The sequence below is a fragment of the Microbacterium sp. NPDC091676 genome (assembly GCF_044756645.1).
GTDB lineage: Bacteria > Actinomycetota > Actinomycetes > Actinomycetales > Microbacteriaceae > Microbacterium > Microbacterium paraoxydans_D.
In genome coordinates, this window is the sequence record NZ_JBIVTI010000001.1 from 1648426 (window position 1) to 1763768 (window position 115343).

Sequence of the window (115343 nt, forward strand, 5' to 3'; positions counted from 1 at the left end):
AGCGTGCCGGCCACGGCGTCGCGGATGTCGTCAGCGGTCCCCGACGGCTCCAGTGCCCTCACGAGTCGTCCGGACGCGACGGCTGCAGCGGCGTCCTGATCGAAGAACGCCGCGGAGATCGTCTGCTCGACGGCGTCCCGCGTGGCCGCCGTGACGCGCTCGCCCCGCGACCCCGCGAGGTCCGCCGCACTCTCGGCGAGCCGTCGGGTCAGGGCCCGGCGCTGCCTGCTGAGCGTGGACAGTGCTCCGGCATCCAGATCTTCCTGCGCCTCGCGCAGCTCCGCGGCCAGCGCCAGGGCGTCCCCGAGCTGGGCGGCCCTCTCCTGCGCGAACACGTTGACCACCCAGGCGGCGACCGACGGCTTCCGCAACGCCTTCACCTCCGCGGCGAGCGCAGCGTCCTCGATCTCCTTCGCCGCGGCGTTCCGGCTGGCGGTGAACGATTCCGGCGGCCCCACATACAGCGCCGCCGCGATGTCGTCGAACGTCCCCGCGGTCATGCGCCCACGATACGCGTCCGGGGTGCTCGACCCCGGCCGGTCACTCGATCGCGAGGTAGTCCGCGGCGTCGGACGCCACGAGCACCCGCGCCCCGAAGGCGCCGTTCCCGTTCCCCGGGTAGAGGTAGAGCTGTCCGGCGGGAGTGCGCGCCAGCAGATCTGCGCGCCCGTCGCCGTTGTAGTCCACGCCGCCGGTGACCTCGGTGAACTCCTGCCAGCCGACGCCCACCTGTCGCGCCGTGCGCAGGCCCGACGCCCCGGTGTACAGCAGGAGCTGACCGTCGGCCGCGACCGCGACGATGTCGCCGCGTCCGTCCCCGTCGAAGTCGCCGGCGATGAGGTAGTGCACGCTCTCCCAGCCGCCGCCGATGGTCGTCTGCGGGGCACTCAGACCGCCGCTGCCGTTGCCGTGGTAGACCCTCAGGATGCCGGACCCGGACACCCCGAGGATGTCCTGACGTCCGTCGCCCGTGAAATCCGCACCCGAGGCGATGTGGCGCATGCTGTACCACCCCGAGCCCAGCCCGACCGCCCCACGGAAGCCCCCGCGGCCGTTTCCGGCGTAGTACTCCAGGACGCCGTCGGAGCGTGCCACCAGGAGGTCGGCATTGCCGTCCCCGTTGAGATCGGTGTGCGTGATGTGTCGTCGCGAGTTCGCCCAACCGCTGCCGAACAGCGTGGTCGGGCCGGCGAGGCCGCCGCGTCCGTTGCCTGCGCGCAACCGCAGATCGCCGTTCCCCGCGACCACGAGGAGGTCGACCTTGTCATCGCCGGTGAAGTCTCCGGCGCTGACGCCGGCGGGCGATCCGGCGCCGAGACCGGGGAAGAAGAGCGGGATGGTCCCCCCTCGCGTCACGTCGGAGAGACACGTGAAGCCCTGGTTGATCTGCGAGTAGACCTTGCCGTTCAGCCACACCTCGAAGTGGAGGTGATAGGCGGCCGAGTTGCCCGTGTTGCCGACGACGCCGATCTGCTGCCCGCGGAGGACCTTGGTGCCCGGCGCGAACCACCCCGGCGCCGCCATGTGCGCATAGCGGGTCACGTAGCCGCCCGCGTGCTGGACGTCCACGTAGTTGCCGTAGCCGCCGTTCGACGTGCGACTCTTGATGACCCCGTCGTACGCGGCGAGGATGGGCGTGCCGCCGTTGCGGGAGATGTCGATGCCGTCGTGCGCGCGGTAGTTGTTCCGGCAGCCGTCGCCCACCTTCGACTGGATGTTGCCGGACGCCGGGTAGACCATGTAGCCGTCCGATGCGGCGACCGCGGGACCGGCGGTGGAGACCGCGGGGACGAGCGCGCCGAGCACGATCGCGAGCACGGCGACGATCCCGATCCGGCCCCGGCGCCAGCGGGACGTGCGCGTCATCTCGAAGCTCTCTCTTGGTCTGCGGGCCCCAGGACAGGTTGTCTCCCGCGGTCACCGTACCAAGGGCCGGGGCCCCGCGACGCGAACGCCACTCCCCCGGTCTGCCGGGATGCCCTCCGAGACCGGCGATCGCACACAGGATCCGTACGCCGCCGCACTCGGGTGTACCGTCAGCATCATGGGAAGACTCCGGTACGACGGGCACTCGGATCCGATCCTCATCGAGGACGAGACGCTCGCGCATCTGAAGATCGTCATCGGCACGAAGCTCCGCCGGCAGGAGAGCTTCATGATGACCTGGCTGCCTGTCGAGGGCGGCGTCGACCGGCGTGCGAGCGTCTGGATCCATCCCGCCATCCCGCTGCAGTTCGGGTTCGACGAAGCCGAGCCGCCCACCGTGGACCCTCACCGGATCCAGGAGATCATGCGGGCCCTCAACGCCTCCGGCGAACTGGTCCTCGATCACCTGTCCGGCCCGCGCTGACGCGCGACCGCGAGCCGACCGGGAGGTCGTTTCCATGGACACGGTCCTCACCGTCGTTCTCGTCATCGCCATCATCGGTCTCCTCGTCGGCGCCGCCTTCCTGCCGGGATGGGTGCGGCGCAGCTCCACCGCGGCCGGCGCACGCGCGGGCGCGCGGTTCACCGCCGAGCGGATGACGGAGCTGCTCGCCGACCTCGGCGCGACGCTCCGGATCCAGTCGCCGCCGGAGGTCGCGGCCGCCCTCGTGCGCGCGGCGGTCACGGGCCGCGAGAAGGACTACACCGTCCTCGCCGACGGCACCGTCGGCATCCGCTTCGTCGAACCGGACGACACCGCCGTGCATCTCGTTCCCGATGCCGAAGGAGCTCTCCTGCGCGTGGAGACGTTCCGGGACTACCTCGGCTTCCCGCAGACCGCGCCGCTGTGGCGGGAGCTGCGGGAACGGGCGACCGCCGAGGCCGCGGTGCGCGGGATCGGGGTGAGCGACGGACCCGTCTCCACGTTCGAGCGCGGTGACCTGCTCGACGACCGCAACGCCCGCTGGTTCCGCCGCTCCTGACGTCTCACTGCCCGCCGGTGCAAATGGGGGTCACGATTCACAGGCGACGCAATTAGGCTAGACGCGCGCCGCGCCCGCAGGGACTCCGACGATGACCCGGTCGTGGCGCACGCCGGGGGCCTCCTTCCCCGCGCTTGCGAACCCGTCCACGGAAACGAAGACCGCTTCGTGTCGCGGACACGCCAGAAAGGCTTGAACCCATGAGCGATTCCTCGGGCACTCCCCGCGACGACGACCGGTCGCCGGACTTCTTCGATCAGCTGATCGAGACCACTCCGCGCGAGTCGTCCTCCTCGTCGACCTCGGCGTTCACGATCGGCTTCCGCGGCTACGACAAGGGCGAGGTCGACGCCGCGCTGGCATCGATGCGCACGCAGCTCCAGCAGGCGGCCGATGAGGTCGCCGAGGCGAAGGCCCGCGAGGCCGAGTCCGTCGAGGCGATCAAGGCTGAAGAGCGCGAAGCCCGCGAGGCCCTCGAAGCCGAGCTCGCCGCGGCGAACGCGAAGGCCTCCGACGCCGAGCAGCAGGTGGCGACGCTGACCTCCGAACTCGTCGACATGCCGCAGGCCGATGGTGAGGAAGCTCCTTCGCGTCAGCAGTTCGAGGCGATCCTGCGCGTGGCCGAGGAGCAGGCGAACGTCCTCATCCAGAACGCGGCCGTGCAGGCCGACCGCCTGATGACGTCTGCCCGCGAGGAGGTGGCCGCGCAGCGCGCCGAGGCGGAGGCGGACGCCGAGCGCATCATCACCCAGGCTCAGCGCGACGCCGACCAGGTGCGCCTCAAGATGGAGACCGAGTACACGGCCCACGAGGCGCGCATCGAGCGGGAGGCGGCGCACGCCGCGGAGAAGGTCAGCCAGGCCTCCCAGGAGGCCACCGCCATCCGCACCGAGGCGGAGAAGGGCGCCGCCGCGCTCCGGTCGCTGGTCACCCGCGAGACCACGCAGCTGCGCGGGGACGCCGAGCGCGAGGTCCGCGAGATGAACGCCCGCGTGCTGGAGTTCGAGGAGACCCTCACCCGCCGTCAGGACGACGCGCAGCAGGAGTTCCTCGTGCTGCACAACCAGGCCGTCGCGCACGCCGAGCGCATCACGACCGACGCGAACGAGCAGGTCACGGCCTCGCTGGAGCACGCCCAGCGCATCTCCGCGAAGGCCGACGGCTACGAGAAGCTCATGCGCTCGCAGGCGCAGGCCATCGAGGCCGACGCCCAGGTCCGCGCCAGGGAGATCCTCGAGCGTGCCCGCGTGAAGTCGCAGAAGATCGTCGACGCGGTCACCGGTCACACCTCCACCGTCCTCCGCGATGCCGAGGACCGCGCCCGTCAGCTGCGGTGGCAGCAGCAGCAGCTCACCAGCTTCATGGCCGAGGTGCGAGAGCTCATCCGCCCCGACGGCATCTTCAGCGACGACGGCCTTCCCACCGAGATCGCGGTGACCGAGGCCACGATCGACGAGGACGACGACGAGAACGACGACGACGTCCTCGAGGCGTCCGTCGAGAGCTTCCGGGGCGACGAGGTCCTCGACGACGAGTTCGACGACGACCGTCCGCTGGAGAAGATCACGATCGACGTCGTCGAGACGGACGACTCCTCGAAGCGCTGATCCCGCGCGGACACGACGAAGGGGCGAGCAGGTGATCTGCTCGCCCCTTCGTCGTCTCGTGAGGCCTCAGGCGCGGCGGAGCTGTGCCGCCGCCGGGCAGTCGAACGGGTCGCGCGCCGCCAGGCCCACGCGGTTCAGGTAGGCGATGACGATCGCGTACGACTGCCCGAGGCTCGTCTCCGTGTACGGGATGCTGTTCGCGGCGCAGTAGTCGCGCACGATGCCGCGGGCCTTCGACAGGTGCAGCCGCGACATGTTCGGGAACAGGTGGTGCTCGACCTGGTGGTTGAGGCCGCCCATCAGCCCCGTCACCCACCATCCGCCGCGGATGTTGCGCGACGTGCGCACCTGCTTCGAGAAGAAGTCGAGCTTGGCGTCCGGGGCGATGACCGGCATGCCCTTGTGGTTGGGGGCGAAGGACGCGCCCATGTACACGCCGAAGACCGCGAGCTGCACACCCAGGAACGCGAAGGCCATGCCGACGGGAAGCAGGAGGAACAGCGGCACGAGGATGACGGCGAACCGGAGGACGATGAGACCGAGTTCGGTCCAGCGCCCCTTCACGTTCTTCTGCGTCATCAGGTGCTTCAGGCCGAGGTAGTGCAGGTTGAGCCCCTCGAGCGTCAGGAGGGGGAAGAAGAGCCACCCCTGCTTGCGCGTGATGAGCCGCACGATGCCGCGCGACTGCGCCGCATCCTCCTCCAGGAAGGAGATGGTGTCGACCTGGATGTCGGGGTCCTTGCCGACCTGGTTCGGGTTGCCGTGGTGGCGGGTGTGCTTGGAGTCCCACCAGTGGTAGCTCATGCCGATGATGCCGGCGAGCACGCGCGCCAGGCGGAAGTTCGCCGGCCCCGTGGAGAGGATCTGGCGATGCGCCGCCTCATGGGCGAGGAAGGCGACCTGCGTGAAGACGATCCCGAGGGCGGCCGCGATGAGGAGCTGGAACCAGCTGTCCCCGAGGAGGAGGAAACCCGCGACGCAGCCGGCGAAGGCGACGACCAGGGCGGCGCCGATCAGCGTGTAGAACACCGGCGTGCGCTGCAGGAGCCCGGTCTCCTTCACGACCTGCTGCACGTCCCGGTACGCCCGGGTGAGAGGCGGGAACTCGGCGTTCCCGGCGTAGGTCTGACGCACCGGGCCGAGGGTGGCGGTGACGGACGGGGAGGATGTGCGGGAGATGATGCTCTCCTGTCGATCGGGAGCCCTTGAGCTGAAGAAGCCAAGGGCGGTTGCCGATCGCTGTGGCCACACTAACCGCGCTCGCATACGCGAGGCGGCATACGTGTCAGGCCCGTGCCCGCCGCGGTCGCCGACGGGGCGTGCGCGGCGGTGTCGCCGAGGCCGCCGGTCGTGCGGGCTGCTGCGCGGCGGCGAGCGCGCGGAACGCGTCGTCGAGCGAGGGGAAGGACCCGAGGTCGGCGCCGCGCTCGTCGCGCAGCCGGTGCGTGGCTCCGTCGAACTCGACGAAGCCGGCGAACTCGCCGTTGCGAGTGGCGACGTGCACGTCGACGTCGGCCTGTTTCCAGGTGAGAGGGATGGAGGAAGGGACGGTGGTGGTACTCATGCTCATGCTCATTGCTGTGGGGCGGGCGCGCTGTCGCGCTCCGCACGTGAAGAGACCGAGGGCGGATTCCGCGCGCGTCGATGTGCGTGGTCCGTGGATGGCCCTGATCAGTGGCGACGAGGCGGCCGAGAGGGGGCGAAACGCACACGTTGCACGATCAGCTTAGCAGATCCACGAACCACGCGCCGAGAGCCTCAGCTTCCAGGCGGACGACCGGCACCGCCGGGCGCGGCGCCGGCGCTCGGAGCGGTCGTCGTGTCGACGCCGACCACGAGCGTCGCGGTGTATCCGCCGGTGACGCTCCCCGTCGTCGTCGCCAGCTGCGACGCCCCGCCGTCGTCGCCGAAGACGTTGTCGGAAGTCAGGGAGATGCGCGCCAGGTTGTCGGCCGACCCGGAGTAGGCCGTCTCCGCATAGACCGCGCCGCAGGCGTCCTCGGGCAGCGCGAGCTGGGACGTGGCGATCGCGTTCGAGGCGTCGGTGATCGCGGTCGCGTCCGGGTAGACCTCGAAGTGGATGTGGGGCCATCGTCCCGAGTAGCACCCGGGGAAGATCGACGTGAAGGAGACCCTGCCGTCGTCGTCCGCGACCTGCACCCCCCGCAGGTAGGAGACGTCTTCGAGGCCCGACGAGTACATCGAGTACTCTCCTTGCGCGTTGCAGTGCCACGCGTAGACCGCGACGCCGGCGAAGGGCACACCGCCGTTCGCGAGGTCGAGGATCTGGAGCTCGAAGGAGAGCGGGACGCCGTCGGCCGTGGCGCCACCGTCGATGGACGAACGGATGTCCTGGCGGATGATCCCGGCCTCGTCGAGGACGTCCGGTCCGTTCGAGCCGTCGCCCGGGTAGGGGCCGGCGGTCTCGTCGGGGATCTCCGTGACCGTGCCCGACGCGGTGCCGGTGGCGCTGGGCGTGGATGTCGCGGTCGTCGACGACGACCCCGTGGCGCCGGGCGCGCAGGCGGCGAGGACGACGGCACCGAGCCCGAGGCCGCCGCCGATGAGAAGGCCGCGACGGCTCATCAGCGTCCGAAGGTCGAAGGCCACGCCCTGGTCGACCACCTCCTCGTCCGCGCGATCCAGCAGTCGTCCTTCGTACATGGGGCCCTGCGGGGTGGGGGTCGGTTCGGGGATGCGGCTCATGATGTGCTCCTCTCGAGCGTCGGCGGCGTTGCCCCCATGCTCGGCGGGTGAACAATCAAGAAGCTATGCGTGATCCCTGCGACTCCTGTGGAGTCGGGAGCAGAGCGGAGGATGCGGGGACATCGCTCCGCTCTGCAGCGCTGGCGCTCGAAGAACTCGGCGGACAACGCAGGGCCGGGGCGATGGGGGGGATCGCGCGCGCGGCCACGAAGACGGCCGTCATGCAGGGGACATGCGCAGCCGTAGCGCATCCAGTGGAACACGCCACTTGGCACCTGTCAAGTTTTTCCCGGACACCTGTCCAGAACGGCCGAGATGCCATAGCATTGCCCGCACCGATCCCGAAGGGGACGAGACCGGGGGCACAGCATGACGACGGCGAACAAGCGGGCCGAACGCGCAGGGGTGGACAAGTTCGCGCTCCGCCGGCGGGCGCTGGCCGAGGCGGCCTTGGAGGCGATCGCCGAGCGGGGATTCGCGCGGACGGGACTGCGCGAGATCGCTCAGCATTCCGAGCTCTCGCACGGGTCCCTGCACTACTACTTCACCGACAAGAACGACCTCATCGCGGAGGCCGTCCGGATATCCAAGGGCGGACTCGGCGACCGCTACCTCGCCGTCCTGGAGAGGGCGGAGACCGCGGAGGATCTCGCGGCCGGAGCCGCGGAGGAGCTCGCCAGGAGCGTGCACGACGACGCCCGTCTGCACCGCCTCTGGTACGACCTCCGCAACCAGTCCCTGTTCGAATCCGGCTTCGGCGACACGATCGCGGAGGTGGAGGCCGACCTGCAGGACGCGATCTGGCGCGTGGTCGAGCGCTACTCCGAGCTGTGCGGGCGCCCGTGCCGCTTCACGCCGCTCTTCGCGTACGCCCTCACGGACGGCATGCTCCAGCACGCCCTGATCCGCCACCTGCGCGGCGACACCGAGGCGATCGCGCGGCTGCGCCTCGAGTGCCGGGAGCTCTTCGCCGCCAGCGTCTGACGCCGCGGATCACTCGTCCGTGACGACGCCTCCCCGAGGAATGGGCGGCCGGATCACCAGCACGACCACGATCGCCACCATGACCGTCGCCGTCAGCGCCACGGGCACCGGCACGAACGGATCGAGCAGGACGAGCAGCGCGCCGATGGGGATCACCGTGTTGACGACGCGGTCGGCGTTGTCGCGGATCGCGATCCACCAGATCCCGAGGAGGAAGACGGCGATCGGGACCGAGACGGTGAACGTGGCGATCACCGGGGCGAGGTGGCTCTCCCCCGTCATCACATCCAGCTCGACCTCGACACCGGCGGAGAACGCCGCGGCCGCGGCGAACACGAAGTAGTGCGTGTAGCCGTAGCGCAGGGAACGCCCCAGGGTCGTGATGGCCCGGTGGTGGGGCGGCCAGAAGTAGATCCACCACAGCGCGGCGGTGACGATGAAGGCCAGCGCGGAGATGGCGAGGAGCGGACCGAGCGCCTCCACCTCGTCCCGCGCGTCGATGATCGCGTTCGCGGAGGCGAGGAGGCTCTCGCCCAGCACGATGAGGGTGAAGAGACCGTAGCGCTCGGTGATGTGGTGCGGGTGCCATGGCGTCTGTCCTCGGCGCTCGGCGAACACCGGGACGCTGACCTCGATGAGCGCGAACACGACGAACGCGACGAGCTGGACCGGACCGGACGGGATGAGCAGGAACAGGATCCACAGCACCTGCACGCCCGCGATCCCGAGCGCGTACCGGAGCGCGACGCCCCGGAGCGGCTCCTCGGTCCGCGAGGCGCGCAGCCATTGGGCCACCATCGCGACGCGCATCACCACGTAGCCGACGACGGGGAGCGTGAAGTTCCCCTCGTCGAACGCCTGCGGGACTCCGGCGGCGAGGATGAGGACGCCCGCCATCTGGGCGAACGTGGCGATCCGGTAGGGCCAGTCGTCGGTGTCGAACGACGTCGCGAACCAGGTGAAGTTCATCCACGCCCACCAGATCGCGAAGAAGAGCATCGCGTAGGAGGTGATGCCGTGGAGGAAGTCCCCGTGGCTCAGCGCGTGGTGCAGCTGGGCCGAGGCGATACTCACCGCCACGACGAAGACGAGGTCGAAGAAGAGCTCCAGCGGGCTCGCCGCCCGATGCGGCTGACCCGGGTCCCGCGGTGCCATGGGACGCAGGTGGAAGCGGGAGCTCGGTGTCTGGTGCGCGGTCACCGCGAAAGACTAGCCCCGCCCGCCCGGCGCTGTGCGGTATTCCGGAACGGATTTCACCGAGTCCGCGGAACGGCTTCCCTCCGACGAGCGGATCCGCTACAGTGTTGGACGTCTGCAGTGCCTGCTGCACGCCTCGTCGGTTGGGACGACGAGGACCTTCACGATGTGGGATCGCGAAGCATCAGCAGGACCCGAGGGGTCGGGACGCAGACGTGTCCGTGAACGTGGGGTTCACGGTCTGGGGAAAACTGGGGAAACGATGGCGCACTGGGGTTATCTGCGTACATTCACGGCTCAAGGGGCCTCGGCATGACTTCCGTCGAGGATGCTCTGAGCATCGCTCGTACGGGTTTCACGCCGATCACGGCACCGCGAGCGACCGCGTCGGTGACGCCTGCGGCGAGCACGCCGCGTGTGTCGGCGACGCTCGAACGACGCCGCCAGTGGGAGCGTCGCTATCGGATGCGGCTGCGGATCACGGATGCGGCTGTCATCCTGATCGCGGTCGCACTGACGGCGATGGTCCAGCTGGTCACCGGCGTCGCGGTGATCGAGGCCGTGCGCAACGCCGCATTGCTGGGTCTCGCCTGGTACCTGATGCTGTCGGCGCTCAACAGCCGAGCCGCCGCCATCTTCGGGTCCGGGGCCACGGAGTACCGTCGCGTCGCGCACGCGGCGGGACTCGCCTTCGGCATCACCGCCATCGCGGGCGTGCTCCTGGAGTGGGAAGGACTGCAGCCGCTGTTCTTCATCGCGCTCCCGGTCGGCATGCTCGGTCTCCTCTTCGCCCGCTGGACCTGGCGTCGCTGGCTGCAGCGGCAGCGTCTGTCCGGTCGGTTCGCGTCGAGGACACTGGTGGTCGGCGCCACCGAGGACGTCGAGTATGTGATCGACTCCCTGCAGAAGGGCGGGGAGAACGGCTATCACGTCGTGGGGACGACGTTGCTGGATCGCAATGCCGGCGCGCTCAGGATCGGGGAGAGCATCTACCCGGTCGTGGGCGATCTGGACACCGTCGCTGCGGCGGCGGCACAGCTCGGGGCGGACACCATCATCGTGGCGAGCCGCCCCGAGGGGTCCCCCGACTTCGTCAAGCAGCTCAGCTGGCAGCTGGAGGGCACCGCCGCCGAGCTCGTGCTCTCCAGCCGGCTCACGGACGTCGCGGGCCCGCGCATCTCGCTGCGCCAGGTCGACGGCCTGCCGCTGATCCAGGTGAAGATCCCGACGTACGAGGGCGGGGTCCACCTTCTCAAGCGCGCGCTCGATGTCGTCGTGGCCACCGTCGCGCTGATCCCGATCGCGCTGCTCACCCCGGTGCTCAGCGCCCTCATCAAGCTCGACTCCCCCGGCCCGGTGTTCTTCTTCCAGGAGCGCGTGGGACGGGACGGCCGCCGGTTCAAGATGGTGAAGTTCCGGTCGATGCGCACCGACGCGGAGAAGCAGCTCGCGGCGCTCAAGGAGCAGAACGAGGGCGCCGGTCTGCTCTTCAAGATGAAGGACGACCCGCGCGTGACCCGCGTCGGGAAGGTGCTGCGCAAGCTCTCCCTGGACGAGCTCCCGCAGTTCTGGAACGTGCTGGTCGGCGACATGAGCGTCGTCGGTCCTCGTCCGCCGCTGCCCAGCGAGGTCACGGCCTACGACGGCACCGTGTTCCGCCGGCTCTACATCAAGCCGGGCATCACGGGTCTGTGGCAGGTCTCAGGACGCAGCGACCTCTCGTGGGACGAGAGCGTGCGGCTCGACCTGCGGTACGTGGAGAACTGGTCCGTCATGAACGATCTGCAGATCATGTGGCGCACCGCGAAGGTCATGGCGCAGCCGAGCGGGGCATACTGAGCGGATGAGCACTACGACACCCCTCACGATCGCGATGGTGGGGACCCGCGGCGTGCCTGCCGCCTACGGCGGGTTCGAGACGGCCATCGAGGAGGTCGGCCGCCGCCTGGCCGACCGCGGGCACGACGTCGTCGTGTACACCCGCGGCTCCGAGCACCGGGAGAAGCAGTACCTCGGCATGCGCGTGGTGCACCTCCCCGCCGTCCCCGTGAAGCAGGTCGAGACGCTCAGCCACACCGGGCTCTCCGCCCTGCACCTGCTCTTCCGCCGCCGCCCCGACGCGACCTTCGTCTTCAACGCCGCGAACTCGCCGTTCCTCCCCCTGCTCCGGCTGCGCCGGGCGCCCGTCGCCCTGCATATGGACGGCCTGGAGTGGCGTCGTTCGAAGTGGGGTCCGCGCGGCAAGGCCTACTATCGCTGGGCCGAGCAGTTCGGTGTCCGCACCGCCGACGCGCTCATCGCCGATGCTCCCGGGATCTCCGACTACTACCGCCACCAGTTCGACGTGCCGACGGAGCTGATCCGCTATGGCGCGCCGATCCTCGACGAGCCGCCGACGCATCGTCTGGCCGAGATGGAGCTCACTCCCGGTGGCTACCACCTCGTCGTCGCGCGGTTCGAGCCGGAGAACCATGTGCTCGAGATCGTCCGCGGCTACCGGGCCAGCGCCGCGCGCCTGCCGCTCGTGGTCGTCGGGTCCGCGCCGTACGCGGCCGGGTACATCCAGGAGATCCGGAACGCCGCCGAGGGCGACGAGCGGATCCGCCTGGTCGGCGGCGTCTACGACCAGGAGCTGCTCGATGCGTTCTATGCGCACGCCGCCACGTACCTGCACGGTCACTCCGTCGGCGGCACCAACCCTTCGCTCCTTCGCGCCATGGGAGCGGGCACGGCCGTGATCGGCTACGAGGTGCCCTTCAACCGCGAGGTGCTCGACGGCAACGGGTGGTTCTTCGCCGATGCGGACGACGTCGCCGCGCATGTGACCGCCGCCGAGGCTGATGCGGCCACGCGCGATGCGCATGCCGCCGCCGTGCAGGAGATCGCCCGGACACGATTCCGGTGGGACGACGTGGCCGACGAATACGAAGACCTCGCTCGCCGCCTCGCCGAGGGCTCCAGCATCCATCCCTCCGCCCGGCGGGCACGTCGACGGAGCACGGACTGGGCTCCCACCCCCGCGGACGCGGCCCGATGACCGCGGGAGAGAACCGCAAGACCGTCCTCCTGGTGCATCCCGGAGCGGAGATGTTCGGGTCCGACCGCATGCTCCTCGAGAGCGCGACCGGCCTCGTCGAGGCGGGAGCCCGCGTCGTGGTCGCCCTGCCGAGCACGGGTCTGCTCGTCGCGCCGCTGCGAGAGGCCGGCGCGGAGGTCGTCATCCTGCCGATGCTCGTCCTGCGCAAGGTGCTGCTCACCCCGCGGGGACTGCCGCGCCTCTTCCGCGACACGTTCCGCGGTCTCGGCTCCGCGTGGCGGCTGATCGGACGCCTCGGCCCCGACGCGGTCTACGTGTCGACCATCATCATTCCGCAGTGGCCACTCGTCGCCCGGCTCCGGGGCACGCGTGCGGTCAGCCACGTCCATGAGGCCGAGGCCTCCGGCAACACGCTCGTGAACCGGCTTCTCTACGCGCCGCACCTCGCCTCCGCCCGGACCCTGGTGAACAGTCGGTTCAGCCTGGACACGATCCGACGCGCGCTCCCTGCTCTCGCCGCCCGGACTCGCGTGGTCGCCAACGGCGTCGCGTCACCGGAGCACCCGGCTCCGCCGCGCTCCCGCCTCGATGGTCCCCTCCGCGTGCTCTACGTGGGCCGGCTCTCGCCGCGGAAGGGTCCCGACCTCCTCATCGATGCCGCCGCCGCGCTTCAGGCCGCGGGCACCCCGGTCGAGGTCACGCTGCTCGGCGCGGTCTTCGAGGGGTACGAGTGGTACGAACGCGATCTGCGCGCGCGGGCCGACGAGACCGGGGTCCCCGTCACCTTCGCCGGGTTCCACCCCGACATCTGGCCCTTCCTCGCCGCGGCCGACGTCCTGGTCGTACCGTCGCGGGTGGACGAACCGTTCGGGAACACCGCCGTCGAGGGCGTACTCGGGCTCCGCCCGGTCATCGCGAGCGACAGCAGCGGCCTGCGGGAGGCCGCGGGCGGATACGTCACCGCGCAGCTCGTCGCTCCGGACGATGCCGACGCGATCGCGACCGCGCTCGAGGATGTCCGCGCACGCTGGGACGACCATGTGGCCGGCGTCGCGGCGAGCCGGGAGGAAGCCCTGCGTCGGCACGCCCCCGCGGTCTACCGCGCCGGCGTCACCGCGGGCGTCCTGGACTGACCCGCGAGGAGCGCCCGCGGATCACACCGATGCGGGGGTGTCGGCGGTCAGCCGCGCCCGGTTGCGCACGATGTAGATCGAGAACGGGATCAGCTGGCAGACGAGCAGCGCGAACGCCACGCCGACCAGCGGGCCGACGATGCCGAGGATCGGCGTCAGCACGAAGGCGAGGATGATCCCCACGGCGGCCATGCTGAGCGTCGGGATGACCTGGAAGCGGATGCCCGGCTTGTCCATGATGAACATCCCCAGCGGGTACACGGCCGCGGTGAGCATGATCATGAGCCCGAACGCGAAGATCGCGGTCGGCCGCACCTCCAGCTCCCCCTGTGTGATGAACCCGAACAGCCAAGGACCGATGAGCCACACCAGCACCGTCGCGAGGGCGACCGCCGTGGCGAACAGGGCGGAGAGCAGGAACGGCCCGCGGCGCAGGTCGCCCTGGTGGCGCATCCGGGCGAAGTGCGGCCAGAGGGCGAGCCCGCCGGCCATCACGAGGCCGTTGAGCGCGAAGAAGACCTGGCCGGCCACCCCGTACTCCGCCACGTCGGCCGGGCCGCCGAGCTGGGCGATCACGTAGCGCTGCGACCCCACCGCGATGGGATAGGTCACCATCTGCGCCAGCATCGGCCAGCCGACGTCCATCACCCGGACTCCGGGGAACCGCCGCGGCCGCAGCACCATGCGGGCGGCCTCGGGGATCAGCGGAGAGGTGGTGCGCGCCGTGATGAGCACGCCCAGGATCGAGACGATGAGCGAGGCGGCGAACGACGCCATCGCCGCATAGGAGTGGAGGTCGTCGCCGCCGAACGTGAGGAGCAGCCAGACGCCGGCGAGGGTGAGCGGCGAGATGAGGCCCTGCAGCAGGATCACGATGTGGTTCTTCCGCTGCCCCAGCATGATCCGCGCCCAGATGCCGAGCGGGATCCCGAGGCAGAAGATGGTCACGCAGAAGAACGCCGCCAGCGACGCCCCGGGCTGTTCGCCGGCTTCGCCGAAGATGAGCTCCCAGGCTCCGGTGGCGAGGAGCACGGTGTTGATCGCCATCGCGGAGGCGGCGAACAGCAACAGCACCCGCCCGACGGAGGTCAGCTGGTAGCGCAGCTTCTCGTCCGTCCGGACGTCGTCGCTCGTGGCCACGGCGTTCACGAGCACGGCGCCGCTGCCCAGGTCGGTGAACGTCAGCAGCGACGGGATCGTGGTGAGCAGCGTGTAGAGGGCGAAGCTGCCGACGCCCGCGTCCCCGATGATCATCCGTGTCGTGAGAACGCCGCAGACCAGCGCGATGACCATCGTCAGCGCGCGGGCGCCGACAGCGAGAAGAGAACCCATACCTAGATCGTCACCGCGGCAGGGCCCCCAGGGTCGCGCTGTTGCCGGGGAGTCGCGATACCGAGGCGATATCCGCCGGGACGGGAACCGCGATCGCGGCCTGCCGCTGCGCCTGCGCGGGGGTCAGCGCGTACGTCGCGGACACGACGGACGCTCCCTGCACGAACTGCGAGCGCCGATCCTGCCCCGTGGCCGCGGTGAAGGCCGCGAGAGTGTCAGCCACGGCCGGATCCCGCGAGACGGATCCCTTCGACCATGCCGAGAACCACCGGGGGGTGCCCGGAGCGGTCCGGTGATAGAGGTTGCCGTTCACGCTCGACATCATCTGGGAACCGGTGAAGGTGGTCGAGAAGTCCTGCACGCAGACGAGGCAGTTGCCGGCGCTCTCCGCCATGACGTTGTTGGACATGACGGTGTTGCGCACGACCCACGGCGCCAGGGGCGCGTAACGGGTGCGGGGATCGTGGCCGGCGGCGTTCGGATCGGAGGCCCGGCGATCGTCCTGGCCGATGCTGATGTTGCGGTTCGCGTTGCCGACGAACGTGTTGTTCCAGATCTTCACGTTGCCCGCGTTCAGCACGAACAGACCGAACTCGCCGTTCCTCGCGATGATGTTGTCGGCGATCGTCGCGCGCTCCGACAGCTCCACCATCACGCCGTGACCGGTGTTGCCGATGACGTCGTTCCCGGTGAAGACGATGTCGATCGTGGACTCGTCGAACCACGGCCCACGTCCGGCGTTCTCGGTGAAGGCGCTGTCGGCCACCGTGACGCCGCGGGTGCGGGTCACCTTGAAGGCACCCGACACCGGGGCGTGGTTGAAGTGCTCCGCGTTGTTCCCCACGGAGAGCATCTGCCGCACCTTCAGCCCGTCCGCCTGGGACGCCCCACCGCCGAGCAGGCCGTTGCCGATCAGCGAGACGCGCGTCAGCGTGGTGCGCAGCGCCCACGAGTAGAACCCGGTGGTCGAGTTGTCGCGGATGGTCACGTCGGCCAGGGTGATGTCGTTCGCCGCGGCGACGACCGTGCCCATCTGCGGAACGCTGGTGGCGTATCGCCGGACGCCGATGCCGCGCACCTCGGAGCCGGCGGAGCGGATGGACAGCGCCTGCGTCAGGACACTGGCCTCCACGGTCTTGCCCGTCGGATCGGTGCCGATCACGAGACGCTTGGCACGGTCGTCGACGAAGAAGGTGCCGGCGACGACCTGCGCAGCCGAACCCACCTCCCGCAGCTGCGCACCGGCGACCCAGACCTGGTCCGGGTGCGCGGCCATCGGATGGGCGGGATCGACGAAGCGCCAGTCCGCGTTGGTGTTGTCGGGCGCGCCCTTGGTGTACGTGGGGCTCGAATCGAGAGCGGTGCTCCAGCCGTCGACGACCCAGGTCTTCCCGGAGGCCTTCCAGCCGGTGACCACCTTCGCGCCGTCCATCCAGACCGCCTCGTTCGGCGCCGGCTGGATCGTCACGCGCTTCTGCGCCGGGACGATGACCTCTTCGTGGTACGTGCCTCCGCGGAGGACGATCGTGCCCCCGTTCGGCACCACCCGGAGGGCCGCGGCGATCGTGCGCACCGGCGCGCTCTTCGTGCCCGCGGCGGCATCGGATCCGCTCGGGGACGCATACACCGCCGTGGCGGGCACGGGATAGGAGAGGGATCCCGGAGCGGCGGCTCCCGGCTTCCCTCGCACCCCGGCGGGCGTCGTCGGCGGCGCAGGAGTCGTCGGCGTCACGGGCGGGGCCGGAGTGGGAGCAGGAGCCGGAGTCGGCTTCGGCGCCGGGGCGGGCGCGGGGGTCGGTGCAGGCGTCGGTGTCGGCGTCGCGGCCGGGGTCGGCGCGGTGACCAGGAGGTCGTCGATCGCCAGAGGGACCGCGGCCTTGGCCCCGGCGGACGTGTACAGCGCGAAGCCGTAGCCGCCGGCGGCCGTGATCTTCGTGGCCGACGAATCCGTGTGCGTGACCTGCCACGCGGCGGGTTCGGCGCTGCCGTCCGCCCATGCCTTCGCGGACAGCGTCACCGGGTTGGTCCCCGTGACGTCGAGGGCCACCCGCAGGGTCGTGCCGTTCTTGACCGTCATCGGCAGGCGTCGCTCGCTCAGGCTCTGCACCGTGGTGAGATCGGTCATCCGGACCACGGAGACGTACGCGGATCCGTCGGGATGCACCCGCACGCGGACGCCGTAGGAGTCCTTGCCGACGACGCGTACGGCCTGCGCCAGGTACAGGGGGCCGCCGACGGGCAGCGTCGGGACCGAGACCGAGAAGCGACTCGCCACGTCTGCGGCCGTGACTCCGGACACCGTCGCTCTCGCGGTGATCCCGGGCTTCCGGCTGGCGAGCATCGCCCGCCCGTTCGCGACGCTCGAGGTGCCCTCGACGACGCGCCAGGCGCCCACCGAGGAGGCGCCCCACCCGGAGGCGACGGTGCGATCCATGCCATCGGACAGGAGGGGTGCGGCGGCCGCCGCGGCTGGTCGGACAGAGGGCGCGACCGCCGCGGAGGCGGGAGCGGCGACGAGGACGCCGGAGAGGGCGACGGCGGCGCCGACCGCGGCGGCGAGGAGGCGGTGGCGGCGTCGGGGCACGCCGGGCGGCGTGACGGGCGAGCGACGGACGAGGAACGGAAGGGACACGATGTCACCGTTTCTGGGGCAGACTGCACGATCAACCCACGCTTCGCCGCAGTTTCAACCCCGGCGACAAAGAGCGAGCCCCCCTCGCAACCCATGAAGAATAACCGCCCCTCTGGGCGAAGGCAAACGTTTCGCCGTCATCAGCCGATATGCTGCGTGCTCGCTCGGCGGTCGGCCGCGAGGGCGTCAGCCCCGCTCACTCGCTGTAGTACTCGCTGCGATGACGGTCGGGACGGGCGCGGTTGAGCACGGTTCCGAGGATGCGCGCGCCGCCCGACTCCAGCGACTTGATGCTCTTCGCGAGCGCGGCGCGACCGGTCTTGGTCGCGTCCACGACGAGGATCACGCCGTCGGTCTGGGTGGCGAGCAGGTTGGCGTCCGCGACGCTCAGGGTCGGCGGCGAGTCGATGACGACGTAGTCGTACTCCGCAGCGGCGAAGTCGAGGAGCTGCGCCATGCGGGCCGACGTGAGCAGCTCGGCCGGGTTCGGCGGGATCGTGCCGGCAGGGAGGATGTCGAGCGTCGTATCGGCGACGCGGTGCTTGGCCACCTCGAAGCCGACCTCGTCGAGCAGGACGCTCGTGAGCCCGACGGAGCCGTCGATGCCGGCGTGCTCGTGCGCCCGCGGGCGGCGCATGTCCGCGTCGATGAGCAGGACCGAGTTGCGCAGGGCCGCGAGGGTCATCGCGAGGTTCACCGAGACGGTCGACTTGCCCTCGGCGGGCATGCCGGAGGTCACCAGGAGCACCTTCACGCGAGACGACACGTTCGCGTAGGCGAGCGCGGACCGGATGCGCCGGAACTCCTCGGAGGTGTGACCGAGCGGTTCCTGGGCCACGGCGATCCCCCGCGCCTCCAGCAGCGGCGACTTGGAGACCACGCCGAGGACCGGGTCGCCGCCCGCCTGCGTCAGCGCCTCTTCGTTGCGGACGCGGGTGTCGAGCACGCCGATGAGCACGGCGGCCGCGAGCCCGAGGACGCCGCCGAGGAATCCGCCGAGGAGGGCATCACGGGGCTTGCTCGGCGTGAACTGGAACTCCGGGACGACTGCATCGTCGATGACCTGGGCGGTGATGGTGGACTCGCCCTTCGGGTCCTTGGGCGCGACGTCCTTCACGACCTCGATGAGCTGCTCGGCCACGGCGTTCGCGAGCTCGGCGGAGGATTCCGCGTCGTCCGTGATCCCGGTCACCCGCAACGTCACGGTGCTCTGCGGGATGGTCACCTCGATGTCGCGGGCGAGGGCGCGCGGCGTGGTGTCGAGGTCGAGCTCCTCGATCACCGGTTCGAGGACGCGGGAGCTCGTCGCCAACTGGGCGAAGGAGAGCATCTGGCTCTGCGTGTACACCGAGCCCTGGTTGAGATCCGAGGCGCTCGTCCCCTGGTTGAGGGCGAAGTAGAGCGAGGTCGTGGCCTGGAACAACGGCGTCTGCAGAGACGCGTATCCGTACGACCCGGCGGCGCCCACCACGCCGCACAGGACGATCAACCACCAGAACTTGCGCAGCGAGCCCGCGATCACACGCAGGCTGACCCGGCTCTCCGCCATGACTCCCCATTCCCCCTGAGGTCTCGATTCTAGAGGAGCCACCTGACCGGTCCCCTCACGTCCGCCGCACCTGTGGAACGGCGCCGCTCGTCGGCCCCGGGAACGCACCGGCCCCTCCGTCCCGGAGGAGCGCGTCGTCGGCCGCGGTGTCCCGCCCGCCGGCGTCCCGCGCCCAGGTGATCGCCAGACCGACGCAGAACCAGAGGAACATGCTGTACTGCGTGATCAGCGCCACGACCACCAGGCTCGGAAGCTGCCCGACGACCGCCAGGGCGGCGGGGCTGCGCGTCGAGCGCCGCACGGCCATCAGCGCCGCGCAGACGACCGCCGCCATGATGAGCAGCGTCGGGATGTACCCGTAGCGAAGCAGCGTGAGCACGAGGGCGTTGTCCACCGAGCGGGCGAAGTAGCCGAGGTAGTAGTCGCCCGACACGAGGGAGTGCCAGTCGCCGGGGTTCCCGAACAGCTGCACCTGCTCGAGGAGCACGAGCAGATCGGTCCGGTAGTCGGCGCTGCCTCCGGCCTCGTCGCCCGCCGCCCCGAACACCGAGTCGATGACGGGGATGACGATGGCCGCGCCCACCACTCCGGCGAGGGCCACGGTCACCCGGAAACGCGTCGAGACGCCCACGATGAGGAAGGTGGAGAGCACGAGGGTCAGCACGAGGGTGAGCAGCCCCGCCCGGCTGAAGGTGAAGACGGTCGCGACGGCGATGAGCACGACACCGCTGATCTTCGGGAACAGCCGCCACCTGGTCGCCACGACGAACGCGGAGGACATCGCCAACGCCGCGCCGAGGGCGATCGAATGACCCCACGCTCCCTCGGCCCGCAGCACGCCGCCCCGCTCCTGGAGCGGACTCCAGGTCTCGTACACCACTCCGGAGCCCGGGATCAGGACGAACGGGTTGAAGGAGGTGACGAACTCCACGATCGCGAGCGCGGCGGCGACGATCGCCACGACGGCGATCGTCGAGGTGACCCATTCCGGCGCCACCCTGGCGAGGACGACACGGCCCCAGATATAGGGGATGACCCACTCCAGCAGCGCGGCGACCAGCGAGGGGAGGTCCACCGTCCCGAAGCCGTACAGGCCGACGACGATCACCACGAACACGGCGACCCAGGCGTCCGCCGCGCGCAGCGGCACGACAGACCAGTTCACCAGGATGAGCACGACCGTGAGGAGGGTGATCGCCGCCCAGTAGAAGCCGACGTTCACCCCCACCCAGAGCGGCACGAAGAACAGCACGCACGCCCACACGACGAAGGCTGCTCGCGGCATCAGCCGGAGCGCGAACACGACGATGGCCACTGCCGCGATTCCGCCGATGGCGAGGAGCGCGATCGGAACAGCAGTGGCCATGCGTCAGGATCTTACTGCGGTGCGGTGACGCGGAACGAATCGAACGACACGCCCAGCGGCGCCGTCGCGCTGCCGGAGCGGTTGCCGCTCAGACCCACCGCGCCCGCGCCCAGGGGCGCCGCGTCCGTCGTGGTGATCTGCCAGGCTGCGGGCTTCGTCGTGTCCGTCGGCCAGAACTTGGCGGACAGCGTCGCCGACGTCGTCCCGGTCACCGACACCTCGAGGTTGTACGAGGTGTTCGCCGCCCACACCAGCCCGGGCACGGCCTGCGTGCGCAGGACGGTCCCTTCGCGGTGCACGACGAGCCAGACCGTGCCGTCAGGGCGCAGCCACGCGCGGACGAAGTACTTCCCCGCCGCCGACTGCCGCGCGATCACACCGATGTAGGCACCACCCGCTGCCGGCGCCTGGTCGACCCGGAACTGCGTCTCGAGCACCGTGTCGGCGACCGAGGTCGTGTTGAGCGTCGCGTGACGGGTGTCCCCGGCGATGAGGTTCAGCTTGGCCTGACCGTCGGCGACGGTCGCCGCCGCCTGGGACCCTCCGGCGATCGTCCACGCACCGCCGACCGTGGCGGTGCCCCAGCCAGGGCCGGCGGTGCGGTCGAAGCCGTCGTCCGCCACCGGAGCCGGCTGCGGCTCGGGCTCCGGCTCGGGCTGCGGGTCGACCGGCGGCGCCGTCACGGTCACCGGCTTGCTGGTGGTGTGCGTCGCCCCCTTGTCGTCCGTGACCGTGAGCTTCACGGTGTAGGTCCCCGCCGCGGTGTAGGTGCGGGTGCTCGTGGCGCCCGTGCCCGTGGTGCCGTCGCCGAAGTCCCACGCGTACGAGGCGATGGTGCCGTCGGAGTCGGTCGATCCGCTGCCGTCCACGGCCACCGTGAGGTTGGTCGCGGTCGCGGTGAAGGCGGCGGTCGGCGCGACGTTGGCGGGCTCCGGCTCAGGCTGCGGCTCCGGCTGCGGGGCGGGCGCCCCGAGGTTCTTCACCGTGAAGTCGTCGAAGCTGGCCAGGTTGGTGCCGGTGGCGCTGCCCGCCCGGTAGGAGAACACGGTCGGCGCACCGGCGACCTGCAGGGCCGGGGTCGCGTCCGTGGTCGTGAGCTGCCAGTTCGCCGGCTCCGCCGACCCCGCCGCCCACAGCTTGGCGCGGATGGTCGTCGTGGACGAACCGGTGGTCTCCATCAGGAGGGTGAACGAGCTGCCCGCGCTCCAGGTGAGCCCGGAGACGGCCGTGCTGGCGATCGCCGTGCCGTTGCGGTGGATCACGAGCCAGGTCGTCCCGTCGGCACGGTGCCAGGCGAGAGCGCGGTAGCCGGCGGAACCGGAGCGGCGGGCGCCGAGTCCTTCGTAGGCCACCCCGGTCGAGGGGCCGGAGGCGAGCGTGTAGCTGATCCGCGCCGAGGAGTCGAGGAGGGATGTGCCCTGCAGCAGCATCTCGCGCGTCTCCCCCGGCGTCAGGTTCACCTTGCCGACCCCGTCGCCGACGGACAGCACCGTGGCGGAGCCGCTCACCGGCGCCCAGGTGCCGCCCTTGTCGGCGGCGCCCCAGCCGCTGGAGACGACACGGCCGAACGCGTCGGACGCGGCGAACACCTGTGCCGTCAGGGTCACCGTCTTGGTGGCCGTGGCCGTGGCACCGAGGCTGTCGGTCACGGTGAGGGTGATCTCCCGGGAGCCGGCCGCGGCGTAGGTGTGTCCCGCGGTGACCCCGGAGCCGGCGGGAGACCCGTCGCCCCAGTTCCACGCGTAGGTCAGCGTGGCGCCGTCGGACGCGCTCGACCCCGCCGCCGAGACATCGACGTTCAGTCCCGACGCGGTCGCGGTGAAGGCCGCCACCGGGTCGGCGTGCGAGGCCGCCACCTGCCGGGTGGTCGAGGCGCTGCCCCCGCGATCGTCGGTGACGGTCAACGTGACCGTGCGGGTGCCGGCCGAGGCATACGTGTGCGTCGCGACCTGCCCGGTCGACGTCGTCCCGTCTCCCCAGTTCCAGGCGTAGCTGGCGATGGAGCCGTCGGAGTCCGACGAGGCGGACGCATCGGCCGAGACCGTCAGCCCGTTCGCCGTCGTCTCGAAGGAGGCGGTCGGGAGCACGTTCGGCGCCTTGACGACGACCGGCTTCTCGACCGACGTGGCGAGTCCGTTGCTGTCGGTCACGGTCAGCGTGGCGGTGTACGTGCCGGACTTCTCATACGTGTGACTCGTCGTCTTGCCTGTGGCCGTCGCGGAGTCGTCGCCGAAGTCCCAGCGGTAGCCGGCGATGGTCGCGGATCCCGCAGCCGTCGACGCACCGGCGTCGAACGCGACGGCGAGGTCGGTCGCCGTGGCGGTGAAGTCCGCCGTCGGAGCCTGGAAGCCCTTGCCGATGCCGTAGTGCGTCTTCACCTGCGTCGGGGTGAGGGCGAACGGGTACACCGCCACCTCGTCCATCGAGCCCTTGAAGTACTTGGAGCTCGGCGAAGAGGGCCAGCCGGAGATGGTGTCACCGCCGATACGCCAATATCCCACTTGATTCTCGGCGGTGGTCGCTCCGGGGAGCGACGACGCGAGCTGACCGTCGATGTAGAGCTTCATCCCGTCGGCACTCTGCGTCGCGACGGCGTGATGCCACGCGTTGTCGTTGAGGGCCGCGTTGTTCTGCACCGTCTGCGTGCTGCCGTTGTACGTGCCGAAGACGAGCCGTCCGTTGTTCGTCATGTAGAGATGACGGTCATAGCTCCCCGAGTCGCCCGAGATCGCCGACCCGTAGCCGAGCAGCTTTCCGCCGCTCGTGGTGTTGGTCTTGAACCAGAGCTCCGTGGAGAACTCGGACGGAGCGGCGATCCTGTTCCCGGAAGCCACCCGTCCCGTGCTCGTCCCGGTGAAGGTCGAGGCACCGGTGGCAGTGTTCTCGACGCCCGACGTCGACGCGCTCACGCCCGAGTCGAAGACCGGGGTGTTCGAGCCTGCCCAGTCCTGCGGCGCGGTGCCCAGCGGGTAGTAGAGCTGCGGCCCGTCCGCGATCACGGCGTTGACGTAGTTCGACACGGCGCCGGCGGCCACGGTCACGCTCATCGCCTGGCTCGTGACGGTGTTGCCGGCACTGTCCTTCGCGACGACGGTGTACTCCTGCGTCGATCCGGGGGCGGCGTTCTTGTCTTCGAGGGTCACCGAAGGGCGATCCCACCACGTTCCGCGGGCGGTGGTGGTGGCGATCGGCGTGGTGGTGCCCGTACGACGCAGCTCGTAGGTGAGCGTGAGGTCGTCACGGTCCCAGTTCGCCGGGATGGACACGCGCACCCGGCCCGGGATGAACGACTGGGCGGTACCGGTCCAGTTCGCACCGGACAGGCGAGGGCCGTCCTTCGCGCCGCCGGGCGGGTTCGTCGAGAAGCGCACGAGTCCCTCGAAGCGCCCGTTGTTGACGGAGCGGAACTCGCCGCCGATCGAGATCATGTTCCCGGCACCGGTGATGGAGAGTCCGGCCTGACCCATGCCCGTCGTCACTCCGACGGCCCAGTCCGGCGTCCAAGCGTAGGGAGACGGTGCGGGGGTGCCCGCCCAGTTCTTGTACGTGCCGCCGGCCGCGGGCTGGTTGCCCAGCAGACCGCGGGCGTCGGCCGTGTAGGCCTCCGAGTAGCGGTGTGTGCGCGGGTTCTGCTCCGGGTGCAGCCCCATCGTGCCGCACGCGTGGGTGTGACTGGTCGTGTAGACCGTCTTGCCGGTCGAGTAGACGCCGTAGTGGTCGCCGAGGCAGTCCGCGATCCAGCGGACCTGGCCGCTTCCGGCCTCGGCGGCGAAGGTGCCCTCGAGGTTGCCCGTGGCGGCGTCCGCATAGACCCAGCCGGTGCCGTAGACGGCGTTGGCGTCGGCGGCGAGTCCGAAGATGCCTGCCTTGCCCGAGTTCGCCCCGGTGTTCGAGCCGTTCTTGACGGTCTGCGGGAGCGCCCAGCCGGTGTCCACCGCGCCGGTGCTCTTGTCCAGAGCGACGGTGCCGCGCATCGTGAGGTCTCCGTTGACCTGGGAGAAGCGGCCTGCGGCGATGACGTTCTGCCCTGCGGGATCCATCACCATGGCGTCGACCTGCAGGTCGCTCTGCGGCGCCCAGCTGAGCAGGGCACCGTTCGTCGCGGAGAACGCGGCGAGGTTCTTGCGCGGCGTGGCGTTGCCCTGCGTGAACAGGCCGCCCACGTAGACGCTCGACCCCGACGTGGCCAGCGCGTACACCCCGCTGCCGCCGATCGAAGGCGAGAACCCGGGCACGAGCTGGCCGGTGACCGCGTCCAGCGCCGCGAAGTTCCAGCGGGTCTGGCCGTTGACGGCGTTGAAGGAGCCGCCGATGTAGATGCGGCTGCCGTCCGGCGAGGCGGCGACGGCCTTGATCACGCCGTTGACCTGCGGGGCGAACGGCAGCAGCTGACCGGTGTTGATGTCGTAGGCGAGGACGTTCGAGCGCGCCGTGAGACTCGTGCCCGGCACCGCGAGCGGGGCCCGGGCGTTGTCGAACTTGCCGACCGCGTACACGGTGGAGCCGATCGTCGTCTGCGCCCACACGTACCCGTTGTCGATCTGCACGGTCGGGATCGGGTCCGACGTCACCACGTCGTCGTTCCGCTGCAGCAGCGGCGGAGGCGTCGACGGCGTATCGGCCGCCGCGGCCCCGGTCGCCCCCAGCGTGGTCATGCCCGTGATCAGCAGCGCCGCCGTCACGACCGACGCGAGTGCGCTCAGCGCCCGCCTCGAAGTGGATGTCTTACCCATGTTGCTCCCCAGCCCCAGATTTCTTCTTCGAAAGGTGTCACGTACGAGACGCGGTGAAAGTCGTCGCGCCCACGGCTCAGGAGAGCTCGCCCGCGAAGGTCGCCACCGGCTCGCCGGCGGCGTAGTTCACGCTGATCTTCACGGCGCGGCCCTTGGTCGGGTCGAGCATGAAGACGTAGGTCCCGGTGGCCTCGTCGCCGGCGGCCAGCTCTCCGTGGAGCGGCTCGTTCGGGCCTGCGGTGGTGGCCACGCCGACGTCGCCGTCGTCCGTGACGAGGCTGACGACGGCGGAATCGATGCTCTGCGCCCGCTTCGAACCGTTCGCGACCTTCACGGTCACCACGACGGCGGAGCCGGCGTACTCACCCGGCGTCTCGGGGGTGATGTCGGTGGTCGAGATGTCGTCGACGGTCACCACCATGTCGGTGGACAGGGCGATCTCCGCGTCCAGCGCGCCGGTCTCCTCCGTCAGCGAGGGCGCCTCGGTGGGGCCCTCCGCCTCGGGATCGGCAGGCGGCGTCCAGTCGGTCGTGCTCGTGCCCTCGGGCTCCGGCGTGGCCGACGTATCCGGCGCCGCCGTGCATCCGGCGAACACGAGAGTGAGCGCCACGACAGGCGCGATGAACATCGCACGTCTCACGCGCGAAGAGCCGTCCCCAGAACGGCATGCTGAAACAGTGAACACTGCAGCTCCCCAGAACCCAGATTCCCCAGCCAGAGCCCCCTCGGCTCCGGTTTCCCCCCAGCCGTGCGAACACGGCGTCGGCTAATGATAGTGCGGTCCGTGAAAATCCACAACCCTCGCGTCAGGAGGAGTGTCGACGGTGCCCGCCGAGCTGCGCCACGATCGCCTCGACCGCCTGCTCCACCTCGCGGATCGTGTCGGCGTGCCCCCTGCTCCCGTGCCGATCCGCGATCGACGCCGGGTCCGCGGCGGGGCGACGGCCGATGAGACGTCCGAACCACCCGCCGCCGGCGGATCCGCCGAGCGGCGTCGCCCGGGTCCGGGCGCGGTCGAGGGAGGCGACGTACTCCTCCACGGCATCGGACCCGCCGGGCAGGAACCCGGCGCCGAGATGGGCCGCCTCGCGGAGGGTGAACATGCGGTCGCGGAGCTCGGGCGCCGAGCGCACCAGCTCCCCCCGGATGTCCCGCGAGGCCGTCAGCACGAGATCGGCCTCCGCGAGCATCTCGGGTGTGACCTCGCGGGCTCGGTGCTCCCCCGCTCGTTCCCGCCAGTCGTCGTCGGCGTGCCGGGCCGCGACCTCGGTGCAGATGGGGTCCCCGTCCTGGGCCCGGACCCCGGCGCTCCGCACCGAGAAGGACGAGCCCTCCCCCAGCCCCCGCCGGAGGACGAGCTCGGCCAAGGGCGAACGGCAGACGTTGGCGGCGCAGACGACGAGGATCGACCCGCCGGTCATGCCGGGTCACCGAGCCTTCCGATCTCGCGGAACCACTTCACCGCGGCGAGCGCGAGGAAGAGCACGGCCGCGAGGCAGAGCGCGCCGTACGCGACGAGGAACCCCGGCGTCCAGCCCCACAGGACGAACACGAGGCAGACCAGACCGAAGTCCGTCGGAAGCAGCACGAGCGAACGTCGCAGCGTGCCGCCGCCGCGCTCGTGCGTCGACGCGACAGCATGCTTGCCCTTGAGGAGGTCGTTCAGGAGCATCCCGGAGAACGTGGTGGAGGCGACGATGCTGAACACGATCGGGATGAGCAGCAACGCCGGGGTGTCCGGAAGCACCCGGTACAGGCCGATGAGGACGGCGAGGTGCAGCGAGGCGATCTTGAGCGTGTCGATGAAGTGATCCAGCCATTCGCCCTGCGGGCTTCCGCCGCCGCGGAGCCGGGCGACCTGGCCGTCGGCGGAGTCCCATGCGTACCCGAGGACGAGCAGGAGCGCGATGAGCAGGCCCAGGGGGACGGTCACCGGAGCGAAGGCGATGAGGGCGATCGCCGCGAACGAGTGGACGGCGCTGATGATCGACACCTGGTTCGGCGTGAGTCCGAGCCGGAACGCCACGGCGGCGAGCACCCGTCCGAGCCGGCGGTTGACATACACCGAGTACGCGGGGGCTCCGCGGGCGTGCCCCTTCTGGGCACGGGCGAGCTGTCGATAGGCGTCTACGACCACGTCTTCTCCTTCTGGTCGGTCCCGGTCGTGCGCGCGATCCGCCGGGCCTCGCGCACACCGCGGAGATACGCGCGGAGCGGGGCCGCCGAGCTCAGCAGTTGTCGACGACCGCCGCGCAGGATCACCTCACGCGCGGTGCGGGGTATCGACCGGCGCCAGCGTCGCACGGCCTCGTCGTCGAGGTGCCGGACCGCGAACAGCATCCGATTGCGGATGTTGTAGAAGTAGTACCCCTCGGATTTCGCCCGCGAGAGTCCGGGCTCGTCGCGCTGCGTGCCCCCTTCGTCGTGCACGGCTCGTGCATCCTCGACGAGGGCGAGCGCGCCACCGGCCGAGACGACACGGCGCGAGAAGTCGACGTCCTCCCAGTACAGGAAGTAGGCGTCGTCGAAGCCCCCGGACAGCTCCCACACCTCGCGGGTGATCCACAGGCACGCACCGCTCAGCCACGGCTCGTAGGGGCGCATGTCGCCCACGGGGCGTTTGCGGCGGGCGCGCATCGTGCCGTCGTCGAGCAGGAGGTCGATGCCGGCGAACCACGTCCGTCCCTCGGAGTCGGTGATGACCGGCGATGCCAGCGTGGTCCGAGAGGCGTGGGTGACCGCGGCCAGGCGTGCCAGCGAGGCGCGGTCGATGTGGGCGTCGGGGTTGATGACGAGCACGTCGGTGGCGCCGTCGGCCAGAGCCCGGGCGACGCCGAGGTTCACCCCGCCGCCGAACCCGGTGTTGGTCTCCGCGGCGATCAGCGTCCACCCATGGGTCTGCGCGACCGCGGCGGCGGCCTGCCGTTCGGCAGCCCCTGCGAAGTTGTCGACGACGATGACGGACGTCTCCTCGTCGACGGCGCGGGCCTCGCGCTCCACGACCGCGAGGTTGCGCTCGAGCAGCCGCGCCGAGGCGTAGTTCACGACGACGACGGCCAGCCGTCCGTGCACGATTGACACGCGATCCTCCCCCCGGATCCGCCCTCACGGTCCGCTTCGGGTCGCCGGTCGAATTCCCCAGAGTCGCGACCGGCGTCACCTCCCAGGACACCGACTATACGCCAGAGGCGGCTCGGCGCACCCCGGTGTTCACGGTACGATGAGCCGGCGCGGGGACACAGGCGCAGGGACTGCCATGGGGATGAGGCGGATGACGAGGGGACCGGAGACGGGCGACGCGATCGCCGTGACGATCGGCGTACCCACCTACCGGAGGCCGGAGCTGCTGGCGGCGCTGCTGCGTGCGCTCCCGGACCGCATCGCGGAGTGCGCAGAGCTGGGTGTGGACGTCGAGGTGCTGGTCGTCGACAACGACGCCGCCGGCTCCGCGCGGGAGGTGGCCGCGAGCGCCGCGCTCCCGGTCCGCTACGTCGTCGAGCCGATGCCCGGCATCGTCGCCGCCCGCAATCGGCTTCTCGACGAGTCCGCCGACCGCGACCTGCTCGCCTTCATCGACGACGACGAGGTGCCGCGTCCCGGCTGGCTGTCGGCGCTCATCACGACGTGGCGCGCCTTCGACGCGGATGCCGTCATGGGGCGGGTGATCTCGGTGTTCGACGACGACGTCGACCCGTGGCTGCTCGCCTCCGGCACCTTCCGCCGCCCGCCCCGGCCCACGGGGACCGTGCTGTCCGTGGCCGCTGCGGGGAACCTCCTGCTCGATCTGCGCTCCGTGCGGGCCTCCGGCGTGCGGTTCGACCCGTCGCTGGGCCTCGGCGGCGGCGAGGACACGCTGTTCACCCGCGAGCTCGTCGGACACGGCGCGCGCATCGTCTGGTGCAACGAATCGGAGACCGAGGATCTCGTCGTCGCCGCGCGGCTCAGCAGGGCCTGGGCGGCGCAGCGGGCGTTCAGCTCCGCCAACGCGGGCACCCGCATCGCGCTGAAGCTCGCTCACGGACGGCTGCAGCGCGGCCTGCTCCGGGCGCGGGCCCTCCTCGGAGGCCTCGCCCGGATGGCCGTCGGCGCCGTGCGCAGGGCCTTCGGCGCCGTCACCGGGAACATCGCCCACCACGCCCGCGGCACCCGCCTGATCCACCGCGGCCGCGGCACCATCGCCGCCGCGCTCGGCCACCGCTACGACGAGTACCGTCGCCCCTCGGAGGACACCACGATGACCGAATCCACCGCGAGCATCCGCGTGATGCAGTCCCTGGGCGCCCCGCGTCCGACGACCAATCCGTACAACAAGATGCTCGACGAGGCGCTGGGGACGACCGAAGGCCTCGAGCACCTCCGGTTCTCGTGGAAGACGGCCCTCTTCGGGCGCTATGACGCCTTCCACTGGCACTGGCCCGAGGCGAAGCTCCACGGCTCGTCGTGGTGGAAGTCCGCCGGCAAGTTCGCGCTCACGACCGCCCTCGTCTTCCGGCACCGGCTGTCGCGGCGGATCGCGGTCGTGCGCACCGTGCACAACCTCGAGCTCCCCGACGACAACGCCCCGCGCCTCTGGCTGCTGCGCTTCATCGACCGGCACACCGACTACCGGATCGTCATCAACGAGACCACGCCCCTGCCCGCCGGGACCCCGCACAGCCTGATCCTGCACGGGCACTACCGGGACTGGTACGCGGTCTACCCGTCTGCGGAGCGCGTGCACGGACGACTCGGGTCCTTCGGCGGCATCCGCCGTTACAAGGGCCTCGACGGGTTCATCGACGCCTACGGGGAGGCGGTCGCGGTCGAGCCCGCGCTGAGCCTGCGCATCGGCGGTCGGCCGTCGACCCCGGAGCTCGCCGACGACCTGCGTGCGCGCACCGCCGCCCTCCCCGGCGTCGACCTCCACCTCGACTTCCTCAGCGACGCCGAGCTCGTGGATCTCGCGACGTCGTCCGAGCTGATCGTGCTCGCCTACCGCTTCATGCACAACTCGGGCAGCGTCCTCGCCGCCCTGTCCATGGACCGACCGGTGCTCGTGCCGCGGAACCAGGCGAACGAGGCCCTGGCGCGCGAGGTGGGAGCCGACTGGGTGCGCATGTACGACGGCGACGACCTCGACGCCGAGACGCTCGTCTCCTCCTGGCGCGCCGCCTCAGACCTCACCGGCACCCCGGATCTCTCCCGTCGCGAGTGGGCGGACGCGGGACGTGCGCACCGGGACGCGTTCCGCGCCGCCGTCCGCGTCAAGCGCGGAGGACGACGGCGCTGATCCCACCGGACCGCCTCAGCCGGCTTCCCGCAGTCCGCGCACGAGGGCGTCGACCATCGTCTTCGTGGTGAATCGCTGCTCCACCTCGACGCGCCCCTGTCGCCCGAGCCGAGCGGCGCGATCCGGATCGTCGAGCAGGGCGAGCACCGCCCGCGCCAGCGCCGCGGGTTCCCCCGGGGCGACGAGCGCGCCGGTGCGCGGGCTCACGTAGTCGCGCATCCCCGGGGTGTCCGAGACGACGGCCGGCCTCGCGGTCGCGAGAGCCTCGAGCGCGACGGTCATCCCGGAGGCGTGCAGGTTCGGACGGGTCGCGGTTACCACCACGCTGGCTGTCCCGTACAGGTCGCGAAGCTCGGTGTGCGGCAGACGACGCACGACCTGGACGCCCTCGGGAGGAGGCAGCTCGGACGGCGTCTGCACGACGACATCGACATCCGGGCGCACGGCCAGGATCAGGGCGAGCGCGGCGTACAGCGTCGCCGGGTCCCGGTCGCGGTCGTTTCCCGCGCTCACGATGCGGGGCCGCGGCGCCGGCGGCTGCGCGCGGAAGAACTCGTGGTCGATGCCGAACGGCACGACGAACACCCGCGGTCCCCGATCACCGAGGAGCCGCTGCAGCGGAGCGACCTGCGCGGCGCTCAGAACCCAGAGCGCCGTCGCCGCCCGCAGCATCCCCACGAGCCGTTCGGGGGCTGCGCCGGCGGTGGCCATATCCGTCAGCCAGATCACCCCGGTCGCGAAACGCGCCCGGGGCCGCAGGATCTGCATGCGGTACGCCGTGTTCTCGTCCCAGGCGAGCGCGAGGTCGGCGCGCGGCCGCGGGCCCACGCCGGTGCGCGCCCGGAGACGGGCGATCCGGCCGGGGTCGGGGAGCTCCTCCACCTCCACGGAGGCGTGCTCGCGGAGAGCGTCCAGCCCATAGGGCCAGATGCTCGGAACCTCTCCTCTGGCGTGTGCGCGCGCCCAGGTCTGCACCGATTGCTCGGCACGATGCGCCCAGGTGACGGACAGCGCCGGGCTGTCCTCGGATCCCACGTGGCCCACTATGGACCCGGGCCCGCACGGTGTAAAGAGCGATCTCCGTCAGAGCTCGCCCGGCTTCATGGCCTCGGCGTCGATGGCGCGGATGATCCGCAGGGTCGCGGTGTCCGGCTCCGGCTCGCCCGCGGTCCCCCGCTCCTCCCGTCGCCGACGGGGTGCGTAGACGACGAGCGAGTGGAACAGGAACCGGGCGAAGAAGGCCACGACGAGGGACAGGGCCGTCGCGAGCACGCTGGAGATGTGCCACGTCTCGACCATGAGCGCCATCACCGGGATGCGCAGCGCCGCCTCGACGTTGTTGAACGTGAACGAGGCCGCGAAGCGCACGGCGGCGCTGCGGGCATCGGTGCGCATATCGGCGAAGACGAAACGCTCCTGCAGCAGGAAGTTGCCCACGATGGTGACCTCGGCGCCGATGATCGCCGCCCACACGTAGGGCACGCCCGCGGCGGTCAGACCCCACATGATCGCGAGGTTGGCGATGGCCCCGAGCACGCCGATCGCGGCGAACAGCGACATCTTGCCGAAGCGCAGCCGGGCGAGGTGCGCGATGAACGTCGCCCCCTGGCGGAGGCTCGCCTTCGAGGTGCCGTGTCGACGCTCGGCGAACTCCATCGGGACCTCCGCGATCCGCAGATCCGTCCGCGCGAGGATCTCCAGGAGGATCTTGAACCCCTGCGGCCGCAGGGCGGCCAGGTCGAGCCGGCGCCGGTCGACGAGGAAGAAACCGGTCATCGGATCGGTGCTCCTGGCGAGCCGTCGGGGGAACATCGCGCGGGTCAGCCAGGTCGCGGCGCGGGACACCCCGAAGCGCATGGCCGTGCCGAGGCCGCTGGTGTCGCCGCCGCCGATGTAGCGGGAGGCGGCGACCACGTCCGCGTCCCCTGCCGCGTAGCGGTCGAGCAGTGCGGGGAGGAGCTCGGGCGGATGCTGGAGGTCGCCGTCCATCACGATGCAGACATCGGCGTCCGCGGCTTCCAGGCCGACGACGACCGCCCCGCCGAGGCCGCCGAGGTTGTCCGCGCGGTGGATCACCCGCACCGGGATGGGGGCGTCGGCCGCGACGCGCTCCACCTCGGCCGTGGTGTCATCGGCGCTGTCGTCGACGAAGAGGATCTCGGCGTCCCGTCCCGCCAACGCCGCAGCCGTCCGCTCCACGAGTTCGGCGACGTTGTCGCGCTCGTTGTACGTCGGCACGATGACCGTGACCCCTGCCCCCAACGTGGTCCCCTTCGTTCCGCAGCCCCATCGGCTCCGGCATCCATCGTTCCATGGGTTCCTATGGGCCGCAGGACATGTTCCTGCTAGAGTGTCGTCTGCGACTGTGGGAGTCGCGCCGAACGGGTGGGGATCCGTTCGACTGGGGAATGATCGATCTGGGGAGATCATGGGGACGCGTATCGGCTATGCCGTCGGAGCTTTCGACCTGTTTCACGTCGGGCACCTCAATCTGCTGCGGCACGCCAAACAGCACTGCGACATCCTGATCGCCGGTGTCGTGAGCGACGAGATGCTGCGTCAGGTCAAGGGGATCGAGCCGGTCATCCCGACCGCCGAGCGTGCCGAGATCGTCCGGCACATCTCCTTCGTCGACGACGTCTACGTCGAGACGACGCCGTCGAAGATGGACTCCTGGCGCGACGTGCGCTTCACGCACTTCTTCAAGGGCGACGACTGGCGCGGCACCGAGAAGGGCCTGCGACTGGAGAGCGAGTTCGCGGAGGTGGGTGTCGAGGTCGTCTACTTCCCGTACACCGCGCACACATCCAGCTCCGCGCTCCGCCGCGCGCTCGATGCGATCACCGCGAACGCCACGGCATCCGCGGTCGGCGCGACGCGCTGAGGCTGGTCAGTTGGCGACGCCGAGGAGGCTGCGTGCCATCCGCGCCACGTGCGGCGGCGTGTGCGGGCCGAGCCACACCGTCCAGTGCTCCGGGGGCTCGCTGCACGTCCACTCCAGGCACCACGCGTAGACGGCGTTCGCGAGGCGCTCGCCGCGGGCATGGGCCCGCGGCCCCTCGGCGCGCAGGAGCCAGCGGACCGAGACCCCCGCGGGGACGTCGATGTGCCGGAGCTGGATCCGGGCCGCCGCCTCGATGAGGATGACGCCGTGCGCATCCCACGGGAGCCGGGACGCGACGCGAGCGATGGCTCCGACGTCGGCGGCATCCCCGGCGATGAGCACCGCTCCTTCCATCGCTTCCCAGTCCGGATCCTCGAGATGCTCGCACGCGCTGCCCATGCCTCCACTATAGGTAAGGCTACCCTTACCCTCAAGAGGGACTAGCCTTCCGCGGCGACGCTCGTCAACGCCGTTGCCCGGCGACGGCGCCGTGGGCCACCCTTGCTCCGTGAGCAGCAACAGGAATCGACGGATCTCCGCCGGACGACGCCTGATCGGCGCCCTGGCCGGCCTCCTCGTGGCCACAGCCCTCGGCGGATGCGGGATGACGGTCCCCGCGGACCCGGACGGCACCCTGGACCGGGTCTCGGGCGGGGAGCTGCGGGTCGGCACCTCGCCCGAGCCCGGCCTCGTCGAGATCGACGGCGGCGAGCCGCGCGGGCCGGTCGTGGATCTCGTCGACGACTTCGCCGCGAGCATCGACGCGGACGTCACGTGGACGGTCGCGACCGAGGAGAGCCTGGTGGGCATGCTGGAGACGGGCGACCTCGTCCTCGTGGCCGGCGGACTGACGCCGGACACCCCGTGGATCGACAAGGCGGGCGTGACCCGCGGCTATCCGGGCATCGAGGGCGCGGGTGATCGGGAGCTCGTCATGCTCGTGCCCCTCGGCGAGAACGCCTTCCTCTCGGCCCTCGAGGCCTCTCTCGACGAGGAGGTCGATCGATGACCGGGACGAAGCAGTTCGGGCGCACCGAGCTCCCCGACGAACAGCAGCAGGCCACGCGCAAGGCCGTGCGCTGGGAGATCTTCACGATCGTCTACACCTCGATCACGATCACCGTGATCGCGCTCGTCGTGGGCGAGTCCCAGGCGATGCGCACGGCGTGGATCGAGGACATGCTGTCGCTCATCCCGCAGTTCGCCTTCCTCCTCGCGCTCCTGTTCGTGCGGCGACGCCCCACCCGGAAGCACCCCTACGGCCTCCACCGCGCGATGGGCGTCGGCCACCTCGTCGCCGGTGTCGCGCTCCTCGCGGTCGGTGTGAACCTCGCCGTCGAGGCCGTCGCCGGCCTCATCCGCGGGGAGCATCCGACCATCGGCACGGTGCAGGTGTTCGGCCAGACGATCTGGCTCGGCTGGCTGATGGTCGCCGTCATGGCCGTCGTGATCGTCGGGCCGGTGTTCTTCTACGGTCCGGCCAAGGCCAAGCTCGCCCCCGTCCTGCACAACAAGCTGCTCTACGCCGACGCCGACATGGCGAAGGCGGACTGGCAGACGACGGTCGCCTCCATCGTCGGCGTGCTGGGCGTGGGCGCCGGCGTCTGGTGGCTCGACGGTGCCGCGGCGCTCTTCATCTCGCTCGGCATCATCTGGGACGGCTTCCGCAACACGAAGACGGCGATCGTCGACCTCATGGACCAGCGGGCCCGCACCTTCGACAGCGCGGAGCCGCATCCCCTGGCCCGCGATGTCGTCTCCTACCTGCGCAGCCGCCCCTGGGTGGATCAAGCTGCCGTGCGCATGCGGGATCAGGGCCAGGTCTTCCACATCGAGGCGTTCGTGGTGCCGCATCATCGCGGCGTCCGCACGGCCGACCTGACCGCCGCGTCCGAGGGCCTCGCCGACCTGGACTGGAAGGTGCAGGACGTGGTGATCGTCCCGGTCGAGAAGCTGCCGGACGAAGCGGACCCCGGTCGATGAGCGCAGCCGACGAGGCGCTGTTCCCCGGCTTCACGACCACGCGGATCCCGACCGCGGAGGCGGACATCCTCGTGCGTCACGGCGGCTCGGGGCCGCCCGTGGTGCTGCTGCACGGCCACCCCCGCACCTCGGCGACCTGGCACCGGGTGGCCCCGCTCCTCGTCGCCCGCGGCTTCACGGTGATCTGCCCCGACCTCCGGGGCTACGGCCGCTCCCGCGGCCCGGCGCCCACTGCCGATCACTCCGCCCATTCCAAACGCGCCGTCGCCCGAGACATCCGCACCGTCGCCGAGCGACTCGGCCATGAGCGCTTCCGCCTGGTCGGGCACGACCGCGGCAGCTACGTCACGCTCCGACTCGCCCTCGATCACCCGGAGGCCGTCGAACAGGTCGCCCTGCTGGACTGCCTGCCGATCTCGGAGCACCTCCGTCGCTGCGACGCGACCTTCGCCGCACAGTGGTGGCACTGGTTCTTCTTCGCCCAGCCGGACGTCCCGGAGCGGGTCATCGGCGCGGACCCGGAGGCCTGGTACGCCCCCCAAGGCCGACCCGGCGACGATGGGCGCGGCCAACCATGCCGAGTTCCTGCGCGCGGTGCGCCAGCCGTCGGTCGTCCGGGCGATGCTCGAGGACTACCGCGCCGGCCTCACGGTCGACCGCGCGCACGAGGAGACGGATCGTGCCGCCGGGCGGCGGCTCCGGATGCCGACCCTCGTGCTCTGGTCCGAACGCGACGATCTCGAAGAGCTCTACGGCGACCCCCTCCGCATCTGGCGGGACTGGGCCGACGATGTGCGCGGCCACGGCGTCGACAGCGGACACCACATGGCGGAGGAGGCGCCGGAGGCCCTCGCCGCTGCCCTCACGGGCTTCTTCGGAGCCACCCGTCCCCCGCGGACGTAGGCTGGACGCATGACCAACCCCGCCTCCGACACCATCACGATGTTCGGCGCCGACTGGTGCCGCGACTGCATCCGCACGAAGAAGCAGCTCGACGAGCTCGGCGTCGCGTACACCTACGTCGACCTGGTCGCCGACCCCGACGCCGCGGACATCGCGAAGGACATCTCCGGCCGCACGAACATCCCCGTGGTCGTCTATCCCGACGCCTCGCACCACGTCGAGCCGTCGAACGCCGACGTGGAGTCGAAGCTGCGCGAGCTCTCGCTCATCTGAACGCCGACGCCATCCCGGCGGATCTCCTCGCGGACGCCTAAGCTGAAAGCCCGTTCGAAGGAGACGCCGATGACTTCTGCGCCCACGACAGCGCCCGCCACCCCCGCCCTCGGCGAGGGCGAGAAGGAACGGCTCGACGCCGCCGTCGACGACCTGCAGACGGGGACGGCGGTGTGGACCGCACTCACCGTGGCGCAGCGCGCGACGCTGCTCCGGCAGGTGCGCACGAGCGTCGCCGCGACGGCCGAGGACTGGGCGACCATCGCCGCCGCCTCCAAGGGCCTGGACGCGCGGCATCCGCTCCGCGGCGAGGAGTGGCTGAGCGGTCCGTACAGCGTCCTCGGAGCACTCGACGCCTCGATCGCCACGCTCACCCGGATCGCGAACGGTGCGAATCCGCTCGACGGCATCCGGGTCGACCGCGCACCCGGCGGCCGCGCGCGCGTGCATGCCTTCCCCCTCACCGGCATCGACCGGTTCCTGCTGTCCGGCTTCACCGGCGAGGTCTGGCTCGAGCCGGGGACCACGCCGAACACCGCCCGCGCGAAGGCCGGTCTGGCACAGCGCACGCCGACGGTGTCCGGGGGCGTCGGACTCGTGCTCGGCGCCGGGAACGTGACCTCCATCCCCGTACTGGACGTGCTGTACGAACTGCTCGCCCACAACCGCACCGCCCTGCTGAAGGTGAACCCCACGCAGGATGCGCTGGTCCCCGTCTACAAGCGCGCGCTCGCCCCGCTCATCGAGCCGGGACTGCTGCGGATCGTGCGCGGGGGCCCCGCCGCCGGCGCCTACCTCACCCAGCACCCCGGTATCGCCCACGTGCACATCACCGGCTCGGCGGCGACCTTCGACATCATCGTCTGGGGACCGTCGACCGGCGAGGGGGCAGCCGCGACGAAGCGCCGCCGCCGCGAGGACCGGCCGCTGCTGAAGAAGCCCATCACGGCGGAGCTCGGCGGGGTCTCCCCCATCATCGTCGTGCCCGGGAAGTGGACGGCCGCCGACCTCACGTATCAGGCCGAGCACATCGCGACCATGCGCCTGCAGAACAGCGGCCACAACTGCATCGCGGGGCAGGTCGTCATCCTCTCCGCCGACTGGGACCAGGCCGACGACTTCCGCGCCGCGCTGCGCCGCGCCTACGCCACCGCTCCGGAGCGCCCCATCTGGTACCCCAGCGCCCCCGCCCGCATGCAGACCGCTGCGGACGACTACCCGGACGCCCTCGTGCTCGGCGACCGGCTCCTCGTCGAGATCGGTGCCGACGACGACCCCTCCGCCCTGGAGAACACGGAGTACTTCGCCCCGGTCCTCGGCGTGGTGGCCCTGCCAGGGACGGGGCAGGAGTTCCTTGACGCCGCGGTCGCCCACGCGAACGAGAAGCTGCAGGGCACGCTCGGCGCGAACCTGCTCATTGACCCGGCGACCGAGAAGGCGCTCGGCAGCGGGTTCGAGCGCGCACTCACCGCCCTGCACTACGGCTCGATCGCGATCAACGGCTGGACCGCCTTCGGGTTCATCACGCCGACGCTCACCTGGGGCGCTTTCCCCGGGGGCACGATCGACGACGTCGGCAGCGGTATCGGTGTCGTCCACAACGCCCTGCTCCTGGACCAGGTGGAGCGCTCCGTGCTGCGCGGCCCCTTCCGGCCGTTCCCGCGCTCGCTCCCCCTCGCGAACGGCGGAGGGCGGATGACCATCCTCCCGAAGCCGCCGTGGTTCGCCTCCTCCCGCACCGGTGCCGCCGTGAGCGAGGGCCTCACCCGCCATCGTGCGGACGGCGGCACCCTCGGTCTCGTGAAGACGCTGATGCGCGCGCTCCGCGCCTGAGGGGAACGCGTCAGCCCTCGGGGCGGAACCGATCGGTCGCGGCGCGGAGAGCCGCGCGGATGCCGGGTTCGGCGGCGGAGTGCCCCGCGTCGTCGACCACCTGGAAGTCGGCTTCCGGCCAGGCACGGTGCAGGTCCCACGCCGTCATCATCGGGGTGACCACGTCGTGGCGGCCCTGCACGATCACGGCCGGGATGTCCCGGATGGCGTCGATCCCCGCGAGCAGCTGCCCCTCGGCCCACCAGCCGCGGTGCACGAAGAAGTGGTTCTCGATGCGCGCGAAAGCGACGGCCCGGCGGGGATCGGCCATCGCCGCGATCTGCTCCGGGTCGGGGCGCAGCGTGACGGTCGCCGCCTCCCACGCCGCCCACGCGAGGGCCGCCGGTTCATGGACCGCCGGGTCCGGGTCGAACAGCCGCCGGTGGTACGCCTCGATCATCCGCGAGCGCTCCAGGACCGGGATCGGCGCGATGAAGTCCTCCCACAGGTCCGGGAAGAGCGCCGCCGCCCCGCCCTCGTAGAACCACTCGAGCTCGGCGCGACGGAGCGTGAAGATCCCGCGCAGGATCAGCTCGGAGACCACGTCGGGGTGGGCCTGGGCGTAGGCGAGCGCGAGGGCGCTGCCCCAGGACCCGCCGAACACCTGCCACCTTCCGATGCCGAGATTCTTGCGCAGCAGCTCGAGGTCGGCGATGAGGTGCGCGGTGGTGATGTGCCGGAGATCGGCCTCCGGATCCGCGGCGGACGGCGTGCTCCGACCGCACCCGCGCTGATCGAGAAGGATGATCCGGTAGGCATCGGGGTCGAAGAACTGCCGCTGCCACGGCGAGGTGCCGCTGCCGGGGCCTCCGTGGAGGAACACGACGGGCTTGCCGTCGGGGTTGCCGCTGATCTCCCAGGCCACGCGGTGCCCGTCGCCGACGAGCAGCACTCCGGTCTCGTGCGGCTCGATGGGCGGATAGAGCCCCTCGGTGTTCGTCATGTTCGGTCCCCCAACCGGTCGTGCGGTCCTGCCGAGTCCACGTTATCTGACAACGGCGGGAGCGCCGGGTCTACGGGTCGAGCTGATCGGCGGGGAGGGTGAACACCTGCCCGCACGCATCGAGCCCGTTCTGGTACCCCTCCGCGAACCAGCGTTGACGCTGCTCGCTGGAGCCGTGCGTCCAGGTCTCCGGGTTCACCTGCCCGGACTGCTCCTGGATGTGATCGTCGCCGACGGTCGACGCGGCGTTCAGGGCGTCGCGGATCTGCTCCTCCGTCGGCTTCTCGAGGTACGGATCGCCGTCGGCGTCGGTCTGCTCGGTCGCGCGGCCGAGCCAGCCGCCGGCGTAGCAGTCGGCCTGCAGCTCCATGCGCACGCCGTTGCTGCCGGGACCCGTCCCGTTGTTCGGGTACCGCTCCATCGCCCCGAGGAGGTTCTGGATGTGGTGACCCCACTCGTGCCCGACGATGTAGAGCTGCGCGAGGTTCCCGGCCGAGGCCCCGAACTGCTGCTGCATGAGCTGGAAGAACGTGGGGTCGATGTAGACGGTTTCCTCCGGCGGGCAGTAGAACGGGCCGACCGCGTTGGAGGCGGTGCCGCACTGCGTGGAGGTCGCTCCGTCGACGACGATGAGCTGCGGAGCCTGATACCCCTCCACGTTGTCCTCCCAGAAGGCGTCGAGCGCGACCTGCGCCCCCGCCATGCGGCAGTCGACGTTCGCGTTCGCGTCGGAGCCGCTGTCGCAGTTCTCGATGGCCGAACCACCGGCGGGCTCGCTCCCGCCCCCGGGCGCGCCCCCGACGAGTCCGCTCAGGTCGATGCCCAGCAGGGGGCCGGCGATGAGGGCGAGGAGGGCGAGCACGCCGACGCCGGAGCCGCCCGCGATCGCCGCCGTGCGTCCGCGGCGACGCGCGGTGTTGCGGGAGAGGTCGGCGTCGGGATTGAACGTCATGCGTCGAGGGTACTCCGCGCGCCGACACCGCGACGGACGTAGGCTCGTGACATGGCCACCACGATCACCATCACCGGCGCGGGCGGACAGATCGGCTACGCGCTCCTCTTCCGCATCGCCGCCGGCGACATGCTCGGTCCGGATGAGAAGGTACGGCTGCGGCTGCTGGAGATCCCGCAGGGGCTCGGCGCGGCAGAGGGTGCCGCGCTGGAGCTCCAGGACGGCGCTTTCGACCTGCTCGAGCACGTGGAGGTGACCGACGACGCCGCGGTCGGCTTCGACGGCTGCGACCTCGCACTGCTCGTGGGCGCCCGCCCCCGCGGTCCCGGGATGGAGCGCGGCGACCTGCTGGCCGCGAACGGCGGCATCTTCGGGCCGCAGGGCGCCGCCATCGCCGCGAACGCCGACTCCGGCGTCCGCGTGACCGTGGTGGGCAACCCCGCCAACACGAACGCCCTGATCGCCTCCGCGGCGGCTGACGGCGTGCCCGCCGACCGCTTCACCGCCCTCACGCGGCTGGACGAGAACCGCGCACGGGCCCAGCTCGCCCAGACGCTCGGCGCCCCCGTGCACACGGTGCGGCGGGTACCCATCTGGGGCAACCACTCGGCCACGCAGTTCCCCGACGTGTCGCACGCGACCGTCGGCGGGAAGCCCGTGCAGGACGCCCTGGAGCGGATCGTGGGCGATGTCCCGGCGTGGCTGGACCAGACATTCATCCCCCGGGTCGCCAAGCGCGGCGCGGAGATCATCGAGGTCCGCGGGTCGTCCTCCGTCGCCTCCGCCGCGAGCGCGACGATCGACCATGTACGCGACTGGGTCCGCGGGACCGAGGACTGGACTTCCGCCGCCGTCGTCTCGCGCGGAGAGTACGGCGTTCCCGAGGGCCTCGTCTCCTCGTTCCCCGTGCAGTCCGTCGACGGTGAGTGGCGCATCGTGGAGGGCCTGGAGATCGACGACCGGGCCCGCGCGCGCATCGACGCCTCGGTCGCGGAGCTCGTGGAGGAGCGGGACGCGGTCCGTGCCCTCGGACTGCTCTGATCCGGTCGCCGCGGGGCGCCTCGGCAGGGCAGAATAGAGGGCGGAGGTGCGGGATGAGCGACACGATTGACCCGGCGGGTGCGACGCCGTCTCTCGACGATGCGCTGACGAGCCCGCTCCACCTCCCGCACGACGCGGCGACGTGCCCGAAGTGCTTCACGGAGCTGCAGCAGAACCGCAACTTCTGGACCGCGCGCCCCGCGGGCTCCCGCCTGGTCGGCCTCGTCGTCGCTCGTGAGGGCATGCCGTCGGTCGTCGAGCAGCGCGCCGACCTCACGCGTTTCGGCGTGCCCATCGAGGGCTTCCGTCACCCGGCGCCGGACATCCTGGAGAGCTGGAACGACCGCCTCGCGCGGCTCATCTCGACGCTCCGGACCGGAGACGTGGTCGTGGTGGCGAACATCCGGGCCCTGGGGCTCGATGCCGAGGAGGGCGCGCGCACGGTCGCCGAGCTCCGGCGCCACGGGATCATCGTAAAGGTCCTCGGCCACGAGGCGCGTCATCTCGCCGACGCCGCCGGCGCCCGCTGAGCCACCGGTATACAGCGTCGCGGTTCTCTTCACCGTCGTCCTCCTCCTCGTTAGCCTGGATCCGGGGCGGGGGTCTCCGGGGGAACAGTGCGCAACGGTCTTCACATCGACGTCAGTGGCATGCGCGGAGTGGCGCGGTCGCTCCATGACATCTCGCACGGCAAAGCCCGTCTCGATGGCGGGTTCGATCTCACGGAAGCGCTCAGCGACCTGGTCTCGTCCGGTGCGGAGAGGTTCGTGTCTGCGTGGTTCGAAGCGCATGGCGCTCTCACGCTCACCAGTCGAAGCCTGGCGAGCGGAGTGGACGACACGGCGCGGGATTTTCTCGCCACGGAGCAGGCGCACGTCGATGCCGTGACGGCCTTCATCGCGGCGCTGGAAGTCCGGTAGTGCCGAACTGGACGAGGTTCGACCCTGGCGCCGGCGACCTGACCGCGTGCGACAGGGCGAAGCAGTGGACGGACACGCAGGCGTCGGACCTCTCGGACGCGAGATCGGCCGTGTCCGTCATCCTCCGCGACCTCGACGACATCTGGACCGGGGAGAGCGCCGACGCGTTCCGCGCCCGCATCCTCGAGTTCCACGACCGTCTGGAAGCTTCCGAGGAGGCGACGCGGATCGCCGGCAAAGGGATCCTCGCCTACGCTGATGCGGTGGCCGAGATCGCTCGCAGAGCCGCGCCTCTGAAGCACCGCCTCGAAGCCGCCGAGCTCATCCTCAACGGTGTCCACAGCGAGGCCCTCTTCGGCACAGACCCCGAGGGACTCGCGCGGCGGTTCGATGCCGAACAGCAGGCGACGATCGATGCACAGGACGCAGCCGACGAGCTCGTCCGCCTCGCCGATGCCCGTGAGAAGGCGGACCAGGTCCTCGCCGCCCTGCTTGGCAGAACCGCGTCGGAAGCCTGGGGAGCTCTCGACTGCACCGCCAGCCCGTCTGGCAAAAGCCCGCGGGAGCTCGCCAACGGACGTGTAGGGGATCTGCTCAGTGACTTCCTCAGTGGCCCTGACGGTGCGAGCGGGGTCGTCCTCGGCCCAGACGATCCGTTTGTTGCAACCCTGATGCACAGCGACCACATCAACGGTGCCCGCACCGAGGTGGTTGATGCGCTCCGCAGTGGGAGATTAGTCGAGGGTGGGATACCCCTTTATTACGATCGGGTCATCAGCGACAACCCCTGGGTTCTCGTTCAGGACGGTTTCAACGTCTTCACGAGCGGGGTTCCCAGCTCCCTACTCGGAGGCCAAAACCTGCCCGAGTCCTTTCTCGGCTCATATGAGCTGGAGGTGCACGCCGGAGAGTCCCAGCCAGACGGAGGCGTGGCAGTCACGTACATCATTAACAACGACACGACCATCGACTCCGCAACGCGCATCCCCGGCACGGGTGGCGCGCACGTGCCCCTCGTGGAGGCCGCCATGACGTCGGCCTACGCTAGTCACGGAGAGTTCGCGCCCCAGCATCAGACCATCGTCTGGACCGAAACGGTGTATCCATGACTTTCATCCTCCGCGCCCGCTCAGCAATCGCGGCGGTTGCTCTTGCCCTTCTCACGATACTCACCCTCGCCAGCTGTGCCCCCGCCCCCGCCGTCACCTCTCCCATCGGCGTCTGGGAAGCGGTCGGCGACGACAACGGCACCCTCACAATCAACCGCGACGGCACATTCACGATGACCGATGCCTCCTTTGACCCCATCTGGCGTACCGATTCGGCCGATTTCCACGGACGAGGAACCTGGCAGACGTTCTCCGACGACCCCCCGCTTGTCCTACGATTCGACGAAGCCACCAACGACGGCTTCGCCGTTGACCCCGCGGGACTGCAAGTCGATTTCACGTCGGGCACGATCCGGTTCGAGGACCCGGAACAAACCGTGAACATCGAATTCCGTCTCGCGAACTGACACCTCATGGCTCACCTCCGAGGCTCATTTCCGAATGCCGTATTGTCGCCCGTACTCGTCCTTGCCACCATGCTCGGCCTCGCCAGCTGCACCCCCGCCCCACATGTCACCTCTCCCGTCGGCGTGTGGGAAGCGGTTGGCGACGACAACGGCACCCTCACGATCAACCGCGACGGCACATTCACCATGACCGACACCTCGTTCAACCCCCTCCAGCACCGAGACACGCAAGACAACTTCCGCGGCTCCGGTGTCTGGGAAACCTTCTCGGACGACCCCCCGCTTGTCCTACGGTTCGACGAGGCCACGAACGACGGCTTCCCCGTCGACCCCGCAGACCTACAAGTCGATTTCACCTCCGGAACAATTCGGTTCGAGGACCCGGAACAGACCGCGAGCATCGAGTTCCGCCTCACGGACTGACGGTCTGGCGACGCCCCTGCGAGGATCACACCGTCGAACCCGGAAGCGCGCGGAAAGGTCTTCCTAGAACTCCCCGGACCGCAGACGGGCCAGCGTGCCCGCGCCGATCTCGGCACGGGCGTCGGGACGGTTCGCGTAGAAGGTGACCAGCTCGGCCAGGAGCACAGGGTCGCTGGCGAGGTCGGCCGCCGCCCACGAGGACGGCTGAGCGGTCACCGTCCGCAGCACCACGCGGTTGCCTTCCAGGCCGGCGCCGACGACCTCCTCCCACGCCACGGCCACGTTGTTGCGCGGGATCCGGAGCTGCAGCCCGTCGGGGCGCAGCGTCAGGCGATGGGCGGAGGGCGCCCGGAACCACGACCGGATGCCGGCGATCGTCATGATCAGCGCGACCACCGGGAGGAGGAGCAGGGTGAGGAGCGGCAGTCGGTCTGCGGGCACCGTGAAGATGCTCCATGCCCACGCCGCGAGGAGCAGGGCCCCCACGGGCACGAGGGCGCGCAGCGGCCAGACGATCCCCGCGGCGCCGCCGAACGCGATCGCCGGACCGTCGACGACCGGCCGGACGACTCGGACCCGCGAGACGCGGGCGTGCGCCACCATCAGCCAGACGCCCACGGCGACGGCCGCGAGCACACCGATCCCCAGAGCCTTCATCGCGGGAGCCGGATCGGCGAACAGGATCAGGCTGAACAACAGGACCACGATGGCGAACACGACGCCGAACACCGTGAGTGCCGTGGTCGCGCGCTGCTGCCCCTGCCACCCCGGATGACCGGGCACCCAGATCGTCTCCGGAGACGTCGACTGCTGCTGACCTGTCACCCGAACAGTCCCTTCCACGCCTTGCCGATGTTGTGCCCGGCGTCGCCCACGAAGTCGGTCGTGTTCTCCCAGGCGTCCTCCGCGAAGTCCGTCGTGGCGTCCCACGCATCCGCCATGCCGGCGTCGATCGACTCCCGGACGTCCTGCGGGACCCAGTTCTCGTATGCCCACACCGCGCCGGCACCGACCGCCACCGCGGCCCCGCCGACGACGACCGCCGTGCCCCACACGGGGAGCGTGACGACACCGGCCGCCGCGAGCGCGGCGACCCCGGCAGCCGCAGCCGCGCCACCCGCCGCACCGCCGATGATCTCCACCGCGGTGGACGACGGGTCGTCGCCCGACGACATCGCCGAGCCCAGGTTCCAGGCGTCGACCCCCCAGCCGATGAACGGCACCGCCCGACTCGCGCGAGAGAGTCCGCGGGCCAGATCCTCGGCCTCGTCCGCCGCCCACCGCATGCCGGTGGGGTTGGCGGCCTCGGCAGCGGCCTTGACGGCGGGATTGCCGGAGCGCAGCTCGCGAACGAAGTCCGATGCTCCGAGACGCAGATCCTCCGCGTGGGAGGTGAGCTCGGCCGCCGTCTCCGCCCAGGCCAGGCCCTGGCCCTCGAGGTAGATCTTCGGGACCTCGCCGCTCGCCTCCCGCAGACCGGACAGGATCTTGTCCGCCGTGGACTGGCTCGGCATGGTCCCGAGGAAGCCGTCGAGGTTCTCGCTGATCCAGACCTCGAGCTCGCCCCACCAGGAGCCGACGTCGGCGGCGATCTCGTTGTACAGCTCGATGCGGTCGAGGTGCTCCTGCCATTCGTCCCAGTAGGGGTCGTCCCGCGAGGTGGGGCATACCGGGATCAGGGACACCGGCCGGCCGATGATCATGCCGTTGACCGGGAGCCCCGCCGCTCTCGCATTGTCGCGATGCTTCGCGAAGTCCTCCTTCATGCGCCGCAGCTGCCCGGCGTACGACCGGAGCTTCTCGGCGGCGTCACGGGCGAGGTCCTTGATCTCCTTCGCGGCGTCGGTCGTGCGCGAGAGGATCGTGACGTAGTCGTCCGCCGACTCGCCGTACCAGTGCCCGCGCACGCCGGTCGGGATGAAGGTCGTGACGTTGGAGGAGACGTCCGCGGCGTCCTTCAGGTCGGGGTCGAGCCAGTCCGCGGCCGCCTGCACCTGGTCGGCGTCGCCGTACGTGGTCGTGTCGATCGTCATCAGAGGTCCTCGACGATGGCCGCGACCGGGTCGAGCTGGTCGATCACGTCCTGCTCGTTCGTCTCCGCGTCGTCGGCGATGGCGCGGACGATCTCCCCCAGGGTGCCGTTGATCCGGTACAGGGCGTCGACGCCCTCTCCCACCCGCTGCATGATGGCGGCGACCGTGTCGGAGGCGAGTCCGCCGTCGACGGCCGTCGGGATGCCGGAGAGCTTCGTCTCGATGAGCTCGACCGCCTCCTCGTGCATGTCCGCATGGACGGCCATCACCTCCGGGTCCATCGCGATGCGGCTCATGCGATGGCCCCGTTCCGGCGGTAGGACGCGGGCACGTCGAGGTCGAAGATGACGACGTCGTAGGGCTGCGCCGCCTTGATCTGACCGAGGTCCTCGGTGCGCACCAGGACCCAGGGCTGCCGCTCGCCGGCGAGCTCCAGCAACCGGTCGAGGGCGGTGTAGGCGAGCAGTGCGCGCCGCCCGTCCTTCAGCTCCCGGATCTCGACGAGCTGCTCCTCGGGCGTCGACGTCACGCTCAGGGGCAGGTACAGCACGGGCGGGACCATCGGCGCGGGGGCCGGCGTCGGTTCGAAGGTCATCTCGGTCTCTCCTCGGTTGTCACTCGTAGCTCGGCGGCACCCACAGCAGCTGTGCGGAGACGAGGCCCCGATCGCGGCTGACGATCTGCGCCCGGCCCGGAATCGCGGGAACGGCCTTCACCTTGCCGATGAGCTGGCCCTCCTCCGGGCTGCCCGAGAGCAGGATGCCGGTCGCGCCCAGGTCGGTCATGCGCTGGATGATCGGATCGTACGCGGCGCGGCTCGCCCCGCCGGTGCGGCGGGTGAGGATCACGTGGAGACCGAGATCCGCCGCCTGCGCGAGCAGCGGCGCGAGGACCGCGACCGGGTTGCCCTGCGAGGTCGCCACGAGGTCGTAGTCGTCGATGAGGACGAACCCTTCCGCGCCCTTCCACCACGACCGGCTGCGGAGCTGGTCGGGCGTGACGTCCGGTCCGGGGATGCGGCTCTGGAAGAACTGCGCGAGCTCGCTCATCCCGCCCTCGGTCATCTCGTGCGAGGTGAGGTACGCGCCGAGGTACTCCTGCGGGATCTCGCCCAGCAGGGCACGACGGTAGTCGACGACGAAGATCTTGGCCTCGGTCGGCCCGTACAGGCGCGTGATCTCGTGCACGACGCCGCGCAGCATGGACGACTTGCCGGAGTCCGCGTCGCCGTACAGGTACAGCAGCGGTTCGGCGACCGGATCGATCGAGAACGGGGCGAGGTTCGCCTCGTCGATGCCCAGCAGCAGTTCGCGGGGCTCCGTGCCGTCCGGCGACTGCGCGGCCGCCACGGCACGCAGGTCGGCATGGCTGATGCGCGAGGGCAGCAGCCGCAGCTTGGGCCCTGCCGGTCCGTGCCACGCCGCCGCGACCCGGGCCACGAGGTCGTCGATCCCGTCGGCGAGGCTCGACGCGTCGTCCACGCCGTCGACCCGGGGCAGCGCCGTGAGCATCTGCAGACCGCGGTCGTTGAGGCCGCGGCCGGGGATGGCCGTGACGTTCTCCGCCGCCTTGCGGTTGACCTCGGAGTCGGTCGGGTCGCCCAGGCGCAGCTCGATGCGGGTACCGATGAGGTCCTTGATGTTCGCCCGGATCTCCATCCAGCGCGCCGCGGTGATGACCACGTGCACGCCGTAGGTGAGGCCGCGCGCGGCGATCGCCTGGATCTGCGGCTCCAGCATCTCGAACTCGGCGCGCAGCGTGCCCCAGCCGTCGACGATGAGGAAGATGTCGCCATAGCCGTCGTCGGTGAGACCCTGCGCACGGCGCTGGCGGTACGCGTCGATGGAGTCGATGCCGTTCTGCCGGAAGTACACCTCACGGGCGTTCAGCAGGCTGGTGACCTCGGCCACGGTGCGGCGGACCACGTCCGGCTCGGAGCGGGTCGCGACGCCGCTGATGTGCGTGAAGTCCTGCAGACCGGTGAAGCTGCCGCCGCCGAAGTCGATGACGAAGAACTGCACCTCCTGAGGCGTGTGGGTGAGAGCCAGGGCGGCCACCGTCGTCCGCGCGAGCGTGCTCTTGCCGCTCAGCGGAGCTCCGACGATCGCCATGTGGCCGGCCGCGCCGCCGAGGGAGACCGCGAGGTTCTCGCGGCGCTGCTCCAGCGGCACGTCGACGATGCCGAGCGGGACCGTGAGCGCCCCCGCACCCCGCCAGCGCGGGGAGATGAGACCGAGCGACGGGTCCTCGACGAGGTCGCCGAAGAGCTGGTCGAGGGTCGCCGGCGTCACCAGCGGCGGCAGCCACACCTGGTGGGCCGCGGGGCCTCGTCCCTTCATGGACTCGACCGCGATCTCGAAGGTGTTCCGCTTCTCCTCCGGTTCGGCGTCGACCACGACCTCCGGCTCGTCCACCGGCGCCTCCGCCCGCCATACGGGCGCGGCGGTGAACAGCTCGACCGCCGTCGAGCCGGTGCTCTGTCCGGAGCCGCCGGACGACGCCCGCCGCCGCCGACGCGGCGGCGGTCCGGACACGTACGCGGCGCGGAACTGCGTCATCGTCTCGGTGTCGGACTTCAGGATGCCGGCGCCCGGCTGCGTGGGCAGGTGATAGGCGTCCGGCACGCCGAGGACGGTACGCGACTCGGCCGCCGAGAACGTCCGCAGACCGATGCGGTACGAGAGGTGCGTGTCGAGGCCGCGCAGCTTGCCCTCCTCCAGCCGCTGGGAGGACAGCAGCAGGTGCACCTGCAGCGAGCGGCCGAGCCGGCCGATGTTGACGAACGTGTCGACGAACTCCGGCTTCGCCGACAGGAGCTCGGAGAACTCGTCGGCGACGATGAGCAGGGCGGGCAGCGGCGCCAGGTCGGTGCGGCCTCCGCGACGCGCCTTCTCGTAGTCGGCCACGTTGGCGAACGGACCGGTGGCCCGCAGCAGCTCCTGTCGGCGCACCATCTCGCCCTGGAGCGCGTCCTGCATGCGGTCGACGAGGGAGATCTCCTCACCGAGGTTCGTGATGATCGCCGAGACGTGCGGCATGTCGGCCATGCCGGCGAACGTCGCCCCACCCTTGAAGTCGACGAGCACGAAGTTGAGCTGCTCCGGCGAATGGGTCATCGCGAGGGCCAGCACGAGCGTACGGAGCACCTCGGACTTCCCGGAGCCGGTGGCACCGATGATGAGACCGTGCGGACCCATACCCTGCTGCGCCGATTCCTTGATGTCGAGGATGAGCGGGCTGCCGTCCTCGGTCTGGCCGATCGGCACGCGGAGCCGGTCGCGCTCCAGGCGCGGTGACCACGCGGCGTCGAGGTCGAGGTCGCGCACGTCGGGAAGACCGAGGAGCTCGACGAGCTCGGCCTGGCCGGTCGCGCTCTTCTTGCTCGCGATCGCCGTGCCGCCCGAATACAGGGCGATGAGCCGACGAGCGGTCGCCTCGGCCTCGACGATGGTGATCGCGTCGGCCTCGAACGGGCGTGCGGGCACCTGCAGGCTGACGAGCTCGGCGCGTGTGCTCGCACCGCCGGTCTCGAACGCGATGCGCAGGGCGTTCGGGTCGTCGAGGTCGCTCCAGCGGGAGGGGAGGTCGATCACGGTCACCCCCTGCACGCCGTCGCCGGTGACGAGGGCGTCGTTGAACGACGTCGTGGCACCGTCCGTGACGATGACGACGTGCGGCGTCTTCGGTCCGGAGCCGTCGCGGGCGAAGCGCGAGCGCTCGCGCACCTCGGGCGGCAGCATGTCCTCGAGCTCCGACAGCTGCGAGCCGATCATGCGGGCGGCGCCGAGGCCGTCCCGCACGGTGCGCGAGTGCGTGTGCGGCAGCCACTTGGCCCACTCCCACTGCGGGAGCACGCCGGTGTCCGCGGCGATGACGATCTGCAGCACGTCGGGGTCGTGCATGGTGGCCGCGTGCAGCAGCATGGCTCTCGCCAGCGCGCGCGTCTCGTCCTCGTCGCCGGTGATCTCGATGCGGGCGTAGTCGCGGAGGGTGATGCCGAGCGGGAGGTTCTTCTGGACCTCGTGCGTCAGCATGAAGCGGTGCGCGGCCGAGGCGGCGACGGGATCGAGCTGCGCCAGCGGCGGGAGCTCCGGGGCTTCGAGCGTGACGCACAGCGGCTGGTCGGTGACGCCCACGCGGACCGACAGGAAGTCGGGGTCGTTCACGCCGCGCTCCCAGACGCGGGTGCGCTCCTCCGCCAGGTACGGCAGGGTCGACGGGGCCGGCAGGTGCCAGTTCGCGGAACGGCGCTGCTGGCGGGCGGCGACGCGGACGGTCTGCCGCAGCTCGGTCAGGTACGCCAGGTACTCGCGGCGGGCACCGAGCGTGGCCGCCTGCCGCTGGGAGCGCTGCCGCCAGCCGTTGACGGCGACGAAGCCGAGCGAGGACAGCAGGAACATGCCGCCGGTGAGCAGACCTGTGACGGACTGGTTCGACATGGTGACCATGACGATCGCGCCGACGCTGCCGAGCATGGGCAGCAGCGACCCGAGGATCCCGATGCCGCCGTCGTTCGGCTGCAGCTCCGGCGGGGCCTGGACCGGGAGCCTCCCGGAGGGGACACGGGGCGGGGCGAGACGGGGTCCTGTCATGCTCTCTCTCCGGCGCTGCTGTCTGTACCCAGCAGGAGGCTGATGGTGAAGCTGCGGTTGCCCATGCGGACACGGTCGGCGTCGTCGAGCAGCACACGCTCGCCGGCGACCAGCTCGGTCGTCTGGCCGTCATCGCTGCGGACGTCGGAGCCGTTCGTGGAACCGAAGTCGGTGACCCACGTGCGACCGCGGGAGTGTTCGATGCGCAGATGGGTCTTGGAGACCGACGCATCGGGGTCGGTGACGACGATGAGGCGGTCGTCGTGGGCGCTGGCGACGGGGCCGCGCCCGAGGTTCGCGGCCACGGGGAGGGCGAGCTGCACCCGCTGGCCCGTGTCGAAGATGAGCAGCAGCGCACCGGTCTCCGGCGCGGGAGCCTCGGCACCCGTCTGCGGCGCCGGGGCGGGGGCGACGGTGAAGAGCGGCCGATCCGATCCGGGTGCCGCCGGTTCCGGGGTCTCGGTACGGCGGGAGGCGGCGCGGGCGTCGGTGGGCTGGGAGTCCTCGTCCACGACGGACGGCGACGCCACCAGCGGCACGACCTGCGGCGGAGCCAGCGGAGCGGCCTCCACCGCGGCGGGAGTCGGCGGAGCCTCGACGGCCGCCCTGGCGGGCACGGCGACCACGACGGTGCCGGCGACGCGGTCGGCCCAGGACTGCCGTCTGCCGCCGCGATCCCAGGCGCTGGAGGCGACGACCACCCAGCTGCCGACGGCCACGAGGAAGCCGGCACCGGTGATGATGCCGCGGACGAACTGGCGCCCGATCCCCGGCGACCACGGCCGGTCGGCGCGGGCGCTGCGCAGGCGCAGCACGGCGTTGCCGAGGGTGAGGCCGGTCCGCGCCTCCAGCACCCAGAGGAACAGGGCGAGCTCGAAGACGGTGAGGCCCGCGAGCAGCACGCTCTGCGTCAGCACGAGGACGACGGCGGAGGCGAGGAACACGGCGGCCGCGTCGAGCGTGAAGGCCGCGATCCGCTGGATCGTGCCCGCCGGGGCCCCGCGGAAGGCGGGGCCGAGTCCCTCGGCCGGCCGAGGGACGGTGCGTCGCGACGAGGCGATCGGCGTGGGCGGCGCGGGCGTCTGGCGCAGCGGCGTGCCGTCGACGCCCGGGGGCGCCGCGATCAGGGCGGGCGGCAGCGCGGGGATCTCCCCTGGACGGTCTCCGCCGGGCGCCATCGGCGGGATCGGACCCCCGCTCGGCCAGGACTGTGATGGGCCGTTCCCGCTCATCCGGCCATCATTCCACGAACCAGGGAGAGCGCATTCGCGTACAGCAGCGCCGACGGCAGGGCGAGCGCGACGGCCAGCCATTCGAACGCGTCTCCGACCCGCGACCACACCAGCGACTTCGCGCCCTTGGACACCGGGATGACGACGGCCACCGCCGCCAACCCGACGAGGAACAGCAGGGCCGCTCCGAGCACGTGGAACCCGCTCCCGAGGGCCGCCGCGACCTGGATGCCGGCGACGAGGCAGACCACCGCGGCCGCGGCGCGAGGGAACCACCGGAGAAGGCGCGAGGTGGTGTGCCGCGGCGTGAGCAGCAGGGCGAGCGCGAGGCAGCAGAGCAGGGCGATCCCGCCGGAGACCACGAACGCGTCGTCGGGCCAGGGCCGCAGGAACGCGACCGGAGCCATCACCGCGGCCACGATGCTGAGCACGGCCGTGCCCGCGATGAGCCGCGCGGAGGAATCGTCGACGACCGCGGTGATGCGCTCCGGACGCAGCAGCCCGACCGAGTCGGGGATGGCTCCGCGCACGGTCCACCGGCTGGTCATGAAGTGCTTGTAGTCGATGAAGTAGCCCTCGGGCAGGTTGACGAGGCTGCTCGGGAGGGCACGCAGGCCCAGCGGCACGAGGCCGAGCGAGAGGGCGGCCGCCTCCGCCTCCCCCCACCGCAGCAGCAGGGCGAGGCCCCAGACGGCCGCGAGGCCCACGAGCAGCACCGTCGCCGTCCCGGCCGCGGCGCGCATCGGCCGAGCCCTGGCCGTGACGGCGATGATCGCGGTGGTGATGCCGGCCGCGAGGAACCCGGTGGCGGTCGACAGGTGCGACGCGTCCTCCAGCCCGGCCGGGATGAGGAGAGCGCCGGCCGCGAACGACAGCAGCACGGGCGCGAGCACCCCGAGGATGCCGCGCACTCCCGCCGCGGAGTCGCGTCGCGCCCAGGCGACGGCGCCGCCGACCGCACCTGCGGCGACGAGGAGGGCGACGAGCAGCCGGATCAGAGGATCGACGGTGCCCTGGGCGAAGACCGCGACGAGCAGCATCCCGCTCACGGCCAGCAGCCACCACCGTGCGCCGTGGTCGACGCGCGTCGGGCCCGTCGCCTTCTCCACCGGGCGCGCCGGCGGAGCCAGAGCCGTACGGTCGATGAGCGCGTAGAGGCCGCCGTCGACGAGGTCTTCGCACTCGGTGTCGCCGGGGATCTCGTATCCCCCGGGGCCGATCGTGACGAACCGGTCCGCGTCCGGGATCCCGCTCAGGGTGAGGGCGTCCTCCAGCGTCTCGTCGAGCGGCAGGGAGAGGTCGATGCGACGGTCTTCGCTCTGGAGGACGATCCGACGCCGCTCTACGATCTCGACTGACACACCTGCACCCTATCCACTGCGCACGACTCTCGCCGCGGGGCACCGCCGCCGGCGTTCCCGGGGTTCACGATGCCCCCGCGTCGACCCTCGTACCGCGCCTTCTCGAACCGGAGCGGCGTCATTCAGTCGGTGGGTTCGTCGCGGGATCCGGCGCGAGCACCCTTGGCGCGGGGGCCGGCTTCCTCGTCGTCCTCCAGCTTCGGGGCGATAGGACCGCCGAGGCCCGAACGCTTCGCCTTCTCCTCCTCGTCGGCGCCACCGGCGCCGCCCATCATGCCCATGCCCGGTCGGCCACCGGCTCCTGCCGCGCCGGAAGACCCGGTGCCCGCGGCACCCGCGCCACCGACGCCGCCCGTGCCGGCCATACCGCCGGGGCCGCCTGCTCCACCGATGCCGCCGACACCGCCGACGGCGGAGTTGCCGAGCAGACCGCCACCGGCCTTGAGCCCGGCACCGGCGCCCGGGCCCAGGCCCGCACCACCGAGTCCGCCCATGCTGCCGAAGCCGGCGATCTTCGAGCTCGCTGCGATCGCCGCCGCACCGGCGCCACCGCCCACGATGCCGCCGAGTCCTCCACCACCGCCGGGGAAGACGCCGCCCGGAAGGGCACCGCCGGGAAGCGAGCCGGAGCCGCCGGGACCACCGGAACCGCCGGGAAGGCCGCCACCGGGCCCGCCCGGAAGCAGGCCGCCGCCGGGAGAGTCGATCGAGGGATCATCGCCGCCCGCACCGGGAGGGGTCGGCTCCCAGCCGCCGCCGGGAGGGGTGGGCTCCCAGCCGCCGCCGGGAGGGGTCGGCTCCCAGCCACCAGGGTTCACCCCGCCGATCTGTCCCCCGCCAGGGGAGGCAGGCGGACTCACGCTTCCCGGATGGCCTCCGCCACCCGGGCTGGAGCCACCGGGAGAGCTTCCGCCCCCGGGATAGGAGATGTGCGGAGCGGTGACATCCGTGCCCGGGTCCACCGGCTTCTGCGGCGGTGCGGGAACCGCGACCCGTGGGTCGAACTCCGACAGTGTCGCGGACGCGGCCGTGAGCGACTTCGCGGACGGCGCGAGGGCCGACTCGATCTGCTGCACGATGCGCTTCGCCTCTTCCTCACGCTTGTTGCCGAGGAAGCCGCCGATCACATCGAGTGCCTTGTCCGCGGCGAGCGGGCCGAGAACGGGGTGCACGACGACGGAACCGACCTTGGCGGCGTTCGCCCAGAACGGGTCGACCCTGGTCGACGGAAGCTCCGTCGATGCCGCGTTGCGACGGTAGGTGTTCGCGTTCTCGATCGTCGTGGTGAGCTGTCCGACGTAAGTTTCGAGGATGCGGAAGTTCTCCTGCAGCTTCCCCAGCGACTCTCGTGCGGCTTCGAAAGAGCTGCCCTTCCACGCCGACGAATCCAGCACGGTGCCCAGCGCACCGACGAGGGAGTTGAGCGCCGTCTGCAGGGAAGCGGCTTTCGGGATGCGCCAGTCCTCGAGTCCGCGAATGCGATTGAGCTCGGCTTCGTACGGTCCAGTCATCGGTCTCCCCCTTGTTGCGTCTTCTGTCGTCGTGATGAGCTCGTCAGCACCACGGCGAGTACCACTCCGCCGATGACGAGGATGGCGAGCACAGCCCCACCGCCGATCAGCAGCGGTACGAGATCCGTCCCCGCGGTACCCGCATCATCGCCCGCCTCACTCGTCGGCTGCGGAGAAGCGCTCGCGGCGAGCAGTGCGGCTTCCTCGTCCACGTTGGCCTGCTGGGGAACAGCGTTCTCATCGTCGGCGTCCCAGAGCGGGTTCACATCCGGGTACTTCGTCGGATCGACAGCCAGCATGCCGGAGAGCGAAATCGCCCCGTACCCGCCGCTGTTGTTCCACTCCGGTTCGTGCTCGCCCTTCGTCCCCGTGTTGTGGATCATGCTCTGGATGAGCTGATTGGACGTCGCCTCCGGGTACTTCTGCTTCACGACCGCCAGGAAGCCCGCCGCGATCGGCGTCGCCAATGAGGTCCCCGAACGCAGTTGCTGCGCGTCCCACGAGTCCGCGGTGCCCTGCGCGATGATCTCCAGCCCCGGAGACGCCACCTTCACGTCCTCACTCAGATTCGGCGAGGGCTCGGCGAGCACCGGATCGTACGTCGAGTACTGGATCTTGCCGTCGGGGCCGAACGCCTGCACGGCGACGACACCGTTGTAGCTCGAAGGCCAGTCACCGACCCCGCCCACATTCGGCAGCGAACCCAACACCACGACTCCGGCCGCATGAGCCTTCGCCACCGAATCCGCGGCGTCGACCAACCCGCCCAGCGAGACCGAGATGATATCCGCACCGTCGTCCACCGCCGCCGAGATCGCCTTTGCCAGGCCGGAGGGGCGGCGCATTCCCTCATCGCTCAGATCGTCATTGATCAGCTCGCCGTTCTCCTGCAGGCAGGTGGACTCGACGTCGTTCCCCTCCGGCGCGCTGGTGGTGATCATCGAGTTGTAATAGAGCACCGTCGCGCCCGGCGCCACACCCTTGATGGGGGTGCCGCCGACCGCCTCTCCCGTGCCCAGGATCATCGAGGCGACGTTCGTGCCGTGATTCGCCGCGACGTAGTCCGAGGAGATCGCGTCATACCGCTTTCCCGACTCGTCGAAACAGAACGACTCCTCCCGCACCTGGAGGTCAGCGCCCCGCAGACCGGGAGCGTCCGGATTCACCTGGGTGTCGATCACGGCGATCGTCACTCCGGAACCGTCGAGGCCGGCGTCCTGTGCGGCCTGCACCTTGCCCCGGTTGAAATACCACAGCCCGCCCTCGGACGCATCCGATGCTGTCGCCGGCACGGCGACCGCGACGCTCATCGCGACCACGCCGATCGCGGCAGCGACCAGGTGTCGTCCGCGTTTCATCAGTAGTCCATCTCCTCGGGCTCATCCGTCGAGGTCTCCGAGGTCTGCGCCCCTGCGGGCGTCGGCTGGGGCGTCGTCGGAGCCTGCTCCACGGCGGAATCCAACAAGGAGAGGATGAGCTTCGCTTCGTCGGCGATCGCTGCATCCTGTTCCGCGATGGCCATGACCGCGAGACGCATGGCTTCATTGGCGTCGTTCAGCGCGACGATCGAGTTCTGTGTCGCCTTGCCCATGCCGTCAGCGACGCTCCTCACGGCGTCGCGATACACTGCGGTCGCTTCCGACACGCCACCTTCCGAGACGGCAACCTCGGATGCAGCAGGAAGCTGCTGCATGTCCCGCTGAATGCGCTTGATCTCAGCGAGTATCTGATCAAGGTCGATTCCGATGGTCATCGACGCCCCCTCTTCTTTCCTCCGGCGATCCCGTCACGCCTGCTGTACCGTCCGGTAGCTCACCGAAAAGCACAGCAGACGGCGCGGGCCCGACGCATCGCTGCGTCAGACCCGCGCCCCGGGTTCACGCGCCGAAGCGCCCCGCAGCCGACTTGTCGGTCTGCACGTACTGACCCGAGATCTCCTCGGTCTTCCCGGCGATCTGCGTGAGCAGCTGCTGCATCTCGCTCAGCGAGCGGTTCCACTTGGCCTGCGCCTGGTCGTAGGCCTGCTGCGCGGCACCATCCCACGCCGCACGCAGCTTGCCGACCTCGGACTCGAGGCGGTCCAGCTCGGAACGAATACCCTGCGACCCGCTGCGGATCTGCGCCGCGAGAGCGTTGACCTGCTCCGGGCGAACGGACATCGACTGCATCATGTTCTCCTTGAAATCTCTGCGGACTGCGCTCAGGCGCCCATCATCGAGCCGAGGCCCGCGATGGTCTGCTGGTGGGATTCTTCGGTCGCGGCCTGGTCGCGCTCGGTGCCGGCGAGGGCATCTTCGAGCGTCACGAGGACCTCGTTGAGCTGACGAGCCTGCTCGTCCCACCGCGACATCAGCGTGGTGAACGATGCGGCAGCCGCACCCGTCCAGAACCCGCGCAGCTGCTCGATCTCACCGCGGACCTTCTTGGTCTGCTGATCGATCCCGGACTTCGTCTCCCGCACGGCCTGGGCTCCGCGACGCAGAGCCCCCTCTTCTGCGGAGATGACATCAGCCATTACTCACTCCCTCCGGTCCCCATGAGGACACACGCGGGGGAGCGCCTTCCCGATACGGGACGACTTCGGAACAACCCCCGACAATCTGTTTCCGCACATAGGCTAAAGCAGGTCGGTGCCCATTTCCAACGGCCTGGACAGATCCGTATCGAAATTTCTACGGTCGATCGATGAATGGCCTGAAGCAGGCCCGAGCCGCCTCAGCCGCAGCCCGCGCGTGCGCAACGGATAGGATCTGGCCTGTCAACTAGAGTGAGTCCGGGCCGGACCCCCGCAACGCCTGCGGCGGGAGAGCATCGCACACGTGGGGGGACACCACCGATATGAGCCAGAGCGGCACCGTGGCAGGAACCGTGCTGCGGATCTCCGTGGTCAGCGACGACCGCAGGCTCGACGTGGGGGTGCCATCGCAGGTCCCCCTGGTCGAGATCATCCCCGGCTTCGCCCGGAGTCTCGGCGTGCTGGACCCGACCCTCACGCACGGCGGATACGCGCTGCAGCGGGCGGACGGCACGCCCCTCGACCCCGCTCGTGGCGCTGCGGCCCAGGGCGTGCACGACGGCGAGCTGCTGACCCTGGTGCGCGGCGGGCTCATGCGCGAGCCGCGCATCTACGACGATGTCGTGGAAGCCGTGATCGACGCGACGGCCGAGCAGCACAACTCCTGGACCCCCGCGGACAGCTCCCGCACCGCCCTCTTCGTCAGCCTCACCTTCCTCGCCCTGTGCGCCGTGCTCCTCGTCGCGACGCCGCCGACGTCTCTGCTCCCGGCGATCATCGCGGGATCGGGCGCGGTCGTGCTCAGCGTCGCCGCCGCGGTGCTGATGCGGCTGCGACAGCCCGAGGCCGGTCATGCGCTCGGACTCACCGCCGCGGCGTACGGCGGGCTCGCGGGCTACCTCGCGGTCCCCGCGCAGAGCATCTGGGGCTGGCCCCTCGCGGCTCTCGGGCTCGGACTCGTCGTCGTCGGAGGCCTCAGCCTGGCCGTCACCCAGGACAAGCCCGAGATCCACCTCGTGCCCATCGCCCTCGGCGCCTCGATCGGGATCACGGCCACGGCGGCCGCGGTCTTCGGCGATCCGCTCGCCTCGTACGCGCTGATGCTCGCGACCACGGCGCTGCTCGCGAACGGCATCCCCTGGCTGGCTCTGAGCTCCACCCGCATCCGGGTGATCTCGCCGCAGAGCGACGCCGACATGTTCTCCGCGCCTCAGCCCATCGATGCCGAGGAGGTGAAGCGTCGCGCCGCGGCCGGCACCCGCACGCTGATCGCTCTGCGCGCCGCCCTCGGCCTCGCCGCCCTCATCGCGACCCCGCTCGTCGCCGCCAGCGGCGTCACGGGCGCCGTGCTGTGCGTGCTCGCCTTCGTCGGCATGATGTTCCAGTCGCGGCAGATGCACGCCCGGCTCGGGGTGCTCGTGCTGATGGCGATCGGGGCGATCGGCCTCGCCGCGACCGGTGTGACCGTCGCCCTCGCCCTCCCCGACGTGCGCACCTGGATGCTGCTCATCCTCGTGGTCGCCACCGTGGTGCTCATCGGGCTCACGCTGCTCACGCCGAAGGCCCGCCTCCGCCTCACGCGGCTCGGCGACACGGTCGAGGTCGTCGCGCTCGCCCTCCTGCTCCCGCTCGGGGTCATCACGGCGGGGCTCGTCTGACCGATGGCGACCAAGAAGGACCTGATCGAGGCCCAGGGCTTCAGCCGACGACGTCTCCTCTCCGCCTTCACCGGCGGCGCCCCCGGCGGCAAGGAGCTCGAACCCGCCAAGCCGCTGCGCGCCGTCATCGCGGGCATCGCCCTCACCGTCGGCGTGATCCTCGTCGGCGTGTTCTGGGGCATCATGCAGCCGGGCCTCCCCGGCGACTGGCAGAACAACCGCCTCATCGTCGCCACCGACACGGGCGCCCGCTACGTCTCGGTCGAGGGGACGCTCTACCCCGTCATCAACACCGCCAGCGCCCGCCTGCTCATCCCCGCCGGCGAGTTCAAGGTCGTGCGCACGGATCAGGCCGCCCTCGACGGCATCCCGGTCGGCGGTTCGATCGGCATCCTCGGTGCCCCTGACGACCTGCCCACCCCGAGCGCCCTCATCAACACGGCATGGACGGCTTGTGTCGACGACGCCACCGGGACGGCCGTCTCGCTGTCGGGGACGCCGATCGCGGAGCCGTCGGCGGGTACCGGCGCGGTGGTGCAGCGCGGCGACGAGCTCTTCGTGATCGCCGACGGCCTCCGCTACGCCGTCCCCGCCGACGACGCCAACGCGGTGCTGCGCGCGGTCGGCCTCGGCACCAGCGACGTCATCGAGGTGGACGGACGCTGGCTCAACCTCTTCGAGAGCGGCGCCGACCTCGAGCCGATCCGTCTGAACGCCGTCGGCGCCCGGGTGCCGGGGACCGACCTGACGGCGGGCACGATCGTGCACGTGCAGGGCAGCCCCGCGGACGAGCGCTACGTGGCCCTCGCGACCGGAGAGCTCGCGCGCCTCAGCCCGCTCGCGTACCAGCTCTACCTGCTCGGCAGCGCGCAGGAGGCCGGCGCGGACGAGGAAGAGGTGTCGCCGGCGGAGGTGGCCGACGTTCCCACCGTGCCGAACGCCGGTGGCGACGACTGGCCCACGCTTCCGCTGACGCCGCTCGCCTCCGGCGAGACCCCGTGCGCGGTCCTGGGCGACGACGCCCGCACCGTCCTCGGGTCCACGAGCACCGAGCTGCCGGAGGACCGCGACCGTGTCGCCGTCACGGTCGGCGGTGGCGCGCTCGTGCAGACGAGCGGCCCGTCGGACGACGCGGTGGGCATGGCCGTGCTCGTCGACGAGTCCGGTACCGCGTACGCCATCCCGGGCGCCGTGCCGGACGAGTCGGCGGAGGACGCCGCCAGCGGACCGCTCGCTCAGCTCGGTTACACCCCCGGCGACGTCGGGCGGGTGCCGAGCGCGTGGATCGATTTCTTCGCCGCCGGGCCGGCGCTGACCACCGAGGCCGCGAGAGAGTCGCCCGGCTCCGGGGACGAGTGATGCGCCGCCGTGCCGCTCTCGCCACCCTCGTGGTGGGTGCTGCCGTGTGGGGGACGCCGGCCGCCGCGGTGGCCGCGCCGGCTGCTCCCACGACCATCGTGTCGATGGCGACCGGCGCCTGCGAGCCCGGCACCGTGGTGTTCGCTCCGGAGGCGCCGTCGGCACTCGCGGCCCTCGGGGCGGAGGATGCGAACCGTCTCGCCACCGGGAAGGGCGTCGTCGTGGCGGTCGTCGACTCCGGGATCGACGCCGGCAATCCGCACCTCGCCGGCGTCGTCGTCGGCGGCGTGAACCTCGTCGGCGACGGGGAACGCACTGACGGCCTGAGCGATCTGACCGGGCACGGCACCGCCATCGCCGGGCAGATCGCGGCGCAGCCCGTCTCCGGCTCCGGCGTGGTGGGGCTCGCCCCCGACGCGCGCCTGCTGTCGGTGCGCGCGTTCCGCAGCGATTCGCCGCAGGACATCGACAAGGGGTGGGGCCCGAGCGCCCAGCGCCTCGCCGACGGCATCAACTGGGCGGCGGACAACGGCGCGGACATCATCAACGTCTCGTCGTCACAGGAGACGGACTCGCCTGCGCTGCGCGGAGCGGTGGAGCACGCGGCTGCCGTCGGGGCGCTCGTCGTCGCCAGCGGCGGCAACAGGGCCTCCGACCCCGAGGCCGAAGACGGAGCCCGATATCCCGCCGCCTACGAGCAGGCCCTCGGCGTCAGCGCGGCCGATGCGGACGGCCTCGCGACCGACAGCTCGATCCACGGTCCGCAGGTCGGAGTCACGGCCCCCGGCGCGAACGTGCTCACCGCGGCGACGGGCGGCGGCGACTGCCTGTTCGCCTCCGATGCCCCGGCATCGAGCTACGCGACGGGCTACGTGAGCGCGGCGGCGGCCCTGGTCGCCCAGGCGCACCCGGACGATCCTCCGGCGGGGTGGGCGTATCGACTGACGGCCACGGCGCTCCGCGCGGATGCCGACAACCGCGACGACGTCAACGGCTGGGGGTTCATCCGGCCGTCCGCCGCCATCCAGCTCCTCCCCGACCCCACCACCCGCGGGCCGGTCAGCCCCTTCTTCGACACCGCGGAGAGCGCGGTGCGGCCCCCGGTCGTGAGCGTCGAGCCCGACCACGGGGTGCCGCCGTTCGTCCTCACCCGCGAGGTGGCCCTGATCGCCGCGATCGCCGGGGCGAGCCTGCTCGGGGTCCTCGGCATCCTCATCGTCCTCCGGCGGCGCCGGGAGACCCCCGCCGAGGGGGCGGTCGAGGTCGAACGACAGGGCGGCCTCCTCGACCGCCCCGAACCCGAGGCCTGAGGGAGCGGACAGACGATGATCACCACGGGTCCCTCCCCCGTCGATGGCGTGCGCAGGGCCGCGCGGCGGCGCGGCGTCCTCGCGATCCTCCTCGGCGTCATGAGCGTGGTCGGGCTGCTGGTGACCCTGGATCTGTGGACGCAGACCGTGGCTCCCGGGATGCTCTCCCTGCCGAGCAACATCCTCCTCACGGCCGGCTTCGGCGCGGCCGCCGCGCGATCCTTCGCCCTCGCTCGCCGCGGCGGGCACACGGAGCGCAGCGCGGCCACCGATCGGCTCCTCGCCCTCGCCGGTCTGATCGTGGTCTTCGCCCTGGTCTTCTCGGCGCTGACCGCCGTGGGCGCCGAAGGGTGGCTCGGACTCCTCCTCTACGCCGTCGTGCTGTCCGCCGCGCTCGAGACGCTGCTGCTCCTCACGTGGAAAGCGCGCCCGCTCGCGGGAGACCTCCGCTCCCACCGGCCGATCGGGGAACGACGGCGCTGAGCCGACTCAGCGGCCTGCGGCTGCCGCCTGTCGCGCCCTGACGACCGCACCCACGAGCACCGCACCGGTGACCATGACCCCACCCGCCAACGGCAGCAGGAGCAGCCCGACGGCCGCGCTCTGCTGGTTCTGAACGACCTGACCGGAGACGAACGCCCCCATGCTGCCCAGCACACCGACGAAGAGCGCCGCCGCGACGAGCCAGAGCAGCGGGGTCATCGCGGTGAGCCTCGTCGACGGCTCCCGGACGAACCGGAAGGCGAAGCCGGCGAAGAGGAACGACACCGCTGCGACGACCAGAGCCACCAGACCCGCGAAGAGGAATCCCGGATCGGTCCACGCCGCGACGAGCGAGGGAATCGCGACGATCGTCGTCAGAGCACCGAGCACGAGGGCGAACACGCCGGCGACACGGGGCCTGCGCGACGTGCTGCTCGTCGTCGCCGACCGCTTCACACCCTGATCCATCCGTCCGTCCCCTCTCCCGACGTCCCACCCTAGCGAGGACCGCACGGCGCCTGCCTCCTCAGCCGAAGACGACGAAGCCGAGCGCGACGAGCCCGACGACCGACACGACGCCCGCCCCGACGGTCCCGGCGAGGGTGACGACGCTCCACCGCCGCGCCTGCTTGGCGACGGACGGCAGCCCGGGCTCCACCACCCGCGTGGGCGCGGCCGCCCCGACGACGACGGGCGGAGCGACGGGAGTGCGCGGAGCCGGACGGGGCTTGTAGATCGCGGGAGCCGGTGCGCCGTCCGGGGCGGCGAAGGAGTCGACGCGGAAGCGCGGTCCGGCGGCCTGGGGTGCGGTGCCGTCGCCCCCTGCGGCGGCACCCTTCTTCCGCCGCAGGCGCCGAGCCGGACGCGCGACCGCCACGGTGGCGTCCTCGGGGGCGTCGGCCGCCGGAGGGGCGGAGCGGTCGACGACCACGGTGGCGTCGTCGACGGCCTCCTCCGCCGGAGATGCGGAGCGATCGACGACCACGGTGGCGTCGTCGACGGCCTCCTCCGCGTCGTCGGGCGCGACCTCCGCGACCGGAGCCGCGGCATCGGAAGCCGCGTCCGCGCGCCGGCGGTCCCGGCGCGTCAGGATGACGGTCTCCTCGGCCTCGTCGTCGCTCATCGCGCCCGCACCGGGACCGTCGTGCCCTCGAGCATCGAATCGGTGACCGCGGACACGGCGGCCCGTCCGCCCGTGGCGTCGTCGGGACGCGTGCGTGCGCCGCCGGAGACGACGTCGATCACCAGGACGGAGACGTTGTCGCGCCCTCCGCCCTGCAGGGCGCGGCGCACGAGGGCCGCCGCCGCGGTCTCCGGGCGGCCGTTCATGGTCAGGGTCGCGCGGATGGCCTCATCGCTCACCTCGCCGGTGAGTCCGTCGGAGCACAGCAGCAGCCGCTCGCCGTCGACGACGGGGAGCAGCCAGCTGTCCGCGGTGCTGTCCGGAGCCCCGACCGCGCGCGTGATGACGTTGCGGCGCGAGAACGAGGCCAGGTCCTCGGGGCGGAGCTCACCGGCATCGACGAGCTCCTGTCCGAGGGAGTGGTCGATGGTGAGCTGCGCCAGCTCGGTACCGTGGTGCCGGTAGACCCGGGAGTCCCCCACGTTGAAGACGAGCCAGTGCGGCGCACCCTCGTGATCCACGAGGGCCACACCCGTCACGGTGCTGCCCGCACCGCGCGTGTGCGCGGCGGCGATGTCCTCGACCACCGCTGCGGCACGGCTCAGCGCGTCGCTGATGTCGCCGACGTCGACCGCCCGCCCGCGCAACGGCTCGAAGGCGGCGACGACGGCCGCGCTGGCGCGGTCACCGGCGTCGTGCCCTCCCATGCCGTCGGCGACGAGGAACACCGGGCGCGCGTCGAGCACCGCGTCCTCGTTGGCCGTCCGCGTGAGCCCGGTGTCGGTCAGCGCGGCGACCCGGAGGACGACGGATTCCACGGTCACGAATCGCGCTCCGCGACGACGTGCATGCCCACTTCGCCCAGGATGAACCGGCCGGTGCCGACCACGCTCTCCCCGGCGTCCAGGAGCGTCTCGGAGCCGTCGTCGGCCACCACGACGACGCCGTTGGTCGCGTGCAGGTCGGTCAGACGCCACTCGTCCTCCTGCACCACCAGGCGGGCGTGCGTCTTCGAGAGCGTACGGGTGGTGTCCGGGATGGCCAGCCGCTGCTCGCCCGGCTCCCCGGTGGGGTTCCGGCCGATCACGACGCTCGCGCCGGACAGCGAGAACCGACGGCCGTCGTCCAGCACGAGGACCCGCCGCACCCCGCGCTTGCGGGCGACGACCACCGTGGCATCGAGGTCGTCGTCGGTCGGGCGCGGCGTGACCACGGTCTTGTCGACATCGGCGACGAGGCCTTCGGGCGCAGCGGGGACAGGTACCGGCGCGCTCTGCCCTGCCGCGGGGGCATCGGCCGGAGACGGGACGGGGCGGATCGTCGGCATCGGCGGGGCCTCGGTCTGACCGCCGTCGCGGAACGACGGCGGCACCGGGCGCACCACACGATTCGCGTCCGTCGTCGGCGCGGGGGCCGGGGCCTCCTCCGCCGGCGGGGCGACCGGCGCGGGCGCGGGCTGCGGAGCGGCCGGCGGCACGTCGCCCATCGCGGCCATGATGCCCGTCGGCGGCTGCGCCGGAACCGAGGGCTGCGGCGACACCGCGGCGGCCGGGGCCGCGGCGGGCGGGAGGACGGGAGCCGGCGGGACGGGCACCGTCGGCGGCACGGGCGGGGCCGGCGCGGCGGCGGAAGACGGCGCCGGCGGTGCCGGCGGTGCGAACGTGGGAGACGGCGCCGGAGGCGCGGACGACGGGGTCGGCGCGGGAGCGGCGGGCGGAGCGAACGACCGCGGGGCCGCCGGCTCGGCGGGCGGCGCGCTCGGGGCGGGAACCACCGCGGGCGGCGCAGCGTAGTCGGGGAAGATCAGGGACGGCGTCTCCGGCGATCCGGTCCCGGCCGGGGCGAGGGAGGGGATCGTGTACCCCGACGCATCGCGCGCCGGAGCCGTCGCCGGCGGAGCGCTGCGGCGCGGACCGGGCTGGAGCGCCGCGAGACGATCCCCCTCCGGATAGGGCGCCGGCCCCCAGGCGAGGACGGTCGCCCAGACCGGCGGCAGCAGGATGGCGAGCACGGTCATGCCCGCGCCCCGCCCGAAGCGCCGGTTGATCCGGTGCGTCGCGACGACCTTGAGGTAGATCCCGTAGAGCTGGACGATCGGGATGAAGTAGAACACCACCGACCAGGCGGGCACTCCCCCGCGCGCGAGGATCTCGGCCTCGTTGAGGACGGGCACCCAGCCCTTCCACCCCTCCCCGTCGATCCGGGGGAACAGGCGCGACAGCGCGAGGGCGTACCAGACGTAGACGGCCAGGCCGACGAGCAGGCCGAGTCCGACGATGACGGCGAGCATCGTGGCCAGACCGGAGTCCGCGGGCGCGGTCATGAGTCCCCCTTCTTCCGGTCATCCAGTGAACCGGTCCATCCGAGCGTACCGAGCATGGGTCGTGCACCGAAGCCGGGGAGGCGCAGCGACCGCGTCCTGGCCACGAACGAGGTCGGCCGGATGCGGGCACGCAGGCGCTGCCACCGTGTCCCCGTCTTCGCGAGCTCCGCCCGCTCCGCGTCCACGAGGGCCCACGCGGCCGCCGCGTCCTCGGGAGTCGGCGGGTGCTCGGCGAACACGGCACGGTCCACGAGGGCGGCGAGGCGTTGCGCGGCCGCGCGACCGCTCGACTGCGCGCGCTGCGTCCGGGTGCCCTGCCCGGACATGGGCACGTCGTGATCGGCGTAGACGTCGGCGAGCTCCTCCCAGGCGCCCGCCAGACGGACTTCGGGATCCGCGGCCGTGCGGCGCGCGCGTGCGCGTCGGCTCTTCGCGACCAGGAGCACGAGGAAAGGCAGGGCGAGGAGCAGCAGGGCGAGGAGGCCGAGGCCGACTCCCCGGAGGATCGGCAGCAGGACGGCGAGGACCTCCGACGCCGGCTCCTCGAGCGGCGGCGCGTCGTTGTTCGCATCGCTCTGCGCCTGCGGCGGGTCCAGCGCCTCGGACCGCGGCTGCTCGGGGACGGTGGGATGCTCCGGCAGCTGCTCGCCCTCGGTGAGGGTGCTCGGCAGCATCGCGTACTGCGGCGTGGTGTCGACGGGGATCCACTCTCCCCCCGAGGTGCGCACCTCGACCCACGCGCTCATGTTCGCGCCGGTGCACACGTCGCCGCAGGCGGGGATCCCCGGGACCTCGTCCGCGCCGGCGAGGCGCGCGCCCATCACCACCCGGGACTCCAGCCCCCAATGCTGCGCGAGGAGGGCCGCGGCCACGGAGAACTGCTCGTCGTCGCCGACCGCCGACACGAGCATCTCCGGCTTCGCGTCGGCGCCCGCCCGCCGCTCCTGCTCGGTCAGCGCCGTGAAGAGCTCCTCGATGCGGGCGGCGGAGTGTCCGGCATAGCTGGGCGCGAAGGCATAGCCCTCGGACTGCTGCAGCGCGGCGATCCACCCGGCGGCGGCGTCGTCCTCCAGCAGCGCGTGGCTGAGATAACCGCGGGAGCGCAGGCGATCGATCACCTCGAGGTAGCCGGCGCCGGTCCGCGGCTGCTCCTGCATCTCGGCCCATTCGACGAGCGCCGGGTACCGATCGGTGTCGAGGGTCGAGCGGCCGCCCTGAAGCGCCGTGAGGTCACCGGGCTTCCCCGGCGCATCGATGAGCACGGTGTAGCGATCCCCGGGCACCAGCCCCTCCCCGCCGCCCGGCGCGTCGGCGACGGTGATCGCGGTGTCGCCGTCGGCGTTCACGTGGAAGCCGTCGGCGAGCGCGTCCGCCCGCTCCCCGGAGAAGGCGGGCGCCTCGGCGAGACCGGCAGGCGAGGGGACCCAGATCCCCCGGTAGCCCTCGCCGATCGTGATCTGCATCGTCACCCGACCGGAGCCGGGGAGGGCCGAACGGGGCAGCCGGCTGAAGCGGTCGTCGGCGTCGATGTGGAAGTCCTCGCCGTCGTAGGCGTCGAGGGTGACCAGACGGAGGCGATCCACGGCACCGGGATCGCCCTCCAGCTGCACGACCGGTGTGTCCAGCATGCCGCCGGCGAACCAGGCTCGATAGGAGCTGAGCGGACTCGGCTGCTCCTGCACCACCACCATCGGCTCGACCTCGTCGCGGAGCACGGAGCGGTCCGACCAGCCGGCCGCCGCGGGAGCGATCGCGAAGCCCGCGGCCAGGGCGATCACGGCCAGCCCCGCGGAGAGCAGGTGCCGGCGCACGGTGAGCCAGGCGGGGGTCGCACGGCGGGAGATGTTGGCCGCCGCCACGCTGCGCAGGGCGGCGGCGCGCTGCAGCCGCGTGCGTCCGACGAGCCAGACGAGGGAGACCACGAAGACGGCGACGCCGATCAGCCACTCCCGGGGGGCGGGGAGCTCGACCCCGGCCACCGACACCGGGGAGGACGTGCCGCTCACGCCGAAGGCGATGCCGAAGACGCTCATCGTCACGACCACGGGGACGGCGGCCACCGCCCGCCTGCCCCCGCTCCAGACGAGGAGCGTGGCCACGAACGAGCCGAACAGCATCACGACGAGGAAGGGGATGAGGACCGCCTGGTACTCACCCAGCGGCGGGTTCAGCGTGAGCATCTGCTTCCACCCGAGCACGACCCCGAGCACCGCGTCCCGCACGCCGCCGAGGAATGCGGGCACAGAGGTGAGCGCGGAGGGGATCGCCAGCGGCACCGCGACCACCAGGTACACCCCGACGGCGGCGAGCGCCCCGAGCAGAGTGCCCCAGCGCAGAACGCGCGCGACGACGGCGACGGCCATGCCGAGGAGGCCGCCGACGATCCCCACCGCGAGGGCTCGGGACGACTCGTAGACGGGCCAGGCGGCCGCTGTGGCGAGGAGCACGCCGACCAGCACGTATCCCAGCGACCAGAGGGTCAGGGCCGAGGGCAGGAGACCGCGACGGGGCCGCCCGCGCTTCGGTCCGGCCGCGTTCATCGCAGGGCTCCTCGGGCGAGCATCTGCGGGAGGTCGCCGAGCGCCCCGAGGGTCATCACCGCGAGCTCCCTGGCCGTCCGCATCGTCGGCTGCGCACCGAGCTCGCTGCGCACCGCCACGGCCTCCACGGCCGCCGGGAGCTTCACCGCCGCGTGCCGCAGACGCTCGAGAGGCAGGAGCGAGCCGGTGAGGAGGAACCCGATCGAGAGGTCGGGGTACGACTGCGCCGTGAGAGCGGTGACGGCCTCGAGCCGCATCACCCGTGCCGCCTGATCGATCGTGGAGGTCGCGTCGAGGAGCGCCTTGGGGGTGACCGTGGGCAGCGTGCGGATCGACAGCACCTCGGCGCGGCCGTGCTCCGGGATCTCGTTGCTCACCGAGAAGAGCACGTCCCTGCCGTCCCGCACGCCCTGCAACGCCAGGGACGCGGCGGCGCTGACCGTGTTCTCGAACTCGTCGTCGCTCGCGTAGGACTCGGGGTCGAGGTCGAGGATGACGGCGATGCGCGCGTGCCGTGACTCCTCGTACTGCCGCACCATGAGGGTGCCCGTCTTCGCCGTCGACTTCCAGTGGATGTGGCGCGGCGAGTCGCCGACGACGTACTCCCGCACGGCATGGAAGGAGAGGTCGGCGTCCACCAGGGTGGTGCTCGGCGTGCCCTCGAGGTCGCGGATCAGGCCCGCGCTGGTGCTGGGGAGCCGCACGGTCACCGGGTGCACATGGATGCGCTGCACGTCCGGCCAGCGGAGTTCTCGGCGGAGGATCCCGATGGGGTCGCCGCGGGTGATGGTCATGGGGCCGACGTCGATGACGCCGCGGCGGTGCGCGGCGATCGTCAGCTCTTCGCGGTGGTGCGCACCCGGTCGGAGCAGGGGCACGTGCGCCTCGACGAGGCCCTCCCCCACCGGCACGTCCACGACGCCGGGGAGCGAGAGGCGGTCGCCGGTGTTGCGGACGTCGAGCGTCGCACCGATCTCGGCACCCGCGACGACGCGGTCGCGGTCGAGCACGAGATCGATCCGGTAGTCATGGGCGCCGAGGATGAACGGCACGCAGGCCACCAGCAGCACGAGCGCGATCGTGGCGACCGCCCAGGCCTCCACCCAGCCGAACAGCAGCCCGGCGAGCACGCCGAGCACCACGGCCACGGCGACGAGCATGCCCGCCGTGGTGACCGTCTCACGGACCCAGCCGACCGTGGCCCTGCTCGCGCGCCGCACGGAGCGGACCACCCGACGCGCGCCGAAGACCGCACCGCGCACGGGACCGCGGCGCGTGCGGTCGTATCGCGTGACGGTGGACGTCCGCGTCGACGTGCTCGTGCCGGCGGTCGTCCGCGTCAGGCGGGATTCGGTGCTGAAGGTCACGCAGTGCCGTTCTCGCGCGGAGGCTCGACGTCGAGGAGGATCTGTCCGACCACGGCCACGGCCGTCACCCCGTCGAACTCGGCCTCCGGTTCGAGCACGAGACGGTGCGCGAGGGCGACGACGGCGAGCTCGCGCACGTCGTCGGGCGTCACGAACGTGCGCCCGTTCTTGGCCGCCCACGTCATCACCAGCCGCGACAGCGCCAGGGCCCCGCGCACACTGGCGCCGAGACGGACCTCGGACGCCCGCCGCGTGGCGTCGACGATGCGCATGATGTAGTCCGACACCAGCGGGTTCACGTAGACCCCGCGCGACATCTCCGCCATCGTCAGGATCGTGTCGGTGTCGACGATGCCGTCGAGCACCGTCTTCGGCCGGCCGGCGCCCTGCAGGATGCGCATCGTCGCCGCCTCGTCGGGGTAGCCGATCGAGGTCTTGATCATGAAGCGGTCGAGCTGCGCCTCCGGGAGCCGGTAGGTGCCGCCCTGCTCGATGGGGTTCTGCGTCGCCATCACGAGGAACGGGGAGCCGACGGACCGGGTGACGCCGTCGACCGTGACCGTGCCCTCCTCCATGACCTCGAGCAGCGCGGACTGGGTCTTCGGACTCGCCCGGTTGATCTCGTCGGCGAGCACGATGTTCGCGAAGACAGGACCCGCATGGAACTCGAACGTGCCCTCCTTCTGGTCGTAGACCGTGATGCCGGTCACATCTCCCGGAAGGAGGTCGGGCGTGAACTGGATGCGGCTGCTGGTCCCGTTGACCGTCTGGGCGACGGCGCGGGCGAGCGCCGTCTTGCCCGTCCCCGGATAGTCCTCCAGGAGGACGTGGCCGCCGCTGACGGCGGTGGCGAGGACCAGTTCAACCACGTGGCGCTTGCCGAGGATCGCCTGCTCGACGTTGCCGGTCAGGATCGAGAACGTCTCGGCGAACCAGGAGGCCTGCTCGGGAGCGAGGGTGACGGGGGCTGCTGCGGTGGCTGGCATAGGGAAAGAGTATTCGTGTCGGTGTGCTCGGCGTTCAGGGGCACAGGCCCGTGACGCGATGCGTGATGGGGTTCAGGGTGGCGAAGGCTCCGGTCCACGTGATCTTCACGTCGAAGGTGCCCGGGGTGTCGACCAGGGGCGTCGCCTCGAGGATGTACGAGCCGCGCGCAGCGGCGGACACCGTCACGACGTCGCCCTCGACGACGGGCATGCAGGGTTGGAACACGGCGTTGACGACGGTCGGTGCGGTCGTCGCGGTGATGGTGACCTCGCCGGAGCAGGAGTTGCTCTGGCTGGCATGGCAGGCGCGGGCGAGCACCTGGCCCGGTGACGAGTCCGGTGTGAGGGCGAAATCATCGCGCCACGATCCGTACATGTAGTACTTCGGCACGAAGCCGTTCTCCACGTCGATGCGCGGGGCCGAGGCCAGGCCGTAGTCGTAGTGGTTCCCGTCGCGCCGGGGTTCCTTCGCGACGGTGTAGGTCGTGTCGCCGCCGGGGCCGTCGACGAACGTGAAGGTGAAGACGGTCGCGGTGGACGACTCCGCCACCCCGTAGCCGTTCGAGGCGCAGGCCTTGACGGAGTACAGCTGGTACGGCCGCAGCCCCTGGAGGGAGGGGGACTCGGACTGCACCTCTCCGCCGGACACCGCGAGCGTGCCGTCACCGCGCGCGGTGCAGCTGACGTTGCCCGACCGCCACGCCACGTACACGACCTGGACGCCCTTGGCGCTGCCGTTGGCCTGCGCGGCGATGCCGGAGACGTTCACCGCCGTGTTCGAGACGACCGTCGCCTGTGTCGCCGCGGGGTCGAAGTACACCGAGCCGGCGACCGTCACCGAGGTGCGGAACCCGCCGCCCTCGTTGCCGCCGCCGGTCGGCGGCTGGAACTGGCTGATCGGGACGATCGTCAGCGTCTGCGCTCCCGGGGACAGCGCGATCTCGGCCGTGGTGGTCGCCCCCGAGCGGTTGATGACCTCGCCCGTCTCCTCGATCCGGAACGAGACGGCGTCGTCGGCGGCGTCGATCGACAGCCGGACCGCCCCGCGTCCCCGGTCGGAGACGCCCGGTCGGTACTCCGGCGTGGCCGTCGCGTTCGAGACGACGGGAGCGGCGTAGGCCCAGCTCGTGTGCGGCGACGTCGCGGCCGAGGTGCCGACGGCGTTGACGGCCGCGGCGGCGAACGTGTGCGGGGCGCCGTTCGTCAGCCCGTTGACCGTGCAGCGGTAGACGGCGCCGGCCGGGCTGCAGGACGCGTTCGCCGGGGCGCCGTCCTGGAGGATGGTCACACCGGAGACCGCGGGATGCGCGCGTCCCGCCTCGCCGAGCGGCACCTCCAGAGCGACGGTCGTGCGGGTGAAGCCGACCGTCGTGACGCTCGCCGGGGCCTGCGGGAATCCCTGGAGGTCGAGGGTCAGCGTGCCGGTGCCGGTGCGCCCCTGCGCATCCGACACGACGAACGGGATCACGCACTGTCCGCCGGGAGCCTGCCCGCCGCCGGGCCAGCTCGCCGTGATGGTCTTGGCGCCCGCCGTCGAGACCGAGGCGACGTCGCAGCGCGCGCCGGCCCCGAGCGACATGAGGCGCAGCCCCGATCCCGGCTTCCCGGCGAAGGGATCGTACTCCCCGGCGACGTCGACCACGTCGATCGAGCAGTTGGCGCTCGTGACGACGCACTGCTTGGTGAAGGTCGCTCCCCGCGGGGCGTCCGGCGGGGCCGCGCCGACGACGAGGCGGACGGAGGCCGACGGCTGTCCGTACTGCGGCACGGTGACGCTGACGTTCTCGGTGTTGCCCGGTCGCGCATCGGCGCGCGCCTCGATCGTCAGCTTCCCGCCGCTCTGCGTGACGAGGAACGCCGAGCCGGAGTAGACGATGCGGTACTCGAGGGAGGAGGCGTTGCCCTCCCGACCCCCTTCCCACGCGGCCATGTTGGCGTAGAGGTCGACGCTCTCCGTCGCCCCGGGGGCGATCGTGTGCGAGATCGAGGAGAGCAGCAGCTGCGGCTCGGACGGGCGGACGCTGATGGGCACGTCGAGGTACGACCACCGCTTCTGCCCCTCCAGGCGCACCGGGATCAGGCAGGTGTCCGACCACGGCGCCTCGCGGCCGGCCCGGTACTCCGCCTCGCGCGGACCGTCGGCGGTGCACGACGCGGCAGCCCGCTGCGCGGTGAACGATCCGGTGCCGATCTCGACCGCATCGGACGACGGGAGGTCGGCGTAGTCCTGCACGGGGAAGGAGACGGCCGCGTCCTCGTCCACGACGACCGGCGTCGCGCCGGGGACGAGCTGCACCTGCATGTCGTCGAACGCCGGGATGCGCAGGAACCCGTAGGCGACGACGTCGCGTCCGCCCGCCGCCGTGCCGGTGAGCTGGAAGGGCACCAGAGCGCCCTCCTTCGGCGCGGTGCCCACGATGCGGTTCCCCTGCACCGAGTAGCCCGGCTGCTCGCCCCACAGGCGGAGCCGCAGCGAGCCGACGTCGCCGGAGGGCCAGCGGACCCGGTCGGTCACGACGTCGATGCCGCGATCGGCGAGATCGTCGCGGTCGCGCGCGGTGAGCACCGTGTCGGCGATGACCGGCTGGTCGGCGACCGTGCCGTCGGTGACGGTCACCACGATGAGGCCCTGCGCCGTGCTTCCCGTACGCGACGACTTCACCGTGTAGAAGTACGAGTTGGTGCCGGCGGTCTCACCAGCCCGCAGCACGACCCGGCCGTCCTTCAGCGAGGTGTCCGAGTCGATCAGCGCGTTCAACCGGTCGTACAGCGGGTTCCCCTTGACGGGCGGCGCATTCGGCACGAGCTCGGTGATCTCGAGCTCGCTCTGCGCCGGGTCGAGGTCGTTCGAGCGCGGGTCCAGCACGACCGGCGTGCGGGAGCCCGCCTCGACGCGGACGTAGTCGCTGAAGGTCACCGGGGCGGCGTCGTCGACGTCCGCATCCAGGACTCCGATGCGCACGGCGGCGCTCCCCTCCTCGCCCTGCGGATCACGGACGCTGTAGCGGAACGAGACCTGGCCGCCGTCGACGCCTCCGGCCGGCGCGCGGTACACGATCGCCTCGCCGCTCGCCGAGATGGTGGCCGTGCCGCCGCCCTTCTTCGGCTGCTCGACGCCGGACAGCACCACGCGGTCGCCGTCGCCGTCCATCCCGGTCGTCGGCACCGGGATGGAGACCGTCTGGCCGCTCAGGACGCGGCCGGTGAGCGCGGTCGGGGTGGGGGCCCTGTTCGTGCCGGGCGGCACCACCGTGACCGTCACGACGCCGTCGTCCGACAGCGACGGATTGCGTTCGAGGGAGACGGAGTACGTCAGCCGGTACGTGCCGGGAGTCTTCGGCGCCAGATAGCGCAGCGCGTTGCGGTCGGCGAACACGAGTTCGTCCGGCTCGCCGGATCCGGTGACCTCGGGGAGCACGAGGAGCGGTTCCCCGCGCGGTGCGACATCGTTGGCCGCCACTTCGATGCGCGTGAGCGAACCGGCCCGCACGGTCACCGCGTCCGGGAAGACGATCGGCCGGGTGACCGTCGACGGCGGAGTGAGGAACACGCTGACGGTGCCCTGCACGGCCCCGCCCGCGCCGTCGGCGACCGTGACGGTGGCCTTGCCGATCAGGCCGGGCTCGCCGTCCTCCGTCGTGCCGTTGACCCGCAGGCTCTCGCTGCCGACCACGCGCACGTTGAGCTGGGGCGTCGAGCTCACGGCGTCGGACAGCAGCAGCACCCGTCCGCTGGTGTTCTGCACCGCGCGGAGCACGTCGACGGTCGTGTCCTCGCCCTCGCGGACGAACGCCGTCAACGGCGCCATCGCGAGCGCCGCGGAGCCGTCGACGGCGGTGATGCGGATGACCGCGGACTGCTCGGCCTGGGTCGTGACGTCCTGCGCCGTGTAGGTGACCACGTACTGGCCCGGCTCGGCGGCGGTCAGGTCGACGGTGCCCGAGGCGGCGTTCGGGGTGACCTCGAAGCCCTGCGCCGTCGCGGCGGTCTGCACGGCGTCCACGAGGCGGTACGAGCCCGACCCTCCGGACAGGTGATCGGAGATGCGGAGGGATTGCCGCTCGCCCACGCGCGCGGTCACCGCGACCGCCGACGCCTGCAGCGCCGGACTGCCGCTGACCTGGACCTCGATGGTCTTCTCCGCGGTCGCCCCGTGCACGTCCTGCACCACGACCGTGATCGAGATCACGGCATCCGCCGCGTTGGGATCGGTGTGCCGGATCGCGACCCGGCCGTCGGCCATCGGGGCGACCATCACCGGAGCCGAGGAGTCCGTCTCGTAGGCGTCGCTCAGGATGAACGCGTCGCCTTCGGGGTCGACCCATCCGGAGAGCGCCGAGACGATGGTGCTCCCGCCGGCGAGGATCTGCGGCGTGGGCCATTCCTGGGTACAGGCGTCGACGCCGCACCACACCGGGGCGGAGTTGACCCCGGGATCGACCACCGTCAGGGTCACGGTCGCCGGGGGCGACACGGCGGCGCCGTCCGTCACGGCATACGTGAAACTCGTCTGCCCGGAGCCGGCCTTCACGTTCACGACGAGGGACTGGCCGTTCGCCACGAGGGACAGATCCCCGAAGTCGGGGTCGCTCAGCCCGGAGGCGACCGAGTCCGGGTCGATCGTGAGCACGTCCTTCTTGTTCGGATCGTGATCGTTGAAGAGAACGGGGAGGATGACCTGCTCCCCGGTCCGCACGCCGAACGCGTCGTCGACGGCGACCGGCGGGAGCTGCTCCGCCACGTCCTCGACGACGATCGTGCCTTCCTGCTGCTCCGTGTCGTCTTCGATCTTCCACTGCTCGAGCGGGATCAGCACGCCCTCCGGAGCCGTCCAGATGAGCCCGGTGCCCTTCTCGACCAGCACCGCGCGATCGCCGTTGCCCTGGAAGACCGGGTCGATGGCGGCCGCGTCGAGCGTCTCGTCCGGAACCTGCAGCGGGGTGGTCTCCCCTGCGCTCCAGAGGGTTCCGCCGCCGCTGTCGAGCCACGCCGCGTAGGTCTCCCCGCGGACCGTGACCGGTGCGGCGGGGACGCCGGAGGCCTCGGCCACCCGGTCGGCCTCCCCGGACGCGAGGTCCACGGAGACGAGACCGTCCGAGTCGGCGACGAGCACCGCGTCGCCCTCGGCGGCACCGCGCTGCAGGCGTGCGTCCTCGGCGACGTCGAGGGTGACCGCCGCATCGCGCCCGGAGAGCCACAGCGCGCCCGAGCTCGGCTGCAGCATCGCCCAGCGCTCGCCGACGACCGCGATCGCCAGCCCCTCGCCCGCCTCCGGCGCCTCGGCCACGGGGGACTCGTCCCCGAGGAACCGGTGCTCGTCGACGTCGAAGCGGCGCACGGCCCCCTCGTCCGCCGAGTAGAGCACGAGCAGCCCGTCCGGCGACAGCCCGATCGCGTCGGCGGTGTACGTCGGAGGGTCCTCCCCCTCTTCGACCTCGACCTCCGCGAAGGGATCGACGAGGGCCGTGCCCGCTCCGGCCGCGAGGGTCGACACCGACACCTGGCCGGTGTCGGTGCGGTAGGCCCCGTAGGCGCCGGCGGAGAGCACGTCGCGCGTCCCGGCGGGCGTGGGCTGCGAGGCGAGCGGCGTCCCCTCGTCCGCGCTGTCCGAGAGCAGATCGGCCGGGCTCGCGGGATCGATGTCCCAGCGCTGCCGGTTCCCCTGCGCGAACAGCACGGTGCTGGAGCCGCTCTGCCAGACCGCCTCGGGGTCGTCGACGTCGCGGACCGTGTCGATCTCGGCGAGCTCGGTGTTGACGCGTGCGTACTGCCCGCTGTCGCGCATGACCCAGACGGAGGGCTCGAGTCGCGGCACCTCCTGGGACTGGTACCCCTGTGCCGTCACCGCGAGCGCCACGACGACCACGAGCGCGAGGATCCCCGAGACCAGCGCGATCAGCCGCCCCCGAGAAGGGCTCGCGACCTCCGCCCTGGCACGGTTCCCCGCTGCCATCAGAGGACCCCGGTGAGGAACAGTGCAGCGGTCCCGAGCCCCGCGATGACGGCGGCTCCGATCACCGCCCCGACGATGCCGACGACCAGCGGCGACCTGCTGCGACCACGGGGGCCCGCGGGGATGTCGTCGCGCTCCCGGGGGGCGGCCTGGGCCTGAGCGGCGCGGGCGGCCCGTCGCGAGTCCGGGGCGACCGTCGTGATGACCGGTCCGCGGACGGCGGTATCCGAGAAGTTCACCGGAGCAGCCGCCGCCCACTCCGCCGACGCCGCCTCGAACGCGGTCGGCGAGATGCCGAGCTCGTACTGCGCCCAGCGCAGCTTCTCCGCGAACTCCGCCATGCTCGCCGGCCGCTTCGCGGGGTCGCGGTGCATGGCGCTCGCGAAGATGTCGTCGATGATCGGCGGGATGCCGGGAACGGGCACCGCGGTGTAGCGCGCCTTGATGATCCGGTCGGTGAGCTGATCGCGCGAGTTCGAGCCGCGGTCGGCGCGTTCGAACGGACTGCGGCCGGCGAGCAGCGTGTACAGCGTCGCGCCGAGGCTCCAGACCTCGCTGGGGATGGATCCGGACACGCGCTCCTGCAGCACCTCGGGGGAGCTCCAGGGCACGGACATCGCGATGGTCTCGCCCTCGCCCTCCTCGATGACGGCGGCCGCGATGCCGAAGTCGGCCAGCACGGGCGCGCCGAGCGAGTTGATGAGCACGTTCGACGGCTTGATGTCGCGGTGCAGCAGACCGGCTCGGTGCACGGTCTCCAGAGCGCCGGCCATGCGCACGCCGATGTCGAGCACCTCCGCGAGCGGGAGCGGGGCCTTCTTGTAGCGCGCGCTCATCGTGTCGGGGCAGTACTCCATCGCGAAGTACGGCCGCCCGTCCGCCGAGATGGACGCCTGGTAGATGGTGACGATCGACGGGTGGGCGCTCAGCCGCGCGGAGATGTCGGCTTCCACGTTGAAGGTCTGCAGCACCTCGGGGTTCACGGCATCCGCGAGCAGGACCTTGACGGCGACGACGCGGCGCGGCATGTCCTGTTCGTAGAGGAACACATCGGCGAAGCCGCCGGACCCGAGCGGACGCACGTAGCTGTACCCCGCCAGCGTCGGCGGTGTCGCTGCCATGCGCGTTGCCACTCCTGCTCCTCACGGTCTGATGGGAGACCGCGCGCCTGCAGCCACCCGGCGTCGTGCGCCGGGGGATCCCCCGATGTGCCGAGTATATCGGGCGAGGGCCTGTGGCCCCGCGCTCTTCTCCGACGCGAGGTCAGGCCTTCCAGCACCCCTCGATGTGGTCGTCCACCATGCCCGCCGACTGCATGAGGGCGTACATCGTCGTCGGGCCGACGAAGCGGAAACCGCGGCGCCGCAGTTCCTTGCTCAGCGCGGTCGACTCCGCCGTCACGGCGGGGACGTCGGCGAACTCGCGCGGCCGCGCTCCGGTCGCCGGCGGGGCGAACGACCACATCAGGGCGTCGAGCTCCCCGTCCGCCATCGACTCCACGATGCGCGCATTGCCGATCGTCGCGAGGATCTTGGCGCGGTTGCGGATGATGCCGACGTCTCCCATGAGGCGTTCCACGTCCGCGTCGTCGAATGCCGCCACGGCCTCGGGCACGAACCCCGCGAACACCTCGCGGAACCGCGGGCGCTTGCGCAGGATCGTGATCCAGGACAGTCCCGCCTGGAACCCCTCCAGGGCCATCTTCTCGAACAGCGCGCGGTCCCCGTGCAGCGGCGTCCCCCACTCCTCGTCGTGGTACCGGCGGTATTCTGCGTCGTCGCCGACCCAGGCGCAGCGCGCGCGGGAGTCAGGCCCCAGGAGGAGGGAGGTCATCCCCTCACCGTATCCACCCCCACCGACACCCCCGTCCCCGCCCGCATCCCCCCGCCCGCGTCCCCCCGTCCCCCGGTCCCGTCCCGCCCCGCACCACCGACGCAGGATCGAAAAGGTCCTTCCGAAACGGCCCAGCGGCACCTTTCCCATCCCGCACCCGCGGGCCTCCGACACGGGATCAAAACAGGCCCTTCGAGGCGGATCCGCGGCACCCTTCCCGTCCCGCATCAGATTGCCGTGACCTGGTGCGTCCGTTCCGCCCCCACACCTCGTCCTCCGCGCGGAGCGCTCCCGAGAGCAGCGCGGGATCAGAACTGTACCTGCGCGGCCCTCATCCAGAGCCTTTTCCGTCCTGGCCCAGCGACTCGACGGTCGCGGGATGGATATCGCTCCTCATTCGCGCACCGGAGGGGCGCTTTTGATCCCACACCGGATGGGACGGGCGGGACCGGGACCGGCGAGACCGGGGCGCGGACGGACCGGGAGCGGACGGGGGCGGGGTCAGTCGGCGAAGGTGGCGGCGTCGATGACGAAGCGGTAGCGGACGTCGGATGCGAGCACGCGCTCGTACGCCTCGTTGATGGCCGAGGCGGGGATGACCTCGATCTGCGCGGTGATGCCGTGCGCGGCGCAGAAGTCGAGCATCTCCTGGGTCTCCCGGATGCCGCCGATGTTCGAGCCGGCGATGGAGCGTCGTCCGGCGATCAGCGACCCCGCGTTCAGGGCGAGGGCCTCCGCGGGAGCACCGACGCACACGATGGTGCCGTCCACGTCGAGCAGCCCGAGGTAGGAGCGGAGGTCGATGACGGCGCTCACGGTGTTGAGGATCACGTCGAACGAGCCCCGCAGGTCGCGGAAGGTGTCGCGGTCGCCCGTCGCGAAGTAGCGGTCGGCGCCGAGGCGGAGGCCGTCGTCCTGCTTCGCGAGCGTCTGCGACAGCACGGTCACCTCCGCGCCGAGGGCGTGCGCGATCTGGACGCCCATGTGACCGAGGCCGCCGAGTCCGACCACCGCGACGCGCGTGCCCGGGCCGACCTTCCAGTGCCGCAGCGGCGAGTACGTGGTGATGCCCGCGCACAGCAGGGGAGCCGCCGCGTCCAGGGGCAGGGCGTCCGGGATGCGCAGCACGAAGTCCTCGGTGACGACGACCTGCTCGGAGTAGCCGCCCTGGGTGATCGTGCCGTCGCGGTCGACCGCTCCGTAGGTGCCGACGGCGCCCTGCGTGCAGAACTGCTCGTCGCCGCGGAGGCAGTACACGCACTCCCGGCACGAGTTCACCAGGCAGCCGACACCGACGCGGTCGCCGAGGGCGTGCTTCGTGACCTCGGATCCCACCGCGGCGACCGTTCCGGTGATCTCGTGTCCCGGGGCGAGCGGGTACTGCTGCGGGCCCCAGTCTCCGCGGACGGTGTGGATGTCGGAGTGGCAGATGCCGGCGAAGGCGATGTCGATGAGGATGTCGTGCGGGCCCAGCTCCCGGCGCTCGATGACGGTCTTCTCGAGCGGGGCGGCTTCGGCGGGGGCGGCGTAGGCGGTGACGGTCGACATGATGCTCCTCGGGTCGGTACTCGCCGAGACTATCCGCCCCCGCCGATGAATCCGCTGTCCGGAGGGCCCGGGCCGTCTGTGCGGCCCGGGCCGACCGCTCAGCGCTTCTGCCGCTTGAGGGTCTTCTCCAGGACGGGAGCCTGACCGGTGGCCTCGAGGTCGGCGTAGTAGGCGCGGGCCTCGTCCTGCCGCTGCTTCTCCGCGCCGCTCGCGATGGGAGCCCGCACGTGCTCGGGCTCGTAGCCGAACGCATCCACGAGGTCGAGCGCGTACGGACGCAGCCGCGCGCACAGCCGATCGATGTAGCTCGACACCGCCGCCGCCCGCTGGGTGGAGAGCCGCCCGTGGATGAGGTGCCAGGCGAGGTGCTTCTCGATGAGCTGCAGACCGAAGAGGTCGCGCAGCCAGGTCATGACCTTCTTCGTCTCGGCGTCGTCCATCGCGTGGACGGCGTCGGTGAAGGCCTCCCACTGCAGCAGCTCGCCGTGCGCCCTGGCCGCCTCGATGAGCTCGGCCTGGTTCTCGTTGAACAGCCGTGCCCCGAGCACCTTGTCCTTGCCGGCGGCACGCAGCCGGGTCGCGATGTCGGCGACCATCTGCTGCACGCGGCCCGCGAGGAGGTCGTGCTGCTGCTCCTCGCGCAGTCCGCGCTCCACCGACCGGGCGACCTGACCGAAGTCGGTCACCGCCTGACCGAGCTGACGGAGGCCGGCGCCGTGGAACACCTTGCCGGCGGTCATCCCCACGGCGTAGCGCGCGAGCGCCGCGGCGTCCTTGCCCTGGAACTGCTTCGCGTAGTCGGTCAGCAGCCGCTTGCCCACGAGCTGGAGCAGGACGTTGTTGTCGCCTTCGAACGTGACGTAGATGTCGAGGTCGGCACGGAGCCCGACGAGCCGGTTCTCGAACATGAAGCCGGCACCGCCGCACGCCTCGCGGGCTTCCTGCAGCGTGTCGAGCGCATGCCAGGTCGACAGCGGTTTGAGCGCCGCCGCGAGCGTCTCCAGGTCCTCCCGGTCGTCCGGGGTGTCGGTGCGGCCGGAGAAGACGCCGTCGAACTTCTGCAGGAACTCGTCGTGCGCGAAGATCTGCGCGTACGTGGTGGCCAGGCGCGGGAGCAGACGGCGCTGGTGCTTGCCGTAGTCCATCAGCACGACCTCCTGCCCGTCCGCACCGTCGAACTGGCGACGCTGCGTGGCGTAGGTGATCGCGATGTGCAGACCGAGCGCGGAGGCCCAGGAAGCGGCGCCGTCGAGCGAGACCCGTCCTTGCACGAGGGTGCCGAGCATCGTGAAGAAGCGGCGGCCGGGGCTGTCGATCGCGCTCGAGTAGGTACCGTCCGCGGCGACGTCGCCGTAGCGGTTCAACAGGTTCGTGCGCGGGATGCGCACCTGGTCGAAGGAGAGCCGGCCGTTGTCGATGCCGTTCAGTCCGCCCTTGAGGCCGTCGTCCTCGCGGCCGATGCCCGGCAGATCCACCCCGTCCTCGCCGCGCAGGGGCACGTAGAAGCAGTGCACGCCGTGGTTGACGCCGTTCGTGATGAGCTGGGCGAAGACCGTCGCCGCGATGCCGTGCAGCGCCGCGTTGCCGAGGTACTCCTTCACAGCTCCCCGGAACGGCGTGTGGATGACGAACTCCTCCGTCTCCGGGTCGTAGGTGGCGGTGGTGCCGACCGCGGCGACGTCGGAGCCGTGCCCGATCTCGGTCATCGCGAACGCGCCGGGGATCGACAGGTCCATGACACCGGGGAGCCAGGTGTCGTGGTGCTCCTTCGTGCCGAGCTGCAGGATCGCGGAGCCGAAGAGGCCCCACTGCACGCCCGACTTGATCTGCAGGCTCGGGTCGGCGGCGACGAGCTCCTCGAATCCGGCGATGTTGCCGCCGTTGTTCTCCTCGCCGCCGAAGCGCTTCGGGAACGCCCGGTGCACGGCCTTGTTGTCGACGAGGAGGTGGAGCTGGCTGAGCACGCGCTCGCGGTGGTCGTCCTTGCCGAGCTCGTCCTTCCGCCAGAACGCGGAGTCCTTGATCATCTCGCGGGCCTGGCGGCGCACGTCGCCCCAGGTGCCCATCAGGGCGTCGTTCAGGCGGGCGACATCGATCCGCGGGGCGGTCGCGCTCTCGCGCGGGTCAGGTGTCGTCGAAGGGCGGACGGCGGCGTCGACCATGAGCGTTCCTCTCGGAGAGACGAAGGTGGATGCCTCTCATGGTAGGTGTGCGACAAAACGACACGAAGTCCCCTGTCCGCATCCTCCAACCATCGGCCGCCCCGTCCGCGCCTGTCGTTGTCGGCTCGCGACAGGATCCGCCGCGGCACCTCCGTCGACCCACCCTCTTCCGTGCGTCCCGGCCCCCTGCGAGCGTCCGTGAAGGGGCGGCTCGCACGGAAGGGGGTGGGTCGACGGGAGGGAGCGTCAGGAGGCGGCGATGACGGCGAGGACGCCGTCGCCGTAGGCCTCGCGCTTCTTCGCACCGATTCCGGTGATGCCGTCGAGGTCGGCGTGCGACGTGGGCCGATGCTCCGCGAGAGCACGGAGCGTGGCATCGCCGAAGACGATGTACGCCGGGACGCCCTGTTCCCTGGCCGTCTCGGCCCGCCAGGCCCGCAGCGCCTCGAACAGCTCCCGGTCTCCGGCGTCGAGGGCGTCGGCGGCACTCGCCTTGCGGGCCCGGGACGGCGAGGACGGGCGTCCGATCGTGTCTTTCCGGAGCGGCACCGCGGTCTCGCCGCGCAGCACCCCGGCCGCGGCCTCTCCGGGAGCGAGCGTGCCGTAGTCGCCCTGCGCGACGAGGATGCCCCGGGCGAGGAGCTGGCGCACCACGCTCCGCCAGTCCTGGTCTGAGAGGTCGGCGCCGATGCCGTAGGTCGCGAGGGCGTCGTGCCGCTGCTGGCGGATGCGCTCGGTCGAGGCCCCGCGGAGGATGTCGATGAGGTGCCCCGCGCCGAACGCCTGATTCCGCTCGCGCTTGAGCCGCACGATCGTGGACAGCAGCTTCTGCGCGGGGACGAGCCCGTCGAAGGTCGCCGTGTCGTCGAGGCACGTGTCGCAGTTGCCGCACGGCTGCGAGTCCTGACCGAAGTACCCGAGGAGGTTCTGCCGACGGCACTCCACCGTCTCGCACAGCGCGAGCATCGCGTCGAGGTGCTGCCCCATCCGCATCTTGAAGTTGCGGTCGCCGGGACTCTGATCGATCAGACGGCGCTGCTGCACCACATCGCCGAGCCCGTACGCCATCCACGCCACGGACGGCTCGCCGTCGCGGCCGGCGCGGCCGGTCTCCTGGTAGTACCCCTCGACCGACTTCGGCAGATCGATGTGGGCGACGAAGCGCACGTCGGGCTTGTCGATGCCCATGCCGAACGCGATGGTCGCCACCATCACGACGCCGTCTTCGCGGAGGAAGCGCGACTGGTTCGCCGCCCGCACCTCGGCGGGCAGACCGGCGTGGTACGGCAACGCGTCGAGACCCTGCGCGGCGAGATAGGTCGCGGTCTGCTCGACGGACTTGCGGCTGAGCGCGTAGACGATGCCCGCCGCCCCCTCCGGCTGCGACCGGATGAACTGCACGAGCTGCTTGCGGGGATCGACCTTCGGGACGATGCGGTACTGGATGTTGGGGCGATCGAAGCTCGCCACGAAGTGCTGCGCCGCGTCGAGGTGCAGGCGCTCGGTGAGCTCCTTGTGGGTGGCCCGCGTCGCGGTCGCGGTCAGGGCCATGCGGGGGACGCCGGGGAACCGCTCACCCAGGTCGCCGAGGGCGAGGTAGTCGGGCCGGAAGTCGTGACCCCACTGCGACACGCAGTGCGCCTCGTCGATCGCGATGACGCTGAGCGTGCCGCGCTGCAGGAGAGCGGTCGTCTGCGCGCCCGACAGCCGCTCCGGGGCGACGTAGAGGAGGTCGAGCTCCCCGGCGACATAGGCGCGCTCGACCTCGCGGCGCTCCTCGATCGACTGGGTGGAGTTGAGGTACGCGGCCTTCACGCCGTTGGCGCGCAGCGCGTCGACCTGGTCGTGCATGAGCGCGATGAGCGGGCTGATGACCAGTCCGGTGCCCTCGCGCACGAGAGCGGGCACCTGGTACGTGATGCTCTTGCCGCCGCCGGTGGGCATCAGGACGACGGCGTCGCCGCCGCCGATGACCTGCTCGACGATGGCCGCCTGGTCGCCGCGGAAGTCGTCGTAGCCGAACACGGTGTGCAGTGCCTCGCGGGCCGTCGCGTACCGGCTGGGCGTGGCGCGGCGGACGACCGGCGCGGTGGTCACCGCGGTCGTCGGACCCGGACCCCAGTCGAGGGGCGGCTCGAAGCCCGCGCCCTGCGGCTCCCAGTCCATCGGCTCCGGCGGCTCGGTCGGCTCCCACCCGTCGTCCCAGGGCTGGTCGGATGCCGCGTCCGGCTCGGGGATCCATCCGTCGTACGGATCACGGGGAGTCTGCGGCATCCCTCCAGCGTAATCACCCCGACGGACAGCGGCACGGCGACGTCCACAGGCCCGCACCCTCGATCCCGGGCGTAGGTTGGTTCCAGACGCCGGAAGGAGCATCCGATGACCGACATCACCGTGACCCGCAACGACGAGGCCTCCCGCTACGAGATCCGTTCCGATGACGTGCTGGCCGGGTTCGCCGAGTTCGACACCCGCCCCGGCGCGATCCGGTTCCTGCACACCGAGATCGACCCCGCTTTCCAGGGCCAGGGCCTGGCCGGGAAGCTCGCCGCGGCGGCACTGACCGACGTGGCGTCGACGGGCGACGCGATCGTGCCGCTCTGCCCGTACATCGCGAAGTACCTCCAGACGCACGAGGTGCCCGGCGCCGAGATCCGCTGGCCGCAGCGCCCGGGGTCGACGGCGGACGCTCCGGTGCAGGAGAAGTCGACCGGCGCGGACGAGGACCCCACGGGCAGGGCGGAATGATCGGGCAGCGCCGGATCGTCCTCGAGCCGCGGGCGGTCCCGCTCGGCGGCGTGCGCGGCATGGAGGTGCTGCGGGTGCTGCCGCATCGCAACCTCCCCACCATCGGCGCCTGGTGCTTCCTCGACAGGTTCGGCCCGGCCGAGACCCGGATGCGCGTCGAGCCGCATCCGCACATCGGTCTGCAGACGGTGACCTGGCCGCTCGTCGGCGAGATCCGGCACCGCGATTCGCTGGGCAGCGACGCCGACCTCCGGCGCGGACAGCTCAACCTCATGACCGCGGGCGACGGCATCTCGCATTCGGAGTACTCCGTGGGCGAGGGCCCCGTCCCGCTCGACGCGCTGCAGTTCTGGGTCGTGCTCCCGGAGTCCGCGCGCCACGGCGACGGCGGCTTCGAGCGGCACACCGACTTGCCGACGACGACCCTCTCGGCCGCGACCGGATCGGACGCCACGGCCACGGTCGTGCTCGGCGAGTTCGCGGGCGTGCACTCGCCGGCGACCGTGCACACGCCGATCGTCGGGGCGGAGATCGTCGTGCCGGCCGGAACCACGGTGCGCCTGCCGCTGCGGCCGGAGTGGGAGCACGCGCTGCTCCTCGTCGAGGGCGACGCCGCCGTCCCCGAGCACGCGATGACCCGCAACGACATGCTCTACCTCGGCGATTCCCGCGACGGCATCGAGGTGGCCAGCAGCGAAGGCGGGCTGCTGTTCCTCCTCGGGGGTGAGCCGTTCGAGGACGAGATCGTCATGTGGTGGAACTTCGCCGGGCGCTCGCACGACGAGATCGCCGCCGCCCGCGAGGACTGGGAGGCCGCATCCCCCCGGTTCGGCGTCGTCGAGGGGCACGACCAGCGCATCCCCGCGCCGCCGCTCCCCCCGGTGCGCCTGATGCCGCGCACCCGCACCCTCTGACCCCCGCACAGGCACTCCCGCACAGGCACTCCCGCCAGTTCAGGCGCTCCCCACCCTCCCTGCCTGCTCCCCCGCCATTGCCTGCCCTCGCGCGCGACCTCGCTGACACTCCCGAACAGGCACCCGCGCCAACACAGGCACTCACGCCAGTTCAGGCACCCACGCCAGTTCAGGCACCCACGCCAGTTCAGGCACTCCTGGTCCTGCCTGCCTGTTCTCGCGCCAGTGCCTGCCGTCGCGCTGGAGCCCCCTGACCCGACCACACCTACCCCTCCCGCTCTTCAGGCACTCACGCCGGCTCAGGCTCGATGGGCTTTCACCTGCCTGAACCCGCGTGATCGCCTGTTCCAAGAGGCAGAAGGGGACTCAGGCGCGGTCGGGGGTGTGCACGCGGGCGAGGAAGCGGTCCGTGCGGGGGGAGGGTCCGCGAGGGTCGAGCAGCGACACGGCGACCGTGACCCCGGTCGCCAGCGGGATCGTCCAGGCGGCGGGCTGCGCGAGGTACGGTGCCGCGACGCCGACCCCATCCACCGCGGCGTGCACGAGCAGGGCGAGCCCGGTCGCGACACCGCCGCACACCATGCCCGCGACCGCCCCGCGCGCGGTGAGGCCCCGCCACCACACGCCCAGCAGCACCACGGGCGAGAGCGTCGACGCCGCCACGACGAACACCACCCCCACGCTCGCCACGAGTCCCGCGGGAACCGTGAGCAGCGCGACCCCCAGCGGCACGAGCGCGCACAGCACCGCGGACAGCCGGAAGGAGCGCACAGAGCCGGAGAAGACGTCCTGACTGATGACCCCCGCGAGCGAGACCACGAGCCCGGCCGACGTCGCCAGGAACGCGGCGAAGGCCCCGGCGACGATGAGCGCCGTCAGCAGCTCACCCGCGAGCCCAGGGAACACCCGCGACGGGAGCTGCAGCACCACGGTGTCGGCGATCCCCGGCTGCGCGAGGTCCGGGGCGGCGATCCGCGCCAGCAGCCCCATCGCGCTCGACACCGCGTAGAACGCGCTCACCATGGCGATGACGATCACGGTGGTCCGCCGCGCGGAGGCTCCGGTCGGGCTCGTGTAGAACCGCACCAGGACGTGCGGCAGCCCCATCGTGCCGAGGAGGAGGGCGAGCAGCAGCGACGCGGTCTCGTAGGCGTCGAAGCCGGACGGCCCGGCCTCGGCGGGGAAGACGAGGGCGGGATCGAAGTCGTGCGGCCCGCCGCTCAGGGCGAACGCGATGCACACCACCGGCACCAGGAGCGCGGTGAGCTTGAGCCAGTACTGGAACGCCTGCACGAAGGTGATCGCGCGCATGCCGCCCGCGGCGACCGCCGCCGCCACGAGCACCGCGATCGTCACGGCGCCGACCCACTCCGGCAGCCCGGCGACCACGACGAGCGTGATGCCCGCGCCGTGCAGCTGCGGCACGATGTAGAGCCAGCCGATGATGAGCACCGCGAGGCTGGTGACGCGGCGCGCGGCGGTCGAGCCGAGCCGGGCCTCGACGAAGTCGGGGATCGTGTACGCCCCGCTGCGACGCAGGGGCGCGGCCACGAAGACGAGCACCAGCAGGTACCCCGCGGCGTACCCGATCGGGAACCAGAACCCGCGGGCGCCGTCCAGCAGCACCAGCCCGGAGAGGCCGAGGAAGGTGCCGGCCGACAGGTACTCGCCGCTGATGGCCGAGGCGTTCCAGACCGGACGCACCGTACGCGACGCCACGAAGAAGTCGCTCGTCGTGCGCGACACCCGCAGCCCGTACACGCCGATGAGGAGGGTGGCGATCACGACCAGGGCGACCCCGACGAGGTCGAGCACGGCGTTCACTCGCGGTCCCGCAGGGCGCGGTACCGCCGCTCGTTGCGGACCGCCGTGCGCACGTACAGCACCGCGAAGACGAGGATCACCGGGTAGAACGCGAAGGCCTGGAGGAGCCACGACAGTGGCAGCCCGCCGAGGACGACGGCGTCGATCTCCGGGATGAGCGCGATCCCGAGTGCCAGGGCGACGACGACCACCACGAAGCCGGCGACGGTGCCGAGGGCGAGCCGGAGCTGACTGCGCATCAGGGCACGGGCGTAGACGGCGTCGGCCTCCGCGACCGGGGCTCCGGGCAGCGCGATGCCCCGCGTGGCGGCGGAGGAACGGCGGGGCGGGGTGTCCGCGGTGACCCGCACCCGCTTCGGCGCCTCGGTCATCCGGCCCCCTCTCCGCGCACGAGGGCCTCCCGCACCGCCGCGACGAGCCTTCTGCTCACCGGCAGCACGGCTGTACCGACGACCACGACGGGTTCCCCGCCCGACAGCCGCGCCTCGGTCACCGCGCCGATCCGGACGAGGGTGGAGCGGTGGATGCGGAGGAATCCGGCCGGCGCCCACCGCGTCTCGAGCTCGGAGAGGGGGGTGCGCACGAGATGACCGGGCCCGTCGTCCTCGGTGTGCAGGCGCGCGTAGTCGCCCTGCGCCTGCACCCAGCGCACGTCGCTGCGCCGGACGAACCGCACGGACGCACCCACGGTCACCGGCAGCACCTCGTCCTCGCCGCGCGGCGCGGCCTCCTGCGCGACCACCCTGTCCACCGCGCTGCGCAGCCGTTCCCGCCGGACGGGTTTGAGGAGGTAGTCCGCCGCGCGCAGTTCGAACGCCTCGACCGCGCGGGCCTCGTCGGCGGTGACGAACACGACCGCGGGCGGTTCCGCGAGGCCGAGGAGCGCGCGGGCGAGCTCGGTGCCGAGAAGGCCGGGCATGTGGATGTCGAGGAAGGCGATCCGCACCGCACGCGCGGAGAGCTGACGCAGCGCGTCGGCGCCGTTGCCCGCGGTGAGGATCTCGCCGATGCGCGGGTCGGCGCGCAGCAGGTGCACGAGCTCGTCGAGGGCCGGCTGCTCGTCGTCGGCGACGAGGACGTCGATCATGCCGCTCCTCAGTCGTCGTCCGGGTCGTGGAGGGGCTGCGATTTCGGGACTCGCATGCGCACCAGGGTACCCGCGCCGGCGTTGGTCTCCACGACCAGACCTCCCCCGGTGCCGTAGACCTGGCGGAGCCGGGTGTCGACGTTGCGCAGACCCACGTGACCGCCCTCCTCACGCGCCGTCAGCAGGGCGCGCAGCCCGTCCGGGTCCATGCCCACGCCGTCGTCCTCGACGAGGATCTCGGTGTGCGTGCCGTCGTCGCGGGAGGTGATGCGGATCTCGCCCCCGCCCTCCCCCGGCTCCAGGCCGTGCCGCACCGCGTTCTCCACGAGCGGCTGCACCGAGAGGAAGGGGATGACCGTCGCGAGCGTCTCCGGCGCGATCTGCAGCGTCACCCGCAGGCGTTCGCCGAACCGCGCCCGCTCCAGTTCGAGGTAGGAGTGGATGCTGCCCAGCTCCTCCGCGAGGGTGGTGAACTCTCCCTGCCGGCGGAAGGAGTAGCGGGTGAAGTCGGCGAACTCGAGCACGAGGTCCCGGGCCCGGTCCGGGTCGGTCGTGATGAACGAGGCGATCGCGGTGAGGGCGTTGTAGATGAAGTGCGGGGAGATCTGGGCACGCAGAGCCCGGAGCTCCGCCTCGGCGAGCTGGGTGCGGGAGGCCTCGAGTCCGCCGAGCTCGACCTGCGCCGCGCACCAGTCGGCGACCTCCTCCGCCGCCCGCACGAGCGCGGCCCGCGCCGGCGACGCGAACGCGACGACCACCCCGACCGTCACCCCGTCGACGAGGATGGGCGCGCCGACCGCCTCCAGGTCGTCCGTCCGCGAGGGCGCGGGGAACACCTGCCGCCGCCCGGACGCGCGCACCTGGGCGGCGATGCGCACGGCGGCGGATTCGAGCCCGTCCGCGGCGCCGTCCAGGGTGACCGTGTCGTCCTCGCCGACGATGGCGACCGCGGCGCTGCCCAGCAGGGCGCGCAGGTGCCGGGCGGCCTTGACGGCATCCGGCCCGGTCAATCCGCCGCGGAGGTGCGGGGCGGCGAGGCTCGCCTGATGCAGCGCCCGCAGCGCCCCCTGCTCCGCCTCGCTGCCGAGGTCGGCGGACCCGCGGGCGAACCGCCGGGCGAGCAGCAACAGCGCCGTGAGGGCGATGCCGCCGAGCGCGCCGAGGATCGCGGCGAGGACGACGTCGTTCATGCGCTCAGCCTAGGGACGCGTCGGCAGGCTCAGCGACCCGCGCTTCGACAGGCTCAGCGACCCACCCTGGGTCCCTGAGCCTGTCGAAGGGCCGTGAGCCTGTCGAGGGGTCAGCAGCAGCGGGCACCGGGATTGCGGTCCTGGTCGTCCATCCGCTGACGCCAGAACTGCCGCTCCGTCACCGGCTCCTCGTCCGGATGATGCCGCCGGTGATGGGCGACGTACGTGGCGTACGCGGTGTCGCCCATCAGCGTCGTCATGTACCAGCGGATGCCGCGACCGACCCGGCCGAGGGCGCTCCACAGCGCCCGCAGCGGGGAGGTCGCGGCATCCGTCCGATCCACCGTGGAGGTCATCTCAGTGCCGTGCCGCCGCGCGCTCTTCGGCGAGGATCGGCTCCCACTGCTTCTCGAGCTCGCGCTCTTCCGCGTCGGGGAGGAACCCGGCCGGGGCGAAGCGGCGCGACGGGACGGGCGGGTCCTCGGTGTTCTCGCCGCCGCCGTTGCGGATCGCCTTCACGGTCGCGATGACCGCCATGACGATGACGATGATCGCGAGCACCACGAAGATGATCGACAGCGTGCCCTGCACCGCGGTGTTGCGGATGACGGCCTGCAGCACCTCCGGCGCGCCGAGCGTGGTGTCACCGGAGTTCAGCGCCTCCAGGTAGCGGAAGTGGTTCGCCCAGTATCCGATCGCCGGCACCGGCGAGAAGATCTTGTAGAGCGAGGCCGTGATGGTGACGACCGCGGTGAAGGCGAGCGGCAGCGCGATGATCCACAGCCACCGGAAGTAGCTGCGACCACGCTTGGCGACGATGGCCAGCACCACGGCGAGCGCGATCGCCGCGAGCAGCTGGTTCGCGATGCCGAACAGCGGGAAGAAGGTGTTGATGCCGCCGAGCGGATCGGTGACGCCGAGGATGAGGATCGCTCCCCAGCCGGCCACCATGATCGCGGTGCAGATCCACACCCCGGGACGCCAGGAGACGTCGCGGAACTTCGGGAACCAGGCGCCGATCGAGTCCTGCAGCATGAAGCGGGCGACCCGGGTTCCGGCGTCCACCGCCGTGAGGATGAACAGGGCCTCGAACATGATCGCGAAGTGGTACCAGAACGCCATCAGCGCCTGTCCGCCGAGGGCCTGCTGCATGATGTGCGCGAGGCCGAGCGCGAGCGTCGGAGCCCCTCCGGTGCGCGAGACGATCGACTCCTCGCCGACGGCCGCCGCCGTGCCCGTGAGCATGTCGGGGGTGAGGTTCACCCCGGTCAGCCCGAGCGAGTTCACGAAGGCGACCGCTCCCTCCACGGTGCCCCCGGTCGCGGCGGCCGGGGCGTTCATGGCGAAGTAGATGCCCTGGTCGATCGAGATCGCGGCGACGAGGGCCATGATCGCGACGAACGACTCCATGAGCATGCCGCCGTAGCCGATGAACCGGGTCTGCCGCTCCTTCTCCACGAGCTTCGGTGTGGTGCCCGACGCGATCAGCGCATGGAACCCGGACAACGCGCCGCACGCGATCGTCACGAACAGGAAGGGGAAGAGCGGCCCGGCGAACACCGGACCCATGCCGTTCTCGCCGAAGATGCTGACCGCGGGGACCGAGATCTCCGGACGCACGAGGACGATCGCGCCGGCGAGCATCACGATGACGCCGATCTTCATGAACGTGGAGAGGTAGTCGCGGGGCGCGAGCAGCAGCCACACCGGCAGCACCGCGGCGATGAAGCCGTAGATGATGATGCCCCACGCGATCGTGGTGCGGTCGAGGTGGAAGAGCGCCTGACCCCACTCGGTGCCGGCGACCCAGCCGCCGCCGATGATCGCGGCCATGAGCAGCACGAAGCCGATGATCGAGACCTCGGTCACCTTGCCCGGACGCAGGTAGCGGAGGTACACGCCCATGAAGAGGGCGATCGGGATGGTCATCGCGACGGAGAAGACGCCCCACGGGCTCTCGCCGAGGGCGTTGACGACGACGAGCGCGAGGATCGCGACGATGATGAGCATGATGAGCAGCGAGGCGATGATCGCCGCGGTGCCGCCGATCTTGCCGAGCTCCTGACGCGCCATCTGGCCGATGGTCCGGCCGCCGCGCCGCATCGAGAAGAACAGCACCGTGTAGTCCTGCACGGCTCCCGCGAGCACGACGCCCACGATGATCCAGATGGTGCCGGGGAGGTACCCCATCTGCGCCGCGAGCACGGGGCCGACGAGCGGTCCGGCGCCGGCGATGGCGGCGAAGTGATGACCGTAGAGCACCCGGCGGTCGGTGGGGACGTAGTCCTTGCCGTCCTGCTTCACCTCGGCGGGCGTGGCCCGGCGGTCGTCGGGGCGGGTGATGTACCGCTCGATGACCTTGGAGTAGAAGCGGTAGCCGATCAGGTAGGTGCAGACGGCGGCGAACACGAACCAGATCGCGTTCACGGTCTCGCCGCGCACGATGGCGAGCATCACCCAGGCGACGCCGCCGAGGAGGGCGATGGCCGTCCACAGCAGGATCTTCGGCAGGGTCCAGCGGCGGCTCTTGGCCTCGTGCTCCGCGGAGAGGGCGACGGGTGGGAGGTTCGGGTCGGTCTCGATGACGGGGTCGTCGTCGACGAGCCCGGCGCCGTCGCGGCGGCGCGACGAAGGTGCGGTCATGGGGTTCTCCTCTGGGGGCGCATCATTGCGTCTCCCCACGGTAGGGAGTGCGTGCCGCTGTCGCCTCCGGATCCGGGGACGCTGCGACGAGCGGCGGCGGCCGTGCGACGAACGGATGCCCGGATGCGACGGCACGGCCGCACGAGGGATTCCTCGTGCGGCCGTGCCGTGGTCGTGTAGACGATCCCGGATCACCCGGGGGCGTCGGTCTCCGGGGGCGCGGTCGGCTCCGGGGTCGGCTCCGGCGCGGGAGTCGGCTCCGGGGTCGGCGTCGGCTCGGGAGTCGGCGACGGCTTCGGCGCGGGGGTCGGCGTCGGCGCGGCGTCCGCGGGCGTCGTGACCGTGACCACCGTGCGCACGGCCGAGTCGCCGTACTGGACGAGTCCGAGGTAGCGGGTCCCGGCGGTCAGACCGGTCCAGCTCAGCTCATAGCTCGTCTTCTCCCCGCGGACCGCGGCGATCGGGTTCGGCGTCGCGGTGAACGAGCCCTCCCCGTCCGGGAGCACGGAGGCGTGGGTCATGTCCCACGTCATCGGCCCGGTGGTCGCGTATACGTTCGCCACGACGAGGTAGGTGCCCGCGGTCGGTGCGGGGATCGTCACATGCTCGTCGGCCGAGCCCGTCGCCGACTGCCAGCGCTCGTAGTAGCGCAGGTCGTCGGGGCTCACGACCCGGTAGACGGTGAGGTCGAGATCGCTGCCCTCGTCGTCGGACGAGTCGAGGTCGAACCGCGAGAGGGTGGCGCCCTCCGGCACGTCGACGATCCAGGACACGTCCTTGTTCGCGTCGCCCGAGTTCTCGTTCCCGGAGTGCCCCTCGACCGGGTTGTCCGGGTCGCTGAGCAGCTGGAACGGGGTCAGGCCCGAGACGCCCAGGACCAGGTCTCCGTCGACGCCGGGGGTGATGTCGACGGTCGTGCTCCCGTCGACGCCGGTGCCGGTGACCTCGGCCGGGGCATCCGCCGTGACCGGGAACACCGCGATCGGCGAGCGCACCGTGTTCTTCTTGCTCGTCCAGGTGAGCGAGCCCGTGGCCCACTGCTCCACCGGCGCGGTGGTGCTGTCGAACGTGACCGTGAAGGTCTTCGTCTGCCCCGGCTTGTCGAAGGCGAGCTGGGACGGCGTTACGGTGACGTTCACGCCGGGGACGGAGGCCTTCGCCGTGAACACGCCCTTCTCGGTCGAGGTGACCGAGCGGGTGACGGTCTGCGCGCTGGCCAGGGACCCGATCGAGATCGATGCCTGGTTCAGGTCGCTGCCGTCGATCGGATCGATGCCGGGGAAGTCCGACAGCCCCTTTTCGTCGAGGAACGCCGCCCAGTCCCTGAAGCCGTTGAGGTACAGCAGACCGGGGTTGAGGAACCGTGTCGCGTCGACCTGTCCGGCACCCTGCTCGAACGGGTTCGTGTTCTTCGAGCCGTCGGGCAGCACGGTGTCGGACGCGGTCGTCATCAGGGCCGAGCGGATCTCGCCCGGGGTCGCCCGCGGGTGCTCGCCGAGGTACAGCGCCCCGAGGCCGGCGATGTGCGGGGAGGCCATCGAGGTCCCGGAGAGGATGCCGAAGGTCGGGTCCTCACCCGGGGCGTTGTGCGTGGCGGCGAGGATCGCGACGCCCGGGGCGGCGATGTCCGGCTTGAGGACGTCGTTGCCGTCGGCGAGGACCGGTCCTCGGCTCGAGAAACCCGCGATCTGCGGAGTCGGCGTGGTCACGCCGGTGGTGTTCTCGCCGACGAGGGTGATCGGCCGATCGACACCGCCCTGCACATAGGCGAGCACGGCCGCGCGGTGCACGGCGTTCAGATGCACGGTCGGCACCGCGTGGAAGTCGTTGTCGAGGGAGTCCGCACCGCCGGGCACGTTCACCAGGACCATGCCGATGCCCCCGGCGTCCTTCACGACCTGGGACTTCTCCGCGCGGGCGTTGCCGCCGCGGTCGCAGACCACGATGTGTCCGGCGACCTTCGCCGGGTCGAGGGTGCCCGGCAGGCACAGCTGCGCATCCGCCGCACCGGGCGCCGCGGCATCCACGGCGGCGATGGAGGGTCCGGAGACGCTGTCGCCGAACGGGACGGTCACCGAGGCGCCGGCCTGCTCGAAGCCGTCGAACTGCACGGTGCCCTCCCACGTGGGGATGGTGGAGGCGGCGACGGTCGTGTACCACGGCGAGGCGTGGTCGGCGGTGACCGGATCGGGGCCGTCGTTGCCCGCGCTGGTCGCGACGAAGACACCGGCTGCCGCGGCGTTGAGGAACGCCAGGTCCTCCGGAGCCATCACGGTGCTCGCGGCGCCGCCGCCGATCGAGTAGTTGATCACGTCGACGCCGTCCGCGACGGCCTGATCGATCGCGGCGACGAGGTCGCTCAGGGCGCAGATGTCATCCGTCGTCACGGTCGTGTCCGGTCCGACGTAGCAGGCCTTGTAGGCCGCGACCTTCGCCCCCGGGGCGACGCCGGAGATCGTCCCGAAGTCGACGCCCTCGATCTCGGCGTCCACTCCGAAGTCGCCTGCGGCGGTGCTCGCGGTGTGCGAGCCGTGCCCGTCGCCGTCGCGCGGGGAGAGGTAGTCGTACTGGAAGTCGAACCCGGCGGCCTGGGCTCCCGCGAAGAAGTACTGCCCGCCGATGAGCTTCGACGAGTAGTCGCGCTCGTCCCAGTCCTGACCATCGACCATCGCGCCGCGGAACTGTCCGCCGTCGGACTTGTCGAAGTACACGTAGGTGCCGTCGGTGTAGGGCTCCGTGCCCTTGTGCCGGTTCTTCTGCTTCTTCTGCTGCTTGAGCTTCTTGCCCTCGAACGAGGGGTGCTCGGGAGCGATGCCGGTGTCGATCACGCCCACCACGACGCCCTCGCCCGCCTTCTTCACGCCACCGGTCTGCTGCCACACCCCGCCACGGCCCTTGCGGTCGTCGCCGAGGCCGAGGTAATCGGTGGAGGTCTGCGCATCGGGGTGACGGATCTCGTCGGGATACACCCCGAGGACGTCCTTCGAGGCGCGGAGCTGGTCCACCTGCTCCCCCGAGAGGTCGGCGCTGAAACCGTTGAGCACCACCTGGTAGGTCGTGTCCGGGGTGACGCCGACGTCGTTGATGAGGCTGCTCTGCTCGGACTCGAGGTGCTTGACGTAGCGCTGCGCGTCCTGCGACTGCGTCTCGAGCTGCTCGCCCTCGTCGGGCTTCGTCGCCTTGAGGCCCTTGACGTCGCCTTCGTAGCTGGCGAGGGGATCGGCCTTCATGATCACGATGTAGTGCCCGGGAGTGCCGGCGACCGGAACGGGATGCGTCACCTCCCCGGTCGCTGCGTGGCCTGCGGTTGCCGTCGATGCGATGAACAGCGTCGCCAGGGTGGTGGCTGCTGCGATCCGAAGGGGTGTTCGACCCATATCTCGCTCCTGATGATCCGATGATCCCGATGCCGCGTCGTCGCCGCACCGCGGCTCACGATAGCCCCGCTCCTCGGCGCCGGATCGAGAACTGAACGATGGTCGCATCCGATCGTGCCGATCGGTCAGGGTGGGCGGCGGCCGACTCTCCGAATGTCGCCAGTAGGCTGGAGACGTGGCCCGAACCTCCGTCCTGTCGACCAGAGTGCTGCTGATCTGCGCGGCGATCGGTGTCGCCACGGGCATCCTCGGCGGCATCGCCGGATGGGTCACTCCCCTCCTCCTGGCCAGCCCGCTGCTGTTCCTCTACGGCCTCGTGCTGGGCTCGCACGTGCTGCCGGGCATCATCGCGCAGGAGGTGCTGCGACTGCCGTTCGTGGCGCTCATCACGCACGTGTTCGCGGCGCTCATCGCGAGCGCCTTCAACCCGGCGTGGTCGCTGCGGTTCATCGGCACGGCGCTGCTCTTCGGCCTCATCCAGGAGGGGGTCGCCGCCCTCACCCGCTATCGCTCCTGGGGCGCCTGGCGGTTCTTCGTCTCGGCGGTCGTGATCGGCGTCGTCGTGGCGGTGGCGGTGTTCTTCGCGGCGAACCTCGCGGTCATGCCGCTGTGGGCTCAGCTGCTGTACCTGACGATCTCCGTGCTCGGTCCGGTGGCCTGGACGGCGATCGGACTCGCCATCGGTTCGGCGCTGCGCACCGCCGGCGTCGCGCGCCGCTGATCACACGCACCGGGCCCGCTGGCAGCACAGGTAAGGCTCAGCTAAGTTAGAGGCACACCCTCCGTCGAACCAGGGACGTGCCGTGCGCCCATCCGCACCCCTCCTCCGCGTGCGCGAGCTGACCCTCACCCACGCGGATGCCGCGCACCCGTCGCCCCGTGACGTGACCTTCGACATCGATCCCGGCGAGGTCGTGCTGCTGCTCGGCCCGTCCGGTTCCGGGAAGTCGACGCTCACGCTCGCCCTCAACGGCCTCATCCCGCACGCGCTCCCCGCGACGATGACCGGCACCGTCGAGGCCGGCGGTATCGACACCACCACGGCGCACACCGCGACGCTCAGCACGCACGTCGCCATGGTCTTCCAGGATCCGGACGCGCAGATCGTCACGGGGACGGTGTACGACGAGGTGGCGTTCGGCCCGGAGAACCTCCTGCTCCCGGTCGAGGCCGTGCGGGCCCGCGTGGAGGACGCGTTGCGGCGCGTCGGCCTGTGGGAGCGCCGCGACGACAACCCCGACCACCTGTCCGGCGGGGGGCGGCAGCGTCTCGCCATCGCCTGCGCCCTCGCGATGGGCTCTCCTCTCATCGTGCTGGACGAGCCGACCGCGAACCTCGACCCCCAGGGGATCGACGACGTGTACGCGGCGCTGACCGAGGTCGTGGCCGCCGGAGACCGGGCCATCCTCCTCGTCGAGCACAACCTCGATGCGGCGATGCGCTTCGTCACGCGCACCGTCGTGCTCGACCGCGAGGGCCGGGTGGTCTTCGACGGTCCGGCTGCCGAGACCATCCGCGCGCACGCCGACGAGCTCCTGGCGATGGGGGTCTGGCTGCCCGCCGCGACGCTCGCCGCCCTCCGCCTCCGCGACCGGGGCGTCGTCCTCGATCCGCTGCCGCTGACGCCGGAGGCGCTGGCCGCCGCGCTTCCTCCCGGCCCCGGCGCCGCGTCCTCGATGCCGGTCGGCGATCCTCGCCCCGCCGGCCCGGAGCCGATCATCCGGGCCCGCGGCCTCACCGTCGCACGGCGCCGCACCGAGATCCTGCACGGGGTCGACCTCGACATCGCCGCCGGGAGCCTCACCGCGATCGTCGGGGCGAACGGGGCGGGCAAGACGACGCTGATCCAGGCTCTCGCCGGGGTCGTGCCGCCGCCGAGGGGTCGGGTCGCCGTCGACGGCATCGACCCAGGGACGGCCTCCCCCCGGGAGCTCGCGGCGCGCATCGGCTTCGTGTTCCAGAACCCGGAGCACCAGTTCATCGCCGCCACCGTGTTCGACGAGCTCGCCCACGGTCTCCGCCTGCGCCACGTGCCGGACGACGAGGTCCGCACGCGCGTGGCGGAGATGCTGGAGCGGTTCGGGCTGTCACACAAAGCCGGGGTGCACCCGTTCCTCCTCTCCGGCGGTGAGAAGCGACGGCTCTCGGTGGGCACCGCCCTCATCAGTCGCCCCCGTGTCCTCGCCCTCGACGAGCCCACCTTCGGGCAGGACCGCGCCAGGGCGGCCGAGCTCCTGGCGCTGCTGGAGAGCCTCCGGGCGGACGGCACGACCGTGGTCATCGTCACCCACGACCTGCAGCTCGTCGCCGAGCACGCCACCGACACGGTCGTCCTCGCCGACGGGCGGGTCCGGGCCGCCGGTCCGACAGCGGAGCTGTTCGCCGATCCCGCGATCCTCCCCTCCGCGGGCTTGCGCGTCCCCGCGTTGCAGCGTGTGCTCACCGAAGCCGGGTGGGAGGTGTCGCCATGACGATGACCACGCTCGATCCGTATGCGCCGCTCACGGCCACGTCGCGGCGGCAGTTCCTCTACGGCCTCAACCCGCTGGCGAAGGTCGCCGGCTTCGCCCCCGCCATGCTGCTCCTCGTCTTCGTGCGGGATCTGGCCACCCCCGCCGCCTTCCTCGTGCTCGCCTACGCCCTCATCCTCGTCGGGGCGCGGGTGACGGGGCGCCTCCTCGCGCTGCTCCTGCTCGGCCTGCCCGTGGGCATGGTCGCGATCGGCGTCGGCTTCTCGCTGTGGGTCGACGCGGCCCTGGTCGCCGACACCACCCCCGTCGTGACGATCGGCGACTGGACCCTCTACGGCGGCGCCCTCCTCATCGGGTCCGCCACGGCGCTCCGGCTCGGATCGATCGTCGCGCTCGCGCTCGTCGGCGGCCTCACCACCAGCGGTTCCGACCTCGTGCGTGCGAGCGTGCAGCAGCTGCGCGTGCCGTACCGCATCGGCTACACGGCCCTGGCCGCCTTCCGCTTCGTGCCCCGCTTCGGCCATGAGCTCGCCGTCATCCGCGCCGCGCACCGGGTGCGCGGCTCGCACGGCGGCCGCGGTCCGTTCGCCCGGATCGCGCGGGGCTGGGGCTACATCGTCCCGTTGCTCGCGGGCGCCATCCGGCACGCGGAGCGCGTCGCCCTCGCGATGGACTCCCGGGCGTTCGGCGCGCATCCGACCCGGACCGAGCGGCACCTCGTGCCGTTCCGGACGAGGGACACCGTCTTCACCGTGGCCATGCTCGCGGCGTCGGCCGCGATCTTCGTCGTGTTCTTCCCCTGGCAGCTCCCCTGAAAGGTGCCCGCATGGCATTCAGCAAGATGGTCAAGCCGGAGACGGCCGAGCTCCTCCACCTCACGGTTCTCCGCACCGAACGACTCGCGCCGCACTGGGTGCGCGTGACCCTGGGCGGCGGCGAGATCGACCGCTTCCGCCCGATGGGCTACGACCAGTGGTTCCGGCTGTTCCTGCCGATCGGCGGCGAGGCGGGGCTCGAGCGGGTGCCGGCCAAGGCGAACCGGATGTTCGGGTATCTGAAGTTCCTCCGCATCCCCGACGGCGAACGCCCCGTGATGCGCAACTACACCGTGCGCGCCTACCGCCCGGCCACGGCCGAGACCGGCGCCGAGCTCGACGTCGACTTCGTCCTGCACGGCTCGGCGGCCGACGGCACCGCCGGTCCGGCCTCCCGATGGGCGGAGACGTGCACCCCCGGCGAGCACGTCCTCATCATCGACGAGGGCCTGACGTTCAACCCCGAGCGCGGCACCGACCGGGTGGTGCTCATCGGAGACGAGACCGCCCTCCCCGCGATCGCCGCGATCAGCGCCTCCCTGCCGGCCGACGCCGCGGGCACGGCGATCATCGAGGTCCCGTCCGCGGAGGATGCCCTGGAGTTCGCGCACCCGTCGGGGCTCGAGGTGGTGTGGATCGTGCGGCCGCACGAGGTCCCGCCCGGGGTTCTCGCCCTGGAAGCCCTCGGCAGGACGGCACTCCCCGACGCTCCGTTCCACGCGTATGCGGCCGGCGAGCAGGCCCTGGCCTCCGGCGTCCGCAAGCAGCTCGTCGGCGAGCGCGGTGTCGACAGGAACGCCGTCAGCTTCTGCGGCTACTGGAAGATCGGCGCCGCCTCCCCCGCCTCGAAGGCCGCCCGCGAGGCCGCCGCCGAGCCTCTCCCCTGAGCGGGCACAGCTTCGGAGACCTCACTTCACACTGCCCTGCGTGAGCCCGCCGACGAGCCACTTCTGCAGGAACAGCGCCAGCAGGTAGATGGGGATCAGCCCGGAAAGGCTCGCGGCGGCCATCTGCCCGAACATCACCTCCCGACCGCCCTGCATGAGCGCGATGCCCACGGGGAGCGTCTGGGAGTCCACGCTCTGGGTGAGCAGCAGCGGGATGAGGAAGTCGTTGTACGCGAGGATGAAGACGATGATCGACACCGCCACGATGCCGGGGGCCGTGAGCGGCAGGATCACCGCCCAGAGGGTGCGCAGCGGACCGCAGCCGTCGATCTGCGCGGCCTCGTCGACCTCGAACGGGATCGAGCGGAAGAACCCGTCGAGCAGCCACACCGCCACGGGCGTGAGCAGCAGGCCCTCGACGATGCCCAGCCCGATCACCGAGTCCATGAGCCCCGCGGTGCGCACCAGGACGAAGAGCGGGATGATCGCCACGATCGGCGGGGCGACGTACGCGGAGACGATCAGCCCCAGGGTCTGCTTCCCGCCGGCCCGCAACCGGGCCATCGCGTAGTTCGCCGGGATCGCCACCAGCAGCGAGACGATCACGGCTCCGACCGCCGCACCGATGGAGTTGCGGAGGTAGGTGAGGATCGGCCAGTTCTCGAACGCGGCCACCCAGTTCTCGAACGCGAGACGAGACGGGAGGATGCGCGTGGACAGGATGTCGTCCGGACTCTTGAACGACATGCTCACCATGTACAGCACGGGCAGCAGCGCGAGGGCGATCGCGACGACGATCACGACGGCCTTCACCGCCGTGACCGCGACGGACGGCCGGCCGGGTCGGGAGATGCTCGCGGTCCGACGGCGCCGCTGGCGACGGCGGGCGTCGGGGACCACCAGCGTGACGGTCGCGCTCTCGTCGACCCGATCCGTGGAGCGGAGTGTGAGCGACATGGTCAGCCCTCTCTGTGCAGCCGCTGCCGCACGGCGTTGAGCGGCAGTATGACGATGGTGACCAGCACCAGGAAGGCGATGGTCTGCGCGGCGGCGGCGCCGACGTCGAACGTCTGCAGCCCGGTCCGATAGATCTGGAAGCTGCTGACGGTGGTGTCGAAGCCCGGTCCGCCGCTGGTCATGATGAACACGAGGTCGAAGACCTTGAACGAGACGACGAGCTTGAGCAGCAGCACGGTGATGAGGCTCGGGAGCACGAGCGGGAACGTGATGCGCCAGAACGTCTGCCACACCCCGGCACCGTCGACCTGGGAGGCCTCGTACACCTCGGTCGGGAGGGTCTGCAGCGCGGCGAACACGAGCAGCACGCAGAACGGCGTCCACTGCCAGGCGTCCACCAGGATCACGGAGATCATCGCCGCCGGGCTGGAGCCGAGGAACAGGAACGGCTCGGAGCCGGGCGCGAACGACTGCCCGATGTTGTTGAGCAGTCCCCCGGTGGGGGCCAGCATGAGCTTCCAGATGACGCCGGCCATCACCGGCGGTGTCATCAGCGGCAGCAGGAGCAGCACCCGGATGACGCGGCCGCCCTTGACCGCGGCGTCCAGTGACAGGGCGACGACCAGCCCTGCCACGAGCGCGATCAGGGCGGAGGGGGTGGCGAAGAGCAGCGACCTGCCGAGGGACGGGAGGGTGACCCCGTCCCCCAGCAGTGCCGCGAAGTTGTCGAACCCGACCCATTCGGTGAACGGCCGGCCCAGCGACGACTCCGAGAAGGAGGCGGCGATGATGTAGCCGAGCGGGTAGATCGCGATGATCGCGATCGCGATGACGGCGGGCGCGAGCAGGGCGCGTCCCGTCCACGACGCGCGTCGGGCGCGGCGCCGGGAGGTGACGGGGTGCGACATGAGCGGTCCTTTCGGGTTCGACGAGGGGATCAGTCGGCCAGGGACTGCCAGGTGTCCCAGGTGTTCTGCATCGCCTGTTCGGCGGTGAGGCCGCCCTGCAGCATCAGCGCCAGGTTGTCGCTGAGCGACTGGATCATCTCCGGCGCCTGCGGCGAGGTCGGCCAGGACTGCGCGTTGGGCAGCACCTCGGCGGCGACCGCCGAGACCTCGGGGGCGAACTCGACGTATTCCGGACTCTCCAGCGTGGAGGTGCGGGTGGGGTCGACACCGGAGCCGGTCGTCGTGATGAGCTTCTCGTTCGTCTCCTTCGACGAGGCGAACGCGACGAACTGCTTCGCGAGGTCCTCGTCGCTCGCGTTCGGGCTGATACCCATCGCCCACCCCGCATTGAGCGCTCCGGAGACCTTGCCCTCGGGGCCCACCGGCAGCGGGGCGACTCCCCAGCCGTCGACGATCTTCGACTGCTCCGGGTCCTGTGCGAACACGCCCAGGTCGGTCCAGAACTCGATCATCCCGACCGACCCGGACAGGAACTGCGGCAGCGCCTGCTCGAATCCGATCTCCAGCGGGCTGGGGAGTGCCGACGGCGACGCGTCGAGCATCGACTGCGCGGCGGCCACCGCGTACTCGGTGTCGAGCTGCGGCATCTGCGGGTCGATCGGGTCGGGCGACATCGTCGCGAGCCGGTTGAAGAACGTCGACCCGATGTTGAACGCGCTCTTCGAGCCGAGCAGCGCGTTGCCGTAGACGCCGTTCGCCTTCTCGGCGTCGGTGATCTTCTTCGAGACCTCGACGTACTCGTCCCACGTGGTCGGGACCTCGACGCCGTTCCGCTCGAAGATCGCCTTGTTGTAGAAGAGCACGTGCGTGTCGCCGTCGATGGGCAGACCGTAGGTGGCGTCCTCGTACTGCGAGTACGGTCCGAAGATCGCCTCGATGAAGTCGCCGGAGTCGATGTCCTCGTCGGACTCGACCCAGTCGGTGATGTCGGCGAGCGCGCCGGCGTCGGCGAGGGCGCCGACCGACGTGTACCAGTACTGGATGACGTCGTAGTTGTTGGTGCCGGACTGCGCGTCGAGGATCGCCTTGGTCTGGATCTGGTCGTAGGGGACGACCTCGACCTCCACCTCGACGCCGGTCTCGGCCTCGAAGTCCTTCTCGAGGATGGCCCCCGCGCCCTCCTGGGGCGCGGCGATGAGGACCTTCAGGGTCTTGTCGCCTCCGTCGCCGGAGGCGCCTCCCGCGTCCCCGCCGCAGCCGGCGAGCACGAGGCCCACCGTGGATGCCACGGCGATGACGGGGAGGGCACGGCGCACGAGGCGCGCGGTCGGAGAGGGGCGTCGTTGCCTGCTCATGGTGGTGTCCTTTCGATGGTTCTTCTCGGGTGAGGGGGGAACGTCAGTCGCCGGATCGGGGGTCCGGCGTCCAGGGGTGGTCGACCTTGTCGCCGTCCACCCAGGGGGTCTTGACGAAGACCGCACGGAAGGTCTCGTCGAAGGGGTTGCGGACGAAGTGCTCCTCGTGCGGCTCGGCCCGCAGCACGTCGCCGGCGGAGACGACACGGCGCGTGTCGCGGTCCAGCCAGATCTCCGCGCGGCCCTCGATCACGACGAAGGACTCCGTGTGGTGCTCGTGGAGGTGGTTCGCGAACTCGTCCCCCGGGCGGAGCACGACGACGCCGAAGGCCGCGTCCTCCCCCTGGGCGAGGTATCCCGGACCCCAGTCGCCGAACCGCAGCTCGGCGTCGGCGGTCCGCAGCACGTCGGCGCTCATGCGGGCACCGGGGCCTCGGTCGCCGCGCGGAACAGCTCGTAGGCGTCGGCGGGGTCGAGGTCGTCGTGCACGACGGCGCGGACCGCGTCCATCATCGCGGCGGGGGCGGCGCTCTGGAAGATGTTGCGGCCCATGTCGACGCCGGCCGCCCCGGCCCGCACGGCACGGGAGGCCATGGTGAGCGCATCGAGCTCCGGGAGCTTCTTGCCGCCCGCCATGATGACCGGGACGGGGCATCCGGCCACCACGTCCTCGAAGCCCTTCTCGCAGTAGTAGGTCTTGACCAGCTGCGCGCCGAGCTCGGCGATGATGCGGGTCGCGAGTCCGAGGTAGCGGGCGTCGCGGACCAGCTCCTTGCCCACCGCGGTCACGCCGAGCACGGGGATCCCGGCCGCGTACCCCTGGTCGACGAGGGTGGTGAGGTTGCGGATGCTGCGGCTCTCGTGCTCGCCGCCGACGAAGACCTGCACGGCCACGGCATCGGCGTTGAGACGGACGGCGTCCTCCATCGCCATCGCCGTGTACTCGTCCGAGAGGTCCTTGAGGATCGAGGGGCCTCCGGAGGCGCGGAGCACGAGCCCGGCGCGCGTCGCCGGCGGAAGGGAGGTGCGCAGCGCGCCCCTCGTGCCCATCAGCGCGTCCGCCTGCGCGGCGAGCGGCGCGATGTTCAGGTCGATGCGCTCGAGTCCCGATGTCGGCCCCTGGAAGTAGCCGTGGTCGAAGGCGAGCATGACCGTGCGCCCGGTCTCGGGATCGAGGATGCGCGACAGGCGGTTCTGCATGCCCCAGTCGAGGTTGGCGGCGCCGCGGATGTTCTGCGTGAACCGGACGCCGGGCGTCCCGACGTGGAACTGCTTGGCGTCGGCGTTGCCGTCGAGGTCTGCCATGGAGGTCTCCTTCGTGTTGTCGTCAGCCGATGTGGCCGACGGGCGAGAGGCGGGGGGTGGAGGGGTCGAGGGGGCCGCGGGCCGCCCCCGGCGGGGTGAAGAGCGGCGGGAGGTCGGGGCCGGAGATCGACAGGACGTCGCGGTAGACGCGGTGCCACCGCTCGGTGACCGCGCGGTACCGCTCGTGCTCGGCGGGGTCGACCCGTTCGACCCGCTCGGCGTCGCCCATGGGCGGGAGCGTGGCGCCGACACCGGCGGCGGCCAGGCGGGCGGCACCGTACGACGTGGCCTCGGGGGCGGGGGTGACGCGCGTGTCCAGGCCGGTGACGCCGGCGATGATCCGCGGCCACAACGCGCCCGCACTCGACCCACCGGTGAACGTGACGGTGCCGTCCGCGACCGCGCGGCCCGCGGTGAGGGCGGAGAGGATCTCCAGGTGCGCGCCGGCGACGATGGCCGCGGACTCCTCGATCGCCCGGATGAATGCCCCGCGGGACGACCCGGCGGCATCGTTGATGTCGAACCCGACGAACGCGGGCGCGGCGTGGTGCCACGCGTCGGCCTGCATGACGTTCGCCATCGTGGCGACCACGCCGTTCGCACCGACGGGGACGTCGGCGGCCCACTCCTCCATGATGCGGAAGGCGGAGCGGCCGTCCGCGCGTCCGAGCGCCGCCGCGTCGGGGCACATCGCGTCCCGGAACCAGCGCATGGCGAGTCCCGACAGGAAGCCGATGCCCTCGATCATCCAGGTGCCGGGGTCGACGTGGCAGAGGGTGCGCACACGACGATCCGGGTCGACGAGGGGCTCCGCGACGACGGCCGTCGTCTGCCAGAACGTCCCGGCGACGATCGTCGGGATCCCTTCGCGTGCCGCGATGCCGTGGAGGGCGAGCTGCGTGTCCGCCCCGCCGGCGACGACAGGGGTGCCGACGGGCAGCCCCGTCGCGGCGGCGGCCGCGGGCGTCACGGTGCCGACGACCTCGCCGGCCGCGACGACCGGGGGCAGGATGCGCCGGTCGATGCCGACGAGATCCGCCAGTTCGGCGGACCATCCCCGCGCGCGGAGGTCGAAGAGGGCGGAGCTCGACCCGCAGGTCGGCTCGGTGACGAAGACGCCGGTGAGCCGGGTGGTGACCCAGTCGCTCAGCATGCCGAGGTGGCGCGCCCTGGCGAGGACGTCCGGTCGGTGACGGGCGATCCAGCGCAGCCGAGCCGGTGCCGTGATCGACACCCAGTCCCCGGCGGTGCGGTAGATCTCGTCCGCGACGCCCTCCGCCACGAGCTCGTCCGCCTCGGCGCGGGCCCGACCATCCGTGTTCGGGCAGGCCCAGATCTCCGTGCCGGCCTCGTCGAACAGCACGAAGCCCTCGCGCATGCTGGAGGCGGCCACGGCGGCGACGCGGCGGCCGTCCAGCCGCGCGACGACCTCGGCGACCGCGCCGGCGATGGCCTCCCAGCCGTTCGCGGTGTCGAAGGCCGTGCCACCCGGGTGGCCGGGGATCGCGCGGTGGGTCCACTCCCGGGCGGCGTGCGTCACGAGCCGGCCCTCGATGTCGAAGGCCAGGGCGCGTGCAGAGCCGGTCCCCGCGTCGATCGCCAGGAAGACGTCGGTCAGCGCTCCCATCGCAGGTCGCCTCCCGCCAGGAACCGCTCGACTTCCGCGGCGAGCATGTCCGCACCGCGGGCGAGCGTCTCGTGCGTCGCTCCGGCCAGGTGCGGGGTGAGGACGAGGTTCGGCTCTGCGACGAGCTCGCGCCACGGCCCGTCGGGCTCGTTGACGTCGAGGGCGACGCCCGCGAGGTGTCCGGAGCGCAGCCCGTCCAGCAGCGCATGCTCGTCGACGAGCGACTCGCGGGCGGTGTTGATGAGGAATGCGCCGCGCGGCATCCGCTCGATCTGCGCCCGTCCGATCAGGTGCCGGTTCTCGGCGGTCGCCCTGGCGTGCACGCTGACCACGTCGCTGGCGGAGAGCAGCGTGTCGAGATCGCCCACGATCGTCGCGTCGGTCACCGTCGCGGGATCGACGAAGGGGTCGTACGCCGTGATGACGGCGCCGAGGGCGCGGGCGCGGGCGGCGACCAGCCGGGCGACGTTGCCGTAGCCGATGAGCCCGAGGCGCAGCCCCTTGACCTCGCGTCCGAACCACCGGGCGCCCTCGAACGTCGACTCGGCGAGCGGACGTCCGTCCGCCACCCGCTCGTCCACGTCCCGCAGCGAGGCGGGCACGTTGCGCACCAGGGAGATGAGGAAGCCGATGGTGAGGTCCGCCACGGCGTCGGCGTTCTTGCCCGGCGTGGTCGTCACGCGGACGCCCGCTCCGCGCGCCGCGTCGAGGTCGACGTTCACGGGGCCACCCCGCGCGCAGCCGAGGAGGCGGAGGTCCGGCAGGGCCGCGATGACCTCGGCGGTGACGGGGGCGGCATGGAAGGCGACGACGTCGTACCCCGCGGCGAGCCGGGCGACCTCGGCCGGATCGCCCTCGAACTCGCGGATCGCGGCGGTGTCCCAGGTGGGCTCCGCGATCGTCATCGTGACCGCGTCGGTCCCGATCCCCCGCTCCCGGAAGGCGCGGGTGAAGACCTCGGCGGTCATGTAGCTGTCGCCGATGACGAGGATGCGGTGGTCGGTCATGCAGGGCTCCCGGAGGATCGAGGGACGGGGAAGGGGTCAGCGGAGCGCGGCCGGGTACCGGCCGGAAGCGGTCTCGTTCGAGATGCCGGCCGCGTCGAAGCCGGTGTCGACGCTCACGCGCAGACGGTCGGTCCGCACGGAGGCGCGGGAGATGTCGATGGGCTGCCCGCTCTGGTCGTAGGCGACGGCCTCGACCACGACGATCGGATGCCCCGGCTCGACCTCGAGCAGTCCCGCGAGCATCCGGTCGGCCGAGACGGCCTCGATCGTGCGGTGCATGCGCGCGATCCGCACGCCGCTGACGCGGGAGATCGCCGCGTAGAGGCTGGCCCGGGGGTCGCGGAGGTCGGGAAGGACGCCGACGAACCGCGTCGGCAGGTAGTTGATCACGTGGACGGCCGTGCGGGCGCCGACGGCGCGCACGCGCTCCAGCACGAAGCCCATGCCGTCGGGCGAGTCGCGGCCGACCACCGCGGCGGCCCAGGACGGCAACGGTTCGATCCCTCCGCGTAGGATCTCGGAGCTCAGGGCGCTGCGTCCGTCCTCGCTGTACTCGCCGAGCAGGCTCGGCGCGGAGGGCAGCGTCCAGGCGGACGGCCCCTGCGCACGCTCGACGAACGCGCCCTTGCCCTGCTGCCGGGAGATGATCCCGGCGCTCTCGAGACGGGACAGCGCATCGCGGACGGAGGTCCGGGAGGCGGCGAAGTGCGCGCGCAGCTCGCTCTCGCTCGGCAGGCGGTCCCCGGGCGCCCAGGCACCCTGGGCGATCTGCCCCTCGACGGCGCGCATGATCTGGAACCAGATCGGAGCCGTCGACGTACGGTCGAGCTGCGGCAGGGTGAGCGTGGACATTCCGGCCTCTTCGGTGAGCGGGTGCGAGGACGTCTGCGTCCTCGAGCCGGACGTTGCCTGTCCGGACATGTATCGATCATGGACCAGCACATGTATCCCCTGAAGAGACAAGTCAGAAGAAAGTCGACCCTCTGTCCGAGCGCCGGATTATTCGCTCACCATCAGGCTTTTCTGCACGGAGCTGCGATCCTGGGACCGGCGCACCGTGCGGCCGGCCGCCCCCGCCGACGCCACTCGTCGATACAAGTGGGTCGCACTCCTCCGCCCCCAGACGGAAAACGCACCCTCGGAAAGTCCCGAGGGTGCGTTTCTCCTGCGGCCCGCCGCGCGGGCCCCGGCGTCAGCGCTTGCCGGCGATCTGACGCCCGACGATCTCGCGCATGATCTCGTTCGTGCCGCCGTAGATGCGGTGCACGCGGGCGTCGAGGAAGGCCCGGGCGATGGGGTACTCCGTGATGTAGCCGTAGCCGCCGTGGAGCTGGACCCCGGCGTCGAGCACCTCCCACTCGCGCTCGGTGGCCCAGAACTTGACCTTCGCGGCCTCCTCGGCCGAGAGCCTGCCGTCCTTGTACGCCAGGAGCGCGCGGTCGATGAAGGCCCACAGCGCGTCGACCGTGGCGGACATGTCGGCGATGGTGAAGCGGCTGTTCTGGAAGTCGATGATGCGCTCCCCGAAGGCCTCGCGGTCCTTCGTGTACGCGACGGTCCAGTCGAGCGCGGCCTGTGCGGCGGCGGCTCCGGCCACGCCGATCGAGAGGCGCTCGAGCGGGAGGTTCATCATGAGCTGGATGAAGCCCTTGCCCTCGACGCCGCCGATGAGGTTCTCCTCGGGCACGAACACGTCGCTGAACGACAGCTCGGCGGTGTCGTGACCGTGGAAGCCCATCTTCGAGAGCTTCTTGCCGTTGTCGAACCCCTCCATGCCCTTCTCGATGAGGACGAGGCTGAACGCGTCGGGCCGGTTGCCCTCGCCCGTCTTGACGAAGGTCACGACGAGGTCGGCGGTCGCGCCCGACGAGATGAACGTCTTGGCGCCGTTGACGAGATAGCCGCCGTCGACCTTCTTCGCCGTGGTCTTGATGCCGCGGAGGTCGGAGCCGGCCCCGGGCTCGGTCATGGCGAGAGCACCGACGACCTCGCCGGTGGCCATGCGGGGCAGCCACTTCTCCTTCTGCTCCTGCGTGCCCATGTGCACGAGGTACGGCACGGCCAGGTCGTCCTGGATGCCGAAGGCTCCGGCGAGCGACCCCGCTCCGGCCGCGATGACCTCTTCGTTCACGATCGCGCGGAAGCGGTAGTCCTGCAGCATCCCGGCGCCGCCGAACTCCTCGGGCACGGAGAGCCCGATGATGCCCGCCTCACCGGCGGCGCGCATCGTGGCGCGGTCCACCTCGCCGGCGGCATCCCACTTCTCGATAGCCTCGTGCGTGACGTGGCGCTTGACGAAGTCCTTGACGAGGTCGCGGAAGGCCTCGTGATCCTCTTCGTAGATGTCGCGTTCCATGCCGTCCTCCCGAACGTGTCGTGCGTCGTTGCTCCGGCGAGTCTACGGCGGGAACACGGGGCGGGACAGGCGATTGTGAGAATGCATCCCATCACGGGTGGGACTGGGTATCGCATTTGTGGGATGCCTCAGAGCACGCCGAGCGGCACCGCGGACGCGCGCGATCAGTGCTCGTAGTCGGGAGCGGCGGGCAGGCCGAAGAACTCCTCGAGAGTGTGGAAACCCCCCTCGTGGTACGCCGCCGCGAGCTCCGTGCCGACGTAGCGCAGGTGCCAGGGCTCCGGCGCGTACCCGGTGACGGGGGTGCCGACCTGCTCGTAGCGCACGATGAACCCGTACTCCCAGGCGTGCGCGGCCACCCACTCGCTCTGCCGCGTCGCCCCGAAGCCGTCGAGACCGCCGCACCCGGCATCGCAGGCGACGACGTCGAGGGCGAGACCGGTCTGATGCTCGCTGTGGCCTGGGCGCGCCGAGCCGGCATCCGCGTCGGCCTGCCCCTGGTCCCGCACGTGGGCGCCGTAGGTCGCGACCTGGAGCCCGTAGGAACGGTAGCCGTTGTTCGCGCCGAGGCGCCCGACACCCGCGGCCGCCGCGGCCTCCGCCATGCGCCCGACTGCGTCGGCGACCTCCGCGCGCACGCGGCCCGACGGCGTCGTCATCTGCAGCGGCACCTGGCCCAGTTCCGCGGGCTCGTAGACGGCCGGGTCGAGCGGACGCCCCTTGTTGACCACCACCCAGATCCGGGCGGGATCGCTGAGTGACACACAGGGCGCGTTCCCGGCGACCACCGCGTCACGGAACCGCGCGCCGCCGCCGAAAGCCGCGACGGTGGCGGCGTCGTCCCCCGCCGCGATCGCGTCCCGGACGGCGGCGTCCGCGCAGGGGTCCGCCGCGGGCGTGGCGGCGTTCTCGACGGTCGGCACCTGCATCACGGCGACCGGTCGCGGCATGTCCTCCGACGCCGCCGGCGTCGCGGCCGCACCGGTGAGGGAGAGCAGCACGCCGAGGGCGGTCACCGCGAGCCCGACCGGGAGGGCGGGGCCGACGATCGGGGAGCGCGGCGCCGCATGCTGAGCGTACGGCGAGGAGGGCATGCGCCCATTCTTCCATTCGAACATTGCTGCCACACTCGCTTGACTTCGCTTCGGTTGTTTGTTCGAATAGGACGATGCGGTGGCAGGGACAGAAGCTCGCGGACAGCGACGAGGCGGCGCTGCCCGGCCTCGAGAACCGGTCCAGCGTCCTCCGCACCGTGACCACGCCGGAGTTCGCCGGCATGACGTTCCACGAGGTGCTGTCGAAGTCCGCCCTGAATCATGTCCCCGGGGCGTCGCGCATGCCCTTCGCCTGGACGATCAACCCCTACCGCGGCTGCTCGCACGCCTGCACGTACTGCTTCGCGCGGGGCACGCACGAGTACCTCGACCTCGACGGCGGTGCCGACTTCGACACCCAGATCGTCGTCAAGGTCAACGTCGTCGACGTGCTGGAGCGGGAGCTGCGCCGCGGGAGCTGGCAGCACGAGACGGTCGCCCTCGGCACGAACACCGACCCGTACCAGCGGGCCGAGGGGCGCTACGCCCTCATGCCCGGCATCATCGAAGCGCTGGCCGCCTCCGGGACCCCGATGTCGATCCTCACGAAGGGCACGCTGATCCGCCGCGACATCCCGCTGCTGAAGAAGGCCGCCAGGCGCGTGCCGGTCGACGTGCAGATGTCGATCGCGATGTACGACGACGCGCTGCAGAAGGCGATCGAGCCGGGCGCCCCGACCACGCAGGCCCGCCTCGACACGGTGCGCGCGCTCGCCGACGCCGGGTTCCCGGTGACGGTGTTCCTCATGCCGATCATGCCGCACCTCACCGACTCCCTCGCCGCGATCGACGACGCGCTCCGCCGCATCAAGGCCGCCGGAGCGCGGAGCGTGATCTACGGGGCCCTGCACCTGCGCCCCGGCGTCAAGCCGTGGTTCTTCCAGTGGCTCGGCGAGAACCGTCCCGACCTCGTGTCGTCGTATCGGGGCCTCTATCCCGGAGCGTCGGTCGAGGCGCCGAAGCCGTATCGGCAGTGGCTCGCCAAGCGCGCTCGTCCCCTCATCCGGATGCACGGGCTCGACGGCCGGCACGAAGACGACTATCCGCGGCGCGGGTTCCGCCCCGGGCAGGGGCATGTGCAGACGGAGACACCGGCGGCCGGACCGGTGATGTTCACGCCGAGCGGTCGCGCGGCAGCCGCCACCCCGCCGCAGCCGATGCTGTTCTGACCCGGTCGGCCGGAGGGCGCAGCTCCGCGTAGGCTCGAGGATCATGGCGATCGGTTCGACAGTCCACACGTTCGAGATGCAGCTCGCCGACACCGATCGCGGGGTCTACGAAGACGTCTCGCTCCGCGTCGCCCGGCATCCCTCCGAGACCGACGCGTACATGCTCACGCGGGTGCTCGCCTACGGGCTCGAGTTCGCGGAGGGCATCTCGTTCGGCGGCAGCGTCTCCGACACCGAGGAGCCCGCGGTGCTCGTGCGCGACCTCACGGGCCGGGTCACCGTCTGGATCGAGGTGGGCGCTCCCGATGCCGCGCGGCTGCATCACGCCTCCCGCCTCGCGGACCGGACCGTGGTCTACACGCACCGCGATCCGGCCAAGGTCATGGCGCCGTGGGCCGACAAGCGCATCCACCGTTCCGAGGACATCCGGGTCTACAGCTTCGATCCCGGGTTCGTAGACACGGCCACGCCCCACCTCGCCCGCCGCAACACCCTGACCCTCACGGTCACCGAGCGCGTCCTCTACCTCGACCTCAACGGCACCGCCCTCACGACGTCCCTCCACGAGCACACTCTCCCCTGACCCCGGTGCAGAGTGCGAAAAGGCCCCGGAGACCGAAATCTCCGGGGCCTTTCTGATCCCGAACGGGTCAGGAAGTGAGCTCGGCGGCGGACGGCACGCGCCCGGCGATCTCCTCGATCACGTCGTCGTCCAGGCGGGCCTGCTCGAACGGGGCCTCGATCTCGGCGCGACCGAGCAGCTCGGTCATCCGGCGCTGACGCTGCCGCGTGATGAGCGTGACGACCCGGCCCGAGCGCCCCGCGCGACCCGTGCGACCGGAGCGGTGCAGATATGTCTTGTACTCGTCCGGCGCGTCGGCCTGGACCACGAGGTCGATGTCGTCGACGTGGATGCCGCGCGCGGCGACGTCGGTGGCCACGAGGACGTTCACCCGACCCGAGGTCAGCTTCTCCAGGTTGCGCGTGCGCTTGGCCTGGTTGAGGTCGCCGTGCAGCGAGACGGCCGGGATCCCCGCGTCGTCGAACTGGTCGGCCAGCATCTCGGCGTAGGCGCGCGTACGAGCGAAGACGAGCGTCTTGCCCTCGCGGTCGACGAGCGACGTGAGGATGTCCGCCTTGTCGCGGTGCTCGATCACGAGGACCCGGTGCTCGATGGTGCTGGAGCCCTGGTCTTCGCCCGCGACCTCGAACACGGCGGGGTCGACGAGGAACTCGTCCACCAGCGCCGCGACCTCGCGGTCGAGGGTCGCGGAGAACAGGAGCTTCTGGCTGCCCTCGGCCGTGCGGCGGAGGATGCGCTGCACGGGCTCGACGAATCCGAGCTCGCACATGTGGTCGGCCTCATCGAGCACCGCGATGCGGCAGTCGGACAGGTCGAGCTTGCCCTGGTTCATCAGATCCTCGACACGACCGGGGGTGCCGATGACGATGTCGACGCCCTTCTTCAGCGCGCCCACCTGGCGACCCTGGGGCACACCGCCGTAGATCTGCGTCGTGAAGAGGCCGACACTGCGGGCGATCGGCTGGATGGTCCGGTCGATCTGCAGCGCGAGCTCGCGCGTCGGAGCGAGGATGATCGCGCGCGGCGCACGGCCGAACTCGCGACGCTTGCCCGCCTGCGACTGCAGCACCCGCTCGACGAGCGGTGCCCCGAAGGCGATGGTCTTGCCGGAACCCGTGCGTCCGCGGGCGAGCACGTCGCGCCCCTCGAGGACGGCCGGGATGCTCGCCGCCTGGATCGGGAACGGCGTCGCGGCGCCCATGTTGTTCAGGGTCTCGGTGATGTTGGAGCCCAGGCCGAGGTCGGCGAAGGTGATGCCCTCGACCTCGACGGCCTGCACGGCCTGTGCCTCGAGGCGCTCGTGGACGACGTCGTCGGCCTGCTCGAACGCCGCCTTCGGCTTCGCGTTCCAGTCGCTGCGGGTCGGACGCTCGTCGCGACGGGGACGCTCGTCCCGACGCGGACGCTCGGTGCGGTAGGCCCCTCCGGTCGACGGACGCTCGCGTCCGCCCTCGAAGGAACGCTGCGTGCGGTCGCGGTCGAAGGCACGGCGCGCACGGGCGGCGTCGTACGAACGCTCGGTTCCCTGGTCGTTGCCGCGGGTGCGGTCGCCGCCGCGGTCGTCGCGCCGCGGACGGTCGTCGCGGTCGAAGCGGGGACGCTCGTTCCGGCGGTCGTCGAAGCGCGGGCGTCCGCCGTCGCGGTGGTCGCCGTCGCGGAACCCCTGTCGCTGCGAGCCGCCGCGGTCGTCGCGCCGCGGACGGTCGTCGAAGCGGCCGGCCCCTGCGCGGTCGTTGTACCGCGGGCGCTCGGCGCGGTCGTCGAACCGGCCGCCCCCGGCGCGGTCGTCGCGGCGGTGCGGAGCCTCGCGACGCCCGGACTCCGCACGGTTGCGGATGCTGCGGGCCTCGTCGCGACCGGCGCGCTCCTGGGCGTTCCAGCGGCGCTTCGGAGCACCGGACTCGGTCTCCTCCGGGCGGTAGCCACGGTGTCCGGGGCTGCGGCTCCCGGGGCGACGGTCGTGACCGCCGGTCGCGCGACCCTCGCGGTCGTCGCGCGCGGGACGCTCGTCGCGGGCCGTGTCCCGACCGCCGGCCGGACGGTGGCGGTCGTGGAAGGAGGTCTTCTTGGCGCCGTAGCGCGGCTCGAAGTTCGCGGCGGCGCGACCGCCGCGGGGCTTGTGGTTCTTGGGCATTCGGGTGTCCTTCTTGCGTTCTCGCACGAGAACAGCGCTGCGCGCACGCGCGAGCACTCCGATCCAGCGGAGTCCGGACGATCTGCGGCCGGGGCCATTCCTGTGATGGTTGATTCGCGTCGATCGACGCGCACCATCGGCCCCTGGACTCACACTTCACACACTGAAAAACGTCCGCGCCCTGCGCGGGTGTCCGAAGCCGACCCACCCAGTGTACCCGTCGACCCTGGGAGACCCCCGCACTCGGGCGGCCTGCGGCACTACGATGTCGAGGTGAACTCCGTCTCTCCCACTGGCACCCAGGTCCACCTCCGCCTCGGCGACGTGACCGCGCAGATCGCCCAGGTCGGCGCCTCTCTCCGTGCCCTCCGGATCGGCGAGGTCGATCTCATCTCCCCGTATCCGCTCGACATCCCGACGCCGTCGTGCTCGGGCGTGGTGCTGACGCCCTGGCCCAACCGGGTGCGCGACGGCCGCTGGGACGACGAGGGCACCGCGCGCCAGCTCGCGATCACCGAGCCGAAGACGGACAACGCCAGTCACGGCCTGCTGCGCTTCACGGCGTATGCGATCGAGCAGACGGAAGGAGCCGCGACGCTGCGGGCGACCGTCTTCCCGCAGACCGGCTATCCGTACCTGATCGAGACGGCCGTCTCCTACGTCCTCACCGCTGACGGCATCGCGGTCACGCACACGCTCACCAACTGGTCCGACTCCCCCGCACCCGTCGCGGTCGGCACGCATCCTTTCCCGACGATCGGCGACGTCGACCCGCACGACCTCGTCCTCCGCGTGCCCGCCCGCACCGCCTTCGAGACGGACGACCGCATGCTCCCGAT

General features: G+C 71.4%; 96 protein-coding genes and 1 pseudogene (2 of these 97 only partly in view). 34 read left to right on the top strand and 63 right to left on the bottom strand.

Annotation, left to right across the window (positions count from 1 at the left end):
• A protein-coding gene (locus ACIQID_RS08170; RefSeq protein ID WP_400283658.1) for a transposase crosses the window boundary here: on the bottom strand, window positions 1–500 show its 5' portion. The gene continues 346 nt to the left of window position 1, outside the view; 500 of the gene's 846 nt are visible here — the first part of the coding sequence; its start codon is at window positions 498–500; the stop codon falls past the left edge of the window.
• 40 nt (window positions 501–540) lie between these two features.
• Window positions 541–1866: a VCBS repeat domain-containing M23 family metallopeptidase gene (locus ACIQID_RS08175; RefSeq protein ID WP_331202224.1), complete on the bottom strand. Its 1326-nt coding sequence runs from the start codon at window positions 1864–1866 to the stop codon at window positions 541–543.
• A gap of 178 nt (window positions 1867–2044) precedes the next feature.
• On the opposite strand from ACIQID_RS08175, the gene ACIQID_RS08180 reads away from it, so the two are divergent.
• The 3 genes from ACIQID_RS08180 to ACIQID_RS08190 all read left to right on the top strand — a co-directional run bounded on the left by ACIQID_RS08180 (window position 2045) and on the right by ACIQID_RS08190 (window position 4516).
• Window positions 2045–2350 (top strand): hypothetical protein, encoded by a 306-nt coding sequence (locus ACIQID_RS08180; RefSeq protein WP_400283661.1) that lies wholly within the window; start codon window positions 2045–2047, stop codon window positions 2348–2350.
• Between the two features lie 34 nt (window positions 2351–2384).
• The gene (locus tag ACIQID_RS08185) at window positions 2385–2909 is read left to right on the top strand and encodes a hypothetical protein (protein ID WP_400283664.1); all 525 of its coding nucleotides are present in this window, start codon (window positions 2385–2387) and stop codon (window positions 2907–2909) included.
• 200 nt (window positions 2910–3109) lie between these two features.
• Window positions 3110–4516, top strand: a complete 1407-nt coding sequence (locus ACIQID_RS08190) for a cell division initiation protein (protein ID WP_400283667.1) — start codon at window positions 3110–3112, stop codon at window positions 4514–4516.
• A 66-nt stretch (window positions 4517–4582) separates the two neighbouring features.
• Here ACIQID_RS08190 and ACIQID_RS08195 read toward each other — a convergent pair whose 3' ends face one another.
• The 3 genes from ACIQID_RS08195 to ACIQID_RS08205 all read right to left on the bottom strand — a co-directional run bounded on the left by ACIQID_RS08195 (window position 4583) and on the right by ACIQID_RS08205 (window position 7222).
• Window positions 4583–5650, bottom strand: a complete 1068-nt coding sequence (locus tag ACIQID_RS08195) for a fatty acid desaturase family protein (protein WP_400283670.1) — start codon at window positions 5648–5650, stop codon at window positions 4583–4585.
• 151 nt (window positions 5651–5801) lie between these two features.
• A complete protein-coding gene (locus tag ACIQID_RS08200) occupies window positions 5802–6080 on the bottom strand; it encodes a hypothetical protein (protein WP_331202221.1) in 279 nt (92 codons plus the stop codon).
• A 194-nt stretch (window positions 6081–6274) separates the two neighbouring features.
• Window positions 6275–7222, bottom strand: coding sequence for an intradiol ring-cleavage dioxygenase (locus ACIQID_RS08205; RefSeq protein WP_400283673.1), 948 nt, complete (start codon window positions 7220–7222; stop codon window positions 6275–6277).
• Between the two features lie 369 nt (window positions 7223–7591).
• Here ACIQID_RS08205 and ACIQID_RS08210 point away from each other — a divergent pair, with 369 nt between their 5' ends.
• Window positions 7592–8206, top strand: a complete 615-nt coding sequence (locus tag ACIQID_RS08210; protein WP_312673802.1) for a helix-turn-helix domain-containing protein — start codon at window positions 7592–7594, stop codon at window positions 8204–8206.
• A 9-nt stretch (window positions 8207–8215) separates the two neighbouring features.
• Here the strand turns inward: ACIQID_RS08210 and ACIQID_RS08215 are convergent, their stop codons facing one another.
• Window positions 8216–9361 carry a low temperature requirement protein A gene (locus ACIQID_RS08215; RefSeq protein WP_400285723.1) on the bottom strand — a complete coding sequence of 382 codons (1146 nt, stop codon included), beginning with the start codon at window positions 9359–9361 and terminating at the stop codon, window positions 8216–8218.
• Between the two features lie 354 nt (window positions 9362–9715).
• Between ACIQID_RS08215 and ACIQID_RS08220 the strand changes: the two genes are divergently transcribed.
• The 3 genes from ACIQID_RS08220 to ACIQID_RS08230 are packed head-to-tail and all read left to right on the top strand — an operon-like array spanning window position 9716 to window position 13573.
• Window positions 9716–11242: a sugar transferase gene (locus ACIQID_RS08220; RefSeq protein WP_331202219.1), complete on the top strand. Its 1527-nt coding sequence runs from the start codon at window positions 9716–9718 to the stop codon at window positions 11240–11242.
• A 4-nt stretch (window positions 11243–11246) separates the two neighbouring features.
• Window positions 11247–12440, top strand: a complete 1194-nt coding sequence (locus ACIQID_RS08225) for a DUF1972 domain-containing protein (RefSeq protein WP_400283677.1) — start codon at window positions 11247–11249, stop codon at window positions 12438–12440.
• Window positions 12437–13573 (top strand): glycosyltransferase, encoded by a 1137-nt coding sequence (locus tag ACIQID_RS08230; protein ID WP_400283680.1) that lies wholly within the window; start codon window positions 12437–12439, stop codon window positions 13571–13573. The genes ACIQID_RS08225 and ACIQID_RS08230 overlap by 4 nt, the downstream gene beginning before the upstream one ends.
• A 21-nt stretch (window positions 13574–13594) precedes the next feature.
• Here ACIQID_RS08230 and ACIQID_RS08235 read toward each other — a convergent pair whose 3' ends face one another.
• From ACIQID_RS08235 to ACIQID_RS08275, 9 genes are all read right to left on the bottom strand, one after another.
• Window positions 13595–14905 (bottom strand): hypothetical protein, encoded by a 1311-nt coding sequence (locus ACIQID_RS08235; protein WP_400283683.1) that lies wholly within the window; start codon window positions 14903–14905, stop codon window positions 13595–13597.
• A 10-nt stretch (window positions 14906–14915) separates the two neighbouring features.
• Window positions 14916–17537: a right-handed parallel beta-helix repeat-containing protein gene (locus tag ACIQID_RS08240; protein WP_400283686.1), complete on the bottom strand. Its 2622-nt coding sequence runs from the start codon at window positions 17535–17537 to the stop codon at window positions 14916–14918.
• 196 nt (window positions 17538–17733) lie between these two features.
• The gene (locus tag ACIQID_RS08245; protein ID WP_303708542.1) at window positions 17734–19086 is read right to left on the bottom strand and encodes a polysaccharide biosynthesis tyrosine autokinase; all 1353 of its coding nucleotides are present in this window, start codon (window positions 19084–19086) and stop codon (window positions 17734–17736) included.
• A 55-nt stretch (window positions 19087–19141) separates the two neighbouring features.
• Window positions 19142–20452: a hypothetical protein gene (locus ACIQID_RS08250; RefSeq protein ID WP_331202214.1), complete on the bottom strand. Its 1311-nt coding sequence runs from the start codon at window positions 20450–20452 to the stop codon at window positions 19142–19144.
• Window positions 20453–20463: 11 nt separating this feature from the next.
• The gene (locus tag ACIQID_RS08255) at window positions 20464–25185 is read right to left on the bottom strand and encodes a PKD domain-containing protein (protein WP_400283689.1); all 4722 of its coding nucleotides are present in this window, start codon (window positions 25183–25185) and stop codon (window positions 20464–20466) included.
• Window positions 25186–25261: 76 nt separating this feature from the next.
• The gene (locus ACIQID_RS08260) at window positions 25262–25813 is read right to left on the bottom strand and encodes a DUF4352 domain-containing protein (protein WP_400283692.1); all 552 of its coding nucleotides are present in this window, start codon (window positions 25811–25813) and stop codon (window positions 25262–25264) included.
• A 178-nt stretch (window positions 25814–25991) separates the two neighbouring features.
• The gene (locus ACIQID_RS08265; RefSeq protein ID WP_400283695.1) at window positions 25992–26606 is read right to left on the bottom strand and encodes a hypothetical protein; all 615 of its coding nucleotides are present in this window, start codon (window positions 26604–26606) and stop codon (window positions 25992–25994) included.
• The gene (locus ACIQID_RS08270) at window positions 26603–27322 is read right to left on the bottom strand and encodes a CDP-alcohol phosphatidyltransferase family protein (RefSeq protein ID WP_312673820.1); all 720 of its coding nucleotides are present in this window, start codon (window positions 27320–27322) and stop codon (window positions 26603–26605) included. The genes ACIQID_RS08265 and ACIQID_RS08270 overlap by 4 nt, the downstream gene beginning before the upstream one ends.
• Complete coding sequence (locus ACIQID_RS08275; protein ID WP_312673822.1) at window positions 27313–28266, bottom strand: glycosyltransferase family 2 protein; 954 nt, start codon at window positions 28264–28266, stop codon at window positions 27313–27315. Before ACIQID_RS08275 ends, ACIQID_RS08270 begins: the two co-directional genes overlap by 10 nt.
• 190 nt (window positions 28267–28456) lie before the next feature.
• Here ACIQID_RS08275 and ACIQID_RS08280 point away from each other — a divergent pair, with 190 nt between their 5' ends.
• Window positions 28457–30454: a glycosyltransferase gene (locus tag ACIQID_RS08280; protein WP_400283699.1), complete on the top strand. Its 1998-nt coding sequence runs from the start codon at window positions 28457–28459 to the stop codon at window positions 30452–30454.
• A 15-nt stretch (window positions 30455–30469) separates the two neighbouring features.
• Here the strand turns inward: ACIQID_RS08280 and ACIQID_RS08285 are convergent, their stop codons facing one another.
• Together ACIQID_RS08285 and ACIQID_RS08290 are read right to left on the bottom strand one after the other, a co-directional pair.
• Entirely contained in the window at window positions 30470–31489 is a 1020-nt protein-coding gene (locus tag ACIQID_RS08285) for a glycosyltransferase family 4 protein (RefSeq protein WP_312673825.1), read from the bottom strand.
• Window positions 31490–31537: 48 nt separating this feature from the next.
• A complete protein-coding gene (locus ACIQID_RS08290; protein ID WP_331202207.1) occupies window positions 31538–32716 on the bottom strand; it encodes a glycosyltransferase in 1179 nt (392 codons plus the stop codon).
• Window positions 32717–32882: 166 nt separating this feature from the next.
• On the opposite strand from ACIQID_RS08290, the gene ACIQID_RS08295 reads away from it, so the two are divergent.
• Window positions 32883–33338, top strand: coding sequence for an adenylyltransferase/cytidyltransferase family protein (locus ACIQID_RS08295; protein WP_060922253.1), 456 nt, complete (start codon window positions 32883–32885; stop codon window positions 33336–33338).
• A gap of 6 nt (window positions 33339–33344) precedes the next feature.
• On the opposite strand, the gene ACIQID_RS08300 is transcribed toward ACIQID_RS08295, so the two are convergent.
• Window positions 33345–33737 carry an SIP domain-containing protein gene (locus ACIQID_RS08300; protein ID WP_400283704.1) on the bottom strand — a complete coding sequence of 131 codons (393 nt, stop codon included), beginning with the start codon at window positions 33735–33737 and terminating at the stop codon, window positions 33345–33347.
• A 109-nt stretch (window positions 33738–33846) separates the two neighbouring features.
• On the opposite strand from ACIQID_RS08300, the gene ACIQID_RS08305 reads away from it, so the two are divergent.
• The 6 genes and pseudogenes from ACIQID_RS08305 to ACIQID_RS08330 all read left to right on the top strand — a co-directional run bounded on the left by ACIQID_RS08305 (window position 33847) and on the right by ACIQID_RS08330 (window position 38330).
• Entirely contained in the window at window positions 33847–34347 is a 501-nt protein-coding gene (locus tag ACIQID_RS08305) for a hypothetical protein (protein WP_400283707.1), read from the top strand.
• The gene (locus ACIQID_RS08310; protein WP_400283710.1) at window positions 34344–35321 is read left to right on the top strand and encodes a cation transporter; all 978 of its coding nucleotides are present in this window, start codon (window positions 34344–34346) and stop codon (window positions 35319–35321) included. Before ACIQID_RS08305 ends, ACIQID_RS08310 begins: the two co-directional genes overlap by 4 nt.
• Window positions 35318–35689: pseudogene (locus tag ACIQID_RS08315) on the top strand (alpha/beta fold hydrolase); the annotation flags it as partial. The gene ACIQID_RS08310 and the pseudogene ACIQID_RS08315, both read left to right, overlap by 4 nt.
• Before the next feature lie 190 nt (window positions 35690–35879).
• Entirely contained in the window at window positions 35880–36224 is a 345-nt protein-coding gene (locus ACIQID_RS08320; protein WP_400283714.1) for a hypothetical protein, read from the top strand.
• A 9-nt stretch (window positions 36225–36233) separates the two neighbouring features.
• Window positions 36234–36497, top strand: a complete 264-nt coding sequence (locus tag ACIQID_RS08325) for a glutaredoxin domain-containing protein (protein ID WP_071327714.1) — start codon at window positions 36234–36236, stop codon at window positions 36495–36497.
• A 69-nt stretch (window positions 36498–36566) separates the two neighbouring features.
• A complete protein-coding gene (locus ACIQID_RS08330; RefSeq protein WP_400283718.1) occupies window positions 36567–38330 on the top strand; it encodes an aldehyde dehydrogenase family protein in 1764 nt (587 codons plus the stop codon).
• Between the two features lie 10 nt (window positions 38331–38340).
• On the opposite strand, the gene pip is transcribed toward ACIQID_RS08330, so the two are convergent.
• Complete coding sequence (pip, locus tag ACIQID_RS08335) at window positions 38341–39312, bottom strand: prolyl aminopeptidase (RefSeq protein WP_400283721.1); 972 nt, start codon at window positions 39310–39312, stop codon at window positions 38341–38343.
• Between the two features lie 70 nt (window positions 39313–39382).
• The gene (locus ACIQID_RS08340; RefSeq protein WP_400283724.1) at window positions 39383–40264 is read right to left on the bottom strand and encodes a neutral zinc metallopeptidase; all 882 of its coding nucleotides are present in this window, start codon (window positions 40262–40264) and stop codon (window positions 39383–39385) included.
• 51 nt (window positions 40265–40315) lie between these two features.
• Between ACIQID_RS08340 and ACIQID_RS08345 the strand changes: the two genes are divergently transcribed.
• From ACIQID_RS08345 to ACIQID_RS08370, 6 genes are all read left to right on the top strand, one after another.
• The gene (locus tag ACIQID_RS08345; RefSeq protein ID WP_312673839.1) at window positions 40316–41305 is read left to right on the top strand and encodes a malate dehydrogenase; all 990 of its coding nucleotides are present in this window, start codon (window positions 40316–40318) and stop codon (window positions 41303–41305) included.
• Between the two features lie 53 nt (window positions 41306–41358).
• A complete protein-coding gene (locus ACIQID_RS08350; protein ID WP_400283727.1) occupies window positions 41359–41835 on the top strand; it encodes a dehydrogenase in 477 nt (158 codons plus the stop codon).
• Window positions 41836–41922: 87 nt separating this feature from the next.
• Window positions 41923–42225, top strand: a complete 303-nt coding sequence (locus ACIQID_RS08355) for a hypothetical protein (protein ID WP_400283730.1) — start codon at window positions 41923–41925, stop codon at window positions 42223–42225.
• Window positions 42225–43334 (top strand): WXG100 family type VII secretion target, encoded by a 1110-nt coding sequence (locus ACIQID_RS08360; protein ID WP_400283733.1) that lies wholly within the window; start codon window positions 42225–42227, stop codon window positions 43332–43334. Before ACIQID_RS08355 ends, ACIQID_RS08360 begins: the two co-directional genes overlap by 1 nt.
• Entirely contained in the window at window positions 43331–43741 is a 411-nt protein-coding gene (locus ACIQID_RS08365) for a hypothetical protein (protein WP_217584096.1), read from the top strand. Before ACIQID_RS08360 ends, ACIQID_RS08365 begins: the two co-directional genes overlap by 4 nt.
• 69 nt (window positions 43742–43810) lie before the next feature.
• On the top strand, window positions 43811–44164 hold the full coding sequence (locus tag ACIQID_RS08370; protein WP_400283738.1) for a hypothetical protein: 354 nt from the start codon (window positions 43811–43813) through the stop codon (window positions 44162–44164).
• Between the two features lie 63 nt (window positions 44165–44227).
• Here ACIQID_RS08370 and ACIQID_RS08375 read toward each other — a convergent pair whose 3' ends face one another.
• The 12 genes from ACIQID_RS08375 to ACIQID_RS08430 form a co-directional block, all read right to left on the bottom strand.
• On the bottom strand, window positions 44228–44989 hold the full coding sequence (locus tag ACIQID_RS08375) for a hypothetical protein (protein ID WP_400283741.1): 762 nt from the start codon (window positions 44987–44989) through the stop codon (window positions 44228–44230).
• Window positions 44986–46197 carry a hypothetical protein gene (locus tag ACIQID_RS08380; protein WP_400283744.1) on the bottom strand — a complete coding sequence of 404 codons (1212 nt, stop codon included), beginning with the start codon at window positions 46195–46197 and terminating at the stop codon, window positions 44986–44988. Before ACIQID_RS08380 ends, ACIQID_RS08375 begins: the two co-directional genes overlap by 4 nt.
• A complete protein-coding gene (locus tag ACIQID_RS08385) occupies window positions 46197–46493 on the bottom strand; it encodes a hypothetical protein (RefSeq protein WP_062635420.1) in 297 nt (98 codons plus the stop codon). Before ACIQID_RS08385 ends, ACIQID_RS08380 begins: the two co-directional genes overlap by 1 nt.
• Window positions 46490–46792 (bottom strand): SAV_915 family protein, encoded by a 303-nt coding sequence (locus tag ACIQID_RS08390; protein WP_312673851.1) that lies wholly within the window; start codon window positions 46790–46792, stop codon window positions 46490–46492. The genes ACIQID_RS08385 and ACIQID_RS08390 overlap by 4 nt, the downstream gene beginning before the upstream one ends.
• A gap of 19 nt (window positions 46793–46811) precedes the next feature.
• Window positions 46812–50789 (bottom strand): type VII secretion protein EccCa, encoded by a 3978-nt coding sequence (gene eccCa / locus ACIQID_RS08395; protein ID WP_400283749.1) that lies wholly within the window; start codon window positions 50787–50789, stop codon window positions 46812–46814.
• Window positions 50786–51967: an FHA domain-containing protein gene (locus ACIQID_RS08400; RefSeq protein ID WP_400283752.1), complete on the bottom strand. Its 1182-nt coding sequence runs from the start codon at window positions 51965–51967 to the stop codon at window positions 50786–50788. The genes eccCa and ACIQID_RS08400 overlap by 4 nt, the downstream gene beginning before the upstream one ends.
• Before the next feature lie 50 nt (window positions 51968–52017).
• Window positions 52018–53382 (bottom strand): hypothetical protein, encoded by a 1365-nt coding sequence (locus ACIQID_RS08405; RefSeq protein ID WP_400283755.1) that lies wholly within the window; start codon window positions 53380–53382, stop codon window positions 52018–52020.
• 122 nt (window positions 53383–53504) lie between these two features.
• Window positions 53505–54893: a hypothetical protein gene (locus tag ACIQID_RS08410; RefSeq protein ID WP_400283758.1), complete on the bottom strand. Its 1389-nt coding sequence runs from the start codon at window positions 54891–54893 to the stop codon at window positions 53505–53507.
• The gene (locus ACIQID_RS08415) at window positions 54890–56086 is read right to left on the bottom strand and encodes a S8 family peptidase (RefSeq protein WP_400283761.1); all 1197 of its coding nucleotides are present in this window, start codon (window positions 56084–56086) and stop codon (window positions 54890–54892) included. Before ACIQID_RS08415 ends, ACIQID_RS08410 begins: the two co-directional genes overlap by 4 nt.
• A 164-nt stretch (window positions 56087–56250) precedes the next feature.
• Window positions 56251–56646 carry a hypothetical protein gene (locus ACIQID_RS08420; protein WP_312673863.1) on the bottom strand — a complete coding sequence of 132 codons (396 nt, stop codon included), beginning with the start codon at window positions 56644–56646 and terminating at the stop codon, window positions 56251–56253.
• 124 nt (window positions 56647–56770) lie between these two features.
• Window positions 56771–57052: a WXG100 family type VII secretion target gene (locus ACIQID_RS08425; RefSeq protein WP_136052373.1), complete on the bottom strand. Its 282-nt coding sequence runs from the start codon at window positions 57050–57052 to the stop codon at window positions 56771–56773.
• A gap of 41 nt (window positions 57053–57093) precedes the next feature.
• Window positions 57094–57408 carry a WXG100 family type VII secretion target gene (locus ACIQID_RS08430; protein WP_025104644.1) on the bottom strand — a complete coding sequence of 105 codons (315 nt, stop codon included), beginning with the start codon at window positions 57406–57408 and terminating at the stop codon, window positions 57094–57096.
• 323 nt (window positions 57409–57731) lie between these two features.
• On the opposite strand from ACIQID_RS08430, the gene eccD reads away from it, so the two are divergent.
• Genes eccD through ACIQID_RS08450 form a run of 4 tightly spaced genes read left to right on the top strand, consistent with a single transcriptional unit; the run spans window position 57732 to window position 62218 of the window.
• Complete coding sequence (gene eccD, locus ACIQID_RS08435; RefSeq protein WP_060923226.1) at window positions 57732–59066, top strand: type VII secretion integral membrane protein EccD; 1335 nt, start codon at window positions 57732–57734, stop codon at window positions 59064–59066.
• Between the two features lie 3 nt (window positions 59067–59069).
• Window positions 59070–60425, top strand: coding sequence for a type VII secretion protein EccB (eccB, locus tag ACIQID_RS08440; RefSeq protein WP_400283766.1), 1356 nt, complete (start codon window positions 59070–59072; stop codon window positions 60423–60425).
• Window positions 60425–61735, top strand: coding sequence for a S8 family serine peptidase (locus ACIQID_RS08445; protein ID WP_400283769.1), 1311 nt, complete (start codon window positions 60425–60427; stop codon window positions 61733–61735). The genes eccB and ACIQID_RS08445 overlap by 1 nt, the downstream gene beginning before the upstream one ends.
• A gap of 15 nt (window positions 61736–61750) precedes the next feature.
• Window positions 61751–62218: a hypothetical protein gene (locus ACIQID_RS08450; RefSeq protein ID WP_400283772.1), complete on the top strand. Its 468-nt coding sequence runs from the start codon at window positions 61751–61753 to the stop codon at window positions 62216–62218.
• A gap of 6 nt (window positions 62219–62224) precedes the next feature.
• On the opposite strand, the gene ACIQID_RS08455 is transcribed toward ACIQID_RS08450, so the two are convergent.
• From ACIQID_RS08455 to recQ, 13 genes are all read right to left on the bottom strand, one after another.
• Window positions 62225–62686 (bottom strand): hypothetical protein, encoded by a 462-nt coding sequence (locus ACIQID_RS08455; protein ID WP_400283775.1) that lies wholly within the window; start codon window positions 62684–62686, stop codon window positions 62225–62227.
• A 58-nt stretch (window positions 62687–62744) separates the two neighbouring features.
• On the bottom strand, window positions 62745–63341 hold the full coding sequence (locus ACIQID_RS08460) for a hypothetical protein (RefSeq protein ID WP_400283778.1): 597 nt from the start codon (window positions 63339–63341) through the stop codon (window positions 62745–62747).
• Window positions 63338–64165, bottom strand: coding sequence for a protein phosphatase 2C domain-containing protein (locus tag ACIQID_RS08465; RefSeq protein ID WP_312673877.1), 828 nt, complete (start codon window positions 64163–64165; stop codon window positions 63338–63340). The genes ACIQID_RS08460 and ACIQID_RS08465 overlap by 4 nt, the downstream gene beginning before the upstream one ends.
• The gene (locus ACIQID_RS08470; RefSeq protein WP_400283781.1) at window positions 64162–65664 is read right to left on the bottom strand and encodes a DUF5684 domain-containing protein; all 1503 of its coding nucleotides are present in this window, start codon (window positions 65662–65664) and stop codon (window positions 64162–64164) included. Before ACIQID_RS08470 ends, ACIQID_RS08465 begins: the two co-directional genes overlap by 4 nt.
• Window positions 65661–68204, bottom strand: a complete 2544-nt coding sequence (locus ACIQID_RS08475; RefSeq protein WP_400283784.1) for a transglutaminase-like domain-containing protein — start codon at window positions 68202–68204, stop codon at window positions 65661–65663. Before ACIQID_RS08475 ends, ACIQID_RS08470 begins: the two co-directional genes overlap by 4 nt.
• On the bottom strand, window positions 68201–69571 hold the full coding sequence (locus ACIQID_RS08480; RefSeq protein ID WP_312673882.1) for a DUF58 domain-containing protein: 1371 nt from the start codon (window positions 69569–69571) through the stop codon (window positions 68201–68203). The genes ACIQID_RS08475 and ACIQID_RS08480 overlap by 4 nt, the downstream gene beginning before the upstream one ends.
• Window positions 69568–70557: a MoxR family ATPase gene (locus tag ACIQID_RS08485; RefSeq protein ID WP_268777672.1), complete on the bottom strand. Its 990-nt coding sequence runs from the start codon at window positions 70555–70557 to the stop codon at window positions 69568–69570. The genes ACIQID_RS08480 and ACIQID_RS08485 overlap by 4 nt, the downstream gene beginning before the upstream one ends.
• Window positions 70558–70591: 34 nt before the next feature.
• Entirely contained in the window at window positions 70592–76510 is a 5919-nt protein-coding gene (locus ACIQID_RS08490) for an Ig-like domain-containing protein (protein WP_400283788.1), read from the bottom strand.
• Window positions 76510–77631, bottom strand: coding sequence for a serine/threonine-protein kinase (locus tag ACIQID_RS08495; protein WP_312673887.1), 1122 nt, complete (start codon window positions 77629–77631; stop codon window positions 76510–76512). The genes ACIQID_RS08490 and ACIQID_RS08495 overlap by 1 nt, the downstream gene beginning before the upstream one ends.
• A gap of 142 nt (window positions 77632–77773) precedes the next feature.
• Window positions 77774–78343, bottom strand: a complete 570-nt coding sequence (locus ACIQID_RS08500; protein ID WP_400283792.1) for a DNA-3-methyladenine glycosylase I — start codon at window positions 78341–78343, stop codon at window positions 77774–77776.
• Between the two features lie 501 nt (window positions 78344–78844).
• Window positions 78845–79891, bottom strand: a complete 1047-nt coding sequence (locus ACIQID_RS08505) for an NAD(P)-dependent alcohol dehydrogenase (protein ID WP_400283795.1) — start codon at window positions 79889–79891, stop codon at window positions 78845–78847.
• Window positions 79892–79989: 98 nt separating this feature from the next.
• On the bottom strand, window positions 79990–82053 hold the full coding sequence (locus tag ACIQID_RS08510; RefSeq protein WP_331201781.1) for an acyl-CoA dehydrogenase: 2064 nt from the start codon (window positions 82051–82053) through the stop codon (window positions 79990–79992).
• 246 nt (window positions 82054–82299) lie between these two features.
• Window positions 82300–84327, bottom strand: a complete 2028-nt coding sequence (recQ, locus tag ACIQID_RS08515; RefSeq protein ID WP_400283799.1) for a DNA helicase RecQ — start codon at window positions 84325–84327, stop codon at window positions 82300–82302.
• A 105-nt stretch (window positions 84328–84432) separates the two neighbouring features.
• Here recQ and ACIQID_RS08520 point away from each other — a divergent pair, with 105 nt between their 5' ends.
• Together ACIQID_RS08520 and ACIQID_RS08525 are read left to right on the top strand one after the other, a co-directional pair.
• Window positions 84433–84801: a GNAT family N-acetyltransferase gene (locus tag ACIQID_RS08520; RefSeq protein ID WP_400283802.1), complete on the top strand. Its 369-nt coding sequence runs from the start codon at window positions 84433–84435 to the stop codon at window positions 84799–84801.
• Window positions 84798–85715, top strand: coding sequence for a pirin family protein (locus tag ACIQID_RS08525; RefSeq protein WP_400283805.1), 918 nt, complete (start codon window positions 84798–84800; stop codon window positions 85713–85715). The genes ACIQID_RS08520 and ACIQID_RS08525 overlap by 4 nt, the downstream gene beginning before the upstream one ends.
• A 366-nt stretch (window positions 85716–86081) precedes the next feature.
• On the opposite strand, the gene ACIQID_RS08530 is transcribed toward ACIQID_RS08525, so the two are convergent.
• The 7 genes from ACIQID_RS08530 to ACIQID_RS08560 all read right to left on the bottom strand — a co-directional run bounded on the left by ACIQID_RS08530 (window position 86082) and on the right by ACIQID_RS08560 (window position 95836).
• Window positions 86082–87539, bottom strand: a complete 1458-nt coding sequence (locus ACIQID_RS08530; protein WP_400283808.1) for a cation acetate symporter — start codon at window positions 87537–87539, stop codon at window positions 86082–86084.
• Window positions 87536–87910 carry a heavy metal transporter gene (locus ACIQID_RS08535; protein ID WP_105949188.1) on the bottom strand — a complete coding sequence of 125 codons (375 nt, stop codon included), beginning with the start codon at window positions 87908–87910 and terminating at the stop codon, window positions 87536–87538. Before ACIQID_RS08535 ends, ACIQID_RS08530 begins: the two co-directional genes overlap by 4 nt.
• Complete coding sequence (locus ACIQID_RS08540; protein ID WP_400283811.1) at window positions 87907–88626, bottom strand: LytR/AlgR family response regulator transcription factor; 720 nt, start codon at window positions 88624–88626, stop codon at window positions 87907–87909. The genes ACIQID_RS08535 and ACIQID_RS08540 overlap by 4 nt, the downstream gene beginning before the upstream one ends.
• Before the next feature lie 8 nt (window positions 88627–88634).
• Window positions 88635–89816 carry a histidine kinase gene (locus ACIQID_RS08545; RefSeq protein ID WP_312673900.1) on the bottom strand — a complete coding sequence of 394 codons (1182 nt, stop codon included), beginning with the start codon at window positions 89814–89816 and terminating at the stop codon, window positions 88635–88637.
• A 110-nt stretch (window positions 89817–89926) separates the two neighbouring features.
• On the bottom strand, window positions 89927–90172 hold the full coding sequence (locus ACIQID_RS08550; protein ID WP_312673901.1) for a YbdD/YjiX family protein: 246 nt from the start codon (window positions 90170–90172) through the stop codon (window positions 89927–89929).
• Between the two features lies 1 nt (window position 90173).
• The gene (locus ACIQID_RS08555) at window positions 90174–92459 is read right to left on the bottom strand and encodes a carbon starvation CstA family protein (protein WP_060923062.1); all 2286 of its coding nucleotides are present in this window, start codon (window positions 92457–92459) and stop codon (window positions 90174–90176) included.
• 191 nt (window positions 92460–92650) lie between these two features.
• A complete protein-coding gene (locus tag ACIQID_RS08560) occupies window positions 92651–95836 on the bottom strand; it encodes a S8 family peptidase (RefSeq protein WP_400283816.1) in 3186 nt (1061 codons plus the stop codon).
• 175 nt (window positions 95837–96011) lie between these two features.
• On the opposite strand from ACIQID_RS08560, the gene ACIQID_RS08565 reads away from it, so the two are divergent.
• The 4 genes from ACIQID_RS08565 (at window position 96012) to ACIQID_RS08580 (ending at window position 100009) form a co-directional block, all read left to right on the top strand.
• Complete coding sequence (locus tag ACIQID_RS08565) at window positions 96012–96557, top strand: ECF transporter S component (RefSeq protein ID WP_060923064.1); 546 nt, start codon at window positions 96012–96014, stop codon at window positions 96555–96557.
• 82 nt (window positions 96558–96639) lie between these two features.
• On the top strand, window positions 96640–98307 hold the full coding sequence (locus tag ACIQID_RS08570; protein WP_400283819.1) for an ABC transporter ATP-binding protein: 1668 nt from the start codon (window positions 96640–96642) through the stop codon (window positions 98305–98307).
• A complete protein-coding gene (locus ACIQID_RS08575; RefSeq protein ID WP_400283822.1) occupies window positions 98304–99122 on the top strand; it encodes an energy-coupling factor transporter transmembrane component T in 819 nt (272 codons plus the stop codon). Before ACIQID_RS08570 ends, ACIQID_RS08575 begins: the two co-directional genes overlap by 4 nt.
• A gap of 11 nt (window positions 99123–99133) precedes the next feature.
• On the top strand, window positions 99134–100009 hold the full coding sequence (locus tag ACIQID_RS08580) for a siderophore-interacting protein (RefSeq protein WP_400283825.1): 876 nt from the start codon (window positions 99134–99136) through the stop codon (window positions 100007–100009).
• Between the two features lie 21 nt (window positions 100010–100030).
• On the opposite strand, the gene ACIQID_RS08585 is transcribed toward ACIQID_RS08580, so the two are convergent.
• The 10 genes from ACIQID_RS08585 to ACIQID_RS08630 form a co-directional block, all read right to left on the bottom strand.
• A complete protein-coding gene (locus ACIQID_RS08585; protein WP_312673910.1) occupies window positions 100031–100966 on the bottom strand; it encodes a carbohydrate ABC transporter permease in 936 nt (311 codons plus the stop codon).
• A gap of 2 nt (window positions 100967–100968) precedes the next feature.
• Window positions 100969–101874, bottom strand: a complete 906-nt coding sequence (locus tag ACIQID_RS08590; protein ID WP_400283828.1) for a carbohydrate ABC transporter permease — start codon at window positions 101872–101874, stop codon at window positions 100969–100971.
• Between the two features lie 29 nt (window positions 101875–101903).
• Window positions 101904–103229 carry an extracellular solute-binding protein gene (locus ACIQID_RS08595; protein WP_312673913.1) on the bottom strand — a complete coding sequence of 442 codons (1326 nt, stop codon included), beginning with the start codon at window positions 103227–103229 and terminating at the stop codon, window positions 101904–101906.
• 43 nt (window positions 103230–103272) lie between these two features.
• Window positions 103273–103647: a cupin domain-containing protein gene (locus ACIQID_RS08600; protein ID WP_400283831.1), complete on the bottom strand. Its 375-nt coding sequence runs from the start codon at window positions 103645–103647 to the stop codon at window positions 103273–103275.
• A complete protein-coding gene (gene lsrF / locus ACIQID_RS08605; protein ID WP_400283834.1) occupies window positions 103644–104534 on the bottom strand; it encodes a 3-hydroxy-5-phosphonooxypentane-2,4-dione thiolase in 891 nt (296 codons plus the stop codon). The genes ACIQID_RS08600 and lsrF overlap by 4 nt, the downstream gene beginning before the upstream one ends.
• A gap of 22 nt (window positions 104535–104556) precedes the next feature.
• A complete protein-coding gene (locus tag ACIQID_RS08610; RefSeq protein WP_400283837.1) occupies window positions 104557–106161 on the bottom strand; it encodes an FGGY family carbohydrate kinase in 1605 nt (534 codons plus the stop codon).
• Window positions 106149–107168, bottom strand: a complete 1020-nt coding sequence (locus ACIQID_RS08615; protein WP_400283840.1) for an NAD(P)-dependent oxidoreductase — start codon at window positions 107166–107168, stop codon at window positions 106149–106151. The genes ACIQID_RS08610 and ACIQID_RS08615 overlap by 13 nt, the downstream gene beginning before the upstream one ends.
• A gap of 36 nt (window positions 107169–107204) precedes the next feature.
• Window positions 107205–108020: a GntR family transcriptional regulator gene (locus tag ACIQID_RS08620; protein WP_312673920.1), complete on the bottom strand. Its 816-nt coding sequence runs from the start codon at window positions 108018–108020 to the stop codon at window positions 107205–107207.
• A gap of 340 nt (window positions 108021–108360) precedes the next feature.
• On the bottom strand, window positions 108361–109524 hold the full coding sequence (locus tag ACIQID_RS08625; RefSeq protein ID WP_025104683.1) for an acyl-CoA dehydrogenase family protein: 1164 nt from the start codon (window positions 109522–109524) through the stop codon (window positions 108361–108363).
• 164 nt (window positions 109525–109688) lie between these two features.
• The gene (locus ACIQID_RS08630; protein ID WP_400283844.1) at window positions 109689–110618 is read right to left on the bottom strand and encodes a M15 family metallopeptidase; all 930 of its coding nucleotides are present in this window, start codon (window positions 110616–110618) and stop codon (window positions 109689–109691) included.
• Between the two features lie 74 nt (window positions 110619–110692).
• Between ACIQID_RS08630 and ACIQID_RS08635 the strand changes: the two genes are divergently transcribed.
• Together ACIQID_RS08635 and ACIQID_RS08640 are read left to right on the top strand one after the other, a co-directional pair.
• On the top strand, window positions 110693–111787 hold the full coding sequence (locus ACIQID_RS08635; protein ID WP_312673922.1) for an Rv2578c family radical SAM protein: 1095 nt from the start codon (window positions 110693–110695) through the stop codon (window positions 111785–111787).
• A gap of 43 nt (window positions 111788–111830) precedes the next feature.
• Window positions 111831–112370, top strand: coding sequence for a YaeQ family protein (locus tag ACIQID_RS08640; RefSeq protein ID WP_400283848.1), 540 nt, complete (start codon window positions 111831–111833; stop codon window positions 112368–112370).
• 67 nt (window positions 112371–112437) lie between these two features.
• On the opposite strand, the gene ACIQID_RS08645 is transcribed toward ACIQID_RS08640, so the two are convergent.
• Entirely contained in the window at window positions 112438–114504 is a 2067-nt protein-coding gene (locus ACIQID_RS08645) for a DEAD/DEAH box helicase (protein WP_400283851.1), read from the bottom strand.
• A gap of 273 nt (window positions 114505–114777) precedes the next feature.
• Between ACIQID_RS08645 and ACIQID_RS08650 the strand changes: the two genes are divergently transcribed.
• A protein-coding gene (locus ACIQID_RS08650) for an aldose 1-epimerase family protein (RefSeq protein ID WP_400283854.1) crosses the window boundary here: on the top strand, window positions 114778–115343 show its 5' portion. 331 nt of this gene lie beyond the right edge of the window; the window shows 566 of its 897 coding nt (coding positions 1–566); it begins with the start codon at window positions 114778–114780; its stop codon lies off the right edge, out of view.

Bases quoted from the DNA above. Each gene is read 5' to 3' on its own strand.
- ACIQID_RS08430 (WP_025104644.1), bottom strand. From the start codon at position 57,408: ATGGCTGATGTCATCTCCGCAGAAGAGGGGGCTCTGCGTCGCGGAGCC.
- ACIQID_RS08245 (WP_303708542.1), bottom strand. From the start codon at position 19,086: ATGGCGGAGAGCCGGGTCAGCCTGCGTGTGATCGCGGGCTCGCTGCGC.
- ACIQID_RS08260 (WP_400283692.1), bottom strand. From the start codon at position 25,813: ATGTTCATCGCGCCTGTCGTGGCGCTCACTCTCGTGTTCGCCGGATGC.
- ACIQID_RS08630 (WP_400283844.1), bottom strand. From the start codon at position 110,618: ATGCCCTCCTCGCCGTACGCTCAGCATGCGGCGCCGCGCTCCCCGATC.
- ACIQID_RS08495 (WP_312673887.1), bottom strand. From the start codon at position 77,631: ATGGCAGCGACACCGCCGACGCTGGCGGGGTACAGCTACGTGCGTCCG.
- ACIQID_RS08475 (WP_400283784.1), bottom strand. From the start codon at position 68,204: ATGAACGCGGCCGGACCGAAGCGCGGGCGGCCCCGTCGCGGTCTCCTG.
- ACIQID_RS08640 (WP_400283848.1), top strand. From the start codon at position 111,831: ATGGCGATCGGTTCGACAGTCCACACGTTCGAGATGCAGCTCGCCGAC.
- ACIQID_RS08250 (WP_331202214.1), bottom strand. From the start codon at position 20,452: ATGGCCACTGCTGTTCCGATCGCGCTCCTCGCCATCGGCGGAATCGCG.
- eccB (WP_400283766.1), top strand. From the start codon at position 59,070: ATGGCGACCAAGAAGGACCTGATCGAGGCCCAGGGCTTCAGCCGACGA.
- ACIQID_RS08545 (WP_312673900.1), bottom strand. From the start codon at position 89,816: ATGAACGACGTCGTCCTCGCCGCGATCCTCGGCGCGCTCGGCGGCATC.
- ACIQID_RS08600 (WP_400283831.1), bottom strand. From the start codon at position 103,647: ATGAGCGCCGACGTGCTGCGGACCGCCGACGCCGAGCTGCGGTTCGGC.
- ACIQID_RS08175 (WP_331202224.1), bottom strand. From the start codon at position 1,866: ATGACGCGCACGTCCCGCTGGCGCCGGGGCCGGATCGGGATCGTCGCC.
- ACIQID_RS08590 (WP_400283828.1), bottom strand. From the start codon at position 101,874: ATGTCGCACCCCGTCACCTCCCGGCGCCGCGCCCGACGCGCGTCGTGG.
- ACIQID_RS08190 (WP_400283667.1), top strand. From the start codon at position 3,110: ATGAGCGATTCCTCGGGCACTCCCCGCGACGACGACCGGTCGCCGGAC.
- ACIQID_RS08220 (WP_331202219.1), top strand. From the start codon at position 9,716: ATGACTTCCGTCGAGGATGCTCTGAGCATCGCTCGTACGGGTTTCACG.
- ACIQID_RS08330 (WP_400283718.1), top strand. From the start codon at position 36,567: ATGACTTCTGCGCCCACGACAGCGCCCGCCACCCCCGCCCTCGGCGAG.
- ACIQID_RS08445 (WP_400283769.1), top strand. From the start codon at position 60,425: ATGCGCCGCCGTGCCGCTCTCGCCACCCTCGTGGTGGGTGCTGCCGTG.
- ACIQID_RS08460 (WP_400283778.1), bottom strand. From the start codon at position 63,341: ATGAGCGACGACGAGGCCGAGGAGACCGTCATCCTGACGCGCCGGGAC.
- ACIQID_RS08185 (WP_400283664.1), top strand. From the start codon at position 2,385: ATGGACACGGTCCTCACCGTCGTTCTCGTCATCGCCATCATCGGTCTC.
- ACIQID_RS08215 (WP_400285723.1), bottom strand. From the start codon at position 9,361: ATGGCACCGCGGGACCCGGGTCAGCCGCATCGGGCGGCGAGCCCGCTG.
- ACIQID_RS08425 (WP_136052373.1), bottom strand. From the start codon at position 57,052: ATGTCCGTTCGCCCGGAGCAGGTCAACGCTCTCGCGGCGCAGATCCGC.
- ACIQID_RS08555 (WP_060923062.1), bottom strand. From the start codon at position 92,459: ATGACCGCACCTTCGTCGCGCCGCCGCGACGGCGCCGGGCTCGTCGAC.
- ACIQID_RS08450 (WP_400283772.1), top strand. From the start codon at position 61,751: ATGATCACCACGGGTCCCTCCCCCGTCGATGGCGTGCGCAGGGCCGCG.
- recQ (WP_400283799.1), bottom strand. From the start codon at position 84,327: ATGCCGCAGACTCCCCGTGATCCGTACGACGGATGGATCCCCGAGCCG.
- ACIQID_RS08580 (WP_400283825.1), top strand. From the start codon at position 99,134: ATGGCATTCAGCAAGATGGTCAAGCCGGAGACGGCCGAGCTCCTCCAC.
- ACIQID_RS08230 (WP_400283680.1), top strand. From the start codon at position 12,437: ATGACCGCGGGAGAGAACCGCAAGACCGTCCTCCTGGTGCATCCCGGA.
- ACIQID_RS08575 (WP_400283822.1), top strand. From the start codon at position 98,304: ATGACGATGACCACGCTCGATCCGTATGCGCCGCTCACGGCCACGTCG.
- ACIQID_RS08345 (WP_312673839.1), top strand. From the start codon at position 40,316: ATGGCCACCACGATCACCATCACCGGCGCGGGCGGACAGATCGGCTAC.
- ACIQID_RS08310 (WP_400283710.1), top strand. From the start codon at position 34,344: ATGACCGGGACGAAGCAGTTCGGGCGCACCGAGCTCCCCGACGAACAG.
- ACIQID_RS08585 (WP_312673910.1), bottom strand. From the start codon at position 100,966: ATGTCGCTCACACTCCGCTCCACGGATCGGGTCGACGAGAGCGCGACC.
- ACIQID_RS08370 (WP_400283738.1), top strand. From the start codon at position 43,811: ATGCTCGGCCTCGCCAGCTGCACCCCCGCCCCACATGTCACCTCTCCC.
- ACIQID_RS08210 (WP_312673802.1), top strand. From the start codon at position 7,592: ATGACGACGGCGAACAAGCGGGCCGAACGCGCAGGGGTGGACAAGTTC.
- ACIQID_RS08505 (WP_400283795.1), bottom strand. From the start codon at position 79,891: ATGTCGACCGTCACCGCCTACGCCGCCCCCGCCGAAGCCGCCCCGCTC.
- ACIQID_RS08350 (WP_400283727.1), top strand. From the start codon at position 41,359: ATGAGCGACACGATTGACCCGGCGGGTGCGACGCCGTCTCTCGACGAT.
- ACIQID_RS08540 (WP_400283811.1), bottom strand. From the start codon at position 88,626: ATGATCGACGTCCTCGTCGCCGACGACGAGCAGCCGGCCCTCGACGAG.
- ACIQID_RS08180 (WP_400283661.1), top strand. From the start codon at position 2,045: ATGGGAAGACTCCGGTACGACGGGCACTCGGATCCGATCCTCATCGAG.
- eccD (WP_060923226.1), top strand. From the start codon at position 57,732: ATGAGCCAGAGCGGCACCGTGGCAGGAACCGTGCTGCGGATCTCCGTG.
- ACIQID_RS08200 (WP_331202221.1), bottom strand. From the start codon at position 6,080: ATGAGTACCACCACCGTCCCTTCCTCCATCCCTCTCACCTGGAAACAG.
- ACIQID_RS08235 (WP_400283683.1), bottom strand. From the start codon at position 14,905: ATGGGTTCTCTTCTCGCTGTCGGCGCCCGCGCGCTGACGATGGTCATC.
- eccCa (WP_400283749.1), bottom strand. From the start codon at position 50,789: ATGACAGGACCCCGTCTCGCCCCGCCCCGTGTCCCCTCCGGGAGGCTC.
- ACIQID_RS08280 (WP_400283699.1), top strand. From the start codon at position 28,457: ATGACGAGGGGACCGGAGACGGGCGACGCGATCGCCGTGACGATCGGC.
- ACIQID_RS08295 (WP_060922253.1), top strand. From the start codon at position 32,883: ATGGGGACGCGTATCGGCTATGCCGTCGGAGCTTTCGACCTGTTTCAC.
- ACIQID_RS08265 (WP_400283695.1), bottom strand. From the start codon at position 26,606: ATGACCGGCGGGTCGATCCTCGTCGTCTGCGCCGCCAACGTCTGCCGT.
- ACIQID_RS08205 (WP_400283673.1), bottom strand. From the start codon at position 7,222: ATGAGCCGCATCCCCGAACCGACCCCCACCCCGCAGGGCCCCATGTAC.
- ACIQID_RS08340 (WP_400283724.1), bottom strand. From the start codon at position 40,264: ATGACGTTCAATCCCGACGCCGACCTCTCCCGCAACACCGCGCGTCGC.
- ACIQID_RS08470 (WP_400283781.1), bottom strand. From the start codon at position 65,664: ATGACCGCGCCCGCGGACTCCGGTCTGGCCACGATGCTCGCCGTCATC.
- ACIQID_RS08420 (WP_312673863.1), bottom strand. From the start codon at position 56,646: ATGACCATCGGAATCGACCTTGATCAGATACTCGCTGAGATCAAGCGC.
- ACIQID_RS08520 (WP_400283802.1), top strand. From the start codon at position 84,433: ATGACCGACATCACCGTGACCCGCAACGACGAGGCCTCCCGCTACGAG.
- ACIQID_RS08255 (WP_400283689.1), bottom strand. From the start codon at position 25,185: ATGGGTAAGACATCCACTTCGAGGCGGGCGCTGAGCGCACTCGCGTCG.
- ACIQID_RS08325 (WP_071327714.1), top strand. From the start codon at position 36,234: ATGACCAACCCCGCCTCCGACACCATCACGATGTTCGGCGCCGACTGG.
- ACIQID_RS08595 (WP_312673913.1), bottom strand. From the start codon at position 103,229: ATGAGCAGGCAACGACGCCCCTCTCCGACCGCGCGCCTCGTGCGCCGT.
- ACIQID_RS08535 (WP_105949188.1), bottom strand. From the start codon at position 87,910: ATGACCGAGGCGCCGAAGCGGGTGCGGGTCACCGCGGACACCCCGCCC.
- ACIQID_RS08455 (WP_400283775.1), bottom strand. From the start codon at position 62,686: ATGGATCAGGGTGTGAAGCGGTCGGCGACGACGAGCAGCACGTCGCGC.
- ACIQID_RS08300 (WP_400283704.1), bottom strand. From the start codon at position 33,737: ATGGGCAGCGCGTGCGAGCATCTCGAGGATCCGGACTGGGAAGCGATG.
- ACIQID_RS08380 (WP_400283744.1), bottom strand. From the start codon at position 46,197: ATGACGATCGACACGACCACGTACGGCGACGCCGACCAGGTGCAGGCG.
- ACIQID_RS08485 (WP_268777672.1), bottom strand. From the start codon at position 70,557: ATGCCAGCCACCGCAGCAGCCCCCGTCACCCTCGCTCCCGAGCAGGCC.
- ACIQID_RS08490 (WP_400283788.1), bottom strand. From the start codon at position 76,510: ATGGCAGCGGGGAACCGTGCCAGGGCGGAGGTCGCGAGCCCTTCTCGG.
- ACIQID_RS08610 (WP_400283837.1), bottom strand. From the start codon at position 106,161: ATGGGAGCGCTGACCGACGTCTTCCTGGCGATCGACGCGGGGACCGGC.
- ACIQID_RS08365 (WP_217584096.1), top strand. From the start codon at position 43,331: ATGACTTTCATCCTCCGCGCCCGCTCAGCAATCGCGGCGGTTGCTCTT.
- lsrF (WP_400283834.1), bottom strand. From the start codon at position 104,534: ATGGCAGACCTCGACGGCAACGCCGACGCCAAGCAGTTCCACGTCGGG.
- ACIQID_RS08645 (WP_400283851.1), bottom strand. From the start codon at position 114,504: ATGCCCAAGAACCACAAGCCCCGCGGCGGTCGCGCCGCCGCGAACTTC.
- ACIQID_RS08635 (WP_312673922.1), top strand. From the start codon at position 110,693: ATGCGGTGGCAGGGACAGAAGCTCGCGGACAGCGACGAGGCGGCGCTG.
- ACIQID_RS08550 (WP_312673901.1), bottom strand. From the start codon at position 90,172: ATGACCTCCACGGTGGATCGGACGGATGCCGCGACCTCCCCGCTGCGG.
- ACIQID_RS08320 (WP_400283714.1), top strand. From the start codon at position 35,880: ATGGGCGCGGCCAACCATGCCGAGTTCCTGCGCGCGGTGCGCCAGCCG.
- ACIQID_RS08560 (WP_400283816.1), bottom strand. From the start codon at position 95,836: ATGGGTCGAACACCCCTTCGGATCGCAGCAGCCACCACCCTGGCGACG.
- ACIQID_RS08525 (WP_400283805.1), top strand. From the start codon at position 84,798: ATGATCGGGCAGCGCCGGATCGTCCTCGAGCCGCGGGCGGTCCCGCTC.
- ACIQID_RS08225 (WP_400283677.1), top strand. From the start codon at position 11,247: ATGAGCACTACGACACCCCTCACGATCGCGATGGTGGGGACCCGCGGC.
- ACIQID_RS08615 (WP_400283840.1), bottom strand. From the start codon at position 107,168: ATGACCGACCACCGCATCCTCGTCATCGGCGACAGCTACATGACCGCC.
- ACIQID_RS08410 (WP_400283758.1), bottom strand. From the start codon at position 54,893: ATGACTGGACCGTACGAAGCCGAGCTCAATCGCATTCGCGGACTCGAG.
- ACIQID_RS08390 (WP_312673851.1), bottom strand. From the start codon at position 46,792: ATGACCTTCGAACCGACGCCGGCCCCCGCGCCGATGGTCCCGCCCGTG.
- ACIQID_RS08625 (WP_025104683.1), bottom strand. From the start codon at position 109,524: ATGGAACGCGACATCTACGAAGAGGATCACGAGGCCTTCCGCGACCTC.
- ACIQID_RS08400 (WP_400283752.1), bottom strand. From the start codon at position 51,967: ATGGCGCCCGGCGGAGACCGTCCAGGGGAGATCCCCGCGCTGCCGCCC.
- ACIQID_RS08620 (WP_312673920.1), bottom strand. From the start codon at position 108,020: ATGTCCACGCTCACCCTGCCGCAGCTCGACCGTACGTCGACGGCTCCG.
- ACIQID_RS08500 (WP_400283792.1), bottom strand. From the start codon at position 78,343: ATGACCTCCCTCCTCCTGGGGCCTGACTCCCGCGCGCGCTGCGCCTGG.
- ACIQID_RS08385 (WP_062635420.1), bottom strand. From the start codon at position 46,493: ATGAGCCGCATCGCGATGGACCCGGAGGTGATGGCCGTCCATGCGGAC.
- ACIQID_RS08510 (WP_331201781.1), bottom strand. From the start codon at position 82,053: ATGGTCGACGCCGCCGTCCGCCCTTCGACGACACCTGACCCGCGCGAG.
- pip (WP_400283721.1), bottom strand. From the start codon at position 39,312: ATGACGAACACCGAGGGGCTCTATCCGCCCATCGAGCCGCACGAGACC.